Here is a 115,343-nt window from a genome sequence, read left to right as displayed (position 1 = left end):
ATCACCCTTCCAAATTTACAATAGAGCTTTATGGTCATTCTATCGATAGGGTTTTATAATGTCAATTAAAAAACAAAGTGCATAAGAATAAAAATTTATTGTTTTTCGATAAAAAATGATTGACTTAAAATATATCCGTGATGTATCCTATTAACGAAATCATAGGATGATTGCGGTAAAGGTTAAAAAAAGTTTTGTACAGGAATATTAGTAATTTAAGGAGAGTTATAATAATGAAAAAATACATTTTAGCTTCAACCCCATTTATTTTAGGGTTACTTAGTTTTTTGATCTTTATGATAAAAGGAAGTAGTGTAGCATCAGATGGCACACTAGAGGAGCCATTCTTTTTAATTCCTATTGGATTTTTATTGTTATTTATTGGGGTAGTTTGTGTAGTAGGGCTAGCATTAATTTCACTAATAAAGAAAACTCAACATATTTAAATATTTGGTTATATAGTAGAAACAAGGACCGTTCTTTTCATCAAAAATTTCCACGGGTAAAGCTTAAAATCCTTGCTTCTATTGATATCATGAAGCAGATGAATAGGGACGAATGTTTTCTAGTTCGTGCGAATATAGGGCTACGGGCAGCCGTATCTATTAATTCAGCAAATGAATGATTCGTAATTGCGTATCATTCGTATGATAGATGCTACTCCTAGTCTAAGTGCGTTTCATTATTTACCGAGTGAACCGCTATGTAAGTCATGCCATGACAGCTTTTATTGACCAAATAAACATTTAGTCAACAGAGGAATTTTGAAAAATTATTAAAATAAGTTCCTTTTTTTGGAGAGTTCCCATATACTAATCATAAACCGACAGTCGGTCTAAAAGTGTGGTATAAGTTTTAGTCACAACCAAAATCTAAACTTATCACTACACTTTTTTTATACAAAAACAATGACAGACAGTCGGTCTAATTAGGGGGGAGTCATTACATGGAAACATACGTAAAAGGTAAAGGATTTTCAAAAGATTTTAAAATCCTTGTATTTGGGCAGATTATCTCTATTTTAGGTTCTGCCTTATTAAGATTTGCACTATCCCTTTTTGTTTTAGATGTGACGGGTAGGGCAGACCTTTTTGCCGTCCTTTTTGCTATTTCAAGCATACCTATACTTCTCACGCCATTCGGAGGTGCCCTTGCCGATCGTTTTAATCGACGTCATTTAATGGTGTTATTTGATGCCATTAGTTGTGTCGTTGTATTGATTTTCTATATTACATTGTGGACAGAATATCATTCAGTTCTAGGGATAGGGGTAGTTATGGTGCTCCTGTCCATCATTAGCGCTATGTATTCACCAGCGGTAATAGCTAGTATTCCATTATTAGTAAAAGAACAGCACCTTGAGCAGGCAAATGGGATTGTGAATGGGGTGCAAGCTTTAGCTGGTGTGGCTGCACCTGTCCTAGGAGGAATACTTTATGGAATGCTTGGCATCAAAATTCTTGTCCTAGTAAGTGGGCTATTATTTTTCTTTACAGCAATTGTAGAAATGTTTTTGACCATCCCTTTTGAGAAACGGGATGACGATGGACAATTAGTTTTGACTTTATTCAAGGATATAAAAGAGGGATTTAAATATGTTGTGAAGCAATCCTTTATTTTAAAATGCACGATACTGGCGGCTTTCTTAAATTTATTATTTACACCGCTCTTTATCGTAGGAGTCCCCATCATCCTTCGTGTCACATTAAATGTTAGTGATTCATTATACGGAATAGGGATGGGTATGATTGATTTAGCAACCATATTTGGAGCATTAACGATGGGCTATTTTGCTAAAAAGCTAAAAATTAATAGGCTATATGTTTGGGTATTGCTAACTGCTATTTTGGTCATTCCTATGGCCATAGCCGTTATTCCACCAATGCTTCAAATAGGCTATTATGCTTCATACTTATTATTTATTGGCTCTGCTCTTGTCATGGCAATGATGATGACTATTATTTCAATTTACGTAATGACCCTTGTGCAAAAGGAAACACCCAATGAAAATTTAGGTAAGGTTATGGCTATCATGATGGCTGTTTCACAATGTATGGCCCCCATTGGGCAAATGGGATATGGCCTATTGTTTGAGACCTTTCGCGTCAACATCTTTATACCGATTCTAACGATTTGTATGATGATGCTGCTATTAGCGATCCTCACGAATAGATTATGGCGTGTACACACTTGAAAACAAAAAAACTACCGCTTACACGGTAGTTTCAGACTGTGGACAAACTCAATGAATTTCGAGTTTGCTTACAGTCTTTTTTCTTTACAGTAAAATAAAGTAAAACCGTTGATTTCCTTTACGGGCGGGGGCGAGCTGCTTCCCAAGCTTCGTTGCTGCCGCTTCACTTTCGTACAGAACACATCCACTCCATCCAGCATCTCGACTTTCTAGCTTTTCCTGCAAGAGTCGCCACCCTTCGTTCCCATCAACCTCTACATAAAAACTCCTTATTCCTACATATATCTATCCTTTTGTAGAAAACCTCTACTTTTCAATGGTTAGTGACTAAAATCTTCTATGTCCACGTCGTCTTGGCCTACTCGTACCCGCAGGTGTGGACTTAGTTGGGAAAAGCAAAATGGGCCTGTGTTGAACATTATTTCCGATATGCACAGACTCCTCTACTAATGATTCCTTTATTTCCTCTTCCTCTGTGGAAGGAATTTGAGAAGTATTTAATAATGGTACGGGTGACTCATTATGATGTGTCGTACTAGTATTTGTTGTAGGTGTAGAAGTGGTAGTAGTAGTAACCTCCTGATGGGATGACGGCTCTATTTCAGCATGAGGCTGTTGAACAGCATGGACATCTTTCATCACAAGAATAGGTCGCATCATATCATGGTCTTCGTGCTCAAGGAAGTGACAATGCCACATGTAATTCCCCACATGATCCTTCCAATGCATAATAATTTTCGTAATTTTGCCCGCATCTACTTTCACTGTATCTTTCCAACCACGCTCATAGTCCCGTGGTTCCTCAGGGGGGCCTGTAAATGATACTATTCCCTCATTTTGATAGAGGTCTAAATCAAATGGGCGACGTTCAAGAATTTTAAATTGAATGAGATGCAAATGAATAGGATGAATAAAAGGCGTTGTATTAATAAAACTCCAAATTTCAATAGTATCTAAAGAAGGTTTTTCTGTCGCTGGGTCATGGTACATTCGATTGTTCAACAACAACATAGGTCTTCCGAATTCATCAGTTGTTGCCGTCAATGGTAATTGTCTTTCAATATGTGCATGATGTGGGTGTAAATCCATTGTGACTGACAGCCTCTCTGGAACTTCACTCGTATCTTCATATTTTAAGGGAAGTGATACTCTAAATTGCATAATGACGTTCGTATGCTCATCGATAAAATCTGTATCGGTGTTAAGTAAGGTGATTTCCTGACCCTCACAAGCTGAAAAATCGATGATGACATCTGTGCGTTCAGCAGGTAGTAACTCTACAGATTGAATCGCTTGTGGGGTTGATAAAAAACCGCCATCTGTCCCTATTTGTATCATAGACTGCTCATTTGACAAGCTGATGACATAGCCTCTTCGATTGGAGCCATTGAGGAACCGGAATCTATATTTACGTGGCTCGACGTCTAAATAGGGCCATAGCTTGCCGTTGACAACAATCGTATTACCTACGAAACCTGGAGTAATGGACGGATGTACAGTAACTGGAAATGGTGGCTCATCAGGATAAAAAAGGGAGCCATCCTCATTAAATGATTTATCTTGAATTAAAATAGGATATTCGTATTCACCACATGGCAAATTAGAACGTTCCTCAAGAGCATCTCTAAGTAAATAAAAACCTGCCAAGCCAGCATAGACATTAAGGCGTGTTAAAGCCATAGCATGGTCATGGTACCACATTGTAGTACCAGGCTGGTGGTTCGTATATTCATGAATTTCTTTATTGAATTTTGGACCGGTATGTCGATAATCTCTTGTGTACCATGCCTCAGGATGACCGTCGCTCTCCCAATCCACATTGGCACCATGTAAGTGAGTGACAGTTCTTACCTCTTGGGAATCGTTGGCGGCATGAAGTGTAAAATCCACTGGTAAAAAATGCTGTAGTGGTAATTGATTTTTATATTTGACATAAATGGTTTTATCTTTCGTCGCTTCTATAGTGGGTCCTGGATAAAGGCCGTTGTACCCCCATATTAATGTATTAGGAAAATGCTTGTGAAAGCGGTGCTCGCCCTCCATCATGACTAGCTCGTAATAATCATGTTTCTTTTGTCCTCTACAGTATTTTGGTTTTGCGGTCACCGGCTTCTGTAGAGCATCTACAAATTTTGGAATGGTAGCTGGGTCAGAAGGGTTAATTGGTAAACTCAAAACATCACATCCCTTTTCAATGTCTTTAAATGCCTAGTTATCACATCATATGGGTAAAAACAACAGTTGACTGGGACAAAAATGGAGAAAAATGTGTAATGGTATAAAAATTTAATGGAAGGGGAAAACAAAAGGACATTCAATAGCTGTCTTATAAAAGTTTTTTTTGAAATCGAGGTAATAGTTGGGATATTGCTAAAAAGTCGAACGAAGTGAATGAATATGTCTTATAATTGTTACAGAACAAAGTGAAGGATTAAATAGGGGCTTGGAAAAGTGGTGAGACAGTGGAGTTAACATTAGAGGAATTAAATAAGACAATCATGGAAATGCGCATAAAGGGGTTTTTAACAGAGGCGTTGAAACTGGCAGATCAAGGTCTTTTAGTAGCTTTAGAGGGAAAAAACTATGAAATTGTATTGGACTTGTACTATCAGAAAATTTTAGTACATCATTCTTTGGGCGATACGCTAGCCATTGTCAGCCTTATTTTCGAGTATGAGGCTATTTGTGAAAAATATGGTACTAGCAAAGATTTGATGCATTATTATTTGGCCATGTCGTTAATATACGATATGGTAGGAATCCGTGAAAAAACAGCAGAGATGACGAAACAGTCAATTGCTTTTGCTCAAGAATTACAAGATTTTATGATGCTTGTTCGTTGTCATAATAATTTGTGCTATATAGAGGTAGAGAAGGGCTGTACGAAGGAAGCCCTTCAAGCGGGGTTGTTAGCAAGAGAGTATAATAAAACGCTATATGAGACACAACCAGATTTAGCAAGATTATTAGATATTCGCATCAATAATAATTTAGCAGATGTATATATTTTGGAAGGGGATTTTTTAGCAGGAAAGGCATTGCTTGATGACTCATTAACGTCTAGCATAATTTCTCAGCATAAACCTGAAAAAGTAGCAGCCTTGTTTGGCTATGGCTTTTTATATGAAAAGCAGCAGAAGCTTGAGGAAGCAGTGCAATATTATCAACAAGCAATAGATCTAGCCAAATCCTATGGTGATAAGCCCATTATGAAAAAAGTGATGCGCTTATTGTTGAATGTCCTGTACCAATTGAATTGGCGAGATGAAATTTTTGATGTCCAAAAAGAGTATATTGACCTTTCGGAACAGATGAGCGTTGATAATTTACTACAGCAAGTGTTGAATTTGGAGTTTAAGCGTCAAAAAGAGAGATTAGAAAGAAAAGCACATTATGATCCTTTAACAGGTGTCTTGAATCGCCACTTCTTAGATCATGAGCTACATGAATGGTTACATGCTGCCAAAATAGCAGAATCCTATGTATGTATTACAGTTTTGGATATTGATAATTTTAAACTATTTAACGACAGGCATGGTCATTTGTTTGGCGATAGGGTCTTACAACTTTTAGCTAATGGCTTAAAGGAATTTTTGCGAGATGAAGACGTCAAAATTATCCGTTATGGTGGAGATGAATTCATTGTCTGTATTCGTCACCCCAAAAAGGCATACATCAAGGCACTTGTCCAAAATACACACGCCCATTTGCTAACGTTAACATTAGAAAAAGACCAGAAAAGCTATCCACTAAAAGTAAGTATGGGGGCTTGTATAAACAATCAAAAAAATTATTATTATAATGATTTATTTGAGCAAGCTGATCGTTGTTTATATGAGGCAAAAGATAATGGCCGTGCCACCCATATTTTATACGAACTATCATCATTTGAATGATTCCTATTTACTGTGTTGAATAGGAATTTTTCTATTGTTTCAGTAAATATTCTTTACAGAAATTGAAGTGCCATCACAATTTACAACGAGGCAGAATGTTACAGAATAAAATTTACTGTACCAATCATTTGAAAACGTTATTCTAGCAACGTACAATATATGAAATTAAGAAACACGACAGCATAAAATTGTTGTATAATGTTGTGGTATGAGGAAAGAAAGCAGGTTGACAAAATGGAAAGCAAAATGAATTGTAATGTAGTTAAATACACACACAAACATCCGCTATGTGTTGTGCCAAAAAAGCACGATGTGAAACAACAGGTGAATAGATGAAAAACTGGTTAATTTTCATTTCTGTCTTTATTGTTTCGTTGTCACTTGTCATTAGCATTTTAGTACTCTGGAAAGCCGAGGCTCCGTTCCGTTCAATTGAAGAGCAGGCTGAACAGTTGGCACTCGATGCCAAAGCCCTCGCAATTGTATCGGAGTCCTACACATATAATGGCAAACATTCGTATGTTACTGTGTTCGGGGTAGACGAATACGGTGATAAAAAGGCTGTCTTTGTTCCGACGAATCTAGACAAGGATTCCATGCAGGAAGTGTTATTAGAAGATGGTATTACGGAAAAGCAAGCATTATCGGTTTTTAAAAATGAAGGAAATGTACAGAAGGTCCTCCACATGAAATTGGGCTATGAGGAGCCAGGCGTTGTTTGGGAGATTACATACCTAAACGACCACGACAAACTCAACTATGTCTATATTATGTTTAAGGATGGCGACTGGTGGAAGCGCATTACGAATTTATAAGAGGAGTAGATCCCGGATGAAAAACTTATTAGCAACACGTGTAAAAACTTTAACACCATCTTCAACATTAGCTATTACTGCGAAAGCAAAAGCACTAAAAGAGCAAGGTATTGATGTCATTGGCCTTGGTGCTGGTGAACCAGACTTTAATACACCTCAAAACATTTTAAATGCGGCCATTGATTCAATGGAAAAGGGCTATACAAAATATACACCTGCTGGTGGACTTCCAGTTCTAAAAAAAGCCATTATCGATAAACTACAGCGCGATAATAACCTTTCTTATCAGCCTAATGAAGTGATTGTGGGTGTAGGTGCAAAGCATATTTTATACACGTTATTCCAAGTCATTTTAAACGAGGGCGATGAAGTTATTATTCCTATCCCTTATTGGGTGTCTTATCCTGAGCAAGTGAAATTAGCGGGCGGAGTACCTGTATACGTTGAAGGTACACGTGAACAAAGCTATAAAATTACTGCCGATCAATTAAGAGCTGCTGTAACTGATAAAACAAAAGCTGTCATTATCAACTCACCTAGCAACCCGTCTGGTATGATATATTCACGTGAAGAGCTTGCAGAACTTGCTGCAGTTGCAGAAGAAAAGGATATTTTAATCGTGTCAGATGAAATTTATGAGAAGCTTGTATACAATGGTATTGAGCATTTTTCAATTGCACAACTTTCTGATGCAGTGAAAGCACGTACAATTGTTGTGAATGGTGTGGCAAAATCTCACTCTATGACAGGCTGGCGTATTGGTTATGCTGCAGGTGATGCGGACATCGTTAAAGCAATGACTGACCTTGCATCACACTCAACATCTAATGCGACAACAACTGCACAATATGCAACTGTTGAAGCGTATAATGGCCCACAGGACGCTGTAGAGGAAATGCGCCAAGCATTCGAATCTCGTCTTGAGAAAATTTACCCACAGGTAAGTGCAATTCCTGGCTTCCATGTCTTAAAACCACAGGGTGCATTCTACTTATTACCAGATGTAGCAGAAGCTATGGCTCACACTGGCTATGATTCAGTAGACGCATTCGCTGCGGATATTTTAACAGAAGCAAACGTGGCTGTGATTCCAGGCTCTGGCTTTGGTGCACCAACTACTATGCGATTATCTTATGCTACATCTTTAGACTTACTAGAAGAGGCAGTCCGTCGTATTGATACATTTGTAAAATCAAAATGGCAAGACTAATCCCTCTAGACAACTTTGGAGGATTTCTATGAAAAAAATTATGATTAAAGATATGCCACAGCATATCGGTGAAACAGTCAAAATTGGCGCTTGGCTAGCTAACAAACGTTCAAGTGGTAAAATCGCCTTCTTACAACTTCGTGATGGTTCTGGCTTTGTTCAGGGTGTTGTCGTGAAAGAAGAGGTGGGGGAAGAAATTTTTGCAACAGCTAAGGGACTAACGCAAGAAACTTCTATGTATATTAGAGGAGAAGTGAAAGCTGACGAACGTTCAAGCTTTGGCTGTGAGCTAGCTGTAACAGGAATTGAAGTTCTACATACAGCGACAGATTTCCCAATTACACCAAAGGAACACGGTCCTGAATTTTTAATGGATAACCGTCATTTATGGTTACGTTCTCGTAAACAACATGCCATTATGAAAATCCGTAATGAAATCATTCGTGCTACTTACGAATTTTTCAACAATAATGGTTTTACAAAGATGGACCCACCAATTTTAACAGGGTCTTCACCGGAAGGTACATCTGAGCTCTTCCATACGAAATACTTTGATGAGGATGCTTTCCTTTCTCAATCAGGACAGCTTTATATGGAAGCGGCAGCTATGGCACTAGGGAAAGTATTTTCATTCGGTCCAACTTTCCGTGCTGAAAAATCTAAAACACGTCGTCACTTAATCGAGTTCTGGATGATTGAGCCTGAGATGGCCTTTGTAGAATTTGAAGAAAATCTAGAGGTACAGGAGCAATATGTAACGCATATTGTACAATCGGTTCTGGCTAACTGCAAATTAGAATTAGAGCGACTTGACCGTGATACATCGAAACTTGAAAATATTAAAGCACCATTCCCTCGTATTTCATATGATGATGCGATCAAGCTTTTACATGAACAAGGTTTTGACGATATTGAGTGGGGTGACGATTTTGGTGCACCTCATGAAACAGCCATTGCTAATTCATTCGACAAGCCCGTATTCATTACATGCTATCCAGTAGGCATTAAACCATTCTATATGCAACCACATCCAGATCGCGATGATGTTGTATTATGTGCTGATTTAATTGCACCTGAAGGCTATGGTGAAATTATTGGTGGTTCTGAGCGTATCCATGACTATGATTTATTAAAATCTCGTCTTGAAGAACATAACCTATCTTTAGATGCATATGCATGGTATTTAGACCTTCGTAAACATGGTTCTGTTCCACATTCAGGCTTTGGACTTGGATTAGAACGAACTGTGGCATGGATTTCTGGTACAGAACATATTCGTGAAACCATTCCATTCCCACGTTTACTGAACCGCTTATATCCATAAGCAAATCAATTTCAAAGTCGCGTAGTGAAATATCTACGCGGCTTTTCTACTTACTTAAAGAAGGAGTCAAGAGAAATATGAATGCAAATAATCATCGACTCCGTACATGGACTGAGCAGAGAATGATTCCCATCCCTCAGCTTTTTTTTCAGTTTTATAAGGAGTTAAATATAGAGGATGAAGAGGCGCTAATTGTCATGCACTTATTAGCCTTTCATATGGAAGGGTATGACTTCCCTACACCGAATGATCTAAAGAATCGTCTCACAATGCCAGAAAATGAACTAACATCCCGTTTACAACGATTAATGCAAAAGGGCTTCCTTGAAATTACTCGTGATGTGGATACAGGTGGCAAGCTCTATGAAAAATATTCGGTTTATCCACTCTGGGAGCGAATTGTGCAGATGATCGAGATGAAAGAGCAACAAAAATCTACCACAACACTTCAACAAGAAGAAGGAGAGATTTTCCGACTCTTTGAAGAAGAAATGGGACGTCTTTTATCTCCTTTAGAGCTTGAAAAAATAGGATGTTGGCTTGATGAGGACAACCATAGTCCAACACTCATTAAAGAGGCATTAAAAGAAGCTGTGTTTGCTGGGAAACTGAGTATTCGTTATATTGATCGGATTTTGTTAGAGTGGAAGAAGAAAAATATTACGACACCACAGGCTGCACAAAAGCAAAGTGAGCAGTTTCGTGAGAAGCAAACCTTTAGTAGAAATCCAGCACGCACAGTTCAGCAAGATGCTCAACCAACCAATAAAGTACCATTTTATAATTGGTTAGAAGAGAGAGAATAGGGGGCGTCCGGTTTGTTAACAAAAAAACAGTGGGAGCATTGCCTAGAAGAAATGGATCGAATGTTTCCTAATGCACATTGTGAGCTTGTGCATGACAACGCTTTTGAGCTCACAATTGCGACATTATTATCTGCACAATGTACGGATGTACTTGTTAATAAAGTAACAAAAACATTATTTCAGAAATATAAAACGCCTGAAGATTATTTGGCTGTCCCATTGGAAGAATTACAACAGGATATTCGCTCTATTGGCTTATATCGCAATAAGGCGAAGAACATCCAGGCTTTATGTCAACGTTTACTAGATGAATATAATGGCGAAATACCCGCAACCCGAGAAGCACTTGTAACATTGCCAGGTGTGGGGCGGAAAACAGCCAATGTAGTGCTATCAGTAGCCTTTGATATTCCTGCACTGGCAGTCGATACCCATGTAGAGCGTGTTTCTAAACGTCTAGGTCTTTGCCGATGGAAAGATTCCGTGCTTGAAGTCGAAGAAACGATTATGAAAAAAACACCTATGGATAAGTGGTCGAAAACGCATCATCAGTTAATCTTCTTTGGCCGTTATCATTGTAAGGCTCAAAATCCTGGCTGCCATGCCTGTCCTTTACTCAGCGATTGTCGTGAAGGTCAAAAGCGTTTGAAGAAAGGTTTGGTGAAGGAAGCATGAATAGTGAAGCTATTGCAAAAGATCAGGTAGATGCTTGGTTTGCCCAATGGACAACCCTTCAAGCGAATATCCACGAAGCCCATGATGCTCGAAACGGTACAGCAAAAGGCTTAATGGAAGAAGCAATCAAGTTGTTTGAACAACTTGTACAGGCGGCAGGAGACGAGGTGCTGCCGATTAATGGAGTTGAACGGCTTGCCTTTATCAAAGCTAAGCCAGGACAATACGCTTGTTATCGTCAGCTTGATGAATTGTTTAAGGAAACGAAAAAACGGACAGCACGTTTGCGAATTCAAGCTAGTAAAAAATAGAGTGGGTAGGATAGTTTAAGCTCTTTATAGAATGAAAAAACCGAGAAGCATCCTGTGCTTCTCGGTTTTTCGTTTATTCTGAGCTTTGTTCTTCATCATTTGGGTCTACAGGATCAGTAGGCGGCGTTGGTTGCTGACTTCCATCTGAACCACCATTATTGCCACCGTTGTTGCCGTTATTCCCATGCCCATTGCCATTATTATTATTGCCACCGTTGTTGCCATTTCCGTTGCCATTATTATTACCATTATCTTGATCTCCTTCACCAGGATCTGTTGGTAAATCAATGTTTGGCTCTTCCGGATTTTCTGTTTCTACATCCTCTTCTTCCGTTGTACTAGTAATTTGGAAAGTAGTGGTACCAGGTTCACTTCGTGTACCATCCACAATGGCTACGACTGAAATCGTGTAATTGCCATCTTCCAGCGTGTTGGCCACTGTTAAACCTTTACTCTCTGTTTTACCAAGGTCAAACTTTTTACCGTCATCACGGGTTGCAGTTACTTCAAAGGAAGTCGGTAATGGTTCGTCTGTCTCTGGATTCAAGCTAGCATCATGTTCCCAAGAAATGTTGATGGACTGTGCACCTAAATCTAAGCTTGCAGATACGTTGTATGGCGTAGCCAATTCTGGTGCCTCATAAACACTCGACACTTCTGTTGGCTCAGTACCACGAACGAATAGCTCTGTTTGACGTAATTCATTTGGTGTAAAGTCACTTGCCAATTTCAATGGCTTAGACCCTACTTCAATCGTTGCTTCTACAACTGTACTTGGCTTTTTAAAGCTTTCTGTTTCAACGTTTGCTGAAATATCTTGCATAATCGATTTAAATAGATTTTGTGGTAAACGTCGTTCTTCCCACGTTGTAATTGGATCAAAATGTTTTTCATAGCCACTCCATATAGCAATGGAATAGTTTGTCGTATAACCAGCAAACCATGAATCTGGAACGCTTGTGTTCGGTAAATTATATTTATTAAAATCTTCAGCTGAATAGTTGGTTGTACCTGTTTTACCTGCGATATCTAGTCCAGGGACGTTAGCTGCAGTACCTGATGCGTCAGGTTTGTTGCCAACTACATCACGTAGCATATCTGTTACCATATAAGCTGTAGCTTCACTCATCGCTACATTAGGCTCAGGTGTATAATTTTTAGATGTTTTCCCATCACGGTAAACAATTTTTGTAATAGCGTGTGGGTCCGTGTAAACGCCGTTATTTCCGAATGCTGCATAGGAAGCCGCCATTTGAATTGGGGAGATAGTAATCGCTCCACCACCAATTGCGTCTGATTCGTAAAGGTTTTCTGTTTCAATCCCTAAACGTCCAACAAACTCCTTCGCATTTTCAGTACCTACTTCTTGTAATGCTTTGACAGCGGGTACGTTACGTGAAGCATATAATGCCTTACGAGCGGTCATGGCACCCATATATCTGCCATCCCAGTTTGTAATAGTTTGTTTTGAATTGGAATAGTTCATAGGTTCATCTACAAGTGTATGGCCTGTAGACCATTTTAAATATTCAATGGCTGGACCGTAGTCCACTAATGGTTTCATGGTAGAACCAGGTTGATTTTTTGTTAAATCATCTGCATAGTTCCAGCCACGTTCAGCACCATAATGTCGACCGCCACCAACAGCTTGAATAGCACCTGTTTTCGTATCAATGACCGCTACACCTGACTGAATATCTTCTGTCGGGAAATTGCTGTCATCGTTCATGACATTTTCAACAACTTTTTGGGCATTTGGATCAAGTGTTGTATACACTTTAATACCTTCTGCCATGGCTGAACCATCACCGTTATTTTCCAATTCATTAATAACGACATCTAGGAAGGCATCGTATTTCGAACCAGCAAAGGATTGACGCGTTGCATCGTCTGCAAGACCTGCTTGGACATCAACGTTTTTAGCTTCTTCCATTTCTGTTTTCGAAATTTTTCCGTGTTGATACATTAATCCTAAAACCGTATTTCGACGTTGCTTGGCAAGATCAGGGTTTTTCAATGGATTATAAGCATTTGGCCGTTGTACTAATCCTGCTAATAATGCTTCTTCATCTAATGTTAAATCTTTTAATTCTTTTCCATAGAAATATTGGGCTGCTGTACCAAATCCATAAATACGGCCTGACATTAGCATTTTATTGAAATACATTTCAAAAATTTCTTCTTTTGAATATTTACGTTCTAATTGAAATGCTAGCCAAGCTTCCTGTGCTTTACGCTTTAATTTCTTTTCATTTTGTAAAAATGAGTTTTTGACCACTTGCTGTGTTAGGGTAGAGGCACCTTGTGCACCAAAGCCATCACGGAAGTTAGCAAGTATGGCACCACCTAGACGGTAGAAGTCCATGCCGTGATGTTTAAAAAAGCGTACATCTTCCGTTGCAAGAATAGCGTTCACCATGTCTTCGGGTATATCTTCATATTTTATATATTTGCGGTTTTCAGCACCAATTGTTGCAAATATTTCACCGTTTTTATCGTAGAACTCTGAAGACACAGGGTCTTTCAATAATTCCTCATCAAGCTTAGGAGCGGTGCTCGCATAGTAAGCAAATAAACCTGCTCCTCCAATGAAGCCTACAACACCGATGACTAATAGAGTTAAGAAAATACGTTTTATCCACATTTTAGCGGGTGTTGACGATTTTGTTGTTGTTTTCTTACCTTTTTTATTTTTTTCAGCGAGAGCCTTTTGATGCTCTCCACGTGTTCGACGACGTTCAGTCATTCTATTTCTCCTCACTTTCAAACCTGTAGCATTTTGCATCGATCAGTTGTTGGATGATGGGTAAATAATCGATACGTGGATAATAGCTAGTAGGAATTTCATACGCCTCTTCTACAATTGTTGAAAAGGGTATGGATTTACGATTGCCACTTTCCATTGCTTTCCAGGCCTTTTGTAAAACTTCATATGGCACAATAAAATATCGTTCAAAAGCTGAAAAGCGAACGATAATAAAAGCCACACCATTTTGTTCAGTCACTTGCTGCATATGGGTCATTTGATGCTCATGAATGTTTTTTAAGGGGAAACTGGTTTTGGAAGCAGTTTCCTTTGCATCAAAATCAATATAATGCCCATTCCAAACACCATTGTAGTCGGTTGTAGAGGGTGTTCGAAAATATGCTTCACGAATGACAGCAGCACTTCGTGAAGGGTACTCTACTTTGACGATTTGTACAGGGACAGGTTTCTTGTGAATAATAGCAAGTCGTCTTTTTATATAATAGTCGTTTGCTTCATTAATTTCATCTTCTAGCGTCTTTCCACGATTACTAAAAGACAAATCTTTACTTTTACTCTTTTTTTCTGTTTTCTGTACAGAAGTATTGGGGGTATACAATTTCCCATTTGGATAGCGAATTGTCATTTAGCTCACCCTTTATCAAACTGCTTTCCTATATAGTAGTTTACCATGATTTGATGGCTCTTCTCTACCTACATCCGTGTTGTCTTTGTTACAAGACTAGTAGACAGTGGATGCAATGAATAAACAAATTGCGTCGAAAAAAAGCTCATGATTGTCTTCCTCGAATCGTCAAAATAACTGATAAATTTAAACATAAAAACGTTTGAAGAGTGGTGAAATATCTACACCTTTCATTCAGGACGCCTTTTTAGTTGGAAGGTTCATTTTTAAAAATTTATCGAAAATCTTCTTCTTTCAGCTAACTTACGCTTATTTTGTCACGCATGAAGGTAATTTTATACATGCGAGGAATACTTAAGTAAAGCAAAGGGGGCGTTATTTTGAACAAGTTAGAACAATTAGTTGCGCAGTTAGATCTGGTCAATCAATTACTTTTCACGAGAGTGTCTCTGGAGAACAATGCTCAGAATATGCACTTTTTTTTGCAGCTCAAAGCAGTTAGCCAGAAAGTAAGCTTAGCAGAAAAGAACTGGCAAGTAAAGAATGCTTGTTCGCCTATTAGTAGTGAAAAATGATAGACTTTGGTACACTTATCTCATAAGCAATTGAACTAACTCAATAGCATTAAAATTGATACAGTATTTACCACAAAACAAGTAGGTAAAGGTAAGGGTATCAAGAGATGCCATATTTTCGTAGTTGAAATGATGGACAAGACATACTCATCATATATATGTACTTGCTACGAAAAATATTTGCTTACGTGTAATTGATGAGAGATGAGGTGCAAAATTGTTAGTTATTCAGCAAACATCCAAATTATTAGATGAATGTGATCGATGTGTTTCACGTTTTTGGCAAATGCGTGAGGAGGACCGTACACCTGATTTTTTTCAAGAGGTGAAACCACATGCTGATAAAATTCACCAACTGTTGAAGGAATGGCAGCAAGAGGCCAATAAATGGATTCAAGAGAATCGACCGAAATATATGCATACACAACAAATTGCTTCAACGGTAGAATCGATGGAGCAATTTGTTGTGCAATCTTTTTATAAGGAAACAAGTAAAAAACGTTTTTTAGATGCTATTCATTCTACCTCCTTTACAATGAAAAACTTCGAACGACTGGTAAAGGAGGAGGCAGTAAATGCTATCGAAGAAACGAACGATTAGCGAGCTTTTACATGAATGGAGATATGATGAAGAATTAAAAGAACGCATTCTTCATTGGCAAACACTTGAAGCCCGTCCTGCTAGTTATGCTTCTTTCCCAGAAAATTTACATCCTTCTTTAGTGAAGGCTTTAAAGGCAAGAGGGATCGAGCAACTTTATACGCATCAGCGAGAGGCCTTTGATTTGGCACAGAGTGGTACATCTTTTACGGCTGTTACACCAACCGCATCAGGTAAATCGTATTGCTATCATTTACCGGTGTTGCAAAAAATAGTAGAGGATAACAACGCACGTGCCATTTATTTATTTCCAACAAAGGCTTTAGCACAGGATCAAAAAAATGACTTGAATGAACTTATTGAACAAAGTGGTGAAGAAATTTTAAGTTATACTTATGATGGTGATACGGCTCCAGGCATTCGTCAGAAGGTTCGTAAAGCAGGACATATCGTTATGACGAATCCTGATATGCTTCATTCAGGAATTTTGCCACACCATACGAAATGGGTATCGCTATTTGAAAATTTGCAGTATATCGTTATTGATGAATTGCATACATATAAAGGGGTATTTGGTTCTCATGTTGCTCATGTTATTCGTAGATTAAAACGCATATGTGAATTTTATGGGAGTAACCCTGTGTTTATCTGTACTTCAGCCACGATAAAAAATCCTAAGGAGCTGGCAGAGCTGCTAACAAATGAATCACATGCGCTCATCGCAGACTCTGGAGCACCTGTCGGTAAGAAAACATTTCTTTTCTATAATCCGCCCATTATTCACAAAACTTTTGGGGTGCGTAGAAGTGCCGTATTAGAGGTAAGTGATTTAGCAAAGAGGCTTTATATAGCTGGTATTCAATCCATCATTTTCGCTAAAAGCAGGGTACGGGTTGAAATGATTGTCACTTATTTAAAGGAACTCACACGCAATAAGCTGCTTGATGAATCCGTGCGTGGCTACCGAGGTGGTTATTTGCCATCTGAACGTCGGGTCATTGAAAAAGGCTTGCGTGATGGAACTATTCAAACCGTTGTCAGTACAAATGCGTTAGAATTAGGGGTCGATATTGGCCAGTTACAAGCCTGTATTATGACAGGTTATCCAGGTAATATCGCAAGTGCCTGGCAACAAGCAGGACGTGCAGGAAGGCGGCAAGATGAGGCTTTAATTATCTATGTTGCACAATCGACTGCTCTTGATCAGTATGTGGTTAATCATCCTTTATTTTTACTTGGTAGTGCACCAGAGGAGGCACGTATTTATCCAGAAAATATGTTAATTCTAATGGATCATTTAAAATGTGCCGCTTTTGAATTACCTTTTTCTATAGAAGATACTTATGGTGAATATGACATACAAGAGTTGTTAGAGTATTTAGCCGAAGAAGGCGTTGTCTTTAAGACGAGTGATAAGTGGCATTGGATGAGTGATCGTTTCCCAGCACATGATATTAGCTTACGGTCTGCTTCGCAGGAAAATGTGGTAATTATTAATCTGTCTATTCCTGCCCAAACAAAGGTAATTGGAGAAATGGATCGTCATAGTGCCATGACATTATTACATGAGGAAGCGATTTATTTACATCAAGGGATTCAATTCCAAGTAGAGAAGCTCGACTGGGAAGAAAAGAAAGCCTATGTCCGTGAAGTCGACGTCGATTATTATACAGATGCCAATCTTGCCGTTGAAATGAAGGTATTAGAGGAAGATCGAAGCCGAGGATATAATGGTGGTACGATTAGCTTCGGGGATGTTGGATTAGTCGCACAGGCAACTATTTTCAAAAAAATTCGCTTTGGTACGCATGATAATATCGGATCGGGGCCCATTCATTTACCTCCAGATGAAATGCATACAAGTGCATCATGGCTTTCACTTCATCTAACAGAGCAATGGTCAGAGGCGGAATTGACAGAGGTAATGATTGGAGTAGCCTATGCCATGAATGCGTTTATTCCTTTGTTTATTCAATGTGATAGCAGTGATGTAGCAGTTGTCCCACAAGTTAAAGCATCCCATAATGAGTTGCCCACATTTTTTGTTTACGATAAATATCCTGGTGGGATTGGTTTAAGTGAAAAGGTCTATGACTTATGGGAAGATCTATTAATGAAAACCTTAGAGCATGTTTCAAAATGTCCTTGTGAATCTGGATGTCCATCATGTATTGGAGCGCAGGACAGTTTGCAGGAAGGAAAAAAGAGGGTCATTATACTTCTTCAGAGATTAAATCAAATTAATTAAAAAAGAAAAGAGGGCTTGTGGTATATCTGAATGATTTCCTCAAGCTCTCTTTATTTATCTATTAATGTATATACCTGACAATTTTTTTAGAAGGATTCATTTCTTTTTTTAGTATGGAACTAAGTCCTTTTACACTTTTTCCTCTACGTTTATTGGCAATGCAAGAGGTATATTAATAAATTTGTGAAGACAATACTGTTCTGATTCGAGTGCTGAACATTTGGTGTAGTAGAATAGTCAAAAATTAGTCGATAGAAATTTTGTGTTTCTCATGAAGTAGTATTGTACCATTTACTTTAACGACGATATTTAAACTGAGTAATCCACCTATTTTTACTTTTACTGTTGATACTGTTCCATTAGTTTCTGTAATTTCACCTTTCAATTTTACAAAGGGATAAACTTGTTTGAACATACTGTCTCTACTCTTTTTATCTACTACTTCATTATTAATATAAAGAACCTCTTCCGTCACAGCATTTACAATGCGAATAATATGCCCCTTATATTCTAACTGCCATACTTTAAATACTTCTTTTTCTAAATCCTCTGTTGTGTTTTTCCATTCTTTTTTTAGTTCTTCACGAAAATTTTTAAACAATGCGTTTCCTCCAAGAAAAGTTATTAATGATTACATAAATATTTTTACTTCATTTCAAAGTAAGGTGGCATTCATCTAACGCACCTTATATATGTAATTTCATTTTATAGAAAATACTTGCAATAGTACAAGCGAATTAGATAAAAGTGTTAGTTTTCTAGAAATAAAATTATTTAAATGGTCAACCAACAAGGATGCCGTAACTTTATGGAGAATGGACTTTTTAAATAATAATTCAATGTATGATTACACAATAATTAGAATTAAAAAGGAGTTAAGGCTAAATAAACTTTATTCAAACATGTTCGTGTTGATTAATTCGGGGCTTTGTCTCGTTTGTGTGACTTACACCAACAATTAGAAAAGTAAGGTAAAGAAAATTTTAAATATACAAATATTTGTTGAATGTTAACTTTAAGTAATATATAAATAAATAGGAATATATGGTTTTTAACTAGGAGGACAATTATTCTCTCCTAGTTAATCTGAAATGGGACATAATTTTATAGGTTTAATGACTATTTGATGAAATGGTGGTGGAATATGGTACAGACTCGAAATGTTGTATCTCAAGATGATGCGTTTCTTTACGAGTTATATATTTCTACACGAAAGAACGAGTTTTCGATGCTTGCCCTAGATGAACAACAATTACACGCGCTTTTACTAATTCAATACGAAGCGCAAAAGAGATTTTATCAACAAAATTTTCCGCAAGCAAAGCATGAAATTATTTTTCATGAAGGTTTGGAAATTGGTAGGATGATGACTGAATGTAAAAGTGGGAATATTCATTTAATTGATATTTCTTTATTGCCTGATTTTAGAGGTAAGGGCTATGGAACCAAGTTATTAAAGCAATTACAAAACAGTGCGGTTAGTCAGAATTTGTCTGTTACACTCCATGTATGGCATGGAAATCCTGCAAGGCGCCTATATGAAAGATGCGGATTTTACGTTACCGAAGACATTTCTCCGTATATTGCCATGAGGTTTGAGTCACTCGGTTAAAAGACTGAATTTTCAATTTATTCGAAAGGAGGTGAGAGTCAATGAGTGAGTCTTATTTAGGAGAGATTCGTATGTTTGCAGGAAACTTTGCTCCTCAGGGATGGGCTTTATGCAATGGACAACTTCTTAGTATTTCAGAAAATGAGGCACTTTTTGCTTTACTTGGAACAACATATGGAGGGGATGGTCAAACTACTTTTAAGTTGCCAGATTTAATGGGACGTGTTCCTATTCATGTTAGTCCACAGTACGGTATAGGTGTTGCTGGTGGTACAGAATTGATTACGTTAACTGCCAATCAACTGCCAAATCATACACATACTGTTCAAGCGGCTACAGCTGTTGGGAATACCTCAACACCGACTAATAAGCTGTGGGCAACGACAAGTGGATATTCTAATTACTCAAATGATAAAGATGGAGCTGGCAATCCGTTAACGCCAGTTACAATGAACGCTAATGCTAGCTCGGTTGTTGGTGGCAATCAGTCACATGACAACATGATGCCAACAGTAGCAATTTCCTTCATTATTTCGTTATATGGAGTATTTCCTACCCAGCCATAAAACATATGTACAAAGGAGGATGAAAATGGCAGAACCATATTTAGGTGAAGTTCGATTATTTGCGATGAATTATGCGCCAAGATACTGGTTATCTTGTGAAGGGCAATTGCTTCCTATTAATCAGTATCAAGCTTTATACGCGCTGCTAGGAACGGTTTATGGAGGGGATGGGGTAAAAACATTTGCCTTACCGGATTTGCGAGGACGTGTCCCAATCCATGTAGGTCCTTCATTACCTTTAGGAACAAAGGCGGGTGAAGTGACACATTCTTTAACAGTTAATGAAATACCTCAACATACTCATCAAGTGTACGGCTCATCAAACCTTGCAAGTGTACCCTCCCCTAAAGGAAATGTATGGGCACAAAAGGATAACTTATATGCAGATGGTCCGACTGTAACGATGAATTCAGCTGCATTATCTTCTGCTGGAGGAGGACAGGCCCATAATAATATGCAGCCTTATTTAGCCGTACATTTTTGTATCGCTACTCAAGGTATTTTTCCAACAAGAAATTAAGTAAAAGGAGTTGGTATGAATGGCAGATGCGTATATCGGTGAAATCCGAATTTTTTCAGGAAACTTTGCGCCAAAGGGGTGGGCGTTATGTAACGGTCAATTGATGAACATTCAGCAAAATACAGCACTTTATTCTATATTAGGTGTTCAGTATGGTGGCGATGGGAAGACAACCTTTGCATTACCGAATTTAATGGCGTCAGCACCTATGAATCAAGGATCAGGAATGGGATTAACACCGCGAAAAGTTGGTGAAGCGGTAGGAACACAAACAGTGACGCTTTTGGAGTCCCAAATACCTGCTCACTCTCATACTCCAGTAGCTATACAAAGTGTTGGAACGTCAGGTAATCCGATTGGTTTATTTTGGGCAGAGGGTGTAGGGGCCGGGAGACCACCCAAACAACCACATTTGTATGATACCAATTTGGATGTTCAAATGAACACGCAAGCTTTAGGTTTGACAGGTGGGAGTCAGCCACATAATAATATGCAGCCCTTCTTGGTGATGAATTATATTATTTGCTTACAGGGTGAGTTTCCATCTAGAGGGTAACAGGAAATTTAAAGGGGTGGAACTATGAATCGATCGCAGGCTTTCAAAAATGGCAGGAATGGGATTAAAATGGTCCGTAAAAAAATGAGATTTTATGTCCGTATTTTAATAGTCTTAATTTTAATGATGGCATCGATTGGCTATATCCCTGCCATAGAGGTAGAGGCTGCTGTGAATGGAACTGCTGATGGTACATATGATTTCGGTGGATCTGTCAGTGGTGATAACAGTGCGGGTGCAGGATTTTCAACCTTTTCGGATAAGTTTATAATAAGCAACGGTTTTGCAGTTGATCCAGCAACATCACAATTGTATACACAAAATTATACACCTAAGGCTCAGGAAACTCTGATTATTAAAGCAGAGGGAGGGAATATATGTAAAACATTCACGTTTAAAGACTTAGGGATAAGTATTGTTCCAGATCTTCCTAAACTCACATTTAGTAAGCTTTCCTTAGTTGTAAAAGATACGAATGGAGCTACGTTAGGCTCTCACTCAATTGCTAATAAGGAGATCTCTGGGAATGGAATGATCCATCAATTAAGTACTCTCTTAAATAATGGTAATGAATTTGATTACAATGGTGCTGAATCCTTAGAAATTACGTGGCAATTTGATTTCCCTACTAATGATCCAAATACAGAGCCATCAAACTTAAACTTTGATAATATAACAATTGCCAATGTGAGCGACAGTTTTTCTGATACTCAAACTCCTACAATATCAAACAAAACAATTACATCTTCAAATGTCAGTACAACAGGTGTAACGCTTGGGTGGGAAAAGGCAACAGACGATGTGACACTACAGGGCGATTTAGAGTATCGAGTCTATCAATCTAGCAGTAATAATATGGATACTGTTAGTGATATCGAAGTAAATGGTTTAGCATTAGGAACTGGATTTTCAAAAGATTTAGAAGTATTTAATGTGACGGGGTTATTACCAAGTACGACATATTATTTTAATGTCATTGTAAAAGATGCTGCAGGCAATAAAAGTGCTTATACAATGAAGTCGGTGACGACCTCTATTCCTGCTAATGCTCCAACTGTAACTACAAATACTATCCCATCTAATGTGACAACAACAGGTGCAACGGTTGGTGGGGATGTTACAGCTGATGGTGGAGCGATAGTTACAGAAAGAGGAATTGTTTATGCAACGACTGCCAATCCGACGACCAGTAATAGTAAAATAACGATAACAGGGACAACAGGTACTTTTACTGCTGACCTAAGTGGGTTAAATCCAAATAAGACGTACCATTACAGAGCATATGCGACAAACTCTATAGGTACAAGCTATGGAAGTGATCAAACCTTTACAACAGGGTCATTAAGCAATAATGCAGACTTAAGCAACTTAACCCTTTCAACAGGAACGTTAAGTCCAGCCTTTGCTTCAGGTACGACAGATTACACTGCAAATGTAGCTAGTAATGTAGGAAATATTCAGGTTACACCGACATTAGCTGATAGTTATGCAACGCTAACGCTGAATGGGGCAGCTGTCACAAGTGGAATTGGTAAGGATATTGCCTTAAATGTCGGATTAAACACCATTACTATTATTGTAACTGCACAAAATCAAACAACAAAAATTTATACGATTACAGTTACTAGAGCAGCACCAACATATACAATTGATACAATCAGTAATCAAATGTTCCCAGCACTAACAGCTGGATACACAAGCGGCACTCAAGAAACAAAAACGTTAACAATCGCAAATACAGGAACAGGTAGTTTAGCGAATGTATCGGTAGCGATCAGTGGTGTTAATGCGGATGATTTTGATATTACGCAACCATCAGCGACGAGCTTACCAAGTGCGGGTAATACAATATTTACTGTGAGGGCAAAGGATGGCTTGGCGGTAGGAACCTATACAGCAACGGTAACGGTAAGCGCGACAAACCTAACACCAGTGAGATTCACAGTTACGCAAGTGGTCCAAGCAGCACCAACATATACAATTGATACAATCAGTAATCAAATGTTCCCAGCACTAACAGCTGGATACACAAGCGGCACTCAAGAAACAAAAACGTTAACAATCGCAAATACAGGAACAGGTAGTTTAGCGAATGTATCGGTAGCGATAAGTGGTGCTAATGCGGATGATTTTGATATTACGCAACCATCAGCGACGAGCTTACCAAGTGCGGGTAATACAATATTTACCGTGAGGGCAAAGGATGGCTTGGCGGTAGGAACCTATACAGCAACGGTAACGGTAAGCGCGACAAACCTAACACCAGTGACGTTTACAGTTACGCAAGAAGTCCAAGCAAATTCAGTAACAGCTCCAGATGTGCCAACGAATGTATTGGCAACGCCAGGTGATAGTTATGTAAGGGTAAGCTTTGATGTCCCGACCAATAATGGAGGTAGTACGATTACTGGATATACAGTTAAAGTTTATGTAGGCGGAGTGGAGCAGCCGATGTTAGCGAAAATAGGGACGTTAAGTCCAATCATAGTAACGGGATTAACCAACGGGACAGCCTATACATTTAAAGTGTTAGCAACTAACATTGCTGGAAATAGTGGAGAATCTATGGCATCAAATGTGGTGACACCAGTAGCTCCTACTGCCCCAGGTCAGCCAACCATACCGGTGCCAACACCAAGCTCACCAAGTTCACCAACAACATCAACGAAAATTCAAGTTGGTCTAGAAATAGATGGTGATAACCCACTGGAAAAAACTACGATTGAGATTGAACGCACAAAACATGCCAATGGTGAAATTACAGATTTCGTAGCTTTAACTGAATCGAGTGCCAAGGCAGCCATTGAAAAAGCGAAGCAAATTGACAATAACATTGTTCGTATTGTTCTCCCTGATGTTAATGATGAAATAGATAAAGTAACAGTAGAAGTTCCAAAGCAATCTCTACAATTACTACGTGAAAACGGATTATCGCTGGAAATTGCTACAGAGAATGGACTTGTTACAATTCCACATAGCTCAATGAAGGGGATAGAAGATAATTTCTATTTCCGCTTAGTACCAGTTAAAAAGAATAGTGAGCGTCAAGCCATTGAAGAACGTGCCCGTGTAGAGCGCGTAGTACATGAAGCTCTTGAAAGCAATAATGTGCATGTAGTGGCGCGTCCAATGACCATTGAGACTAATATGCCAAATCGTCCTGTGCACGTAACTTTGCCATTAAAAGGCGTGAAAATCCCAGTAAATATAGTAGAGCGTAAGGCGTTTCTTAAGCAATTAGCTATGTTTATTGAACACTCTGATGGAGAGAAAAAAGTGGTTCTTCCTGAAGTTGTAACAATGGTGAAGGGGGAGCTAGGTCTTCGTTTTACCGTTGAGAAGTTCAGTACGTTTACCATCATTCAGGTGAATAGGACAAAACCACCTTTAGAAGTAAATAAACATGAAGCCTATATTAATGGATTCCTTGATGGTACATTTGGTCCTGAAAAAAATGTAACGCGGGGGCAAGTGGCAACGATGATTGCCCGTATACTAGGCTATACAGATGGTACAGTGGACACAACACCATTATTCCGGGATATTCCAAGTGATTATTATGCAGCGGGTCCCATTGCCTTTATCAAAGAGCGGGGCATTATGAATGGGGATATCTATGGTAATTTCCGTGCAAGTGATAACATTACACGTGCGGAAATGGCAACTGTAGTGGCAAACTTTAAGCAACTTCACATTGAAGAGAATCAAAATATTACATTCAAGGATACAAAAGGTCATTGGGCACAGTGGATTATAGAGGCGATACGTACAGCAGGTATCATCAATGGTCAATCAGACGGTAGTTTTGCGCCAAACGAACCTGTAACCCGTGCTCAAGCAATAGTGATGATGAATCGCATGTTAGAGCGTGGTCCACTACAAGGTGTAACATCACCAAGTTTCCAGGATGTTAAAGAAACACACTGGGCGTTTGAAGAAATTGAAGAAGCGGCCAAAACTCATACGTATGTTATCGATCAAGATGGTAATGAAAAACTTTCAAAATAACAAATAGCAAAAGCAGACTAGGGAGAGAGAGCCTTGGTCTGTTTTTTTGTATATGAAAAATTGCACGGACAAACTGGAACTCGTCATCACCCTTAATTTCAGATAGAAGAGAGAAACTATTGGTAAGACATTATAATAATTACTGCACAGCGTATTGAATTTGTTCAGATGCCATTAAAGAAATATTAAGTAAGAATTTCCTGTGAAGAAAATTTTGAATGAGTCAAGCAATCGTGGTAATCTTGCAAGAGAGTCTTATATTATAAGCAGAAAATGAGTGAACTACATGTCTTACGAGAATAAAATACTACAAATGAAAAAAATGCTTAGTAAAAAACCAGCGGTAGCTCAACAAAAGGTAGAGGAACCAGCTTTTCAGAAACCAGTCAAACCAAGCTATACCAAGCGATGGGAAGAGGCTGGGCTTAAGGTTGTGGAAAATGACTTTGGTATTGTATTTAAGCGCCATGTACAGTATCCATTTTCTTTTCAGCATGGTCATTATCGGCTACAGTCATTTTTTGATGCTTTGAAAAAATGGCAGGATGCTTCATTTGATCATCCATATGCACTGGACTTACATGAGCCTGTATTATTTTTTGATACGGAAACGACAGGCTTAAAAGGTGTGGGCACACATATTTTTTTACTTGGTTTTTTAGAGGTAGACGAAGAATGTTTTAGTTTGACACAATATATTCTAGCAGACCCTGCACATGAGGCGGCATTTTTGTTTGAATCGAAACTGTGGCAAAAATCTGCAACAGTCATCACATATAATGGTAAAAGTTTTGATTGGCCGCAGCTTGAAACTCGCTGGACACTGCATCAAAAAACATTACCAAAATTACGATCACAACGACAAATTGATTTATTGCATAGTTCGAAGCGTTTATGGAAAAATGATATGGAGCGCTTAAAATTAAAATCTGTGGAGGAAGAGAAGCTTGGTTTCTCTCGGAAGGGAGATATTCCTGGTCATCTTGCGCCAATTATTTATTTAGATGCTGTGAAAAGTGGCGGACCAGATGCTCTTATGAAGGTTTTGCTTCACAATGAGTGGGATTTACTGTCGCTTATCACGCTTTATAGTCACTCCACTCAGCTCTTGTTTGAAGAGGGGCATGAAGAATCTGCAAAAACCTTTACCAACATTGGGAAATGGTATGGTGATTTAAAAGAAAGCACACAAAGTGTTAAGGTGTTAGAAAGGGTGACTACGCAATTTGATGCGCTGGAAGCGGGTAATGCGCACTATTATTTAGCACTACAGCACAAAAAGAGTAAACGCTACAGTAAAGCTATAGATGCGTTTGTAGCCTCTCTCCATTTTGTTGAAGCAAGAACAAAGTTGCATGTCCTTGAGCAGCTAGCCATACTTTATGAGCACCAAATGAAAGATTATAAGCAGGCCCTTTATTATACGCAACAAGGCATACATCTCATTCAAAGGAATGAGCAATGGAGAGCAGAACAAAAACAAAAATGGGTAATTTCTTGGGAAAAGAGGTTGCTCAGATTAGGAAATAAGAAATAATTTCCCAGGTAATCGCATAAAACGACAAGTTTAGCTTACAATTGGAGTTTTCAGACGATATAATGTGATGAAGTATGCTATAATGTATTCGTGTATGTAGTGTGAGGAAGGGCGATGTGAATGGACATTAAATTAACGTCAAAAATGATCCTTGAAAAGGAATTTAAAAAGAACTTTAAAGGCTATAATGTGGAAGAAGTAGATTCATTCCTTGATGAAATAATTCAAGACTATGAAACGTTTGAAAAAGTGATGGCCCAACTACGTGAAGAAAATAGACAGTTAAAAGAAGAAATTGATAGTACACCAAAGAGACAACCGGTTGCTTCTGCAGCAGCTGGTACAACAAATTTTGATATTTTAAAACGTCTTTCAAATTTAGAAAAACATGTATTTGGTAGCAAGCTATACGAATAATTTTAGTCAATTATATTGTATTTAACATAAAACTCTAGTATAATCTTTCGTATCATCATGAAATTCTGGTAATCGCTGCGGCGCTAGACGTCGTAGAGGAAAGTCCATGCTCACACGGTACTGAGATGTCCGTAGTGTTCGTGCTTACTGAAAAAATAAGGTAAGGCAGCTGTTAAAGCTGACGGCGGAAGGAAAACCTAAGTTCTTGGATATGGTTGACACTTCCTGAAAGTGCCACAGTGACGAAGCTTGCTTGGAAACTTGCAAGGTGGAACGAGGTAAACCCCACGAGTGAGAAACCCAAATTATGGTAGGGGCACTCTCTAGAAGGAATTGAACGGATAGAGGGACAGAGCTAGCTCTGTAGATAGATGATTACTACCTGGTTGTACGAGGCGCAAGCTGTTTGAGTACTCAGGAACAAAACATGGCTTATGGAATTTTTTTGATGCTTATTTATGAAATAACAAGCGCTCTCCAACTCGGTGGAGAGCTTTTCTTTTGAGTTTATGAGGAAAAAGTAACCTAGTTAATCAAGTCTTGGTATGCGCGATACGTTTGAGAATGGCTACTTGCTAGCCTAGCCTCTATCGCTACCGCTTCTAAGTCACAATATCTGAAAACGGTGATTGCATCAATGTGTATTTATCTTGATTCAGCAAAAGTTTTGGTACCTAGCAAAATGTTAGATACACTTGACTCTACTCTATAGTAGCGAGAGTTTGCACATTTTCTTTTCCATTCAGGTGGTGATAGGACGACTGCTGAATCAAGTTCAAACCTCTAAGGATGTCACAGGTTTTTAAGACGAGTTTACGAGTTACTCGAAAAACTGTACACCATCTTTTTGGGGTGTCATTGATTTACATACGAGTTGGCCTGGCGTAAGTGCCCTTTAAAGGGGAGTATAGAGAGATAGGATGGGGCGGAACATGAACGGAGTAAATAATTGGGAAGGTATGGATAAATTGAAGTTGATTTCTCAATATCCTACTGCCTTAATACTTAAAATCTTCGAAAATGTATCTGAAGGTATCATGATTACTGATGAATACAAAAAAATAGTGATGGTTAATCCTGCCTTTGAATTTGTCACGGGTTATAAACGTGATGATGTGGTTGGAAAAACACCTGCCGTTTTACAATCAGGTGTACATGAATTACCGTTCTATTTAGAAATGTGGGAACAGATACGACAAGAAGGAATTTGGCAAGGAGAAATATGGAATCGTCGTAAAACTGGAGACGTATATCCTGAATGGTTAACAATTGTTTGTGTAACCAACGATGAGGGGAAGGTTACAAATTATTGTGGTATTTTCACAGATTTGTCTGAAAGAAAAATAGTAGAAAACGAATTAGAAAAACGTTTACTGACTGATTCCTTAACAGAAGTATCTAATCGTTTTGCTTATATCGAGAGAATGGATAATCTTTTAGAATCAACTTCTGCTATTTCTCATTCAGTACAGCATGCGGTCTATTTTTTAGATTTGGATAGATTTAAGCAAATTAATGATACATTGGGTCATGCTGTTGGAGATTCAATTTTAATAGAAGTTGCCAAACGACTAAAACAGTTACTGAAAAACAAAGATATTATTGCAAGATATGGCGGAGATGAATTCGTCATTACATTAACGAATGTAAAAAATGTAAAAGAAGCTGCAAAATTTGCTGAACAAATAATAAGTAATATAGAAAAGCCAATGATGATAAACGGTCAGGAAGTTTTTATTTCTACAAGTATTGGCGTTAGTGTCTATCCAGTAGATGGAAGAAATACAGAAGAACTGATTAATTGTGCTGATAGAGCCATGACTTACTCTAAGAAGAATGGATTGAACGGCTATTCTTTTTATTTTGATGAGCTGCAAACAGATGCACAGCGTGTCTTATTGCTAGATTCAGAGTTAAGAAGAGCCATTGATAATCGTGAGTTTGAACTGCATTTCCAACCGAAAATTTGTATGGACAATGAACAAATTCAGGGGTTAGAGGCATTGGTCCGCTGGAATAATGAAAGACTTGGCTTTGTCTCACCTGGAGAGTTTATTCCTTATGCAGAGGAAACAGGGTTAATAATACCTTTAAGTGAAGTCATTCTGGAAAAGGCGTGCGAGGCAGTTATTCAAATGCAAAAATATGGGTGGAAAATACCAGTGGCCATTAACATATCAAGCATTCACTTTAAACAGCATAATTTTTTAGATTCGATACAAACAATATTAGAACGCTATAATATGCCAGCAAACAATTTTGAAATAGAAGTGACGGAACGAACAGTGATGAATAGTGCTAACGAAACTGTTAGTAAGTTAGTTCGTTTGAAACAATTAGGCTTTAAAATCTCCATAGATGATTTTGGGACAGGTTATTCGTCCTTGAGCTATTTAGTGCGCTTTCCACTCGATTGTTTAAAAATTGATCGAAGCTTTATTCAACATATTGGCTCGCTCGATGAAAAACAGGCAGTTGTAGATGCTATTATTCAAATGTCCCATCGCCTAAAAATGAAAGTTGTGGCAGAAGGTGTAGAACAGGCACAACAAGTGGATATACTACGTAAAATGAACTGTGATATTATTCAGGGCTATTATTACAGCAAACCATTACCATTAAACGACCTCATGGAGTTTATGGAATATTGGGAAATTGAGCATCAAGGAAGGAAATAATCTATGGCAAATTATCAATTAGTAGCAACTTCAGCAATGGGTTTAGAGGCAATTGTAGCCCAAGAAGTAAAAGCACTTGGTTATGAAACAACAGTTGACAATGGTAAAGTATATTTTCAGGGTGATGAAACAGCGATTGCGCGTGCTAATCTGTGGCTACGAGTAGCCGATCGTGTCAAAATTGTCGTTGGACAATTCCCTGCAAAATCATTTGAACAATTATTTGAAAGTGTAAAAGCTTTACCTTGGGAAAAATATTTACCTGTGGATGCTGCCTTTCCTGTTTCAGGGAAATCGGTTAAATCGAAATTATTTAGTGTGCCGGATTGCCAAGCTATTACTAAAAAAGCGATTGTTGAACGAATGAAGCAGCATTATAAGCGACTTGGCTTTTTAGATGAATCAGGTGCCACTTACAAAATTGAGGTTTCGATTTTAAAAGATGTGGCGACACTAACGATTGATACATCAGGCGCTGGTCTTCATAAACGTGGCTATCGTCAAGCACAAGGGGAGGCGCCGTTAAAAGAAACATTAGCGGCTGCACTTATACAAATTTCAAAGTGGAATCCAAATCGTCCGTTTGTTGATCCATTCTGTGGTTCGGGGACAATTGCTTTAGAGGCAGCCATGTTTGGACAAAATATAGCACCAGGCTATAATCGTGAGTTTATTTCTGAAGACTGGCCATGGATGAAAGCGCAAATCTGGGATGCAGTCCGAGATGAGGCAGAAAGTTTGGCCAATTATGACCAACCGTTAGAAATAGTAGGTTCTGATATTGACCATCGCATGGTAAGCATTGCACAAGAAAATGCTACAGAAGCAGGATTTGGAGAGCTGATTACATTTAAGCAAATGCAAGCACGTGATTTCACGACTCAGTTAACAGATGGTGTCATGATCGGTAACCCACCATACGGAGAACGTATTGGTGATGTGGACGTTGTAGAACAGGTTATCCGTGATTTAGGAAAAGTTATGAAAAACTATCCAACCTGGTCTGTATATATGCTATCCTCCATGAAAAATTTTGAAGAATTATATGGACGCCAAGCGACGAAAAAACGGAAATTATTTAATGGGTTTATCGAAACAAATTATTATCAGTTCTGGGGACAAAAGTCTAAAAGAGATTAACGAATAGTAACGGAAGATAAGATTTTTTCTTATCTTCCGTTTCGTCGCGTATAATAGCACCAGATAGTAAGAGGGGGAACATCAATTGCGTAAATCTTTACCATTTGCATTATCAAAGGACCGATCATTTTTCGATTCACTAGGTGACTGGATGGGTGACGTCCTTTATGATGAATTGCCTGAAAAAGGCTTTGAATGTCGTGATGAGCAAATCTTTATGGCTTATCAAATAGAACAGGCGCTAAAAGAAAAAAACGTACTCTTTGCAGAAGCGGGTGTTGGAACTGGGAAAACAATAGCCTATTTACTTCCGGCTATTTCTTATGCACGCTATACAGGGAAACCGGCACTTATTGCATGTGCTGATGAAACATTAATCGATCAGCTCGTTAAAGAGGGCGGAGACATCTATAAGCTACAAAAAACGCTTGGTCTGGAAATTGATGTTCGCTTAGCCAAATCACGGGACCAATATTTATGCTTAAAACGCTTTGAGGAAGCTGAAAAAGTTGAATCAGATGAATGGATCGATGATATTTCGTTCTCCATTCCGGATGGTGTGTATGCCCAAGGTTCCATGATTGCTATTCATCCATATGGAGAACGTAGTAATTATCCAACTGTCAGTGATGAGGATTGGCAAAAAGTTAATTACAACTCGATTATGCAATGTTCTGTTTGTGATCTCCGTAATCGTTGTGGGCAAACTTTGCATCGTTCCCATTACCGCAAATCAACGGATCTAGTTATTTGTTCCCAAGACTTTTTAATGGAACATTTAGCTACCAAGGAATCTCGTGAGCGTGAAGGACAGCTTGCCTTACTGCCAGAAGTATCTATGATGGTTTTAGATGAAGGACATCTGTTAGAATACGCTGCGCAAAAGGCTATGACTTATAAAGTACAGGCAACAACAATTGTCCAACTTTTAGAGCGATTAATGGTGGATGGTGTACGAGAACGGACATTGTATGCCATGGAAAAATTACAAGATGATCACGAGCTATTTTTTGATCAACTTCGTGATGATATCGTTGCTTCTGATGAGGATCGTAAACGTATCAATAAATCCAAAACATTGCTTGCTTATGGCAAACAATTAATAAATGATGTGGAAGTATTGATGGAGGAATTTGTTTTTGAATCTGAAATGTATATGATTCCTGAATATGAGTTAAATATGGCAGAAGAATATTTAGAACAATATGAGGCTTCTTTACGTATTTTCATAGCACAAGGAGATGCAGTGGATTGGCTTGAGGAAACAGACGGTGAGGAAACGTTGGTGATAATGCCTCGATTGATAACAGAAGTTTTAGCAGAAAAACTATTCTCTAAAAAGCTTCCAATCGTTTTTTCGTCTGCCACTTTATCCGTCAATAAAGACTTTTCTTATATCGCGTATAGTTTAGGTATTCGAGAGTCCCAATCATTTTCAGTCCCTTCGCCATTTGATTATGAGGAAGTAATGAAAATCTATTTACATGAGCTTCATCAACACGATAAAACCGCACGTGTACAGCAATTACTGCGAGATGGTGAGCAAACATTAATTCTATTTAAATCCAAGCAAGCCATGTTAAAATTTAAAGCAGAATTGCCATTAATGGAGCGTATGCATGTCGCATTCGAAGGTGATCGAGAGCTATCAGCCATTGTTCGAGATTTCCAGCAGGGAACCGTTAAAACATTATGCTCATATCATTTATGGGAAGGCTTAGATTTACCTGAAGAAGCATTAACACGTGTTATTATTTATGATTTACCGTTTCCTCCAAAGGATCCGTTATTTGATGCGAAGCGTACGTTTGCTGAAAATCCATTTGAAGAAGTGGAGTTACCGTTTATGCAATTACGCTTGCAGCAAGGAATGGGTCGTTTAATTAGGACGTCAAACGATCATGGTGATATTCATATTTTGTTGAATGAGGAAGAACAAAAACAACGCGCAGCCTTTGAAAATATATTAGCTGTTGCACCTGAAATAAAGTAGAAAAAAGAGAGTTTGCTGAATCAGCAAGCTCTCTTTTTTGATATATTAAAATAATTATTTTTCTGTTGCTGTATAATGTAATAATAAAAAACTGTTGAATATTTCTCTTTTAAGCTATATAGTTCTTTGTAATGCAACGAATTTTGATGAAAGAAAATATTTTTTGTATTGAAAATAATTTCACAAAAGGTTTATAATAATGACAAGAATTTTTAAGAATAGTCAAACTGATTGTTGATTATTCAGTGATAGGGGGCTTTAACCTGTCGAACATTCAATCATTGTGTAGAAACTATACCAATCTATCGGCAACGGATATTGACAAGTTAATAGAAATAGAAGCGACGCTAAAGTATTATGCAGAGCTTACTGATTGTTATATGTTCATAGATTGTATGATGGATAATTTATCACATGCAATTGTCGTGGCAGAAGCGTTCCCTAAAAAGGAAAAAGGTTTATATGAAAAATCGGTAATTGGAAAATTTGTTTTTGAAAGTTTTGAACCAGCTGTATTCACTGCGTTTAAGCAAAAAGAAAAATCATCCATTTCCAGAGCCGTTACACAAGAAGGCATTACAGTCGAACAAAATGTGATTCCGATCTTCAATGAACAACAGCGAGTAATTGCTGTATTGATTCAGGAAAAGATGGTGAAGATGCAAACGACACCAAAAGATGACTTTCAAAATATGCCTTTTGCATTAATTGAACATATTGTAGAACCTAATTCTCAACCGATACCAGTTGTTTCTGATTTACTTGTAGAGTCAATTATTCTTACCAATCACGAGAACAAAGTAATCTACAGTAATCCCGCTGGCTATCATTTTATTTCGGAACTTTCGGGATTAGAAAACTTTGACAATGTTGCATTGGATAAAATCTTACCGTTTTTACAGGAGGTCTATGATAAAGGCGATGATGTCTTTTTCCTAGAAATTACAATTGAACGTAAATCCTTTATCGTGAAGAAAATTCCAATTCGCAGTCATAGTGACAAGGTCACACTTCTCATTATTCATGATCTAACAGAGTTAAAGCTGAAAGAAAATGAACTTATGATGAAAACTTTTGCGATACGAGAAATTCACCACCGTGTGAAAAATAATCTTCAAACAGTGACAAGTCTGTTGCGTTTGCAAATGCGCAATGAATTGTCTGCTGTCAATGCAAGTGCTTTTCAAGAGGCGTTAAATCGAATATATAGCATTTCATCTGTATATGAGCTTATTTTAGAAAATGAGGATAACGCTGAAGAAAAAGTAGACGTTATTGCATTGGCTAAAAAAATTGGACATAAAATGATTGGCACGTCCAATACAGCAACTATTCAACTAGCATTTCATCACGATCATTTGCAATTATTTTGCCATTCGAAAAAGGCAGTATCCCTTGCACTCATTATTTGTGAGCTACTACAAAATGCATTAAAGTATGCTTTTGTTGGTCGCGATGAAGGAGCCATTGATATTCATTTCATGCAGGAGGCTTCAAGTATTTCACTTCATATTTCTGACAACGGCGTTGGAATGCAAGAGGTGAAGGCATCATTTGGCATGGAAATTATCACAAGGCTTGTGGAATATGATTTAGCTGGCTCATTTTCAATTATCCCTAGTGAAGAAGGTACACATACTCAAATTCAGTTTCCTGTAAGTGAGGAGGTATTTATCGTAAATGACTAGGAAAGTTATGATTGTCGAAGATGAATCATTGATTGCGATTGATTTGAAGTTTATGCTAGAGGATAATGGTTACGAAGTCGTAGCTCAAGCTAATAATGGAGAGACCGCCATTGAGCTAGCCTTTTTGCATAAACCACAATTAATTTTAATGGATATTAAAATGCCTAAACTAGATGGTTTAAAGGCAAGTAAGATTATTGAACAACAGCTTGGCATACCTGTTCTCTTCATCTCGGCATATAGTGAAAAAGAATTATTACTATACATGAAGCAGGATAATATATTAGGATATGTTATGAAACCGTTTTCCGAAAAGAATGTGTTGCCTGTGTTAGAGGTTGCTTTTCATCAAATTGATAAGTTCAATCGTCTCAATGGGGAGATTTTACATAAGCAAACACAATTGGATAAGCGAAAAATCATTGAACGAGCTAAAGGATTGCTGATGCAGGCTGAAAATATAAGCGAGGACGAGGCTTATCGCAAAATTCGCAATGAAAGCATGCAAACACAACAAGAAATGGTGCATATTGCAGAGCAAATTATTATAAACTTACAAGTCAATAGTTGAAGCAAAGGCGCTTTAAAGAGATTTCTTCTTTAAAGTGCCTTTTTTTATATAAAAATTTATTAATCATAAAGGGGTGATGAGTAAGATGGCAATGATAGGAACGATTATCGTTTATATTATTATGATTTGTGCTGTTTTAGGGGCAATCGGAGCAATTCGAGATGCTGAGTATGGAATTGGTAAAGAATTTATGAATGGTATCCATACAGTTGGTCATATTTTCGTCCCAGCAGCAGGGATCATGGCAGCTATACCTTACTTAACATGGTTTATTAGTCATTTTATTAGTCCGATTTTTGAGTTAATTGGTGCAGATCCTGCGATTGCAGCGACCACTATTTTAGCTTCGGACATGGGTGGCTACCAATTAGCCAATGCGTTAAAAGAGTCTTATGAGGGATGGGTAATGGCTCTAGTCGTTGGATTTATGTCAGGTGCTACTATTGTATTCTCGATTCCAATGGGTCTTGCGATGTTAGATAAACGTGACCATAAATATATGGCGCTTGGTATTATGGCTGGCGTATTAACAATTCCGATTGGTGCATTTATTTCATCGATTATGATTGTACTATTTAACACAGAAGTGCGTGAAGTGATTAGTACAACAGAGGCGCCTACATATGTATTTGCCATTTCTGTTTTACAAATTTTAATCAATTTACTGCCTTTGTTCATCTTTGTTGTGTTAATTGCGTTAGGCTTAAAGCTTATTCCAAACGGCATGATTGCAGGCTTCATGCTATTCGGCCGTGTGATGGATGCAGGAATCAAATTGGTATTGGTGTTCTCGATTGTTGAAATTTTTACAGGTATTTTTACAAAAATATTTGGTGCATGGGGCTTCGATCCGATTATGGCTGATGAGATCGATCAATTCCGAGCATTAGAAACGGCTGGTTATATAGGTATTATGCTAGCTGGTGCATTCCCAATGGTTTATTTAATTCGAAAATATGCTTCGAAACCACTTGAAGCGGCTGGTAAAAAATTAGGACTATCATCTGTTGGTAGTGCGGGAATTTTAGCAACAATTGCTAATATCTTGGCGATGTTCACGCTTGTTCGTCATATGCCACCAAAAGATAAAGTGATTAATATTGCATTTGGTGTTTGTTCAGCATTTTTATTAGGCGATCACTTATCATTCACAGCTAATTTCCAGCCAACTATTATTTTACCTGTTATTGCTGGTAAGTTTTTAGCGGGTGTGATTGCGATTATTTTAGCGTATAAGCTTTCTGTACCGACGGCATTAAGGCTAGAAATAGAAGATCGCAAGGCTGGCATTATAAAAGAAGGCGAATATTTAGATCAAAAATCTTAATGGATTAAAAAGTGAGGTGATGATGTGTGAGTGAAGAAAAGAAACGATTTATTCAGGAGTTTGTGCCGGGTAAACAGCTAACATTGAGTCACCTTATTGCGAACCCTGACCCAGAGATGTTTCAAAAGCTGGGTATTCAAGAATCGGGTGCGCTAGGTATTATGACGTGTACTCCAAGTGAAACGGTCATCATCGCAGGGGATTTAGCGACCAAGGCTGCGAATGTAAAATTAGGATTTTTAGACCGTTTTACAGGCAGTCTTGTTATTGTCGGTAGTGTATCAGAGGTGGAAATGGCGATGTTAGAAATTAATCGTTTTTTATCCGAAGTACTAGGCTATACACCATCAAGAATAACAAAATCATAGGATGTGTCGTATGAAAAATCGAGTAATGATAATAGGCGGTGTGCAAGCAGGAAAGTCAACATTGATGAATACTTTGTTGGGCAGAGAAAGCAGTGCTAATAAAACACAAGCACTCGTTTATGAAGACTGGATTGTCGATACACCTGGTGAATATATTGAAAATCCCATGTATTACAGAAACATTATGGCCACTTCGTTGGAAGTAACACATGTCATTTATTTGCAGGATGCCACATCTTCAAGAAGTGTGTTTCCTCCGCAATTTAGTCTAGGGATTCCGAAAATACAAATCGGTGTCATTACAAAAATTGATGCACCTGATGCAGATGTTGAAAGAGCTACAGGTTTATTAAAAAATGTGATGACACAGGGCCCTATCGTGAAAACTTCTTCGTGGAAAAAGCTTGGCGTTGAATGGATTGCTCCACTTATTCAGCTTCATACAAACGAAGAAATTCAACAATTCGTGAAGGATTGCGATAGTCCATATCTCATGTATTGCTCACAGTAGCGAGAGGGTGGTGTAGGGTGAAGACTGAAAAAATTTATAGTGCTGGTATTGATATTGGGACAAGCACGACAAAAATGGTAGTTAGTAGCTTTTTGTTAAAGAATGTGGCTGGCGTAACCCATGTGCCAAGGATTGAAATTATTGAGAAGACGGTGTTACATCAAAGTCCCATCATCAAGACACCTTTTATCAATAAAGACATCATCGATATGAAAAAAATTGAAGAATTCATTTTTCAGCAGTATCAATTGGCTCAAATCGCACCAACTGATATTTCAACAGGCGCCATTATTATTACTGGTGAATCTGCCACGAAGGAAAATGCAAGAGAGGTTGTCCATACCATTGCAGACGGCGCTGGTCATTTTTTAGTTGCTACTGCGGGTCCTGATTTAGAGGGCATTATTGCGGCTAAAGGGTCAGGTACATTACAGCAATCTAAAAATTCTTCTAAAGTGATCGCCAATATTGATATTGGTGGAGGAACTGCCAATATTGCTGTTATGCAATTTGGAGAGGTCATTGGTACATGTACCTTACATGTTGGTGGTAGATTGATTGAATTTAACAATGGGAGGATTCAATCAATTTCTCCGCCACTCATGGAACTAATGAAAAAATGGACTAATCCATTATCCGTAGGTGATGCGGCAGAAGATCCTCGAGTAACGCTATGTATAGAAGAAATGGTCGCCACACTTGCTTTAATCTTGCAGGGGCAATTTACGGATGACAGGCATCCATTATTACTTGGGCACTTGCCTAACTGGCATAAACCAGTAGATGCCATCGTCTTTTCTGGAGGGGTAGCCTCCTGTATTTATGAAAATGAATGTACACTTCGTCAATATGATGATATTGGTGAGCGATTAGCGAAAATGCTAGTACAGCACGAGCAACTGCAATCATTTTTATGGCTACAGCCTAAAGAAACTGCTCGTGCGACAGTCACTGGGGCAGGGACACAAACTACTGAAATTAGTGGGGCAACCATCCAGGTGGATGCCGAGGTGTTACCGCTTAAAAATGTTCCTGTTTTTAACTGCCATATGGATGCAACAGCAATCGACTTTAATAGTACGGTGAAAACAGCGGTGCAGCGAGCAGATGATTTATTTGCGATACAGGAAAATCGTGCACCATTTGCACTCTATTTTAGTGAATTGCCGTATTTAAGCTTTCAGGATGTACATGCATTGTGTGAGGCTGTATTGCGACACTTGGCAACTAGATGCTCCAAGGACATACCAATTATCATAGTCATTCAATCAGATTATGCAAAGATTATTGGACAAACCATACAAGCAATCAATCCGGCAGTCCCAATTATTTGCATCGATCAAATTAAAGTGGAGACGGGGGATTACATCGACATTGGAGAGGTTCTGCCATCAGGCGTTGTTCCAGTTGTTGTGAAAACTCTTGCCTTCCACTCAAAGTAAGGAGGATGAATGTGAATTTATCGGTGATATTTGGTGGAGAGAAATATAACTTTAAATCATTAAAAGATGTCATGGCTAAGGCCAATGAAGAAAAATCAGGTGATCAGCTAGCGGGAATTGCAGCTGAAACCGTTCAACAGCGTATAGCAGCAAAGGCTGTACTAAGTGAGCTTCTAGTCAAAGATATTCGAGAAAATCCATTAGTGCCGCAAGAAAATGATGAGGTTTCACGCATTATTGAGGGCGACATTAATGAGCAAATATATGGAGAAATCAAAAACTGGAGCATTGAGCAGCTACGCGAGTACATTTTGTCGAATGATACTGGTGATCGCGAGCTAAAGCGTTTAAGCAAAGGGATGAATTCTGAAGTGATTGCGGCTGTCACGAAGCTAATGTCAAATCTAGATTTGGTTCATGCAGCCAATAAAGTAGAGATTTTATCCACATGTAATATTACTATCGGTCAAAAAGGTACGCTGTCTTCACGACTACAGCCAAATCATCCCACAGACAATATAGACGGTATTATTGCTTCCCTAAAGGAAGGTTTGTCCTATGGTATTGGTGATGCTGTCATTGGCATTAATCCTGTGGATGATTCAGTTGAAAGTGTCAAAAAGGTATTAACTGCCACAAAAGAATTTATCAATGATTGGTCAATTCCTACGCAGAATTGTGTATTAGCCCATATTACGACACAGATGAAGGCCATTAAACAGGGCGCACCCGCTGATATGATTTTCCAAAGTATTGCTGGCACTGAAATTGCCAACCGTTCATTTGGGATTTCAGCAGATTTAATACGAGAAGCAGAAGAGCTCATTAAAAAGCAGGGGACGGGTACGGGTCCGAACCTATTCTACTTTGAAACAGGGCAAGGCTCGGAACTATCAGCAGAAGCTCATATGGGCATCGACCAAGTAACACTTGAATCTCGCAATTATGGATTTGCTAGACATTTCAATCCTTATATCGTGAACACGGTAGTTGGTTTTATCGGCCCTGAGTATTTATATAACAATAAACAAGTAATACGTGCAGGTCTTGAGGATCACTTCATGGGCAAAATGCATGGTATCCCTATGGGGGTAGATATTTGTTATACCAACCATATTAAGGCAGATCAAAATGATGTGGAAGATTTAAGTGTGTTACTGACAGCGGCTGGCGTTAATTTTATTATTGCGGCGCCAATGGGTGATGATGTCATGCTCAATTATCAATCAATGAGCTTCCATGATGTAGCTACATTACTACAAACATTTGGAAAAAAACCAGCACCAGAATATTTAGCGTGGCTTGAGAAAATGGGCATTTATGAAAATGGTCGACTTTCAGCTAGGGCTGGTGATTTATCCATTTTTGAAAGGTAGGTGAGTCGAGTGAATGATCAATTAGTCTCTATGATTACACAACTTGTCATGGAAAAGATGGAGAAAACTACGGAGGCGCAAGCTCCTGAGGTAACCACAACACCAACAGAGCCGCTTATTAAGTTCTATGATACAACAGCTACTAGTGGAGCTACAGAAATAGCAGAACCTATGTCTACGTCTACAAAAAGTGAACCATTAATTCAACTGTATCAGCACGGAACGCCTCAGCAGGCACATTTAGCTCCTGTAGCTTTTGAACAATCGTTAAATGTAGCTGTACCGATTAAGCCTTTTCAGTTTGAGGCTGACACATTAACAGAAAGTATACAGGCGGCTAAAAAACATACACCAGCTCGGATTGGCGTAGGTAGAGCGGGAACAAGACCAAAAACAAAAACATGGTTAAAGTTCCGTCTCGATCATGCGGCTGCAGTGGACGCTGTGTATGGTGAAGTGACAGAAGACCTTTTACAAAAACTTGATGTCTTTCAAGTGACAACGAAAGTAACAGATAAAGAGGAATACATTACAAGACCGGACTTAGGTCGTCGTTTATCAGATGAAGCCAAGTCATTAATTCAACAAAAGTGCAAGCAACAGCCGAAAGTACAGGTCATTATTTCCAATGGCTTAAGTGCGAGTGCGATTGAGGAAAATGTACAAGATGTTTATTTAGCGCTTCAGCAAAGTCTTAGCAATTTAAATATTGATTTAGGCACAACCTTCTATATTGATAAAGGCCGAGTGGCTCTCATGGATGAAATCGGGGAGTTGTTACAGGCAGAGGTTATTGTTTATTTAATTGGTGAGCGACCTGGACTAGTATCGGCTGAATCGATGAGTGCTTATTTATGCTATAAACCTAGAATCGGCACAGTAGAAGCAGAGCGCATGGTCATCTCTAATATCCATAAAGGCGGCATCCCTCCATTAGAGGCGGGTGCGTACCTTGGAACCATCGTACAAAAAATCTTGCATTATCAGGCAAGTGGGGTAGAGCTTGTCGCAAAAGAAGGTTAGGAGGCTGTAATATGAATCCTCAAAAAATAATGGCCCAAATTTTAGCGATGCAAACTATTCCTAGAGTCAACAGTGAATTAGCAGAGCAGCTAGATTTGAAGCCGCATCATCATAGTATTGGGCTCGTGACCCTCACAATTGATGATGTAGGATATGTTGCACTAGATGAAGCAACAAAGAAGGCAGATGTTGAAGTTGTCTATGCGAAAAGTTTCTATGCGGGGGCGGCACATGCATCTGGTCCCTTGTCAGGGGAGGTCATTGGCATTATTGCTGGGACCTCGCCTGATGAAATCCGTAGTGCTCTAGATGCCATTCAGCAAAAAATAGAGTTTGACACGTACTTTGAAGCTATTAATAACAATGACAACCATGCCTTATTTGCCCATACCGTGGCAAGCTGTGGGACGTATCTTGCTGAGCTGGCAGATGTAAAGGTGGGCACACCCCTTGCGTATTTAATCGCACCGCCATTGGAGGCTGTTGTTGGTTTAGACGCAGCATTAAAGGCAGCAGATGTAGAGCTAAAGGTTTTCTTTGGCCCTCCCTCGGAAACCAATTTTGGTGGCGCTTTATTAAGTGGCAGCCAATCATCCTGCGAGGCTGCGGCACAAGCTTTTAGAGAAGCCATCGAAAATTTAGCAAGAAACCCAGTGATTTAGAAAGGAGGCGGCTTTATGGCCACATTAGACAAAGACTTATTAGCTATTCAAGAAATGAGAGATGCCGTTAGACATGCTAATACAGCACAAGCTGCCTATATGCAATTTTCACAGCAACAAGTAGACAGCATCGTGAAAGCTGTTGCGGATGTTGCCTTTAAGGAAGCTGATCGCTTAGCAAAAATGGCTGTGCAAGAAACAGGGATGGGTATCCCTAATCATAAAAAAATGAAAAATGAAGTTGCTTCACGAGATGTCTATGAAGATATTAAAGAATTAAAAACGGTCGGTATCGTAGGCTATGATCGAATGAAAAAAGTGGCGGAAATTGCAAGTCCTTTTGGGGTCATTGCAGGAATTGTGCCAACGACGAATCCAACATCTACCGCCATTTTTAAAACATTAATTTCTTTAAAAACAAGGAATGCCCTAGTGCTAAGTCCTCACCCATATGCTGTGAAGTGTACAAAAGAGGCGTTAGACGTTTGCCGAGTAGCTGCAGAACAAGCAGGTGCACCAGAAGGTTTACTGCAATGTTTAACAATGTCTTCAATGGAGGCAACACAGCAGCTAATGAAGCATCCTGATATTCATTTGATTTTAGCAACAGGTGGCGGCGCATTAGTGAAGGCGGCGTATAGCTCAGGAAAGCCTGCTTATGGGGTAGGACCAGGAAATGTCCCAGCCTACATCGAAAAATCAGCAAATATTCAAAAGTCTGTACGTCAATTGGTGCACAGTAAATCGTTTGATAATGGGACAATTTGTGCTACTGAGCAGGCTATTATTGTAGATAAAGCCATTGCAGACCAGGTACAAACAGAATTAAAGAAAAACGGTGCTTATCTATTAAATGCTGAAGAAAAAGCTAAAATGGAGAAATTAATTTCACCAGTTCCTGGAAAGGTGAATCCACAAATCGTCGGCAAATCAGCATCCTGCTTAGCAGATTCTGTTGGCATCACTGTCCCAGATGAAACCAAAGTACTTGTTGGCTTGGAAACGATGATTGGTAAAAATATTCCGTTTTCTCTGGAAAAGTTATCACCTATTTTTGCTCTCTATATTGTCGAAAACAGTTCAGAAGCTAAGCAAGTGATGATTGACCTTTTAAATATTGGCGGACGCGGACATACATGCTCGATTCATACTGAAAATGCAGCTTTAGCAGAGCAATTCTCCGTTGAATTACCAGTATCTCGTATTGTAGTAAATACACTATCCTCAATTGGGGCAGTAGGTGGCACAACTGGATTAGCACCATCCTTTACATTAGGCTGTGGTACATTTGGCGGCAATATCACGTCGGATAACATTACAGCAAGACATCTTTTAAACATTAAACGTATGGCTTATGGCATTAAAGATGTAGAGGTGCCAAAGCCAGAGTTCGAAGTGCAGTCTGTTGTTGAGTCGGTTGTATCACAAGAGCCTTCTTTAGACACAACAATGGTTCAACAAATCGTTGATCAAGTATTAAAACAAATCACATTACAAAATAAATAATTTGGAGGAATGACAAATGAGTACAGCATTAGGAATGGTAGAAACAAAAGGTTTAGTAGGAGCAATTGAAGCAGGAGATGCAATGGTAAAAGCGGCAAGCGTTAATTTAGTAGGTAAAGTACATGTTGGTGGCGGTATCGTAACAGTTCTTGTTCGTGGAGATGTAGGTGCCGTAAAAGCAGCAACAGATGCAGGCGCAGCAGCAGCACAACGTGTAGGAGAACTTTTATCTGTTCATGTAATTCCACGTCCACACCATGAATTAGAAATGATTTTACCAAAAGCAGAAGCTTAATAAATCAGCAATGAGAGCTGATCCAACTAAAGGACAGCTCTCATCTTGTCATCAAGAAACAACAATCCATTTAATATAGAGGTGGCTAACGTGACAACAGCGACAAAAACATTTCCAGTGGCCATTTCGGCTCGTCATATCCATCTAAGTGAAGCGGATTTACAAGCGCTTTTTGGTCCACATGCAACGTTAACAAAGGATTTTGACTTATCGCAGCCAGGACAATTTGCTGCAAAGGAGCGTGTCTCCATTGAGGGACCGAAAGGCATTATTCATAATGTCCGAATACTTGGTCCAGTAAGAGCAGCTACTCAAGTGGAAGTCAGTCGAACAGATGCGATGAAACTTGGGGTAACTCCTCCGCTGAGACAGTCAGGAGATATTGACAACTCAGCAGGCATTAAAATTATTAACCAAGATCATGAATTGGCCATCGAGCAAGGGGTCATTATTGCACAAGCACACATTCATATGACTGAGGAAGATGCGAAAGCATTAGAAGTTCAAAACAATGAATTGGTTTCTGTAGAAGTAATCAGTGACCGTCCAGTTACATTTCGCGGTGTAGTGGTACGAGTTTCCAATGATTTTAGTTTGGAAATGCATATAGATACGGATGAAGCAAACGCTGGTTTTATTGAACAACAAGCACAAGGAACAATAGTAAAAGTAACATCGTAAGGAGGAGGCAAGATGCAAGAAAATTTAGTGCAAAAAATTGTAGAAGAAGTTCTGCAGCAAGTTTTAAAAAATCAATCTTCCCCTCCACATGACGGTAAAATTCCAATTGGTGTATCTGCCCGCCATGTCCACCTTGCACAAGCAGAAGTGGAACAGCTCTTTGGTGAGAATTATCAGCTTACACCAAAGTTTGAGCTTTCACAACCTGGGCAATTTGCTGCGGAGGAAACCGTGGTCATTGCTGGTCCAAAAGGATCGATTGAGCGTGTACGTATACTGGGTCCAGCTCGTTCATTGTCTCAAGTGGAAGTCAGTTGGACAGATGCCATGAAACTAGGGATAAAACCACCATTAAGAATTTCAGGTGATATACAAGGCTCTAGCCCTGTTACATTGATTGGTCCAAAGGGGAGTGTCGTGCTAAATGAAGGACTCATTATTGCACAAGCACACATTCATATGTCCCCTGAAGACAGTGCGAAATTCAATGTAGTAGATGGACAGTCTGTACAAATCAGGGTAGATGGTATTCGCCCAATTATTTTATCGAATGTGGTGATCCGTGTATCAGAGCGTTATCGTTTAGAGATGCATATTGATACAGATGAAGCCAATGCAGGTTTAATTCAGCAAGGAACATTAGCAGAAATCGTTCAGCATCAAGTGAATGAGCAACCGATCCCAGTGAAAGAGCAGTCTCCAGTCGTAGCAAAGGTAGAAAAACCAGCTATCTATCATTATGACAAAAAGCTACTTTCACAATTGGAAGTGTTAGAAATAGATGCGCAAGAAATTGTCGTGCCAAAGAAAACCATTGTAACGGCGTTAGCTTATGATAAGCTGCGAGAGTTAAATAAAACTTTAACGATCTGTTCTGAGTAGCAAATTAATCTGTGTAGCATAAAGAGGGTGAAGTTCATGCAAATGGGAAGAGTGATAGGTAGTGTATGGGCAACACGCAAAGAGGAAGGGCTGAATGGTTTAAAACTACTAATCATTCAACCAATTGACTCCAATCAACAGCCGATTCGCACTGAAATTATAGCAGCTGATCGTATCGGCGCAGGGATTGGTGATGATGTCCTAATAACAAGCGGTGGTTCATCACGCTATATTATGAAAGAAAATCCGTTACCAATCGATGCAGTTGTCATTGGTATTATTGATTCTACTGAAGTGATGAGAGGTGAGGACAATGAGTAGTGCAATTGGCATGATTGAAACAAAAGGATTGGTAGGTTCTTATGAAGCGGCTGATGCGATGATTAAAGCATCTGATGTTACAATCGTCAAGCAGGAATTCGTAGATGGTGGCATTGTGACAGTGGTCGTGAAAGGTGACGTAGGTTCTGTACAAGCAGCAGTAGAAGCCGGAAAAGCGGCTGCTATGCGTGTTGGAGAATTATTAGGCGCTCACGTAATTCCAAGACCTGATGAAGAGGTATTCCAAATGATTAAAGGACCAGAGGAACCGAAGAAAAAGCCGGTTTCTACATCTACATCAACACGTGCTAAAAAATCAACCGAAGCCACACCAGCGACAGATAATCGAGGTGAAGCATAATGGCATTTCGTAAAAATAAAATCGCTGTGATTGGTGCAGGTCATACCGGTTCTACATTGAGTTTATTTTTAGCACAAAAGGAACTAGGCGATGTCGTTCTTGTCGATATTCCCGAAGCAGAGAACCCAACAAAAGGGAAGGCATTGGATTTACTACAAACAGGCCCAATAGAAAAGTTTAATGTATCTATTAAAGGAACAAGCAATTATGAGGATATTGCTGGTGCAGACATCGTAGTCATAACAGCAGGAATCCCTCGTAAGCCAGGCATGAGCCGTGATGATTTAGTGACAACGAATGCGAAGATTATTCAACAGGTTTCAAGACAAATTAAACACTATGCTCCAAATAGTATTGTCTTAGTTTTAAGTAATCCGGTTGATGCTATGACGTATGTCTGTCACAAGGAAACAGGCTTTGCTAAAAATCGTATTATTGGTCAGTCTGGTGTGTTAGATACAGCTCGCTTCAACACGTTTGTTGCACAGGAGCTACAAATTGCACCTGAAGATGTCTCTGGCTTTGTGCTAGGTGGACATGGTGATGAAATGGTACCATTAATCCGTTATTCCTATGCAGGAGGTATTCCGCTAGAAAAACTCATCCCCCAGGATAGACTCCAGCAAATCGTCGAACGTACACGCAAAGGTGGCGGTGAAATTGTCGGTTTATTAGGAAATGGTAGTGCGTATTATGCACCAGCTGCTGCATGCGCGCAAATGGTTGAAATCATTATCAAAGATCAACGGAAAATAGTCCCTTCTATTGCCCTATTAGAAGGTGAATATGGGTACCAAAACCTGTATCTAGGGGTACCAACAATTTTAGGAGGCAATGGCATTGAATCTGTCATCGAATTGCACCTAACAAATGAAGAACAAGCAGCGCTTCAGCATTCTGCCGAGGCTGTTAAACAAGTAATTGCCATTTGCCAAAACATAGAGTGATCAGACTCTACTTTCGATGAATAGAAAGAATCCCCATCTTTCTTTAAATTGAAAATGAATGGCAGCTCCTACAAATGTTTGATTGGAAACCGAACATTACTCGAAAGCTAGTGAAAATTCTCCTAAATATATACCTCACTTTGAGTAAGAGAGGACGAACTGTAGCAAGCGCATGGTTTGCTACAGTTTTTTTATTTCCTAAAAAGTACTAAATAAGCTAAAGGAAGTTGACTTTGCCCAAAAGGGAAAGTGTATAACGGATATAAGCCATAGATAAAAGGGAGAAGGACTGGTGTGAGATCAATTGTGGTGTATCAACGAAGAGGAGGAAGATTTAGTTCCTTATGCTGCAGTTGGCGATGGCGGCAATGTGATTTGTTGTATTCCAACGCTGAACACAGCAGTTGCTATCTCATCACTCTTTATGGTCAATGCACCAGATAGAGGGCTGTTTATCAAAGAACATATTATTCCAACATTAATGCGATAATAACACAACCTATATCATAACAAACCATATCACCTCTACTATAATCAAAGGAGGAGGGATGAGGATGAATAACATCATACAGGAGATGATTGATTGGATTGAAGATCATCTCTTAGAAGGCTTTTCATTAGAACATTTAGGGAAGCATATGGGCTATTCCCCGTATTATTGTTCGTTTAAATTCCACCAAATAACGGGAATCACCATTAAAAAATATGTTTCATTACGAAAGATATATTTGGCCTCTGAAGCGTTAAAAAAGTCGGAAGAAAAAATAATCGATATTGCCTTACATTATGGTTTTTCAACACAGGAATCCTTTTCTAGAGCCTTTAAAAAGGCCTTTGGTATAAGCCCTCATGAATTCCGAAAGTCCCCACAACCTTTGCAAACATTTGTAAAAAAGAATTTAAAGGATGAAAGAGGATGGTTTACGATGGATATTTCTTCAAAATTAAAAATTGAAGCATTGCAAGAGAAAATACATGCGCAATATGATCAAGCGATATTGAATGTTTTAAATGGTCAAATGATGTACGAGGAGTTTTCGAAACAGCAATTAATGGGGAACAGTGATTATGTACCTTTCAATGAAGCCATGTGTAGCAATCAAACAGCAAGCCCGATTTTGGGCGAAGAATTTAACAAAATTCGTGCCGCTGGACACCAAGTAACAGTACAGGACTATGAGCATATAACAGTAAATCCTTTGAAGTTATTGTGGACCAAAAACTACCAATGTATCGTTTTATGGTTTGGGGATGATATGTTTTGTCAAATGAACTTGCTAACTGTACTTGCTTTTCTGGAGCAGCAAAAATACGAAGGCAAAGTTTATTTCCATATGGTACAGGAAGCGACCTATGATGTGGATGAAATGGAAATTGTGCTTGGAGACTATTTAAAGATTTATCAAGACGTTTTGATCCGCCATCGTATCCCGGAGGCAACGCTTTTACCAGTAATGTATCAGGGGATTCAATTATATTTTGACTATTTAAAAGAAGAAAATGATATTTCTTCTTATATTAAGAAACATGTTGATCAGTCCCCACAGGAATTGTTAACACAATTATTTCGCCTCTTTCCTCAATATGGGCTTGGAGATACTCAGTATTTAAAAATAATAGATAAAGTGAAAAATGAAAAATCTGAGTAAAACTACTAAATGGTCCACAATATACAAAATTTTCGAAAATATGATAAACTTATAGCACAAGGAGGATGAAAGCATGACTATTCAACAATTTACTGACTATGTTAAGAAGATGCAGCATTATGAGGAAGCACTCAATGTGATTTATTGGGATATGCGAACGGGAGCACCTAAAAAAGGATTAGCACAACGTTCAGAGGTAATAGGTACATTATCAGCCTCCTTATTTGATATGCAAACGAGTGAAGAATTAGGTGAGCTTCTATTAGCATTAGAGGCAAAAAAATCAGATCTTGATTATGTGACACTTCGTTTAGTAGAAGAAGTAAGAAAGAATTACGATCAAAATAAAAAAATTCCTGCTGAAGAGTATAAAGAATTTGTTATTCTACAATCGAAGGCGGAAACGGCTTGGGAAGAAGCAAAGGAAAGCAATAATTTTGAACTATTCCTACCATATTTAGAGGAAATCATTCAATGGCAAAAAAAATTCATTCAATATTGGGGTATTAAAAATGGATCTCCATATAATACATTGCTCGATTTATATGAACCTGACATGACGACAGATGTATTAGACCAAGTATTTGGTGATTTACGAGAATCTATTGTAACGCTTGTACAAAAAATTGCTGATTCATCGAATAAACCAGATACAAGCATGTTATTTAAGCATTTTCCACGTGAAGCTCAGCGTGAACTATCACTAGAGATGCTAGCTCAACTTGGTTACGACTTTGATGCTGGCCGTTTGGATGAAAGTGTGCATCCATTTATGATTGGTTTAAATTACGGAGATGCTCGTATTACAACAAAATATGATGAAAATGATTTCCGTTCAGCTATTTTTGGTACCATTCATGAATGTGGTCATGCCATGTATGAGCAAAACATTGATGCAAAGCTTGCAGGCTTGCCGCTAGCTACTGGTACATCGATGGGTATTCATGAATCACAATCATTATTTTATGAAAACTTTGTCGGTAGAAATGAAAAGTTCTGGGAGCATAACTATGAGCGACTTCAACACTTCTCACCAGCTCAATTTGGCGATGTTGCATTAGGCGATTTTTTACGTGCCATTAATATGGTAGAACCATCCTTCATTCGTATTGAAGCAGATGAACTAACGTATCCACTACATATCATGATTCGCTATGAAATTGAACGTGACTTGTTCAACGGGGATTTACAAGCGAAGGATCTTCCGCAAGTATGGAATGATAAGTATGAGGAATATTTAGGCATTCGTCCTGAAACAGATGCAATGGGAGTATTACAAGACATGCACTGGTCAGGTGGTATGTTTGGTTACTTCCCGTCCTATGCATTAGGAATGATTTATGCAGCGCAATGGAAGCATGCGATGGACAAGGATATCCCTCATTTTGATGACTTACTAGAAAAGGGAGAGCTACTGCCAATTCGAGAGTGGTTAACTGAGAAAGTTCATCAATATGGAGCATTGAAAAAACCATTTGAATTGCTAAAAGAAGCAACAGGGGAAGGCTTAAATGCCAAGTATCTTGCAGATTATTTACAAGAAAAATATACGAAACTGTATCAATTATAACGTGAAAAAAGAGATTTCTCGGAAATGAGAAATCTCTTTTTTTATGTTTACCACAATTGATAGCCTTTGGAGCCAGCCGGTGAATTCGAAATAATATCGAAAATTGGCACGGTGTAAGCGAATAAGATTAAGGCTACTAAAATGACAAGCCATACTTTAAAGTTTTCTAAAATAGCGGGTGTTGGACCACTAAGCTCATGTACATCCCCAATAGGGAACTCCTCTTCACCCTTAGGAGCAAACCAAGCTAATTTCACGACGATATAAATAATGATTAGGATGGCGATAAAGAGAATCGTTCCGCCCACAGCTTGTGCAATTTGATAAGGAATCCAATCATATGCCTGTGAAGCACCACCATATTCTGAGTAATCTGAACGACGAGGTGCACCGATAAGACCGGCAATGTGCATAGCTGAAGACATAATAGTCATACCGACTGCCCATAAGATACCAGCGAAATTACTAAGATTATTTAAAGCCTTTGTTAAAGTCCTTCCTGTTAAATGTGGTATTAACCAGAAGGCCGCACCAAAGTATGTTAAAACAACAGCAGTTGCAATCGTTAAATGGAAATGCCCAGTCACCCAAATAGTGTTATGGATTAATTGGTTCATTTGATAGGAGGCATTGACAATACCGCCAGCACCACCAGGAATGAATGCCACCATACCGATAAATGGAACGAAGAAACGAGAATCCTTCCAAGGTAATTTTTTGAACCATCCGAACAGTCCTTTTCCACCTAATTCTCGACCACGTAATTCGAACATGGCAAACATCGAGAAGGCTGTCATTAGAGAAGGAACGATTACAGCAAATGTTAAAACAACTTGAATGAACTTCCATGTACCATCAATACCAGGCTCTGTTAACTGATGGTGAATTCCAACAGGAATAGAGAACAGTAAGAATAGCATAAACGAAAGTCTTGCTAAAGAATCGGAGAAAATTTTTCCACCAATTACTTTTGGAATAATTACATACCAAACCATATAAGCAGGTAATAGCCAGAAGTATACAAGTGCATGACCGAAATACCAGAAAAGGGTACGGGATAATGCAACATCGACACGTTCAATTAAACCTAATGACCATGGTAATAGTTGAATTAATACTGATGCTGCTACACCAAGTGTTGCAACGAACCACATTAAATTATTGACAACTACCATAAACGATAATAATGGGCTACGTTCACCGCTACCTTTATTTTCTTTACGCCATTGAGCATAGCGTAAAATTTGACCTGCGCCGCCAACCCAAGAACCGACTACGACTAATGTAAGGCCTAGATAGAAAATCCAGTGTGCCTTTAGTGGTGCATAGAACGTATAAAGAACAGTTGCTTTATTTAATAAAACCATCGTTGCCGCAGCAGCTGTACCGATTGTCATTAACCAAAAGCCGACCCAGCCAAGTCTACGTTGACCATTCGTAAATGTACCTGATGTACGACTTACACTAGCAATTTGGAAACCGTAAATAAAGAAAGTAGTTAAAATAAGACCGAGTAATACTCCGTGTACGGTTAATACTTGATAATAGCCAATGCCCGCTGGTAATGTAAATTGACCAGAACGTACAAATACTTGTAATAAACCTGCAAGACCACCTAATAACAATGCGATAAATGCTACATATATATGCGCCATAGCTAGCTTTGCATCGCGACGATCTACTTTTGTCATTGAATTAGTGTGACTCATTTGAATCCACCACCTTTAGCATAGAGTGCATCATCGTATGTCCTGTACCACAATATTCATTACAAACGATTAAAAACTCGCCTACTTTGTTGACTTCTGTTACATATTCTGAAATATAACCAGGCTCAAGCATCATGTTAATATTCGTACCTGCAACCTCAAAACCGTGCATGACATCCTCGCTTGTCGCGATGAATTTGACCTTTGCACCCAGTGGAACCTCAATTTGTGGAGGATTATAATTGAATGCAGAAGCGATGACAACCACCTCGTAATCCCAATCTTTGCCCTCTACCTTATGGACTCCTGGATTATCGAAAGGTGCTGTCTCTTTCACTTTCTCGTAATCTAGTGTTTTTTTACCATTATTCGGGTGGGAGCCTTGATGAAATGCTCCGATACCGAGAATAATGAGGAATGCGACTAAAGTAGTAACTCCGAACACAAGCCAATACTTCTCATACTTATGTATGTGCATATGTTTCTGTCCCTTCTTCGTAGATTAAAACCTTCCAATGAACAAATCAAAGCAGTACACCCAAAGTAAAATAATGATGATACCTACTCCAAAAACTGCATAGAGTGAACCTTTTAAATTCTCATCTGACTTCTTTTTGTTTGCCATTTTTGCTCCTCCTACGCTTTTTATAGTTGGTGTTTCTTACAGACATCATATATAAATCCGATGCAATTTGATGTGAAAAAAATCACACTTCTATAGAAAATATGTGAAGAAAGTGTGAAGAATTCAAGGGAGAAAAAAACAAGCCATCTCAAAAGTCATCGAGATAGCTTGTTTCATTATTATATTTAGCTTTTTTTTAATAAAAAAAATAGATTTTAAAGAAGTCCTACCAATTTTTCTAGGAGCAAGGCAAAATTAAAACATATATGGTATTTACTCTTGCATATAATGTCTTATTGGACATAGACTTTAAACCTAGCTTTCTATTCTGCTTCTTCTTCAATGGTTAATAGAACTGTTAGAGCTCCGACGCTCGGGATGGAAACTGGGAGAGCGAAGGCCTTTTCAAAGCCATATAATTTTGTATTGCCCACCATCACAGTTGGCGGAGTGATATCAATTTCTAAGTTTTCTTGCCCAACAGCCGTACATAAATTTCCTGCAATCATGTTACCAAATTCCCCTGTAAAGGATTCTAGCATTTCTCCTTCAAGCGGCATACCGAACATGGTACTACCGATTCCGCTGAATACTTCGGGAGTGGAGTCAATGATAACGCGACCCTTTAAATCTCCTATTAAGCCAATCAATACACCCATTTGCTGTTGTTGAAAGGGTTCAGAAATAATACTAGGCGACTTTACTTCAATATCCATAGGAAGAATTGATTTTAAAGCGTGAATAGTCCCGTTTAAAATAGTTTGAAAGTACTTCGAATTACTCATCATTACCGCATCCTTTTTCCGACTTTTCTACATCTTACCATGTAAAAAGGGTAAGATGAAAGTATGTCTTGACGAATTAACAGGAAATTTATAATATATTAGTGAGAATGATTTTCAAATTCAATGTATGGGTCTGAAAAACAATAGAAAAACACTTAATTTATATGAAAAGGAGCGGTCAGCAATGACATTCGTATTGATTGGAACAGCTGTAGCGATCTATATTGGAGTAGGAAAATACGTCATGAAACAGGCGACTGCACATTTGAAATAAGAAACTATACGAAAAAAAAGAAAAGCATGGTCCGAGCACTCGGATCCATGCTTTTTTTGTATTTCTCAAAAGATAGGAAGATTTCTTGGGGAATTACAAATAAAAATTAATTGTTTTTTCGGAATAATTACAGTAAATAGAATTTTTATTTTTTTCTGAAAACTATTGAAATATCCTATTAATCTCTGATAAGATTTTAAAAAATGGAATCGCGTTTCATAATATGGAACGGAGGGGGAAAATGGGATTGAATATTTTAGAAGTAAAGGATTTGAAAATAGGTATTCAGCACAATAAAAAGGATATTTCCATTGTGAATGGGGTGTCATTTCAACTTGAAAAAGGAAAAACATTGGGGATTGTGGGAGAATCTGGTTGTGGAAAGAGTATGACGTCATTATCTCTTATGGGGCTGTTGCCATCTGGGGTTGAATGGCAAAGCGGCGAGATTTACATAGATCAAAAACAAATTCATAAAAAATTAAAGAAGGAATGGCGAAAGATTCGTGGGAAAAAAGTTTCAATGATATTTCAGGAGCCAATGAGCTCCCTTAATCCAGTGTATAAGGTAGGCTCCCAAATCATTGAAATGATTCATAGCCATGAAAATATTTCAAAAAAAGAGGCGCATGAGCGAGCGGTTGATATGCTTCGCCTTGTTGGTATTCCTCGACCCGATAAAGTGGTTAATGAATATCCACACCAATTATCTGGCGGGATGAGACAACGGGTGATGATTGCCATGGCATTGGCTTGTGGACCAGAAATATTAATCGCAGACGAGCCTACTACGGCATTAGATGTAACTATTCAGGCACAAATTCTAGAGTTAATGAAAGATATACAAGAAAAACTGGACATGTCCATTATTTTAATTACTCATGATCTTGGCGTTGTGGCTGAAATCTGCGAGAAAGTGATTGTGATGTATGCGGGTGAAATAGTTGAAGAAGCGAATGTGTTGGAATTATTTGATCATCCACTCCATCCCTATACGAAAGGGTTACTAAACTCATTGCCGGATATGGAGACAGAACAAGAATATCTTCCGTCTATTGAGGGGGTGGTACCATCACCATCCGATATGCCAGCAGGCTGTAGATTTTTCGATCGATGTGAATTTGCAACTGAAAAATGTAAAAGTAAACCAGAACTATTTACTACGTCCATTGGTAGCACGGTTAGATGCTGGTTATATGAAAAGGATGATGTGGGAGGAGGGAATGTCAATGAGCAGTCCATTGTTAGAAGTTAAACACTTAAAAAAATATTTTCCAGTGAAAGGATCACGTTCGGGAAATTTAAAAGCAGTAGATGATGTTTCATTTTTTGTAAACGAGGGTGAAGTTTTAGGAATTGTAGGGGAATCTGGTTGTGGAAAATCCACAATGGGTAAAACACTTATTCAACTGCTAACACCTACTGAGGGCGAAATTTTGCTGAACGGAGAAAATATAGCCACACTTAGCGCCAAAGAGGTCCGTCAAAAACGTCGTGATATGCAAATCATTTTTCAGGACCCTTTTTCGTCCCTTAATCCGCGTATGAAGGTTTTTAAAATCATTGAAGAACCTTTAGTGAATTTTGGAATCGGTACTAAGGAAGAACGGAAACAACGTGTTTATGAGGTCGCTAAACAGGTGGGGCTTACAGAAAAGCAGCTCGATCGTTTTCCACATGAATTTTCAGGCGGCCAAAGACAGCGCATTGGAATTGCAAGAGCATTAGTATCCAATCCGAAATTGATTGTGGCAGATGAACCTGTATCTGCACTCGATGTATCCATTCAGTCTCAAGTGCTTAATATTATGAAAGATTTAAAAAGGGACATGAACCTTACCTATATTTTTATATCCCATGATTTAAGTGTCGTGCATCATTTCTGTGATCGTATAGGGGTGATGTACTTAGGGAAGCTAGTGGAATTGGCTGACAAACATGAGTTGTTTAACAATCCGAAACACCCTTACACGAAAGCATTGCTATCTGCATTACCTAAGTCTCATCCTTCAAAGGTTAAAGAACGAGTTGTCCTTAGCGGAGATGTGCCAAATCCAGCAAATCCCCCTTCAGGATGTACCTTCCATACACGGTGTCCAAGCTGTATGGAGATTTGTAAAGTGACACCTCCGAAATTAAAAAAAATTAGTGATCAACATGAAGTTTCTTGTTTACTTTATGAAGAACAAATGGAGCGATTAACATGAGCAAAACATTGGAAAAAGGAATTAATATTTTAACGCTATTTACAGAAGAAAAACCTTCTTGGCGGTTAGATGAACTAGCTATAGAAACTGATATTCCTAAACCGACCTTACATAGATTTCTAAAAACATTTACGGATTTAGGCGTATTAAAACGACCATATGTACAAAGTGGAGGACAGGTGGTTTTAAGTGATCATTATTTACTAGGGAATAAACTAATTGAATTAGGGGCAATAGCTGCTAATTCCATAGAGATTCGTTCGTTAGCCATTCCGTATATGAAAATGTTACAACAGAAATTTGATTTGGCTGTTCAATTAGTAGTATTGGATGAAACGGATGGCCTTTATATAGAAAAAATAGAAAGTCTAAAACCGGTTCTATTATATACAAGAGTTGGAAGAAGAGCACCACTATACGCAGGTGCCTGCTCACGTATTCTTTTATCTTTTCAATGTGAAGAGAAAATTAACGAGGTCCTCCAGAAGCCTCGAAAAAAATATGCGAGTGGAACCCCTCATACGGATAAAGAGATTGATGAATTAATTGAATTTGGTAAGAAAAATGGCTATGCCTACAGCGTATCAGAATTGGAAGAAGGAACTGTATCAATAGCGGTGCCGATTTTTAATAGTGATCGAAAAGTAGAGTACTCCATTAGTATTGCTGGTATAGAATCACTACTACCACAGGAAAAAATAAATACGTTTTTAGAGGGACTGTGGGAAACTGCTGCGTTAATTTCGGCTGAACTAGGTTATTCGATGCCATATCCTTATGGCGTATAAATAGCACAAATATAAAAGGGGATGAACAATAATGAAGAAACAAAAATGGCTAGCACTATTACTAGTGTGCATGATGATTATTTTGTCAGCATGTAGTGGCGGTACATCAACAAAAGAAGACAGTAAAAATAGTAGCAAATCTTCTGGTGAAAACGCAGCACTCACAAGAGGAAATGAATTAGTTATCCGTGTGGCAGGAGATCCTCAAAACTGGGATCCCATTGATACGTTTTTACTTTCTTGGAGTACGGTAGCAACATCGGTCTTTGAAGGATTAGTTAGTCGTTCTTTAGATTTAGAAATTCAACCTGGATTAGCGGAATCTTGGGAATATAAAGATGACAAAACAATTGTCTTTCAATTACGCCAAGGCGTTACCTTCCATAATGGTGAACCATTTAATGCGGAAGCGGTGAAATTTACTTTTGATCGTTTGCTAGGAGATGAAGGTCAAAAAGGTCCTCAATATTCCAATTACACTTCTATTGATCATGTGGAAGTAACGGGTGAATATGAAGTAACTATGCACTTAAATTCTATTGATCCGGTATTACTCACAAAACTATCAGGGTATGGTGCTGTAATCGTGCCACCTAAATATATTCAAGAACAGGGTGCAGAGAATTTTGATATGAAACCTGTTGGTACAGGTCCGTTTAAAATGACAGATTATCAACGAGATAAACAAGTTGTGATTGAACGTTATGCAGATTATTGGAATAAAGATGCTATTAAACTAGATAAAGTTACATTTAAAGTAATCCCAGAAACAGCAACAGCACTTGCAGAGTTACAAACTGGCAATATTGATATTATGACACGTTTGGAAGTTTCCCAAGCTGCAACAGCAGAAGCAACTGACTTTATTGAATTAATGGAAGTATCTACACCTACAGCTTATTCAATTCGTTTTGATACGGCGCAAAAGCCAGTTGATGATGTACGTGTTCGTCAAGCTATTAACTATGCTATCGATAAAGAAACGATTGTCAAAGAAATTTTAGGTGGCTATGGGAATCTTATAAGCTCATTCCAAAGTGATTTATCATTTGGCTATAACAACGATTTAGAGCCATATCCATATGATCCTGAGAAGGCAAAAGAATTATTGGCTGAAGCGAATGTTCCAGAAGGTACTACATTAGATTTCTATATTCCAGGTACTGACGGAACATTTAAAGAGATTGCTCAAGCAGTAGCGTTTTACTTAGAGGAAGTTGGCTTAAAAGTATCTATTAATAGTGTGGAAAATACGACATTCCAATCAGAGTTAATCCCTCAAGGAAAAGCGGGACATATGTATAAAAATGGCTGGGGCGGATGGACGCTGGACTTTGATAATACAGCTTATTTAATGTATCACGAGGGAGAATTCTGGAACCCATCCTATAAAAATGAAAAAGTGGAACAATTATTAGCAGCAGAGCGTGCCACTATTGATAATGACGAAAGACAAAAGGTTTTTAAAGAGCTTACAGAAGTATTATATGAAGATGCAACTGAAGTCAACTTATATTCGGAAGTTGAAATATACGCAGTGAATAAACGAATAAAAGGTTTCCAACCACCACATGATGGCCGCTTTAATTTTGTAGGTGTCACTGTCGAGTAAGTAAAAAATTATGAGATAGTATGCTAGCATACTATCTCTTTCATTTCACATTAGGAGGATGGAATTATGCTTTCCTATATTCTACGACGTTTGTCGCATACCGTGCTCGTGATTATTGCGGTTTCATTAATTATATTTTTCTCCATTCGTTTAACAGGTGACCCCGTAAGTATCATGTTTGGGGCTGGTGAACCTTCACAGCAGGCAATAGAAGAACTGACAGCCAAACTCGGTTTGGATAAGCCTGTTTGGGAGCAATACTTCATATTTATGAAGGATTTAGTAACACTTGATTTTGGTACTTCCTATCGTTCCAATAGCCCAGTTTTAGAGATGTTACTCGAACGAGCGTGGCCGACAATTGCACTTGCTTTAGGTGGAATGGCAGTGGCATTGTTTATAGCTGTTCCGCTAGGTATTCTATCAGCTATTTATAAAGGAAAATCCATTGATGTGTTTAGTCGTATTTTTTCTTTGTTAGGCATTTCTTTCCCTAATTTTTGGTTGGCGTTTATGCTAATTTTAATTTTTGCTGTTCAACTAAAGTGGCTGCCAGTATCCGGATTTGATGGGTTTAGCTCATTAATTTTGCCATCCGTTGCCTTAGGGCTCATCCTATCTGGTATTTTAGTTCGATTAATTCGTACGTCTATGCTGGAAGTACTTAAAATGCAATATGTCACAACGGCACGGGCTAAAGGCATAAGAGAATGGCTAGTTATCATTCGACATGCTTTCCGCAATGCCTTATTGCCAACTGTAACATTTGTTGGTTTACAGTTTGGAGGGCTATTAGGAGGTGCAGTTATTGTCGAGCAAGTCTTTTCTTGGCCTGGAATTGGAAGGTTAATTGTTGATTCTATTAATCAACGAGACTATCCAGTAGTCCAGGGAGGAATCATCCTTTTAGCACTTATGATGATTTTAGTAAATCTAATTGTTGATTTATGCTACTCATTAATTAACCCAAAAATAAGAACTGGAAGAGGTGAGCAATAATGACTCAAATAATGGAAACAGAAGCAATCGAAATAAAAAAAGCCAATAAAATCGTAACCGTTCTGAAATTCATGAAGAATAATCCAACGGGCATAATAGGCTTATTATTGGTTGTCACTACGATACTGTGTGCTATATTCGCGCCTTATATTGCTCCCTATGATCCGGGGGCGGCTAGCTTAGGACATCGACTTGACCTACCCAAATGGCTAGATGATACAGGTAAATCTCAATACGTTCTCGGAGGAGATCAGGTTGGGCGTGATTTGCTAAGTAGAATTATTTACGGAGCACGTATATCTCTATTAGTCGGGATTTGTGGCGTCATCATTTCATTAGTGCTTGGTACATTTCTAGGCATTATTTCAGGTTACTTTGGGAAATGGATGGATGATTTAATTATGCGGCTAGCCGAAGTTCAAATGGGGTTACCGTTTATTTTACTAGCCATCGTAATTATGAGTGTTTTTGGAACAGGTATTGAAAAAATTATTATTATCCTTGGACTTACATATTGGGTTAGTTTTGCGCGATTAATTCGAGGAGAGATTTTAGCTTTAAAGGAACAAGAGTATATCCAAGCAGCAAAGGCAATTGGTGGGACACATTTCAAAATAATCATGAAGCATATACTTCCTAATGTTGCTTCCTCTATTCTAGTGTTAGCAACGATGTGTATTGCAGAGTTTATTTTATTGGAGGCCTCTTTAACATTTTTAGGGCTAGGCGTGGAGCCTACAGTACCTTCGTGGGGAGGAATGTTAGCGGATAGTCGAAATTATATGACCTCTGCTTGGTGGATATCTGTTTTCCCAGGCGTTGCCATTATGTTAACGGTTTTAGGCTTTAATTTATTAGGAGATTGGTTGCGAGATCGCTTAGATCCAAATATGAAAGTTTAGGTGATATGATGAACTCTATAATTTTTTCTAGTTTATTTCAAAAGAACGAAACGAAAAAAAAACCTTCTTTATTTATCGATTTACCTAAAGATTTAATTCCATTAGGATTAATTGATTTTTGTTTACGCTTAGGCTTTGAATCAAATGAAATAGACTTTGATTTATTTCAGCAAGCCAATCAGTCCTATACAATGAAGTTTTTACCACATACTAGCACATTTATTTCAGAAAATAAGTCAACATGGATTATTTATTATGAGAGTGAATCAGCACTTTCTACATTGTTAAGTACTATAGCCAGTGATGGCATAGTCGAAACCCAAACAGTCAGCTCATTCACGTATTATGAGAATTTAAGTCATCTTTGGACAGCCTATGGCACGGGTGAAAAGGATGAGGCCCATCCCCAGCAACATGTAAGTGTGAAAATGGATATACAAGAAGAATTGAAGACAAGTGCTCTGTTAAAAGAGGCTTGCTATCTTGCATTGCGTTTAGGTTTATATGCGACATCTATTTCATTACCAGCTATAACAACAGAAGAGCGACATGTATCTATTTCCTTCAAGCAAGAACTCGAAAGTTATATGGAGTTGACCGCCAAAAACACCATTCAAATTTGTGGTACGAAAGAAAGCCTACCAGCCGTTGTCCATTCGATTGTAACAGCAAAGCATGTGTCAGAGGGTGGACTGCTTGGAGTTTGGGAGTTAAACGAAAAACAAGTGAATGAAGCGGCTATTTTAATGGAAGAAAAGTGGACTGATGAATCGGAAGCTTCTTACATCATAAAAGCACTGGAAGAAGAACCAGATACAGCGTTAGAGGCTGAAATTTATATGACAGCCGATAAAAAAAATCGTGACCAATTCAGGTTAGATGTATATGAAAAATTTTCTAATTTAACAACCATTAAAGTTCGCTCTGCCTTTAAAACAGGGTTATACTGGATATTAGAGGAAGTACTCCCATCTGTCGAGGGGCGCTTTGAAAATATCAAAATAGTTTGTAAGGATGGGGTAAGTGAAGACGGTTTAGAGCAACATAATCGCTGGATTATGGAGCTATACCCAGTAGATGAGATGATCGAAATGATATATGGCTTACCTAAAGAGCATGTGCAATTTGAGCTTTCAAGCACGCAACAACATGTGTATAGAGTATTTGTTAATGATCAACTAATTGCTGAGCTCAATCCCCTTATGAGTGAAGTGGATTATGTGGACGGTCAGAAAAAAGCTTATCCGACTACCGCTGGATATCGATTATTGAACAAGACGGAGAGAGTGCAAGAGAATATCATATTTTCAGATCGTGAACGGTTCTATAAATTTTATGTGAAAGAATTTTTGCCACAAATGGTGAAATTGTTAAAAATAGATACCCATAATGTTAATCAAGGTCAGCTATTTCCATTGTTTGATCGAATAGAAATTGATTTTACTTCTTCTGGAATTGAAGAAGAAATCGGTGTTCAGCAAGAAGCGAATTCATCGTTTGAGGCGCTATACGAGGATTTATATTTTAATACATTAGACTATTTTCATGAGCTTGGCCGTCAGTTAGTAAATCAGCCATACAAAGCTCCGGGTGGCGTTATTCCTTATATTCATATAGAACAAGATCTGTATAAGCCTATCAAAGGTGTCATCAAGGTTTACCAGTGGAATGACAAACGAATGACTGATCCCATTACAAAGCGAATCTTGTTTAATCAAGAAGGGCAGTTTGACACTGTAGAGATGTCTATAGGTAATGAACTGAAGGTAACTGAGGCAAAAATCTATTTAAAGCTCAACATGAAAAATATTTTTCCATTGTTAGAGCGTTTTAAACAATACTCAGAGGTCAAATTAAATTATGGAGATATATCTTATAAGGGTCATGTCATTCCCTTTATTGAAGTGACTGAACCGATTACGAGTGAATATTATTCAGGGCTAAAAAAAACAGATGAAAAACATACGATTGTTTTTGAAGCTGGTCATCATCCAAATGAAGTGTCTAGCACGCCTGCTATATTGGAGCTAATAGAGGATATTATTGGTCATCATCCAGAAATATTACAAAAAATGAATGTTATTATAATCCCTTTAGCCAACCCTGATGGTTATGAAATAATGGAATATTTGACAAAGGAACATCCGAAGTGGAAGCATCATGCGGCACGATTTAATGCGGTGGGATTAGAATTTGCGCATGTGAAATTCTTGAAAAGTGCGTTCGGTGAGGCAAATGTATTACCACTTATCTTAAAGAAATGGGCCCCAGATATTGTTGTAGATGACCATGGAATACCTGCTCGTGAATGGGTTCAACCGTTCGCGGGTTACGCCTGCCCACCGATTTTCCCAGTTTCTTATACGCTTCCGAGTGCCAAGATTTATGGGATTGGTCGATATGCAGATGATGATGCTACGAAAGAAATTCAAGCCCGAAACTTGGAGCTAGTAGCCGAAAGAGTTAATAGGCTGTTTGAAGGATCGACGTTTGCTCAAGAAAATGACTATTGGCGCGATCGATATTATAAATATGGAACAAAGTGGGATCCAGATAAATACCCCATTGAGGAGATGGGGAATATTAACTTTTATCGAAGTATGGAAGTAACTCCATCGTATTCATCAGTTAGTATTTTACGTTATCCACAGTGGATCGCTTTAGATATAATTTCCGAAGTTGCAGATGAAATTGTTTATGGTGAAGAATTAATTTCGTGTATGGCAGCACATAAATTATTTAATCGGGCAATTTTAGAAGCTGCAATAGCTACTCCAGTAAATAAATATAAACAATCTGGACGTTACATAAAAAAACGTCCGATAGAAATTAGGTGACGAACACATGACAAAAATTTTATTAACGGGATTTGAGCCATTTCTTGATTACAAGCTCAATCCAACTATGCAAATTGTAGAAAATTTAGATGGTGAAAAGATAGAAAACTATCATATTATTGGAAGAATTTTATCTGTCGACTTTCAACAATCTGCCGAGCAGCTAAAGCGACATATAGAAGAAATAGAACCGCAAATCATTATTTCCTTAGGACTGGCAGGAGGGCGTTTTAAAATAACACCTGAGCGAATTGCTATTAATATTAAAGATGGGGAGCCTGATAATAACGGCTACTCACCCGTTGATGAGAGCATTCAAGAGGAGGGGGCAGATGCTTATCTGACGAATTTACCCATTCGCCATATGATTAATCGCTTGCAAGAAGAGGGCTATCCGGCTGAAATCTCTAACACAGCAGGTACTTATTTGTGTAATAACATTATGTATGAAGGGCTTGTATATGCACAGCAACATGAAGGGGTACGTGCTGGTTTTATTCATATACCTGCTTCTTTTGAATTAGCCATTCAACATGGCAAAATTCCAGGTTGGCATATTCGTGATTTAATTGCTGCTGTAAAGCTTTGCATTGAGGAGACAGTACGTGCAGGTAATCATTGAATTTCCTCATTCAATGTGGATTAGCAAACATACTATTCGCTTTTCCTTTAAGGAAGAAATATCCGACACAAACTTTTATGTAGTACAAACATTTACTCGATTTCTGAAAAAACAGCTACGACACCATCTTGTCGAAAGTGTTGCAAGCTATCATACAGTTACAGCCTATGTGAAACAACGAATAGATGTCGATCTTTTAAGAATGCAATGGCTTGCTATTCAAGCATCAGCAGCCGTTGATGACAGAACAAATAGACGATTAAAAATCCCGGTTTGCTATGATGAAGAATTCGCCTTAGATAGGCAACGAGTGATGGACTATACGGGTCTATCATTTGAGGACATTAAAATGCTACATATGTCAAAAAGCTATTATGTTTATTTAATTGGCTTTTTGCCAGGCTTTCCTTATCTTGGGGAACTTGATTCTAAGTTATTTATGCCACGTTTAGAGAAGCCGAGGGCATCTGTGTCTGCGAGTTCTGTTGGGGTTGGAGGCGGACAAACAGGAATCTATCCTGTCGATTCACCTGGTGGCTGGAATATTATTGGAAAGACGCCATTAAAACTATTTAATGTCAATGGTAAAGAGCCCTTTCTATTTGAACTGGGTGATGAAGTTCAGTTTTATGAAATAACTAAGCAACAATATTGGGAAATGAAAAGCAAAGGAGTGTAGCGATTGAAGCCACTTCTGCTCATAACAAAACTAGGGGTTTATGGTAGCTTACAAGATAAAGGCAGGTTTGGCTATCGGGCATTTGGTATTCCGTTATCTGGACCAATGGATCAAGTATCGTTTCAAGCAGCCCAACTGATTTTACAAAATCATCCTAATCAAACGTCTTTCGAAATGTTCATGGGTGGCTTTGAATTTGAGGCATTGGCTGATGGGGTCTATGTTTTAACAGGGGGGCATGGTGTATGCATGGTTAATCATGCAGCCATTGAAATGTGGAAAACATTCCACCTAACAAAGGGAGATAGGTTGACGATTAAGAGCGTGAGTCAAGGCTCTATCATTTACTTAACACCGCTTGGAGGGTTTACTTCAAAATTGGAGCTGGGCAGTAGCTCATACCTCTCACAGGGGAATCTAGGTACGGAGATGACAAAAGGAAGTATTTTATATGGACAGACAGCCTCTCCGTTACAAGCTAATAGAGGTCTTTATGCTCCGTATCGTCCGACTTTTGACAGTGCTATTACTGTTAGAATTTTCAAGGGCCCTCATTTTCATTTATTTACGGAAGAGAGTCAGCAACAATTTATGCAAAATCCTTTCCAGTTTAGCGGTGGAAATCGAATGGGCTATTATTTAAAAGGCTCTGTGTTACAGCTAAAAGAAATGAAGGAGATTCTATCTGAAGCAACCCAGTTTGGCTCCATTCAAGTACCTCAGAATGGGAATCCAATTATCTTAATGGCCGATGCTCAAACAGTAGGAGGCTATCCTATTATGGCAACTGTACATGAAGATGATTTACATAAAGTAGCCCAAATGCGTATGTTTAACACAATACATTTTACACTGGAGGAAATGTGATACGAATGGATATTAATTGTGATCTAGGAGAAAGCTATGAAGCTTTTTTGACGGGAAGAGACGAAGAGATACTAGATTATGTGACATCAATCAATATTGCGTGTGGCTACCATGCGGGCGATCATTCCATTATGCACCAAACGGTACGTAATGCGATTCGTAAACATGTTCATATTGGTGCACACCCTGGGTATCCTGATCGTGAAGGATTCGGACGAAAAAATATGGTGTTTAGTCCAGCAGAAATTTACGATATGATGGTCTATCAGGTAGGGGCACTGCAAGCATTTGTCCGTGTCGAAAAGGGGACCCTACATCATGTCAAGCCACACGGAGCACTCTATAATCAAAGCGCGAATGATCAGGAAAAGGCTTCAGCCATTGTTCAGGCGGTGTATGATCTCCATCCTCAGCTTATTTTATATTGTTTAGCAGGAAGCCAAATGGCGGAAATCGCAAGGGATAAGGGTCTTCAAGTATATGAGGAGGTTTTTTCAGATCGCCGTTATCATTCTGATGGCACATTAGTGAGCAGACAGGAACCGAATGCTTTAATTCAAACTGAAGAAGAAATGCTTAAGCATGTAAAAGGTATTTTAACGGTAAAAGAAGTATTGTCTGTACAGTCTAAAAAAATAAAAATAGTAGCACACACCTTATGTATTCATGGAGATGGTCCACATGCCTTGGACTTTGCTAAAAAGATTGCTGCGCTTAGACAGCAACTACATTAACAATAAAGTAGATGATTTCATGCATACCCAATTGAAACATCAAAAAAGTTCGCATAAATGGCGAACTTTTTTGATTGGAAGAGCTTTATTATTTTACATACATTTTCCTGTGATGCCTAGAGTTTTCAACAAGATGAATTAGCCACATCACTATGTAGGTTACCCCTAATCCGATACAAGCACCTGCTAACACATCTAGAGGGTAGTGTACACCGATAAAAATTCTCGAAAGTGCCATGAGGCAGGCCATTACTAGGAGTACAGCTCCGATTTTTTTTCGCTTCCAAAGCAAAGCAAATGCTAAAGCAAATGCCCCTGCCGCATGATTACTTGGAAAAGATGGGTCTAAATTTGATTTTTCAAGTAATAATATGACGCTATGATTGACGAATGGCCGTGGTCGAAAATATATCATTTCTATCATTTTATCGATACCAAGTGTAAGAAAAGCGATCGTTACGGCATATATGACTATTTTTCTATTTTCATGCTGATTTTGAGCGTTTGAAAACCATAGCCATATCAATATTAATCCAAATAGGATAGGGCCATATTTTGAAAACAAGAGGACAACTTGATCTAAAGTAGAGTATTGTCCAGCAAATTGGTTGAGTAGTTTAAAAAGTTGATAGTCTATTGTCATGTTTTCTTTAAGAGGAAACTCCTTCTAGTTTAGACATTTGTATATCATCCTCGGTGGATAAAAACTTTTCTAATTCACTTTTATTTTTTTCCAAATCAATATCTAGAACTGCGCCTACATTTACATGTTTGTTTTCAAAAGAACTGGCAACAGGAATCCGTAAAGTATCTACCCCATTAGAGTGTCCATCCATTAAACCTTTCCCAATCGCCAGAATTGTTTTTTTGTCAACATTAGTATCGATGTATGCCTCTGCAACACCTAATATTTTTGGTAAATTCATTAAGCTGTGAAAACTAATTTGTTCTTTAACCTTTGTCAGAATTTCCTGCTGTCGTGCCACTCGTCCGAAATCGCTTAAACGATCGTGACGGAATCGAGCATATGCTAGTAACTGGTCACCATGTAACGTTTGTTCTCCAGGAAATAATGTCATGCCAATGCCATATGACATTTCATACGGGATGTCCACATCAATTCCATTGGGAGCTAAAAGATCTACAATTTTAGGGAATCCTTCAAAATCAACGATCGCATAGTAATTAACATCAATATTAAAGTTTTGCTTAATCGTTTTTCTAACAAGTTCGGGACCTCCAAAAGCAAACGCAGCGTTTATTTTATTCTTTCCGTAATCGGGGATATCCACATACGTATCTCTCATAATGGAAACAATTTTTACTTGGTTCGTCGTTTGATTATAGTGACCAATCATTAACGCATCCGATCTACCTTCATCACCTCTAGTATCACTACCTATCAATAGGACATTAATCTCACCAAATTGTAGGTCTGCGCCTTGGAATGGCTCAAAAATTTCCTCAGCTTCAGCTTCATTGTTACTGTCGTCTTCTGCCATGGCCAATCCACTATTGTACTGATAAAACCAATAAACAATCCCCAATACAATCATCAATGCGAATATGAAACATGAATTTTTTAGCCATCTACGGCTTGTTTTACTACTTTCCATAAATTAATAAATCCACCTATCCGTTATTTTTCAACAAAGATTTTCCTGTAAGTTGTACTGCTATTGCATCATCTAAATAACCAATAGGGAATACATAGTCCGGAATTACATCTACAGGAATAATAAAATATAATAATGCGCTTCCAATTATTGTTAATTCAAATAATGTACCTTTATCTGAAGTAAATTTTTCATATAACTCTTTTAACTTATTGATAAATGGTCCGACACTACCTACTTTTTGAATCTTTTCGTTAAAACTCTTATGAATGGTATGTTTGCCTTCTTCCGTTTGAGAAAATAAACCATAATCGTCTAATTTCTTTTCAACATCCTGCACTGAAAACTGGTTGTTGTACACATTAGATGCCTTAAGAAAGGTTTGTATGGCATCAACAGAGGTATGAATATCAGATTGTAAATCTTCCTGTCTTTGTTCCATTGGATATCCCGCTGCTTCAAATAGCTGAATGAATGGAACACCAAGGCAGTCAGCAAATTTTTCTACATGTTGTGGTGTAGCTTTTCGTTTATTATTAATTATCCGTGAAATCGTAGCCGTATCAATTCCTGTCAGTTCACTAAACTTCCGCATGGATAACGAACGCTCTTTCAATAGCTCTTTCAACAATAAACCGAGAGTCACATTTTCTTTTCTTTCCGTCATATTCGATTCTCCCTTCTTCATTAAAATAACTGTTGAACAGAAGTGTATAATGTTGTTGACGAATTGTCAACACTTGGCCATTATCATGTGGCCATATGGAAGTAATCACACCAGCAGCCTTATGTGATTAGTTAAAAGATTTATTAGCGCATTGGCGTGTCTTCAATGGTGGTGATAGGCTGATATATCTAGGTAGAATGCAATTAATAGTAAGAAGCGGATAGGTCTTGTATTCAGACTTTTCGAAAAATAAAAAGTTTTTTTCATCGGATTTTGTCGGATTTTATAAGTATCTCTTATTATTAGGCAAGTCCCAAAAAATAATAGTAGGAGGTACGAAGGATTGAAAAAGAAGTTTAAAATTAGTTTAGCCAGTCAAATTTTAATTGGTTTGATTTTAGGGATTATTGTTGGGGGTATTTTTTACGGAAACCCCAAAATTGAAACCTATTTACAACCTTTAGGTGATATTTTCCTGCATCTAATTAAGATGATTGTTGTTCCCATTATTATTTCGACATTAATCGTTGGTGTTGCTGGTACTGGAGACATGAAGCAGCTTGGGCGATTAGGCGGGAAATCCATTATTTATTTTGAAATTATTACAACAGTAGCTATCGTAGTTGGATTACTTTCCGCGAATATTTTCCAGCCTGGTGCTGGAATAAACATGAACGAATTATCTCAAGGGGATATTTCGAAATACGTGACAACTACAGAAGAAGTACAGCATGAAGGACCGTTTGATATTATTGTAGGCATAGTACCAACCAATATCATTCAGTCAATGGGTGAAGGCGACATGCTTGCAATCATATTCTTCGCTGTTATTTTTGGTTTAGGTGTTGCGGCTATTGGTGATCGAGGTAAACCAGTCTTAGACTTCTTCCAAGGAGTTGCCGATGCGATGTTCTGGGTAACTAACCTTGTGATGAAATTTGCACCACTTGGGGTATTTGGTTTAATTGGTGTAACCGTTTCCAAATATGGTTTTGCCTCTCTCATACCATTAGCTAAATTGGCTATCCTTGTTTACGCAACCATGCTATTCTTTATATTTGTCATACTTGCACTTGTTGCAAAATTCGCGGGTGTTAATATATTGTTCTTAATTAAAGTATTAAAAGATGAGCTTATTTTAGCATTCTCAACAGCAAGTTCTGAAGCTGTATTACCGCGTATTATGTTAAAAATGGAGAAATTAGGGGCTCCGAAGGATATTGTATCCTTTGTTATACCTACCGGTTACTCCTTTAACTTAGACGGATCAACGCTATATCAAGCGATTGCAGCATTATTTATTGCGCAAATGTACGGTATTCACCTTAGCATTGGTGAACAAATTACGTTAATGCTTGTATTGATGGTTACTTCGAAAGGGATTGCAGGTGTTCCGGGGGTATCCTTCGTCGTACTGCTAGCCACTTTAGGTACTGTTGGCATTCCATTAGAAGGACTAGCATTTATTGCTGGTATTGACCGTATCCTTGACATGGGACGTACAGTTGTTAACGTAATTGGTAACTCATTAGCGTCATTAGTGATGGCAAAATGGGAAGGCCGTTTCGATCGCGAAAAAATGAAGAATTACTTTAATGAAAATGAAAATTTAGCATAAGCTTTATCGCAATGTTTAGCATTCGTTAACATAAAAAACACCTTTCGTTGATGAACCATAGCCCATCAACGTAAAGGTGCTTTTTTTATACTACTAGAATCATATTGTCTATAGGCAAGAATTAAACTTAATCCTCTTTTTCAATCGTTGGGCTTCCGATATATGTGTATAAATCATCTGCTACATTCCTTTTTGCATTCACTGGAATTACTTTATTGGAAGAGAAGGTACCATATTTCTCTACATATTGGCCAAATCGTATTTAGCCGTTCATGTCTTAGGTGAGTACTCCTTTATATTTCACTTTAAGTGTCTCAACATTTGCTTTGTTAAAAATGGCTTAGGTCTTCACTTTACATATTTCTTGATGTTCGTCAGTTCACTACTTCCAACAGGTTTGATGCTGAAAAAAATGGAATAACATTTTTGAAAATCCTCCTAGTCATAAATCCAAATTTCGACCTTCTTTTGTTTCAACTGCGTTTGTGGTAGCTCATGTTGGAAATTTTAGAATATGACTCACGTAAACTCCCTTATATCTCTAGATAAAGTTTTCACTCACTTCATATTAACTCCAGATAGGTCAAATATATTTGAACTACGAAGGAGGTAAGGAAATGAATTTTATCAAACGTGCATTTTTAAGTGTGAAAGCGAGGAAAGGGAAATCGATTATATTATTTACTGTATTTTTAGTAGTTTCTAATCTAGTATTAGCCGGATTTGCCATACAAAATGTGTCACAAAAGGCAAATGATCATGCTAGACAAACATTGGGTGTAGACGTAAGTCTTCGAATGGACGAAGAAAAGCTTATGGAAAACGTGGCAAAGCAGCGACAAGAAAATCCAAATGGGGAAATACAACACCCTGAACTTTTTACAGAAGATGCAGATTTGTTAGCTAAATCACCTTATGTAATAGACTACAACTATCTTAAAAGTGACATGGTTGTAGCAGATGATTACACACCTATTAACGATGCTGAAGGTGATGATGGAGTAAGCGGTGCGGTAGGCAGTAGTAATTCTGGAAATATGAAAATGCCTAATACGTTTCTTCAAGGCGTGAGAAGTTCTGAATTATTGCAGGAATTTACCGATGGAACGCATGAAATAATGGAAGGTCGTTCAATTACACCTGAGGATAAAAATAAGAAAGTAGCGCTAGTTGAAAAACGATTAGCAGAGCAAAACGAGCTTCAAGTTGGTGATATGTTAAAGGTTCAATCGATGGAAGGGACATCTGAAGTAGAGTTAGAAATCATAGGGATATATAAAAACTCAAGTATTTCTGACTTCGAGGGAAATTTACCAGCTATGATGCATCCATCTAACAAGCTATACACAAATTATGACGCGACGAAAGATAGTGATGAAGAGGGTTCAGTCATTAATGAAGCTATATACTACTTAGACGACCCAGAAAATATTGAAAACTTCAAAACGGAGGCAAAGAAAAGCAATATTGATTTTGATCTGTTCAAGTTAGATGCACATGATGCTTTATATCAGAAAATGGTTGGTCCCATTGAGAATATTGCTGCTACTTCAAAATGGATGGTCTATTTAGTATCCATTACAGGATCAATTATTTTAGCTCTTATTATTATGTTAACAATAAAAGAGCGACGTAAAGAGTTAGGCATACTCTTAGCAATCGGTGAGAAAAAGAGAAAATTAATTGGTCAATTATTAGTAGAAGTATTGTGTATAGCGGTACTAGCATTTGGTATTTCTACAATTACGGGTGAAACAGTGTCTCAAAAAATGGGAGATAGCTTATTACAGCAAGAAGTTATAGCCTCTCAAGAAAATCAAGAAGAATCAAATAATTTAGGATTCTCATTTGGAATGATGAATAAGCAAGATCATGACGTGAAGCCTATTGATGATATTGATGTAAGTATAACTTCACAAGATGTGTTGAAATTAGGTGGATTAGGACTGTTAATTGCCATTTTATCGACACTTCTTCCAGCACTATCAATTCTTCGCTTAAATCCAAAAGAAATACTTTTAAAAGATGAGTAGGGGGAGTCATACATGGACACTATATTACAATTTAAAAACCTATATTATTATTATGTAAATAATAACAGGAAGAATACTTTACTAGAGAATGTTAATTTTACCTTTGAGAAAGGCTGTTTCTATAGCATTTTAGGTCCTTCAGGTTCAGGAAAAACAACAGCACTGAGTTTGGCAAGTGGCTTAGATAACCCCAAAGAAGGACATGTGCTCTATAAAGGAAAAGATATAAAAAAAATTGGATTGGATAAATATAGAAATAAATTTGTTTCAATTATTTTTCAATCCTATAATCTGATTACTTATATGACAGCCCTACAAAATGTAGTAACGGCTATGGAAATTACAGGAGTTAAAGCAAAAGATAAAAAGAAACGAGCGCTTGAATTATTAGGAATGGTAGGTTTGACAGAAATAGAAGCAAAAAGAAAGGTTTTACAGCTTAGTGGTGGCCAACAACAACGTGTCGCTATTGCTCGTGCATTATCTAGTAATGTCGATTTATTAATTGCGGATGAGCCGACGGGTAATCTAGATGAGAAAACCTCAGCTGAAATCGTTGAACTATTTCAGGAATTAGCTCATCAAGAAAATAAATGTATCATTGTTGTGACGCATTCACAAGAAGTAGCCAAACAATCTGATCAGATAGTTTATCTTAAAAAACGCCATTTAGTTTGTGAAAATCTGAGTAAATAAACGAGGCTATTTTAACTGACAATGTATGTGCAATGTGATGGAATAAAAAAATGGGAGTGGTATATAATGTGGACAAAAATAGCGACCTCATTAGGTTTAGTCTCTCTTGGAATAGCAATAGGTATGTTTACTAACTTAGTGGATTTCAATCGAGACTTAGGTGACACTGAAGGCAATATGTATCAGGATTATAATTCGTATTTAGATGAAAGGAATCCGGCTCAGCGTGATTGGGAATCTCCAAATCCGAGAGGTGAGCTGACCCCAGAACAATGGGAGGAATTCACTGGTGGACAAATGCCTGAGCAATGGGATTCGTCCACATCTAATTCAGAAGAAAGTATTCAGGGTTCAACATCTCCATATTAATTTTCTTTCATAACTATAGTGAAAAATACTATAACACCCCCAAAGATCTGTAAATCTAACTATGGATCTTTGAGGGTTTTTTACTTGAAGATTACCCTTTTCTTATGAAATGAATGTAAGACTTTGAGCGTAAGGGTCATATAAAATTTTTTAGGAATAATGTAGGTATCTTCACATAAACTACAGATTGCGTGGTTATAATGGCTAACTAGGGGGGATATCTTAATGAACTATAATATTTTAGTAGTAGAAGACGATTTAGAAATTCAAGAATTAATTAAGCAGTTTTTGATGACACAAAATTATAATATAGAGGTGGCATCTGATGGAGTAGAGGGAATAAAGAGATTAAACACGCAATCATTTGATTTAATTCTCCTTGATGTTATGATGCCCAATCTCAATGGATTTGAAGTGGCCAAAATGCTACGAAATCATTCTAATATACCCATTATCTTTTTAACTGCGTTAGAAGAAGAACAAGATCAAATGAAAGGCTTTGATCTTGGTATTGATGATTATATAACTAAGCCGTTTTCATTTCATGTGTTGATCAGACGAGTGCAAGCGGTTCTTAGAAGAAGTAATCATAAAAGTTGGGGAAATCATTTGAATTTTAATGAACTGAATGTCGACTGCGACGGATATAAAGCATATGTAAATAAGGAAGAAATACCATTAACTACAAAGGAATTCGAAATTCTACAACTACTACTCCATAATGAAAAAAAAGTGCTTACTAGAGAGATCATTGTAGAAAAGGTTTGGGGATATGATTATTCGGGAGAAACACGGATGATTGATACTCATATAAAAAACTTACGAAAAAAATTAAATTTACCCTATATTAAAACAGTAAAGGGTATCGGATACAAAATCGATGAATAGGATTGTCAACATCTTAAAGATGAAAAAAATAACCTATAAGCTCTTTATGATTACTTCTCTTATATTGCTATCGTTTGCGGTATTAATTTATTTAACTTTATACTTCTTCCTTCCAACATTCTACGAGCAATATAAAACAAATCAGCTCCAATCTGGCATAACGGAAATAATTGATAAATCTAAGAATTTAACATTAAAAGAAGCGAAAGAGCTTTTGGATGAGTACTCCTTAGAAAATAATGCAATCATTTATCTACAAGAAAAGAACGGACATATTTTATACTCTCCTTCTTTTAATTTTCAGGGAAATACACAATCACCGACGATTACTGGAAAAGCATCATCACCAACACAAAATGAAGACACTGTTAATGCGTTTAATCAATCTTTGCCCATACAATTTCTGAATGGACACCATTTAATAGTTACTGTATTTGCGACATTTCAACCAATCGATGAAGCTTCACAGGTCTTAGTACGTTTTCTTCCTTATATTAGTATCATTGTTGTATGTATTAGCCTAGGAAGTGCCTATTTATATTCAAGGTTTATTACAAAACCACTCCTTTATATAAATGAGCGAGCGCAAAAGATGGCTAACCTCGATTTTTCAGAAAATATAATCGTTCGTTCTAATGATGAGTTAGAGGAATTATCGAATAGTTTAAATGAGATGTCGAATAATTTGCAAAAGACAATGAATGATTTACGAATAGCAAATGAACAATTAAAAGATGATATTGAAAGAGAAAGAAAAGTCGAAACAAAACGGAGGGAATTTTTTGCTACAGTTGCACATGAATTAAAAACGCCACTCACTGTAATGAAAGGGTATATAGAAGGAATGATTTATAATATTGGACCTTATGAAAATCGTGACTTCTATTTAGAAAAAAACCATAAAATTATAGAAAGAATGGAACAACTTGTTCGTGAAATTTTGAGTATGTCCCAACTAGAGCAACATATATTCAAAATCCAAATGAAAGAAACAAATCTCTCAGATTTAATTGAGACTATAACGAAAGACCTCGTTTTTTTTGCATCTCAAAAGGATATTACGATTATTAATAAAATTCCCCCAAATCTGTACGTATTTACAGAAAATGTTTTACTAGAAAAAGCATTTAAAAATATTATCCATAATGCAATTATGTATTCACCACAAGGAGAAACAGTATATTTAGGGTTGACGAAGGATTCAAAAGAAAATCAGATTCAAATTCAAGTCATGAATACGGGTGTACAAATTAAAGCAGAGGAACTACAACAATTATTCCAACCTTTTTATAGAATCGAAAAATCAAGGAATAGAAATACTGGTGGGAGTGGATTAGGCTTATATATCGTTAAGCAAATATTTATATCACTCTCTATTCATTATTCTGTGAATAATGTTGAGAATGGCATTCAATTTTTAGTTACATTTCCTAAAAGTAAATAAATGCTTTAAAGATTGAGTTTTTTGAAGGCTACAACCGAATACACAGACGACTCAATAATCAATTTAGATTTATTGAGTCTTATATTAGATAGGAGATTGACTGAAAATGAAGATAAGAACAAAGTTAATTATTATTTCTTTGAGCCTATTATTAATTCCAGGTTTGATTATAGGGGTTAGCAGTTATCACTCTGCTAAAGAGCACTTGGATGATTTGGGAGAGAAGATGTTAAAAAATAATGTTGAAATGGCACTGCAATTAATTGATTCAATGAATTATGCGGTTCAAACTGGAGAAATATCTTTGGAGGAAGCCCAAGAAAAAGTAAAACAAAAATTAATTGGGGATTTACAAAGTGATGGCACCCGTAAAATAACGACACACGTTGATTTAGGTGAAGATGGCTATTTTGCTATTTATGGAACGAGTGGAGATAGGGTAGCTCATCCTTTCTCGGAAGGAGAAAATGCTTGGGAAAATGTAGATAGCCATGGCGTTTATATGGTGCAAAATATGATAACCGCAGCACAAAATGGCGGGGATTTTACCTATTATGCTAGAGCCATGCCTCAAGACCCTGATGCCGAAGAAGACAAAATAGCCTACTCTGCTTTAGATCCGAACTGGGGTTGGGTAGTAAGCGCTAGTAGCTTAATGACATCATTTAATCATGGAATTCATTTAATCCAATATACGATTATGATTACCTTGGGCATTAGTATTTTAATAGGTTTAATCGTTATATTTTTATTTTCCAGACACTTAGCTGTTCCTGTTCAAATGGTTACTGAAAGTGTTGAAAACATTGCTAATCAAAATTTAACCTTTACATATTTAAACGTTAAAAATAAGGATGAGTTAGGCATTTTAGCGACAGGCATAAATACGATGACGACAAATTTACGAGGTATTATTGAATCCGTTTCGAACTCAGCTGAACATGTTGCTGCTACATCCGAACAACTCACTGCGAGTAGTGAACAGACAAGCACCGCTTCAGATGAAATTACGAGGGCTATTCAGGAAATTTCTATAGGACAAGAAAAGCAACTAGTTGGAATGGAAGAAGCAAATCATTCTGTTTTGCAGATATCATCGAGCATTACTGCCATTACTAAAAATATTAAAGAATTAAATGACCTTTCCGTTGAAACCTCTAAAGTCTCTCTTTATGGTAATGAAGTTATTAATCAGTCTGTTGAACAAATGAATCACATTAATAACCAAAACATAGTGACAACTGAAGCAATGCGATTGCTTGAAAGTAAATCACAAGAGATTGGTGAGATTATTACGGTCATTACTAACATTGCAGCACAAACAAATTTACTTGCTTTAAATGCAGCGATTGAAGCAGCGCGTGCAGGAGAACAAGGTAAAGGTTTTGCTGTTGTAGCGGATGAGGTTAGAAAACTAGCGGAGGAATCGGGTAATGCAGCAAACAATATTTCTTCACTCATAGGTGAAATTCAACTTAATACACAGCATACAGCACAAATGGTCAATGAAGGGAAAAGTGTCGTTGAAACGGGTATAGGTTATGTGGCAAACGCTGGAAAAACTTTTGAAGAAATAGCAGCCGATGTAGACATGATTAACCATAAACTTTCATCTGTCTCAACTGAAATTCAAGAAATTAATACGAATACAGAGATTCTAGTAAATGAAATACTGAAAACCAAAGAAGTTACCGATCAGTCATCGAGGTACACACAACAAGTTGTTGCAGCAGCGGAAGAACAGTCTGCTACGATGACTGAGATGACATTTGCTTCTCGTTCTTTAGCAGAGATGTCGCAGGAGCTTCAAAATCTAGTATCAAACTTTAAAACCAACGAATGAATAATTGCGTTTGATTAGAATTATAAAATAGAAACATACTCTCATCGAAGCTACGAAGAATATAGAGCTAGCAAAATGATGAACACATAAATTTGTTAGCTTTTTTATAGCTTCGGAATGGTATCTTTTGTTGATGCTTCATATAAACTTCATACAGCATCTATACTAACTACAGATATGCTTTATAAAACAATAAAATAGTAATTTTTTAATAAAAGATGGAGGTTGAAACGACCCTATTGGAGGAATTAGGATGGAGACGGGGATATTTGAATCAAATCGTAAATCTGTATTAAAAAGTATTGAACGTAAAAAAACTTTTGCATTAGTATATATTACGATTATAAGTTGGCATGACTTGAATACTTCTAAACACATAGACGTGGTTGAAAGGAAGCTAACTTTGTATCAACAAGAAGTGGAATGGTATAGAGTATTTGATAAGGAATATATTTTAATCTGTCATGCTCAGTCACAAGCACAGTTGATTATGCAAGAATTATCGAATATTGAATTTTTGAAGATACAGTATCTTTATGTCCAAGATAGAAAACTTCCAGCGTTAAATTACGTTAGACAAGTCTATTCGCAAAACATGAAAAGTAGTGAGATAAAAGAGTGCATGTCACAGAAAGATTTAGCAACGGAAGAGTTTGAAATAGTTTTCCAACCGATATTACACAATAATAGACAAATATCCTTTGAAGCACTAAGTAGATGGCAGTCGGAAGATATGGGCTCTATGTCTACGGGTATATGTATTCCAATTTTACATATAGAGAATTTGATAGAATTAACCAAGAACATTATAAATAAGGCTGTTGAATTATTGAGTAGATATAATGAAATTATTTATGTTTCGATTCATTTATCAGCGCCATTAATCAAGGATATTACTTGGCTAATTCAACATTTAGATGAAATTAGTTTTAATAACAATCATCGAATTGCTTTTGAAATAACCGAAGAAACTATAATGGGAATAGAAGCAAGAGCCAATCTAAAAATTATTCATGATCGAGGTCATAGTATATTTATTGATGATTTTGGTACTGGAAACTCGAATTTTCAATATATGACCTTGTTCCCCCTGGATGGGGTGAAACTAGATAGGCTATTTATAAGTGGGAAATCAAATAAAAAAGTAATGGAGCTACTGACAAAATTTATCAAAGCTATGGGTCTAGAAGTAATCATAAAAGGCGTCGACAATGTTGAACAGCTTAATTCCTTATCGAAAGCCCAATATGATTCCATACAAGGCTATTACATATCGAAACCTCTAACAATAAATGAATTGACAAAATTTATATGTGAGAATAGTTAGGCTATTGAGATCATTTTTAGTGTAAGGAAAGTAAAGCAACCTCTATAGAATAAAAGGGATTTTTACATAAAAAATACCATGAAAAAACGCAATACCCTTAATGTTAGAAAGGGGTTGCGTTTTTTGCTTCATAAAACCAAGAAAAGGTGAAGGTATGAATAAGAAAGAAGGGAACTCCAGATTATCTTCAGGAAATCTCTAGAAAATCTCCATACTGTTCCCATATGAACTACAGATAATGCCTTTATTATAAAACCTGTAAGACAAAATACATTTTAAAAGGAGAATAAAAACATGAAAAAGAAAAAGAGATTGGCTGCTACTACTTTAGGTGCTGTATTTGCACTATCCACTTTGGGGTCTGCATTCGCAGCAGAAGTTCCGACTCAAGTGAGTGTGAGTAGTGAATATGTGGTAGGGCAAGCAACTAAACCAGCGAACTTTGATGAAATTTCAAAAGAAAAGGTGCAGGCTATTTTTGACCAAGTAGAGGCAGGCACACTAACGAAAGAAGAAGGCATGAAGCAGCTTGATGCAGCGCTAGGCATAAAAGGAGATAAAAAAGCTGTAACTAAACCAGCGAACTTTGATGAAATTTCAAAAGAAAAGGTGCAAGCCATTTTTGACCAAGTAGAGGCAGGCACACTAACGAAAGAAGAAGGCATGAAGCAACTTGATGCAGCGCTAGGCATAAAAGGAGATAAAAAAGCTGTAACTAAACCAGCGAACTTTGATGAAATTTCAAAAGAAAAGGTGCAAGCCATTTTTGACCAAGTAGAGGCAGGCACACTAACGAAAGAAGAAGGCATGAAGCAACTTGATGCAGCGCTAGGCATAAAAGGAGATAAAAAAGCTGTAACTAAACCAGCGAATGCTGATGAAATCTCAAAAGAAAAGGTGCAGGCTATTTTTGACCAAGTAGAAGCAGGCACACTAACGAAAGAAGAAGGCATGAAGCAACTTGATGCAGCGCTAGGTATAAAAGGAGATAAAAAAGCTGTAACTAAACCAGCGAATGCTGATGAAATCTCAAAAGAAAAGGTGCAGGCTATTTTTGACCAAGTAGAGGCAGGCACACTAACGAAAGAAGAAGGCATGAAGCAACTTGATGCAGCGCTAGGCATAAAAGGAGATAAAAAAGCTGTAACTAAACCAGCGAACTTTGATGAAATTTCAAAAGAAAAGGTGCAGGCTATTTTTGACCAAGTAGAGGCAGGCACACTAACGAAAGAAGAAGGCATGAAGCAACTTGATGCAGCGCTAGGCAAAAAAGGAGATAAAAAAGCTGTAACTAAACCAGCGAACTTTGATGAAATCTCAAAAGAAAAGGTGCAGGCTATTTTTGACCAAGTAGAGGCAGGCACACTAACGAAAGAAGAAGGCATGAAGCAGCTTGATGCAGCGCTAGGCATTAAGGAAGATAAAAATAAAGTGAGTGGTCCAGCGAGTAAACCTGTAAAGTAGCTTTCAATAAACCTTAAAAACAGAGAAACTATCCATTGTTAGCCAACAGGCAATCTGACATTTAGGGAATAAAAGTAAAAGTGACAGTATAGAAGCACCAATACATTTGTAGTTTTCACTTGTATTGGTGCTTTTTAAATTGAGAAAAATATGATTTCTCATCTTATAGATGATGATGAAAAGCACATTGCTTTAACGAAAGAAAACGAACTGTTTTCAGATTTCCTTCAACAGTTACGTATTTCTCGATTATCTAATTTTTGCTTTATTACCGTTTGTGATTTCTAGTCACCCTAAAAAAGCTTCATGCCCAAGCTAATCGACAAAAGGTCGTAGTTTTCAGTATAACCTGCTATTCTATCAATTGAACGGTTCTTTGAACAGCTATCTATTTTTGTTAAAACTACTTATTACTTTAACCTAACTATTCACACACTTTATTTCATGGTGAAGCCTAATGATTCAATTATGATAGGTGTTCCTCTAAATAGAGTACCATTGTAAGGAGTAATGGTTAAGGCAGTAGCTGATATTGTATAAATACCGCCTTCTTGCATGACAGCATTAATATACAGATTGACGTAGCCATTTGGTGAAAAAATCACAAATTCAGTAATGGGATCTGTATGATCATTCCAAAAGAGAGTTGCAGGCAAGGTTGCTCCGTTTGTTAAATCAAGATCGCTTGTTAAAATGTAAAAATATCTATTAATCGTTGGAATTATTATACCTTCTGGGACAATTTCGATGGGAGGAACGATTGGACCGTTAGTGGCTTTTATACGGGGCCAAATAAATTGCTCCTCATTGCTACAATCACAGCTTCCATTGTTTATTCGACCATGTTTAGGGTTGACCATGTGTTATCACACTCCATTCTTGTAAAATTAACCTTTGCCCCCAATTCGTTTACTATAAAATATGAAGAAAATAAAATTCAAGCTAGTTGAGCATCTATCATTCCATAAGGTTTCTTTCAGATAACCATGTTTTTTTAACAATACTAGTCAAATTGAAGCGTTGGCATACATGCCTTTTACCGTAAATTAGTGTTATACTTTGCTAGTTGAATAAGGTAGAATACTAATTATGAATAATTAACGAAAAAGGGGTTACTGGTTTCATGAAAGATTTTGATCAACAATTGGAGGGGCTACTAAAGCAAGCCGCTTTGCAATACATAATATATCAGCATAATGGTGATACGGAGCGCATGGATAAAACATCACTTTTTGCTCGAAAAATTCAGCAAAAAGAGTATGTGATTGGTTTTGCAGGCCATTTCTCCGCCGGGAAGTCGAGTATGATTAATGCGTTGTCTGGCGAGAATTTATTAGCATCAAGTCCGATTCCAACAAGTGCAAATATCGTTAAAGTGCATAAATCAGAGGAAGACTTTGCAGTTGTTTATATGCACAAGGAAAAGCCTGTTAAATTTGAGGCAGGCTATGATTTTAAAACGGTAAAAGAGCTTAGTAAAAATGGGGATTTGGTATCTCAAATAGAAATTGGCCATAGCGCATCAACATTACCGTTTGGTGTTACAGTGATGGATACACCTGGAGTAGACTCAACAGATGATGCTCACCGCATGTCGACGGAATCTGCACTCCATATTGCCGATATCGTATTCTATACAATGGACTACAACCATGTGCAATCGGAGTTAAATTTCCAATTTACGAAGCAATTAATGAAATATAATCCAAATGTTTATTTGATTGTTAATATGATTGACAAGCATAAAGAAAATGAATTGAGCTTTGAAGAGTTTAAAGCAACGGTTCATAATTCCTTTGCGGCATGGGGCGTTGTGCCGAAAGGTGTATTTTTCACATCTTTGAGAGAGCCTGAGCACCCACATAACGATTTTGAAGCCGTAAAGAAAATTGTTATGGATAGTATGAACGATTGGCAGGACCAGCTTGTCCAAACAGCAACAAATACATTGCGTTTATTGCAAAGTGAGCATGATAACTATTTAATAGAAGAAAGACAGGATCGTTTAGCGATTGATGAAGAAATTTTAAGTGCGGATGACTGGGCACACCATCAAGATATTTTAGAGCAATACAATAAATTAAATCGTCAGGTTGAATTATTCTCTGTTGAGGCGTGGAACGAAACATTTGAGGAGCAACGTAAAGAATTGCTTGCCAATGCTGCGATTATGCCAGCCGACTTGCGTGATCGCTTACGTCTTTATTTAGAAAGTATGCAGGAGGGCTTTAAGGTAGGGGGGCTCTTTACTGCGAAGAAAAAAACAGAGGAAGAGCGGAACCGTCGTAAAGAAGATGCTTATAGTGCTTATCAAAATGTCGTCCATGCGCAAATTACAGGGCATTTAAAGGGCCTTATGAAAAAAGCATTAAAGGACGTGGGTGCTTTAAATGAGGAACGTGCCTCAGCTATTGATGCTTATCCGTTTGACTTACCATTTGCATTGATTGAGCAGCAAGTTCAAGCAGGTGCACTGTTAACAGGTGATGCGGTATTAAACTTCGCCAATCGTGTGGCAGAGGCAACAAAGCGTTATTTTATTCAGGAAACAGATAGCTGGAAAAAAGCACAAGCGACAACATTAGAAGCAGTGGCAACAGAAACAGCTGCTCCTTCGAAATTAAAAATGGCAGGCATGCAGGATAAAGTGGATGCTATTAAGGCTGTACTTGAAATCGAGGGTTACCAACAATATAGTGCGAGCATTATGCATCAAGCGAGCAATGAAATCCGGAACGTAGCGAATGATCAGTTAACAAATTGGGAAAATTCCTTTAAACAGGATTTAGCAGAGATTCGTTTGTTTGATGAATCCATGCTACAACCAAAAGAACAAGTCATTCAGGAAGAAGCAGTGCAGCAAGCAGTTAGTGCAACGAGTTTGCCAATCGATGGCGTTATTAATCGTGCCCTGCATACCGCCAATGCTGTAAAAGAAGTACAAGGCTTTGCTGAAGTTGCTCAATATCTTGAAAATAAAGTGGAACGATTACAGAAAAAAGATTTTACCATCGCTTTGTTTGGGGCTTTTAGTGCTGGGAAGTCATCCTTTTCTAATGCATTAATGGGGGCGAAGGTATTACCTGTATCCCCAAACCCAACAACTGCAGCTATCAATAAAATTCGTCCTGTATCGCCTGAGCATCCACATGAAACAGCCGATGTACAGCTTAAAACAGCTGAGCAAATGTTAGAGGATATTCAAGGGTCCTATGCAGCGATTGGTTTATCTGTCCAGTCATTAGAGGAAGCGTATAATCGTGCTGACGAAGGGCTTGCAGTACAGTTGACAGATGAGCGTTTAAATGTGCACAAATCATTTATTCGTGCTTATAAGGAAGGGTATCCAACGTTTAAGTCTGAGCTTGGTACTATTATTCGTGTGGATCGCGTTGAATTTGAAAAATTTGTCGCGCAAGAAAATAAATCATGCTTTGTGGACAATATCGATTTCTATTATGATAGTCCATTAACGCGCATGGGCGTTACACTTGTGGATACTCCAGGAGCAGACTCTATAAATGCTCGTCATACAGGTGTAGCCTTTGAATATATTCGGAATGCCGATGCCATCCTATTTATTACGTATTATAATCATGCTTTTGCCAAAGCTGACCGTGAGTTTTTAATTCAGCTTGGTCGTGTAAAAGATGCCTTTGAGCTTGATAAAATGTTCTTTATTGTGAATGCTATTGATTTAGCAACAACGGATGAAGAGCAGGAAGATGTAAAAGGCTATGTACGTTCAGAATTACAGCGATTTGGTATTCGTTTCCCGAGACTGTATGGTGTATCGAGTCTTTTAGCGTTAAAGGAGAAGGTGGAAGGTTCAGATTTAACATCAGGCATGCCACCGTTTGAAAACGACTTCCATACATTTTTAAATGATGAATTGAGTGCATTAGCAGTGCAGGCTCTTGCGGAGGAAGTTGACAAAACAGAGCAACGCTTAGCGGATTTAATTGCACAAACGGAGGAAAACCTCAAACGTAAAGACGAGCGCTTAGAGGAATTAACCGTACTTGAAAAGCATGTGCAATCCAAGTTTAGTGTGCTGAATACAAGTATGCTGGAAAGTGAGACAAAGCAAGAGCTTGATGAGCTTCTCTATTATGTTCTACAACGTGTCTACTATCGTTACCCTGAATTCTTTAAGGAAGGATACAATCCTTCAACATTTGCGGCCATGCCAGCACAGCAGGCATTGGAGCATGCGTTGAAGGAAGTGATGCAAAGCTTACGTTTTGACTTTACACAGGAAATGCGTGTGACAAACTTCCGTTTATCACAGTTTATAAGCAAAAAAATGCAGCACCGATTTAAGGATGAAGTACGGGAGCTAAAAGAGCTTAACCGTAGCTTCTCGTTCTTAGCATTTGAATCTTCTGAGCCAAATTTACTTGATTTTGAAGGCCCATTTGGTGATATTTCGAAATATACTAGCGTAAAATCTCACTTCCGTAATCAAAAAGCTTTCTTTGAGAAGAATGAAAAAGTGAAGCTGAGCGATGCGTTAGAAGCATTAACAAAGCCGGATGCCCAGGATTATTTAGATGCACAGAAAGTTTCTCTCATGACTTGGGCCATTACGTTTATTGCAGAGGAAGCAGAAAAATTACGTTTATATATTTATCATCAAGCGCTTGAGCAAATTGAAACAGAGCGATTGGCGCTTCAAGAAGAAAGCCGTTTAGCTTCTTGGAAAGCGATTTACGCACAATTACAAAACGCATGAGGTGATTCCTATGGGAAAAGTATTCAAATCAGTAGATGAAATTCAGTTTGATGGTGTCCGTTTTATCGATGCTCGTTTTGATTTACAAGACAAAGAAGCTGGAAAAAAAGCATTTGAAGAAGGTCATGCAACAGGAGCAATCCATATGGATTTAGAGCAGCAGCTATCTGATATGGACAGTCAAGACGGTCGTCACCCAATGCCGAACAAAGAAAAATTGACATCTGTATTTCAAGAATTAGGCTTACGTTATGAAGATCAAATCGTTATCTATGATCAAGGAGCAGCACCTTTCGCTCCACGTGCTTGGTGGATGCTGACGTATGCTGGTTTCCCAAATGTTGTCATTGTTAACGGGGGAGCATCGGCATTGGAAACGAAAGTGCCATTTACAAAAGACGTCGTAAAATACCCACCAACAATCATTGATTTTGATTGGAAGGATGAGCTGTATGCACCACGCCAAGCAGTAAAGGCGATTGTGGACGGAGAAGTGAAAGCAACTTTACTCGATGCTCGTGCGGCTGAGCGTTATCGTGGGGAATTCGAGCCATTAGATAAAGTAGCAGGTCATATACCAACAGCAAAAAACTTTGACTGGGAGCAATTAAAGAAAGATGGACAATTGCAGGCTAACGATGCATTGCGTCAAAAAGTTGCACAAGATGAACATGTGGTTGTCTACTGTGGCAGTGGTGTAACCGCATCCCCGCTTTATGCCGTATTAGCAGATGAAGGCTATGAAAACATTCAGTTATACGTAGGTAGCTTTAGTGATTGGATTACACAATATGAGGTTGAAAAAGGTACAAATGAATAAGGGTTAAAGCAAAAACGCTCACTTTGGTGGGCGTTTTTTTGGTGGTGGATCGGGTGCGGGGGAAAGTGATGGATAGAAGTGGGAAAGTGACGGATAGGAAGGAGAAAGTGACGGATAGGATAATCCTGGAACGGACGGATAGAAAGGAGAAAGTGACGGATAGGATGCCAAAAGTGACGGATAGGAAGCTGAAACTGGGGGATAGAAAGCCAAAACCGACGGATAGAGCCAAAAAAGCGTCTCCCGTCTAGCTCGCTCGAAACAAATAGATAGAGTTACTGAATCTATGGCTCAAATGCCAAAACAAACGGATAGCCAACCCTTAAAAAAGCCGATCGAATTCAAAATGACTCACCATTCATTTTATGCTACACTCTTTTAAAAGGGGGAAAGTGGATGTTTAAACGTGAGACGAGCATAGGAGTTCAACGCCATGGTGATGTACAATGTGCACTTGGAAAGGTAGCTGTTCAGGGGTTTGGTATGAGTGTGTATAGCTTTTTTGTTGATGGCTTATTAATCGATACAGGCTCAAATTCGCTGGCACAGGAGTTTCAATCATTTTTTAAGGAGCTACCAATGGAGCAAATTGCCCTTACTCATTCGCATGAGGATCATGCGGGCAATGCCGCCTGGCTTCAACAGCAAATGGATATTCCTATTTATCTTCACCGTGAATCTCTTCAGGCTTGTACGAAGAAGGGTGATTATCCTTTGTACCGTCAAGCATTATGGGGGGAGCGGCCAGCTTTTCTAGCGCAGCCAATAGGCACTACATTGCAAACAAAAACAGCTGTCTGGGACGTTATTGAAACACCTGGGCATACGACAGATCATCTGGCCTTCTATAATCGTCAATCAGGTGCTATGTTCACGGGAGATTTATACATTCAAACGAAAACGAAGGTAGTACTCGATGAAGAAAATATTGTACATACCTTAGCATCGTTAAAAAAATTATTAACCTATGATTTTAACGAAGTTTATTGTTGTCATGCAGGCTATTTAACAGATGGCAGAAATAGAATACTAGAAAAAATAGCGTATATTGAAGAAATGGAAGAGAAGGTTCGTCACTTGTTTGTACAAGGTTATTCAGTAGAGGAGATGACGTCCAATATTTTCCCTCGAGAGTATCCCATTATTAAAGTGTCTGGCGATCAATGGTCTTCTAAGCATATAATCAGAGCATTTATTCGTCATTTTACTGAAGAGTCCTTGCAATAGGGCTCTTTTTTTGTTGGGCTTAAATGCGGTAACAGCAATAGTAAAAAACTTTGTGAAAAAATGTGAATAAATTGTGACAAACTCACTTGGCTCAATGGATACGCTTACAAAAGTTTGTGAAAAAATTCTCTTTTACACAAGAAAAATACTATGTGAAATATTGAACAGCTTGAAAGGCGATAGTTGTACATTTCCCAATATTCATCCTTATGATATTAACTATTTTAAAATAATTGATTGTGAAAAGTTTAATTTGACAGAAAGGCGTGTATGAAGTCTTGTAATGCTGTGTTTTCGAAATGAAAAATAAATTGACAGAAAATTCGTTGACTATATTTTCACAAAGTAATATGATTCTAAAATATAATGAAAAACAAAGGGAAAAGGATGGGATGGAATGGACGTCATGAAGAAAGCTTTAGAAATGCATGCACATTATAGCGGTAAATTAGAGGTGATTTCAAAAGTTCCAGTACAGGATTCTTATGATTTAAGTCTTGCTTATTCACCTGGAGTGGCTGCACCATGTGTGGAAATTGAAAGAAACCCATCGCTGGTTTATGACTATACAATGAAGGGGAATATGGTGGCAGTTGTGTCAGATGGTACGGCAGTTTTAGGATTAGGGGATATTGGTCCTAAAGCTGCATTACCAGTTATGGAAGGGAAAGCGATTTTATTAAAGCGTTTTGCCAATGTTGATGCTTTTCCAATATGTTTAGATACAAAAAGTACGGATGAAATCGTCAGCATTGTGAAGGCGCTTGCTCCGACGTTTGGGGCGGTGAATTTAGAGGATATTTCAGCACCTAGATGTTTTGAAATTGAGGATCGACTGCGTCAGGAATGTGATATACCAGTATTCCATGATGATCAGCATGGTACAGCTATTGTAGTAGGTGCCGCTATGATTAATGCGAATCGTATTGTGCAAAAGGATATTGCGACAATGAAGGTCGTCATCAATGGCGCTGGGGCAGCAGGGATTGCTATTTTACGAATCCTTGTGCAAATGGGCTATAAAAATATTTTTATGTGTGATACAAAAGGTATTATTTATGAGGGACGTAAAGAGGGGATGAATCCGATTAAAGAGGCGGTTACTCATTTAACAAATCCAGAGAAAATACATGGTACGTTGAGTGAGGCGCTCGTTGGTGCGGATGTTTTTATTGGTGTTTCGGTTGCCAATCTATTAACAGAGGGGCATATTGCGTCTATGAATGAAAACCCGGTGGTCTTTGCATTAGCTAACCCAAATCCAGAAATTACGTATGAAAATGCCAAGGCGTGGGGAGTTCGTGTAATGGGTACGGGTCGTTCGGATTATCCGAATCAAATTAACAATGTCCTGGCGTTCCCTGGCATTTTCCGTGGCGCATTAGATGTACGTGCTACGGATATCAATGAAACCATGAAACTAGCTGCTGTGGAAGCAATAGCTTCACTTGTTAGTGATGAAGAGCTTATGGAGGAATATATTGTTCCTAAGTCATTAGATGAACGTGTTGTTGCCATTGTCTCTCGTGCAGTTAGCGGTGCAGCGGTCGAATCTGGAGTCTCGGAACTGTTCCAACAAACTACAGCGCTAACAGTTTAACAAATTACAGATATCGAAATACGGCAAATGTAGAAAAGCAAAGAAATGCTTTTCTACATTTTTTTATCGAATTTGCTCGAAAAATGTTGTTGTTTGGTTTTTTATGTAATAAAATTGGTGAGTATAAGGTAATGACTTGTGCAATGGATTGAAAAGTATAAATACATAATTTTGCGATGTTTTTGAAACGAAATAGGTCTTAAGTCTATTTAAAGAGGAGAAAAAATACATGAATACATTCGTTCCATTTAGATCTATTAAAGCCAAACTGATTGCTTTCTCTTTATTGCTTTTAATGATTCCCTTGATTATTTTAGGCTATCTAAGCTATCAACAAAGTAAATCAAATTTAGAGTCGGTGGGAAAAGAAAACTTAAGAAACAGTGTGGAAATGACCATTGCCATGATTGAACAATTTAATCAAGAGGTAGAGGCAGGTAATTTAACTTTAGAAGAAGCACAAGAGAAAGTGAAGGTCGCTATTTTAGGGAAAAAGGATAATGAAGGAAAGCGACCTATTAATAAAAATATTAAACTAGGTGAGAACGGTTATATCTTTGTTGTAGACCAAAAGGGGACCTCTATTGCACATCCGAACATAGAGGGAAATAATGTCTGGGATGAACAGGATGATAATGGAGTTAAGTATATGCAAGAAATCATTGCCAAGGGGAATGAAGGTGGTGGATTTGTCTCCTATTCGTGGCCATTACCAAATTCAGATCAACTAGAGGATAAAGGGGTCTATGCAGAAACGGATCCGTATTGGGGATGGGTTATTGGTGCCAGTACCTATTTAGCAGACTTTAATAAACCAGCGGAGAGTATTTTGAAATTAACGATGATTGTAATTGGTGTCGCTATTATTATTGGGGTATTAGTTATTTGGCAGTATGCAAGTAGTATGGCTAAACCTATCAACCGAGTGGTCCAAGCGATGGAGCGATTTGCAGAGGGCGATTTGACGCAAGAAAGTATGTCTATTCGCTCAAAAGACGAAATTGGCAAACTGGCAAACGCTATGAATCAAATGCAATCTAAATTGAAGGACATGATACACAATATTGCTCAAGCATCTGATTTAATTACTACTTCTAGTAAGGAGCTTTCACAATCGGCCAATGAAGTGAATATGGGTGCAGAGCAAGTGGCGATAACAATGAATGAATTAGCATCTGGGGCAGAAGGACAAGCACATCATTCGAACGAATTAACTTCCTTGATGGAACGTTTTACTGCGGATTTGCGTGAAACAAATCAGTATGGTGAGCATATTCATCAATCTTCTTTTGAAGTGTTAGGCTTAACCAATGAAGGAAGTCAGCTCATGACATCTTCTAATTCTCAAATGAAAAAGATTGATAGTATTGTACAAAATGCAGTAGAGAAAGTAAAAAATTTAGATGCCCAAGCACAGGAAATTTCTAAATTGGTGGTGGTCATTAAAGATATTGCCAATCAAACCAATTTATTAGCTTTAAATGCCGCGATTGAAGCTGCTAGGGCAGGTGAACATGGCAAGGGATTTGCGGTGGTTGCGGATGAAGTACGCAAGCTTGCTGAACAAGTTGGCTATTCAGTCAATGATATTACAACAATTGTAGCAAATATTCAGCAAGATTTTGATGTTGTTACGAGCTCATTAGAGGATGGCTATCAGGAGGTAAAAGATGGGACAACTCAAATTAAAGCTACGAGTGAAACGTTTACGACGATTAGTGATTCTATTAATGATGTTGTAGAAAGTGTTCAATTGATTTCCAAAAATTTATCAAAAGTAACGGATGATGGTCAAAAAATGAATAGTGCTATTCAAGAAATAGCTGCGGTCGCAGAAGAATCTGCAGCAGGTGTGGAGCAAACGACAGCGACAACAGAACAGACAAGTAGCTCAATGGAGGTTATGGCGGGGAAATCAGCCCAATTATCAACATTGGCTATAGATTTAAAGACATTGGTTGCCCAATTTAAACTGTAAAAAAATCTCCCACTCTCTTAAATGAGAGGGGAGATTTTTTACATCATGCCTACTCCGATAGCCCCAACTAGGATAATGAAGAATAGAACGAAGAACAAGATGAATAAAATAATTCCTGGAATAAAGATCGTGAAAAAGGCCATCCAATTAGTGATTTGGTGTGCTTCTGCTACCACACCGACAGAAATGACGAAAGACCAAATAGTGACAACAATAGAAGCTAAAATGGCTGGCCAAAAAATCCATGGCAGTGAGCCCATAAAGTTTGGATCTAATAAGGATTCCGGAGAAGTGATTAACCAGATTAAATAAAATGGAATAAGCACTATAAATGGTACAGCTGTAAGGCTCAGCCCTTTAAATAAGTCTGAATACGTACCAGTACCCTTAAATAGCTTACCAAATAGCCATGTGATGAGAGCGGATATAGCTGTCCCAATAATACCAGCGATTGGAGCAAAAATTACACACAGTAAAGCCAATAACCAAGGGGAAAGTTCAGTGAAAAACTCCGAATCCGTCAGCCCTGACATGATAGAGCCGATATAACCGATGGACATAATCAAAATAGCAAAGCCGATTGATTTTTCGTTAATCATATAGCGAGCGGTTTGCTTTGGATGTAACCAAACGGATATAAACGGATTCATCTTTGGCCTTTCTTCATTTTGTGTGTCATTAAAATTTTCCATTAAACTACCTCCAAAATAATAGAATAATTGCATGTTACGCATAGTTAGTATACGAGCGACCCAGTGAAAAGTTTCGTAGAAAGTAAAAATAAGTTATTTTCATGACAAAAGAGCCGCACAACGGCGACTCTTCTTAGTTACTTAGTATAATTTTTTCAAGCTCTAATGGTTTAATATATTGCTCACCTTTGTAAGCACGCATATTACCACCAGAAATTTCATCGATTAATAAAATTTCATTAGTTTGGGCATCACGGCCGAATTCCAATTTAATGTCATAAAGCGTTAAGCCCTTTTTAGCAAGCTCAGTTCCTACAAATTTAGAAATTTCAATTGTACGTTGTTTTAAAATGGCATATTCTTCGTGTGTTAACAGGTTTAACATAGCTAATGCATCTTCAGAGATTGGAGGATCTTGGCGATCATCATCTTTAATGGTAACTTCCACAAAGGCATCAAGATCTTGGCCTTCCTGCGCATAGGCGCCGTAGCGTCGTAGGAATGAGCCAACTGCCTTAAAGCGGCAAATTACTTCTAAACCGTTCCCGAACACTGTTGCAGGTTTTACAGTCATTGTTGCATCATCAAAGTTTGCATCTACATAGTGAGTAGGAACACCTTGTTCATTTAATTTAGAATAGAAATAAGAAGTTAAGCGTAAACCCGCTAAGCCAGCACCATCCATTGTTAAGCCAACCGTATTAGCGCCTGGGTCGAACACGCCGTTTTCACCTGTTACATCGTCCTTAAATTTTAATAAATAATGACCGTCTTCTAATCTGAACACATTCTTCGTTTTCCCTGTATACAATAATTCCACAAAAAACCCTCCAATATTCATAGTACTCTAAAATTATAACACGAATATTTTAAATATTTAATATGAAAAATGTTCGTTTTGTGTGTTTATTTATATCATTTATTGCTGATTTGCAATAAAAAACAAGGTGATAACGAATAATCGTCATCACCTTGTGTGTTTGAAATGCTTCGTAACTGGGTGGTGGATTTATGCTAGATTGCTAGGTCAGTAATTAATAAATGCCTTCAGTAAGCATTCCATCTGCCACCTTAATAAAGCCAGCGATGTTTGCACCCATAACTAAGTTGCCAGGGAAGCCGTATTTTTCAGCAGCAGCTTTACTATCTGAATAAATATCTTTCATAATTTGATGAAGTTTCGCATCTACTTCTTCAAATGACCAAAATACGCGGCTTGAATCTTGTGCCATTTCAAGAGCAGATACAGCAACTCCTCCAGCATTCGCTGCTTTTGCTGGTCCGAATAATACACCTGCATTTAAGAATTCATTAATTGCTTCAAGATCAGAAGGCATGTTGGCACCTTCACCAATCGCTTTGACCCCATTAGAAATTAATGTACGAGCTGATTCACCATTAATTTCGTTTTGAGTTGCACATGGTAGAGCAATGTCACAAGGAATTGTCCAAATGCCAGTGCAGCCATTAGTAAAAGTAGCATTTGGTCGGTAACTTACGTAAGTTGAAATACGATCACCTTTTACTTCTTTGATTTCTTTAATGACATCTAAATCTAAGCCTTCTGGGTCATAAATATAGCCTGAGGAATCAGAGCAAGCAACTACTTTTGCGCCGTATTGCTGTGCTTTCTCAATTGCATACGTCGAAACGTTTCCAGAACCAGAAACGACCACAGTTTTTCCTTCAAATGAATCATTCACATCTTTTAACATCTCATTAACGAAATAAACTGTACCGTAACCCGTTGCCTCTTTACGTGCTAAAGAGCCACCATACCCAGGAGTTTTCCCAGTTAATACACCTGATTCACTAGCTTTCGTTAAACGTTTATATTGCCCCCATAAATAACCTACTTCACGAGCGCCTACACCAATATCACCAGCAGGAACATCGACATCTGGACCAATATGACGGTATAATTCAGTCATGAACGCTTGGCAGAATCGCATGATTTCAGAATCTGATTTACCTTTCGGATCAAAGTTTGAGCCACCTTTACCACCACCGATTGGTTGGCCTGTTAAAGCATTTTTAAAGATTTGTTCAAAGCCAAGGAATTTAATGATGGATTCATTTACCGAAGGGTGGAAGCGTAGACCGCCTTTATAAGGCCCCATGACATTGCTATATTGTACACGATATCCACGATTTACTTGGACTTGATTATGATCATCTTGCCAAGCGACACGGAAGGAAATGATGCGATCAGGCTCAACAATACGTGATAAAATATTGGCCTTAATATATTCAGGATGTTGGACGAATACAGGTACTAATGAAATAAAAATTTCTTCAGCTGCTTGTAGAAACTCCGCTTGATGACAGTTCTGTTGTTTAAGTTGCTCGAATACGCCATCTACGTATTCTTTAGCTAATTGTTCATTGCTAACAGTTGTGATTGTCATAGTAAAACCCCCATTTAGTTGATAGGTGTATCGTATATTTATTTTTCAAACTATTCAATAAAATACTTTTTGAGTTTGTGAAAAATTGAGCAAGAGGGGTCATGTAAATATTATTTTAAAATAATTTATTGTATTAGTATTCATCTAATTATGAGAAAGGAATGATGCCTTATTGTGAAGGTTCTTATAGATGCTGATGCCTGTCCAGTAGTGGATTTGGCGCTATCTGTATCATCTGAGTTTGAGATTGAAACTATCTTATTTTGCGATACATCCCACCGTGTGGAACGTGATAATGTAATAACAATTATTGTACCGAAAGGTCCTGATTCGGTTGATTTTACGCTAGTGAACGCGCTTTCAAAACATGATATTGTCATAACACAGGATTACGGGCTTGCGGCAATGGTTTTAGCAAGAGGAGGGTATCCTATTGATCAAAATGGACGAGAAATGTCTAATGAAAATATCGAACGTTTGCTCGATATGCGTCATGTCGGTCAAAAAATTCGAAGGGCAGGTGGACGTACCAAGGGCCCTAAAAAAAGGACACAAGAAAACAATATTTCGTTTGAAATGAAATTTCGACAAATTTGTGAACGAGCGATTTCTGCACAAAAAATGGAGGATTCTACAGGTGAAAAATGAACTTAAACATGATTTTTTAGAGCAGTTTCCACAGTTGAAATTGATGGCGGCAAAAGATACTGTACTTTGGGAAAATACAAATAGAGTGAAGAATCCGGCAACATCGCTTTTTACTATGGAAGAAGTGGAGGAGGCAGAGGAAACGTTACAACGCTTTTCCGCATATTTAAAGCTGGCGTTCCCTGAGCTTGTGGCAAGTAATGGATTAATCGAATCAGGTATTCAAGAAATCCCTGCTATGAAAGGTGCGATTGAGAATAAATATGGTGTGCTTATAGAAGGTCAGTTACTTTTAAAATCCGATCATGCTTTACCTATCTCAGGTTCCATCAAGGCGCGTGGAGGCATTTATGAGGTCTTAAAGCATGCTGAAAGGCTGGCGCTGGCGAGTGGAAAGCTCCAAAAAATAGATGATTATGGGCGTTTAGCATCTGCGGAGTTTCAATCCTTCTTTCAGCAATACACCATCGCAGTTGGCTCTACAGGAAATTTAGGCTTAAGTATCGGCATTATGGGCAAGAAGCTCGGCTTTAATGTCGTTGTACATATGTCGAGTGATGCCAAGGAATGGAAAAAAGCTTTACTCAGAGAAAAAGGTGCCACGGTTGTTGAATATGAGGGTGATTACAGTGCTGCCGTTGAACAGGGACGCCAAGAAGCAGAATTAGATCCGATGTGTCATTTCATTGATGATGAAAACTCTAAGGATTTGTTTGCTGGCTATGCAGTCGCAGCAATGCGTTTAAAAGGGCAATTAGAACATATGAATGTGCCAGTCAGTGCTACAAACCCATTGTTTGTTTATTTACCATGTGGGGTAGGAGGAGGACCAGGTGGAGTTGCCTACGGATTACGAGAACTATTTGGTGAACATGTGCATATTTTCTTTGCGGAGCCCGTGGCATCTCCTTGCATGACGCTAGGCTTAATGACTGGACTTCATGATGCTATTAGCGTAGAGGATATTGAATTAGACAATAAAACCGAAGCAGATGGTCTGGCAGTGGGCCGCGCCTCCAAGTTTGTAGGAAAAGTAATGGAAACGTATATAAGCGGCTGCTATACAGTGACGGATGAAGAATTGTTTACCTCATTAGGTTTAGCAATGGATAGCGAAAAATTATTTTTAGAGCCATCCGCACATGCGGGAATGTTTGGACCGATTCGATTAATGAAAAACGGGCAAAGCTATTTGGAAAAGCATAACTTAGCGGACAAAATGGAACAGGCAACACATCTGATTTGGGCAACAGGAGGGAGTATGGTCCCTGATAGCATGCGTGCCACGTATTTAGCTAAGAGCAGAGATTTAGTTTAACAATGACCATACTTTTTGTTTAAAAAAGAGAAGGTATTACCCAAATCAAGCTATTCAAAGCACAAAAATGCTTCACCTGTTTTCTTATTAACGTTGCAATGCTTTACGTTGAGCTGCTAAATATACCTCTTGAGCGGCAAGGACACCTGCGCCTGGCTGGAAGTCATAAGCGAAGTCTTGAAGCGCGGCCTCCAATAAGGATACAGCTTGTAGGATATCACTTGGGAAGCAGTAGCCCATATGGCCAAATCTGAAAATTTTACCTTGTAGGTGACCAAGGCCACCTGCAAAATCTAGGTGATATTGCTGCTTAAGGTGTGTTAAGAATTCACCAAGCTCAATTCCCTTTGGTGCCATAATAGCTGTAATGGTAGGGGAGGCATATTGATCTTCAGTTAAGAGCTCGATGTGTAATGCTTTCATAGCGCTACGTACCATGTTTTTCATGAGTTCATGACGGGCAATTGTTTGCTGGAAGCCACCTTCCTGTTCAATTAACTGACAAACCTCATGCAGGCCATCAATAAGCGTGATAGCAGGAGTATTTGGCGTCATCCCCTTTTCAGCCCAACTACGATAACTTAATAGATTTAAATAATAGGCTGGCGTTTGATTATCTTCAATGACTTGCCAAGCTCTTTCGCTCACACTGACAAGAGAGAGTCCAGGCGGTAGCATCATCGCTTTTTGAGAGCCTGTCACGAGAATATCAATACCCCAAGCATCCATTTCAGCCGGCGCGCCACCGATGCAGCTTACGCCATCCACGATAACGAGTGCATCTGTTTCGTCTTGAATCACTTGTGCTAATTCAGCAACAGGGTTTAAAATGCCTGTAGAAGTTTCGTTATATGTGATAAAAACCGCTTTGATATTTTGTAATGGCTGTAAAAATGCCCGTAGCTCCTCAGGTGTGCAAGCTTGTCCCCACTCTTTTTCAAGCTTATGTACATGGAAGCCGTATTGCTCGCAAATGGAAACGAAATAGTCACCGAATGCCCCGACCGTAATGACCACAACTTCCTCACCAGCGGCAACCGTATTGACTGCCGCAGCTTCTAGTGCAGCTGTCCCGCCCGATGGCAAGAGTAAAATGTCCTGTGTCGTGCCAAAGACAGGCTTTACCGCCTCAATCGTTTTTCGGTATAATTCTACAAATTCTTGACTCCGATGACTAAAAATATCCCGACTCATCGCTAGCTGAACTCTCTTTGGAATCGGTGTCGGCCCCGGATGTCTTAAAATATTTTCATACATATTATCAATCCCCTTTACTTGACAGAAATTCAAAATTTTCTAACTATAATAATAACATACTTTTTGTAGGGACTAGCTGCTTTTTGAATAAATAATGGAAGAGGTTAGTATAAAGCTATCATTTGAAAAGGAGACCAAGGATATGGAAACAGTGATGCACTACCCATTTATCTATTTTTTGTACGACCACAATCAGGTGCTTGTATATACAATTCAAACGCTCGATTCCATTACATTAGCAAATGTCGTGGAAAATGGAGAATGGGAGAGGTATGAGCTTCCGCCATCAGAGCCATTTACAACATTTCGGCATGAACAAAGTGATCCTAAAGAGGGATGGTCTTTTTGGGCTGCGGCGGAACACCTTAGCTATTTGGTAGAAACCATTAATGATTACATTCAGCTTCAAAGAAACAGGATGACGACAACTGCCCGAGTTGCACATATTGTTTGCTCAGAATCTGCAGCTGGCTCCTTACGAGTGGAACTTGCTCCGCCTAAATATGTCATTGGCTTTCCTGAGGATTTGTCTATAGGACCGCTGTGGAAGCTTGATGAAGAAAGAGGACAAGCATTCCGCCAAAAGTGGTTAATGGAAAATATTAACGATGAGATGGATGACTTTGTTGGTCCTACTAAAATAAGAGATGCCATTCGAGAGATACGTGATATCCCTAGTCACCTACCTATCTATATTTGGTGTGGGGACCATATAGAAGAACAATGTGGGCTTCGGTTTTTCCTCTATGTATTGCGTGATCAGCACAATGAAATATTTCTTATACATTCAAATGGACAGCAAGTGATCGAACGTCAGTGGAATCCAAATCTGTATGATATAAAGAGATTATCAGTAAAGGGACGTCAAAAATTTCTACAGCAATGGGAAGGTTTGGCAGAATCAACAGCAGTACTTCGTCAATGGGAGCATCAGCATATTCAAGAGGTGCCTGAAAATTTTTATGACTCTTTCATCGTGAAGAAGCTAAAAGAAATGCATCATGAGCAGGGACATGTGGATTTTATTCAAACTGGAACATTTCTTTTAGAGCTACTTGCTAGCATGGAGAAACAGCCAAACATCTTTTATTTAGAATATAGAATCCGATATTTAGTTTATAATGGCACTCTAGTATTAAAAGGAATTCCTAAATCTATGCGGCATTATTATGTGAAACTACGCCAAAAAACCTCTTTAGTCTGAAGACTTAAAGAGGTTTTAAGATGGTGAACTAGGCTACGAATGGTTTGTTCATGCGCATTAAACCGTAAATAGCAAAGAACAGCCCGCCTGTAATAACCATTAGAATTGTGAAAAGTACAGCCTTACCAGTTTCACCACACCAGCGATAGAATAGGCGATATGTGAAATACAATGTAAAGCCCACCATACCTAGTGATGCGAGTATACCGATAACTGGTATAAACGAAACGATAAACAAGCCTGCATAAATAAGCGTATTTTTTAGAGCCGTTGCACGAATCGTTTCTCGATTATCTCCACCAGCAGTCAGTAGGAAAAGACTGTATACATTAATGATAGGAATCCAAGCAATATAGGCTACATCTCCAAAACCATTTGTTTTAGATGTCATAAAATAAATTAGTGCACTAATAATGTAGGCGATTAGCCCAAGAACTAGAGATGCTAAAATTAGGATAAGAAATAAGCCTCCCATGGCTGCATCTAAATCAGAGTTATAATAATTATAGTCCATCAGAAAAACCTCCCTTCTTAAGAAAATACCTCCTAATGATACCAATCCTATTATGTTTAATCTACAAGCATTTATATGTAATTTTTAGTAGCAATCACACAAATGTACTAGAAAGAAAATGTCCATTATTTCTTTTATGATGATTTTTTGAGTAATGAAGGAAAGAAATGCAAAAAATATCCCTGGGAAAATTATTGTGCTAGTGTTGGAGAATCATTTTTTTAATTTTTCACCGTTTACTATTCGCAAACATTACTATCCTATGTTTGTAGTGGTACCTGACATGCCAGCCTATTCACAAAAAAGTCACCTTCCTATATAGAAAGGTGACCATTTTACATGTATTACATGAATTTGGCGATATGCTCGAGCTCAATACGTGAAGAATTATAGGCAGGGGCTGCTGCTTTACCAATCGCAATTAAAATAACGGGTACGATATGGTCAGCTAATTCAAAATGTTTGGCGAAGGCTTCTTTGTTAAAACCACCCATTGGTACTGTATCATAGCCCATGTCTTTTGCTAAAAGCATGATTTGCATGGAAATTAGACCAGCATCAAATGTAACGATATTTTTTAAAATCTCCTGAGGAAGCTGAGAATACAAGTTCATAGAATTAGTTATCATTAAATCCTTAGTTGCTTCATTAATATAACCAAGATCGTAATTTTTTGTAAAGATTGACTCCGCATTTTCGTACATTTTTGTATCGCCTAGCACAGCAATAACAGCTGAGGAAGTTTCCACTTGTTCTTGATTGTTAGCAATGGCACGTAACTCTTTTTTTATTACTTCATCTTGAATGACGATAAAGCGCCATGGCTGTAAGTTACTTGAAGATGGCGCAGAAGTGGCTTCTGTTAGTAATTCTTCTAGTTGTTCTTGAGGGATTTTATAATTTTCGTCGTATTTACGAACAGATTTACGGTCATGCATAACTTTATTTATATTGCTTTTTGTCACTGTCATCATTTTGACTCCTTCACTATAAGTTGCGTGTTTACTATACGATAAATGAACTCAAATTCCAAGTAAATTGCTCGAATTAGAGAGTCTTGAATGAAGGATTTCTGATGAGAGGATGATTGCCTGAATGTTATGACGCACCAAACTCGAAATTTGCAAGGAGAAACAACTGAATTTTTTCATGCTTTAGATAGAATTTATCTTTTAGAAAAAATGTAGAGGAGTGCTTTATGGAGAAGTTGATTGAACGGAGTGGGTGTTTTCTGTGCGAAGCAAAGCAGCTCCTCAATCTCCTATAGTGGAAAACAGCGTCCTTTCTTCATTAAATGGTTAAAAGAAAAAAGACTATAGTTCCACTCAAATGTTTTTGAGGTTGTCTATAGTCCGAAGGGGAACACTTGCTATCTTAGTTTAAATGCTTCCCATTCTATATGGCTAGTAGGCGCGGACGATTTGAAGTGCTTTATCATTTTTTCGGGTCCACATAGATAAATACTTGTATGAGCTGGTATGGTCATCCGGTCAAAGGAAAGCCTGTCCTCCTCTGTTGTATCAATAAAGGTGACCGTAAATTTATCATTGGATTGCGCATAGTTCAGTAAAAAATCTTTATATACCATATTATCCACACCATGAAAGGAATAATATAAATCAATTTTCTTAGTAGGTTTTGTTTGTAAATAGGCTATGAACGGCGTAATGCCAATGCCACCTGCAACCCAAAGTTGTTGATTGGCTCCTTTGGCAAAGTCAAAATGGCCAAAAGGACCATCTATGGCAACAGGGGTGTTCAATTGTATTTGTTTGTAGACCTGCTTTGTAAAATCGCCGACTGCTTTGATCGTCACCCTAATTTTTTCTCCATCCCCACCAGAAATAGTGAAAGGGTGGGGTGCTTTTTCAATGCCTTCCTGAAAGATTTTTAGAAAGATAAATTGTCCAGGTCGGTAATGAAGCTTTTTCGTAAGGGTCAGTTCTAATTCGATGACATGGATATTTAGTTTTTGAATGTTGGAAATGGAACCGTTATACCGGAAAAACATATCTTGATACATTGTCATCATATACAGGGCAGACATAAAACCAATAGTTGTTGTAAGAGCAGTGAAAATACCCAATGCTGAGGGCTGTAATAAATCATATTCGCTCGAAAAATAAGTATGGTAAATACCCAATGTATAAGGAAGAAGCAAAAAGCGGTGTAACCAGCGCCAATGCTCATATTTTAAAAATTTTGCTAGGAATGCAAGGGCGATTAGGATGATAAATCCATATTGCCCGAGCTCTCCAAGCTCTTTCGCCCATTCACGAAAAGATGTTTGCGGGAGTTCTTGATCAGGAACCATCTTTTGCAATTGCCCATGGATCATGATAGAACCAAGTGAAAACATGGCCAATACTTTATGATAAAAATTTAAGCGCCCTAGCCCATTAAACCAACGCTCTAGTAGTTTCATTCTTGTTGAGAAAAGAAACACAAGGAAGAGTCCTGTAATCGCTAAGCCTCCAATAATATGAGCAAGCTTGTTCAGTGGATGAATGGGGGCCAGGGGGATAGCAAAATACCAAAGGCACGCACTACTGCCCATTACCAATATAATAAAAAGTAGTCCTCTATAAGCTTTCATAAATAACCTCCATCCCTATTTTTAACCATATACTTTATGGCTATACAATTATTGGATGAAAATATTTCAGATCGTACGTTCGGAATGTATGTTCCCTTTTGGGCGTATTTATGTTACATTAAGATGGTTCGCAAAATGCGTAAGAAGGGTGGAAGTACTTTATGCAAGGGAATACCCATATGGTTGGGGGCATTACAGCAAGTCTAGCCTTTGCACAAATTTCAAATGATAATCCGCTTGTTTTGGTAGGGGCAGGCGTTATCGGTGCATTACTTCCAGATATTTGCCATGGTGGTAGCAAAATCGGCAGGAAGCTTCCTATCATTTCAAAAATAGTTAATTCGCTGTTTGGGCATCGTTCCTTTACACATAGTTTGCTGTTTTTATTTTTGATTGGGATGCTACTACATACATTTATACCTTATAAGTCCGTTACAATAGGTATTTTATTAGGGATGGCAAGCCATGTTTTATTAGATATGGGGACCAAAAAGGGTGTAAAGCTATTTTTCCCAGTCTCCATTTCGGTGCGTCTACCGCTTACTACAAAAACAGGTAGTAAAGTGGAAAAAATAGTGTTTACATTGTTAACAATGCTGTCAGTCTTTTTTAGCTATGAAATCATTGTGCAGCTTCTTGCTACAAATTAAGGAAAGAAACCCACTAAAGTGTAAGACCCCCCGGTAGGTAGCAGTTTATTTAAGGGGAGTAATGTTTGTAAGCTTTGTTTGAGTTGAAGCTTTGTGCAAGCAGAAAGTATGCGTACCAATGGGAGATTGTCCGTAATTTTTATGGAGCTTTAAAAAATATCTGAAACTAGCGATTGACCTTTGCGTAACGCAAACCTTTATAAAGTGCTGCTCAAAAAGGAACCCCTGAACGAGAAAATTCTCATGCAGGGGTTTTATTGGTATTACATATTAATGGGTCATTCTAGAAATGAGAGCCGCCCATCAGTCTGCCTGTACCTCTTCAACGGTTTGCTCAACCTCTGTACGTGTTATTTTTTCACGACCGTCTTGCATGGCTTTTAATGTTTTATGCGCTAATGCAAGTGGTAATCGACAGAATAATAATACTGTGCGTTTATTAATATCTTTCATATAAAGATCAGCTTTCGCGAGATTTTCCTCTGCATAAGTAAATAAATCCTCGCGTGTCCAGCCGTCAGGAACGAAACTTACGCCACGCTCATCCATATCCTCATGCTGATTGCGTAAAATATTGACAGCCTGGAGACCTCGACCATAGCCAATTGCTAAATCGCGATCTGTTTGAATGTCTGCACCCCACGCCCAAAGCTCAGACAGCATTGTCCCAACAAGCCCTGCTACGTAGTATGTATAATCATCTAAATCCTCGCGTGTATGCACCTGCCAATTAGCTTTAGCCCACTTCGCCATACCAAAGGCCATTTCACTTGTAGAAGCTTGGACAATTTTTCGAGATTCCTCAGGGCAGAATGCTAGCCAATCTGCTAAGCGAAGGGTTACCTCAGGTAACTGTGCCGCATAAGGCGCTACCAATTCTTGATATGCCTCATTATTAAATGTGTCCTTTAAAAGGTCACTAGTTGCCGATAATAAATCAAACTTTACATCATTGGAAAGCTGTTCATGATCCTCTATTTCATCGATGGCACGCATCGCTAAATAGGCAGCTGCTACCGATACCTTTAAATCATTTTTTAAGAAAGTGATGGGTATATAAAAAGTGCGACTTGTATCTTTTAAAACCTGCATCGCTTCTTTATAAAGTCTTTTTTGATCTTTCACTTGTATTCCTCCGTTCAAATGGTTCCACATCTATAGTATATCGTATCGTAAAAATGGGGAAAGATAAAACAGATTGTTCATGAATATGGAGATATTCTTTGAAAACGGTTACTAAAAATGATATAGTTTAATAGTAAACTATTTAAACCTATACTTTTATTGTGGTCTAAAAGGGACGGTTTATACTAGTACGACAGACAAATTTCAAGTGAGAGGAAGTATAAAGTAATGGGACGTTTAAATAATAAAATTACAATGATTACAGGTGGAGCATCTGGAATGGGGGCAGCGATGGCAAAGTTGTTTGCACAAGAAGGTGCGACAGTCATTGCAGCAGATATTAACGAGGAGAACCTAGCGAAAATCTCAGAGCTCGAAAATGTAGAGGGCATGAAATTAGATGTTTCTTCTGACGAAAACTGGGTAGAAGTGACAAAAGCGATTGTCGAAAAATATGGTCGTATCGATATTTTAATTAACAATGCTGGTATTTCTTCAGAAAAAGGTCCAGATCAAATTACACAAGCGGACTGGTCCATCATGCACAATATCAATGCTTTTGGTCCATTCCTTGGCATTAAACATGCGTCTAAATATATGAAGGAAGCAGGGAAGGGCTCAATCGTAAATACATCATCTTACACAGCCATTATTGGTGCAGGATTCAATGCATATACAGCATCTAAAGGCTCTTTACGTGCGATCGCTCGTGCAGCGGCTTCCGAGCTTGGTGCTTTCAATGTTCGTGTCAATACCGTATTCCCAGGTGTTATTGAAACACCGATGACAGCAAAATTATCGGAAGCAAAAGAAGCTATGGATATGTTAGTAAAAACTACGCCAATGGGTCGTCTTGGTCAACCAGAAGAAGTAGCGAATGCAATCTTATTTTTAGCATCCGATGAAGCTTCTTATATTACAGGTGCTGAGTTAGTTATTGATGGTGGTTATTCAGCACGTTAATTAATTGCATCGTAAAAGAAAGTGGAAATGCCTGTTTGCAAGCAGTGCATTTTCACTTTTTTTGTTTTTTTAGTAGAATGATGTTAAAGTATTATAATTCGTCAAGATTCACTTGTAGATGAGAAATAAATTGATATTTTTCGTGATTTTTTTATGAATGTTTATGAAGTTATTGCACAATTATTTCAACAGCGTTAAAGTTTAGAAAGGGCGAAAATGTCATTACAAGATTTGGGGGACTGGACGAGGCGTTATCGTTTCGGACAATGACTAGTTAGTCAGGATTTTGGCACACCAAAACTCCTTGCAAAATCCTTGACACCAATGAAGGCATGGAACTTATTTAGTTGCCTGACTACTAGCGTAATGATCATTCGTAATAGATGAGGTTACGTAATAAACACAAAGGAGAATTGTATGCCAAAGGCTATAGGTATTGATGCAGGTGGCACATTGACAAAGGTTGCTTATTTAGATGAAGACAATGAACTTATTCTAACAACCTTCCCGTCAAATGATTTGCTATCTGTGAAAAATTGGATTATTGATCATCCAGATATTGAGGATATTGGTGTTACGGGGGGACGTACAGAACAATTACTTGATGTCATTAAAACAATGAAATCGATTCATTATATAGTAGAATTTGAAGCTACATTAAAAGGTGTTCGTTTTTTGTTAAATAAGGAAGGCTACTTGTTTGAACGTAGTATGATTACTAATATCGGAACGGGTACTTCTATACATTATATGGAAGATAATACACATATACGTGTTGGTGGGACAGGCGTTGGTGGCGGAACATTAATAGGATTGTCAGCGCTTACAACAGGCATTACAGATTATAATGAAATTCGTGAAATGGCTGCTAATGGTCATCGAGAAGGTATAGATTTATTAGTCAAAGACATTTATCAAGGAATGGATACACCCATTGATGGGCATTTAACTGCGAGTAATTTTGGTAAAGTGGGCATTACACAATCCATGAAGCATCCTGCTGAGGATATTATTGCAACTGTACAGGGACTTGTTGGTGAAGTGATTACAACATTAAGTATTCAATATGCTGAGGAAAAAAATACACAGCATATCGTTTATATTGGATCGACTCTCAGCAATAATGAACATCTTGCCCGCGTAATTGCCAATTATACACGCACGAAAAAGCATACACCTGTCTTTATTAATGATCATGGCTTTTCTGGAGCTGTGGGAGCATTGTTAAATATAACGGAATATACCATTGTCTAGAGACAGATTAGAATGAACATGACTAACTTGGGTTAGGGATGTTCATTTTTTTTTTACAAAAATGCCCGAAAAAAATACCTCATATAAACGCGAGTACCTGAGCAAATTATATGTAGGAGGTGATATCTGTGGGCAATCGAAATAATAAAAACAGCAAAAAAACCATGAATGCCAGAACGCATAATCCTTTTGGCACCTACAAAAGCAAAGACCTCGATAGAAGTAATAGTAATAATAACAACCCGAATGACAACTTGAATGAGGAGTTCGCGGCAGAGTTTGATGCGAAGGCCAAAAATAAAAACAATAAAACCAATCATGATAAAAATCAACAATCCAATAAAAAGAACTAATTATTTTTTGGAGGTGTAAGCAATGGCGAAGAAAAGGAAAACAAGCTTTAAAAAGAAAAAGAAAGAGGATACACATAAAAAGAATGATCGAGAAGAATACTCAGCTGAGTTTAACCAAGTCATTCATAATAATCCTCAACAGCCCAAACAATAAACAACGCTGCTCCATTAGTAATTACTTTTGGAGCTCTTATTTTTTACTTCGTTCATCATTTTATACCGTTAATTAGGAGGGTTTTCTGTGAAAAATGTGTATGTAATGCTTGGACTTCTGTTTGCCGTGCCATTACATATTCCAGAGATAGTTTTGGCACAGCAAGAAACACCTGCCTATGCGAAGTGGGGAAAGCTAGCGGTAGAAGAAGTGAAGGGGAAGTATCCCCATGCAAAGATTGTGGACTATTTACATGAGGGAAAGGAAGTACATGGAGCGTCAACCATTGAAAAATTTAAGCTTTGGCTGAAGCAACCTGACAAAGAATTTGGAGTTCATGTACGAATTAGCTACCTTACATCGACGCAAGAAGTAGAGAAAATTGAATTACAGGAAAGCCAGTCATAAAAAAGAGGATGCCTATGCTTAGGCATCCTTAATGCTCATCCCTCTAGTTTTTTAATAAATTCACGCATTAGCCCTGGTAAATCTGGCCAAGCATGACCGCTTACTAAGTTGCCATCTGTGTGAAGATTGGCATCTATATAGGTGGCCCCAGCTACTTGAACTTCTGGTTTGCAAGCAATGTAGGCTGTAAGTTCGCGTCCTTTTAGTACTTCGGGGATGGTTGCGAATATTTGTGCTGCATGACAAACAGCGGCAATCGGTTTATTGGTTTCAAAAAAATGACTCACAATGGTCGGTACATATTCATTTAAACGGATATATTCTGGCGCCCTTCCCCCTGGAATCATTAAACCATCAAATTGTGATGGATCAATATCTGCAAAAGAAGCATGTGCCTCTAAGCCATAGGCAGGACGCTCAATATATGTGTCGACGCCCTCTACAAAATCATGTAATACTGTCTGTAATTTCTTTGCGGATGGTGCTGCGATTGTGACATCAAAACCTGCCTCAAGACAACGATAATAAGGATAAAAAATTTCTAAAGCTTCTACTGCATCTCCTGCAAGTATTAAAACCTTTCTCCCCATGATTCCATCTCCTTTTCCTTGTGATCTCCTTGCTTAATTCGACATATGCAAAAAATTCCCTGCAAAGATAGAATGACCTTTGCCAAATTAGTTGCTTTACAAAGGAAAAAATGAAGCGTATAGTTTATTTAGCTAGGTAAATAATTTTTAGGAGGAAGACCATATGAATCCGATATTCCATGCTTTATTTCAAAAAAGTCGGTACTTAACGAACTGCTTAAATGAAGTGTTGAAGCAGCATCAATTATATAGCTCCCAGTGGACCATTTTATATTGCTTACATAAAAACGGGCCTATGACCTTAACGCAAATATGGAAATATTTAAATGTAGAGGCACCAAGCATTACAAGAGCTATCACACGATTAGAGACATTGGGCTGGGTCGAACGATTAGACGGGGAAGATAAGCGTGAAAAAATTGTAACCTTAACTGCACAAGCCAATGACCGCTTACCAGCCATTACAGAAACAATTTTAGCTTTTGAGGAAGAAATGGTAGGATCACTTACTGCTGAGGAGCAGCAGCAGTTTATGATATTACTGGAAAAAATGAAAGGTTGATTAACTTGCAGCAAGGGGAGAATACACAAATATGGACAAAGCGATTTATTAGTCTCTTTTTAACAAATATATCTGTCTTTTTTGTTTTTTATGGGCTAGTAACGACTTTGCCGCTTTATGCCATCGGTGAACTACACCAAACAGATAAGGAAGCCGGCTTGTTATTGTCAGGTTTTTTACTATCAGCGATAATTGTACGTCCGTTTTCAGGGAAATTATTAGATGTGTTTGGGAAGAAAAAATTGCTAGTGCTATCCATAGCCGGCTATTTTGCTTGTACTGTCTTATATTTATTTATTCATCCATTTGGACTTTTACTGGGTCTTCGTTTTATTCAGGGGATCTTCTTTAGTATCATTACAACAGCCGCAGGATCATTAGCTGCAGATATTGTACCAGCCAAGCGAAAAGGGGCAGGTTTAGGTTATTTCACGATGTCTACAAATCTAGCGGTTGTCATTGGGCCATTTATTGGTCTATTATTAATTCAATATAGTACTTTTAACGTGTTATTTATTGTCATGAGTTTTTGTATACTAGCTGGAGGCATTTTAGCATTAACGGTTCATACTGACGATTTACCGCAGCCAGCACATAAAGGGAAATTAACGTTCACCTTCCATGATTTATTTGAGCGAAAGGCATTGCCCGTTGCAGCAATTGCTAGTTTAGTAGCTTTTTCGTATGCTAGTGTTTTATCATTTTTATCGGTCTATGCACAGCAAAAAGGTTTAATGGCGGTTGCCAGTCTTTTTTATGCCGTGTTTGCAGCAGCTATGTTAATTACACGTCCATATACAGGAAAACTTTATGATACAAAGGGGCCTCAATTTGTTATTATTCCAGGTATTATCTCTTTTGCTATCGGACTTATCATGCTAGCCTTCGTTGAAGGACCCATGTTATTTTTAAGTGCAGCTATTTTTGTAGGCTTTGGCTACGGAGCGGTGACAACGAGCTTACAAGCATTAGCGGTTCAATCAACAGCCATCCAACGAAGCGGCTACGCAACAGCAACCTATTTCACGATGTTTGACCTTGGGATTGCTCTAGGCTCTTATATTTTAGGAATGGTGGCCGTACAGGCAGGATATGCTTCTGTCTACTTATCAGGGGCCGGTTTACTAGGAGTGGTCTTTATTATTTATCTCCTACGTCTTGCCAAGATGAAGCCGAAAAAAGTAGTGAATATATAGTAAAACAGTTGGGATGACCCCAACTGTTTTTTACTTTTATATGCGGCCATAGCCAACGAAATATTTTTATCAATAGGTGTTCTTAATATTAGCAATAGAAACGCCTTCATTACTAGCATTAATCAGTTGATTATAGCCAATATAGATGCCGGCATGAGAAATTCCTGCTTTCTATGTATGAGCAAAAAACACTATATATCTTGATGCGTGCTTACTTTTTTAGCTGACTGATAAAATCCAGCTACTGTTTTACGTGGTGTTGACTTACCAGCTCCGACAAAATAACAAGGCGGAAACTTTTTAGAATGGGATTAACATGGTTCTTTTTCTGATGATTTAGGGCGATATGAAGGAAGACAGACAATGACCTACAAAGGTTTGAGAGAATCACTAATTGGATGTAACGAGGAAAAGATTTAATAAGAAGATATAAAACAAATAACCAGATACTCATAGGAGTACCTGGTTTGATTTTATTCCAATCCTAACTGAGTTTTGTTCATTAATTTTCCACCTTGGAACATTAATGAGGCATTGCCACCTAAGGATTTACCATTATAAGTGTACATAACGATATCCCCTGATTCAGAAAGAACCGCACCTTCTCCACCTAGGATATTGAATACTTGTTCTTTTGTCATTCCATTTTCTAGCTTGTTAAATTGTTCAAGAGTAATTTCGATATCAGACGTTTCAACACCGAATTGTGCTTTATTGATTAACTTACCTCCTTGGAACATCATTGTAGAACTTGACATGACGCCATCAGTTTCAAATTCATACATTACAGTGTGGTGGGGTTCACCGGCTGAACCTGTTTCAGACATAATAGTACCTTCGGCACCAATAATTTTTACAACTTCTTCATATGTCATGCCATCTTTAATTTGTTTGAATTTCTCTTCAGTCAATTTACCTTCTGCTTTTGCAGCTGGTGCTGATGCCTCTTGTTTAGAATCATTGGTTGAGTCATGCTTAGTAGCAGTCTCTCCACATCCTGCTAAACCAAGGCTTAATAAAAGTGCTGCACTAAAAATTAGTTTTTTCTTCATCATGAATTCCCCTTTAAATAAAGTATGATTAAATTGTATCAATAATGGAAAGTATTGTCATTGTGAAAAAACTACCTACCCTAATAAGAATAGCCTGATTTTCTATCCAATAAACCGGGACTAATTTATATCTATTGAGGTTTCCATTCCATGACTCTTTGTTCTGAATAGCATGATGGCAAGAAATAAAGCAATGATTACTGCACCCAATCCTACCCAAATCAAACTGAGGACAGAAATACAGCTGATGACGAGTCCGCCTAATCCAGAACCTAGCGCAAAACCAAATTGAATAAAGGACGTATTGATGCTTAAGGCAATATCTGGATTTCGAGGTACCAAAGTGACTAAAAATAACTGCTGAGCAGGGGAAATACTCCATGTTGCTAGCATAAATATCATTAAAACCAAGACCAAAACAAAGAGATTGAAACCTGCTAGAGCGAATAAAGGTAAGGTTACTCCCTGTAAGAACAGTCCGACATAAATGGTAAATTTCGAACCTTTTGCATCTGCTAATTGTCCGCCCATTCTTGATCCAATGAAGCTACAAATTCCTGCTAGAAATAAAATCCCACTAATTTCAGTGATGGAAAGGGTGGATGTAGCTTGCAAAAAAGGCGTAATATACGTGAAAAGAGTAGAGTATCCACCAATGTAAAATAAAGTGATAGCCAGAGCAGTGAGAATTTTGGGGTTTTTTAAAATAGAGAGCTGCAATCTAAGAGTAACAGCTTCTTCTTCTTTGATTGCTGGAACTCTTTTATAAACGGTCAGCAAGGGGAGAATCGTTAATAAACCAATCAAAATAAATAAAATTCTCCATCCAAACATGTCACTAAAAAAGGTGCCAATCGGAACCCCAAGCACGAGTGAGCTGCTTAGACCCATCAAAATAATGCCGATAGCACGGCCTCTTTTTTCTTTTTCAGCTAGTCGAGTGGCCACTGCCATGGCTACCACTGTAGCAATTCCTCCGCTGATCCCTTGCATAATCCGTATCCATAGTGCTGCTTCATAAGTAGGGCTTATAAACATGAGTATGTTACTGGCAATGAACACACCTATAGTTATAAGGAGTAGCTTTTTACGATCCATATTAATGGTGAGTGCGATTAGAATAGGCGCGATAATGGCCGCAGCCAGGGCAAATACAGTCACCAACAATCCAGCATCAGAAACGGTTACTCCAAAGTCCACGGCAATCATTTCAATGACTCCTGTAATAATGTATTCAACAGTTCCAATTAGAAAAACAACAAATGCTAATACATAGATAATCACAGTATTTTTCAATTCAATCCACTCCGCTTTTTAGTTTCTATTAATAATGGGAATTTGTATTTCCATTAATTGCGCACCCTGCGAGGTAGATAACGGTAAATATATTTCCCTACCAGGTTCGTTTTCCTTAATCTGATAGTTATTTTTTACAATCCATTTTGCTAAATCTACACAGGCTGTACTAGCAAAATTAGCATCCGAGCGAAACGTCATGGTGGCCATCATTGGCTCAGGTGGAAGAGTTCGTAATTGAAATGTATCTGGAAACAATGGAAGCTCCTGGCTTAAAAAATAACCGACTTCAAATTCGAATTCATCTTCTTTATCCTCTATTTCTTTCCATAAAACGACCTGAGGACTTTGAGCCAATTGGCGAATTTCTTTTGATAATATTCGATTAAATGTACGAAATAGGTCTGGAATGTCTTCTTCTTTCCCATGCGCCTTCAAAGAAAGGAACTGCTGGGCATTTTCAGCTTTGATTCTGATTTCTTGTATGGTTTCCACTTGCCCCTCACTTTCTAAAAGCTGCATACGTTCCTCAATTCGAGCAAGTTTGGCTTGTTCCATATCGATAATGCCTTGAATTTCATTTTTTTTCAGCTTAAACATTCCTTGAATATCCTTTATTGTAATATCTTCATGGAGTAAATGAATGATTTGTGGCAAAGTGAATCCTAATTCCTTATAAATAAAAATTCGGTTGATTTCAAGGAGCTGGTCTGCCGAATAGTAACGATAGCCAGTTTCGTGATCCACCTTTCTTGGCTTTAATAGGCCGATTTGATCATAGTAGCGCAATGTTTTTAAGGATACTTTGCTTAGCCTAGAAAACACACTAATTTTAAACAAAATATCACCTCCAATCTCTATCATAATGGAAGTATATAGTTTCCCGTGCAGGGGAAAGTCAAGAGTAAAGTGGTTTTTATTCAAGCAGGAGCATTTTCAGGTTTTTATCAATAAATTCAGAATCTGGCTCATGCTGTCCAATCCCTGCACAATGTCCCCACTTCGATTCAATAGGGAGGAAGCGCGCATTTGGCATATGTAGTGCATCATAATTATTGTCCTCTGGAGGAAAGAAAAGATCAGTACTTCCTGGCATGACCAATGCACGAGCTGTAATCTTGCTTAATGCAAGCTCGAAATCACCATCATACGTCGAATTGGCACTAATATTTCCAGTAATGCCGGTACGTAGCATGGAGATTAAATCATTGGCGTCAAAGCTTAAAAACACTTGATCCCAGTAATCCACGAGGTATTCCTCCAGCGTTTCATAGCCTTCTTGCTGATAGAGCTGTTCTAAATAATAAGCCTGTGAGAATCCCCAAGCTGCATAGACGCGTCCCATGGCAGCCAATCCCTCTTTAGGTTGCTCGGTGTAAAAACCATTTTTCCAGTTAGAATCAGCTTGAAGGGCAGCAATCATTCCTTCAAATACAACCTTGGCATGGGGTCTGGTCATGGCAGTCCCTCCGAATGGAGCGATTCGTTCGACCATCTCAGGGTAACTTGCTCCCCATTGAAAGGTTTGTACAGCCCCTAACGACCAGCCAACTACGAGTGCTATTTTACTAATACCAAACTTTTGAGTAACCAATTGATGCTGTAGTCGCACATTATCATAAATTGAAATGAGTGGGAAATTTGCTTGATGATAGGGCGCTGGTGTATTGCTTGGAGAAGAGGATAATCCATTGCCAAGCATATTCGGTATGATGATAAAATACTTTTCTGGGTCCAGTGCCTTACCAGTTCCGATTAACCATTCATTATCAGTATGCAAGCCTGCAAACCATGTAGGATAAACAATGGCATTATTCTTTTCCGCATTTAGTGTCCCGTATGTTTGATAGGCAAGAACAGCATTTGGCAGTATGTCACCTGATTGTAGCTGAATGTCTCCCAGTTCATAAAGTTTATAATCTTTCATGTGAAAAACTCCTTTTTGTCATTAAAGATGGGATAGATGGTCTTTCTTGTCATTACTCTACGAGAATGCTATTGTGAAGTCAAAGAAACGTTTTTGAATAAAACATTCATTTTTTTTGAATCATGGGGTGAACTATACAATGGAATTGCGTCAATTAAAGACCTTTTATACACTCGCTTCAACACTCAACTTTAGCCGCGCTGCAGAGGTGCAAAACTATGTTCCATCAACGGTTACGATGCAAATGAAGGCATTGGAAGAGGAACTAGGTGTAAAGCTGGTGGACAGATTAGGAAAAAAAGTAATCTTGACTGATGCGGGTAGACGTTTTCTAGATTATGTAGTCCGTATATTGAGTGAACTTGAAGAAGCGGAGCATGCGGTTAAGCAATCTGGCGAAATGACGGGGACGTTGGTCATTAGTGCAGATGAAACGTTGTGTACGTACCGCCTGCCTGCTATACTGCGTCTGTTTCGCTTACGATATCCAGGAATTCGGCTTATTTTTAAGCCGCTGTCACATGCGAACTTGAAACAAAGTTTGCGAGAAGGGGACGCGGACATTATTTTTATGCTAGATGAGGACAAGCACGAGATTGGGTTTTGCGGAGAAAAAATGCAGGATGAGTCCTTTTATATTTTGGTAGCGCCTGATCATCCATTAGCTTCACGTACTGAATTGGACATTGAAGATTTTAATGGGGAGACCTTTTTACTGACGGAGAAAGGGTGTTCCTATCGCACATTTTTTGAGCGAAGTCTTTCTCAAAAGGGCATGGGGGGAATTACGGAATTGGAATTTAACAGTGCGGAGGCGATTAAACAATGTGCGAAAATAGGGATGGGCATCGCCATCTTGCCTGAAATGGCTGTGACAGCAGAATTGAGTAGGGGGGAACTAGTCTCGTTGCCGTGGGATATGTCGGCCACATCGTTTGCCACCCAAATGTTTTGGCATGAAGAAAAGTGGATTTCGCCTGCCATCCAAGCTTTTTTAAACTTGGCACGAGACTTTGCTTGAAGTTTAATCACAATAAACAATTTAAACAATGACTCTCTCAATTTTCACAATCAATATTTTCTTTATCAATACATTAGGTTATAAAGATAATCCGTTTACAATGATTGTAGGTGTTCAATCAAATAGTAAATATAGACCTGTATCAAGTGTAGAGTTTGGATTTAAACCTGAAAACAGCATTTAGAGAAATAGCTAATCAAATAGTAACCACCGTGGAACGAGATGTAATGTGGCTAGAACCAAGATTATTCTGTAAGATAAACAAACACAAGGTCTTTAAGATTCGTTTCATTTAAAGGGTTTAATTTAGAAGTTAATGAGCTTTAAAATACGAAATTAAGTAAAGGGTGGTATTTATGTGTTAAGAAAAATAATTATTATTTCATTTGCATTGATTTTTCTATGTGTGGGATGTTCTAATGATACAAAGAAAATTATTTTAGAGATGGCTGATGAAAATGGAGATTTTAAAGAAAGTTTAGAAATCCTAGATAAAGATCAAGTCTCAATAATAAATAAAATTCTTACTAAAGTTAAATGGAAAGAAAAAAGTGAAGAGTCATTTGGACTATTAAAGTTTAGAATGTCTTTTGATTTTATAGACCCTGATAAGGAGTTGAAGTCTTCTTATTATTTAATCTATGTCAATTCAAAAGAACAAGTAACTCTGGTAGAAAATGATATGAAATATACTAAATTATCAAAAGAAGAATCAAAAGAATTACTTGAAATACTAGCAAATAAATAACTTAAAGGACAAAGATAGTGAAATTAAAAATCAATACATTTTTAATGAAGAACTTTATGAAGAACAAATGCTTTAGTGAAAGAATATTGATTTTTCAAAACTAAATGTTCACAACTATTGAGAGAGTCTTAAATGACTCTCTTTTATGCAATAATATTTCCCATTAAATAAAACTAAAAGATAGATTATCTATTCAATAGCATGTTGTTCCTAAAGAGAGAAACTATAGCTTGATAAAGAAATGAAAGGAGAGCAGCAAAAGTTATCAAGACCTAAATTGAAAAAAAGTAGATAAAATAAAGAGCATAACATATTAGTCATATAAAATATGTTATGCTCTCGGTTTTTAACTAAAATAACGGGCCACTGTTTCACATTAAAGAATATTTTGTTGCTCTACTATCTGGTACCAATCAGTTTTAAGAAAGTCATTCATCATATACTAACCCTCTACTAAACCCACTAAACTGTATTACTTGCTTATCATCCGCCTTTTTAATGTCGTTAGGTAGAAATTTATGAGCTTTAAACACTCTTATACCTTCTTCGACTTGGAGATATGATACTTTTCCGACATCCAAGAGACTTTGTATTAGTTTTTCAATGTATAATATAAATGTAGCCTTTTCATCATATTGTAGATTTAAAATAAAGTTGTACCGTTTATAAAAAAGATGTATCGTTTAAAATAAAGTTCTACTGTTTTTAAAAAAGTTGCACCATTTTGTCTCTTTTTGATGTAAGAATTCTAAGTGAGTTTTAATCAAACTTTTTTATAAAAAATAACTCCTTCACAAAATTAAATCCATCCATTGTGATTAATCTTTTTTCAAAATGGATGGGTTTCTTCTATTGTAAAATCAGCATTTGTAGCACGGTTTTAATTAAACTTTATTTTAAACCAGCACAAAATGGATTCTTCTTATTTACCGTAAAATACGGGTTTGTAAGGTGTTTTTAATTAAACTTTATTTCAAAGTAACAAAAAGCTTTTATAATCGCCAACAAAAAAACCGAACTATCCACCGAAAAGCTCGGAATAGTTCGGTTTTTCTATTTATCGTGTTTTGGTAATTTAGAGATTATTCGGCTTTATGAAGGAACCAATTAGTTATGTCCAGCCTCACTTCTTTTTCTTACATTCAAATTTATATCCACCTGCTTTAGTTGCAGCTCCACCATCAGTGG

General features: G+C 37.9%; 107 protein-coding genes and 1 other RNA gene (1 of these 108 running past the window's edge). 80 read left to right on the top strand and 28 right to left on the bottom strand.

Annotated features, from left to right (window positions below; all coding sequences use genetic code 11):
* The first annotated feature begins 233 nt into the window (after positions 1-233).
* Positions 234-446: a DUF3955 domain-containing protein gene (locus AC3CH7_RS02740; RefSeq protein ID WP_012293735.1), complete on the top strand. Its 213-nt coding sequence runs from the start codon at positions 234-236 to the stop codon at positions 444-446.
* Between the two features lie 500 nt (positions 447-946).
* On the top strand, positions 947-2,194 hold the full coding sequence (locus tag AC3CH7_RS02735) for an MFS transporter (protein ID WP_197150512.1): 1,248 nt from the start codon (positions 947-949) through the stop codon (positions 2,192-2,194).
* 84 nt (positions 2,195-2,278) lie between these two features.
* On the opposite strand, the gene AC3CH7_RS02730 is transcribed toward AC3CH7_RS02735, so the two are convergent.
* On the bottom strand, positions 2,279-2,419 hold the full coding sequence (locus AC3CH7_RS02730) for a hypothetical protein (RefSeq protein WP_488381554.1): 141 nt from the start codon (positions 2,417-2,419) through the stop codon (positions 2,279-2,281).
* A gap of 102 nt (positions 2,420-2,521) precedes the next feature.
* Positions 2,522-4,369: a multicopper oxidase family protein gene (locus tag AC3CH7_RS02725; RefSeq protein WP_197150515.1), complete on the bottom strand. Its 1,848-nt coding sequence runs from the start codon at positions 4,367-4,369 to the stop codon at positions 2,522-2,524.
* A 287-nt stretch (positions 4,370-4,656) separates the two neighbouring features.
* Between AC3CH7_RS02725 and AC3CH7_RS02720 the strand changes: the two genes are divergently transcribed.
* The 7 genes from AC3CH7_RS02720 to AC3CH7_RS02690 all read left to right on the top strand — a co-directional run bounded on the left by AC3CH7_RS02720 (position 4,657) and on the right by AC3CH7_RS02690 (position 11,231).
* Positions 4,657-6,090 (top strand): tetratricopeptide repeat-containing diguanylate cyclase, encoded by a 1,434-nt coding sequence (locus AC3CH7_RS02720; protein ID WP_197150518.1) that lies wholly within the window; start codon positions 4,657-4,659, stop codon positions 6,088-6,090.
* A 332-nt stretch (positions 6,091-6,422) separates the two neighbouring features.
* A complete protein-coding gene (locus AC3CH7_RS02715) occupies positions 6,423-6,905 on the top strand; it encodes a cell wall elongation regulator TseB-like domain-containing protein (protein ID WP_012293740.1) in 483 nt (160 codons plus the stop codon).
* 16 nt (positions 6,906-6,921) lie between these two features.
* Positions 6,922-8,115, top strand: coding sequence for a pyridoxal phosphate-dependent aminotransferase (locus AC3CH7_RS02710; protein ID WP_012293741.1), 1,194 nt, complete (start codon positions 6,922-6,924; stop codon positions 8,113-8,115).
* Positions 8,116-8,143: 28 nt separating this feature from the next.
* Positions 8,144-9,439 (top strand): asparagine--tRNA ligase, encoded by a 1,296-nt coding sequence (gene asnS / locus AC3CH7_RS02705; RefSeq protein ID WP_197150520.1) that lies wholly within the window; start codon positions 8,144-8,146, stop codon positions 9,437-9,439.
* 77 nt (positions 9,440-9,516) lie between these two features.
* Positions 9,517-10,245, top strand: coding sequence for a DnaD domain-containing protein (locus tag AC3CH7_RS02700; protein ID WP_031419397.1), 729 nt, complete (start codon positions 9,517-9,519; stop codon positions 10,243-10,245).
* A 12-nt stretch (positions 10,246-10,257) separates the two neighbouring features.
* Positions 10,258-10,920: an endonuclease III gene (gene nth / locus AC3CH7_RS02695; protein ID WP_012293743.1), complete on the top strand. Its 663-nt coding sequence runs from the start codon at positions 10,258-10,260 to the stop codon at positions 10,918-10,920.
* Positions 10,917-11,231 carry a YpoC family protein gene (locus tag AC3CH7_RS02690; protein WP_012293744.1) on the top strand — a complete coding sequence of 105 codons (315 nt, stop codon included), beginning with the start codon at positions 10,917-10,919 and terminating at the stop codon, positions 11,229-11,231. The genes nth and AC3CH7_RS02690 overlap by 4 nt, the downstream gene beginning before the upstream one ends.
* A 73-nt stretch (positions 11,232-11,304) precedes the next feature.
* Here the strand turns inward: AC3CH7_RS02690 and AC3CH7_RS02685 are convergent, their stop codons facing one another.
* Both AC3CH7_RS02685 and recU read right to left on the bottom strand, forming a co-directional pair.
* The gene (locus tag AC3CH7_RS02685) at positions 11,305-13,977 is read right to left on the bottom strand and encodes a PBP1A family penicillin-binding protein (protein WP_488381553.1); all 2,673 of its coding nucleotides are present in this window, start codon (positions 13,975-13,977) and stop codon (positions 11,305-11,307) included.
* 1 nt (position 13,978) lies between these two features.
* Complete coding sequence (gene recU / locus AC3CH7_RS02680) at positions 13,979-14,623, bottom strand: Holliday junction resolvase RecU (RefSeq protein ID WP_012293746.1); 645 nt, start codon at positions 14,621-14,623, stop codon at positions 13,979-13,981.
* 380 nt (positions 14,624-15,003) lie between these two features.
* Between recU and AC3CH7_RS02675 the strand changes: the two genes are divergently transcribed.
* The 3 genes from AC3CH7_RS02675 to AC3CH7_RS02665 all read left to right on the top strand — a co-directional run bounded on the left by AC3CH7_RS02675 (position 15,004) and on the right by AC3CH7_RS02665 (position 18,047).
* Entirely contained in the window at positions 15,004-15,198 is a 195-nt protein-coding gene (locus AC3CH7_RS02675) for a hypothetical protein (RefSeq protein WP_008176489.1), read from the top strand.
* 217 nt (positions 15,199-15,415) lie between these two features.
* On the top strand, positions 15,416-15,799 hold the full coding sequence (locus AC3CH7_RS02670; protein ID WP_031419398.1) for a YppE family protein: 384 nt from the start codon (positions 15,416-15,418) through the stop codon (positions 15,797-15,799).
* On the top strand, positions 15,774-18,047 hold the full coding sequence (locus AC3CH7_RS02665; protein ID WP_488381552.1) for a DEAD/DEAH box helicase: 2,274 nt from the start codon (positions 15,774-15,776) through the stop codon (positions 18,045-18,047). The genes AC3CH7_RS02670 and AC3CH7_RS02665 overlap by 26 nt, the downstream gene beginning before the upstream one ends.
* 244 nt (positions 18,048-18,291) lie before the next feature.
* On the opposite strand, the gene AC3CH7_RS02660 is transcribed toward AC3CH7_RS02665, so the two are convergent.
* Positions 18,292-18,648, bottom strand: a complete 357-nt coding sequence (locus tag AC3CH7_RS02660) for a hypothetical protein (RefSeq protein WP_012293749.1) — start codon at positions 18,646-18,648, stop codon at positions 18,292-18,294.
* Positions 18,649-19,191: 543 nt separating this feature from the next.
* Between AC3CH7_RS02660 and AC3CH7_RS02655 the strand changes: the two genes are divergently transcribed.
* The 30 genes from AC3CH7_RS02655 to AC3CH7_RS02510 all read left to right on the top strand — a co-directional run bounded on the left by AC3CH7_RS02655 (position 19,192) and on the right by AC3CH7_RS02510 (position 50,254).
* The gene (locus AC3CH7_RS02655; protein WP_036166069.1) at positions 19,192-19,659 is read left to right on the top strand and encodes a GNAT family N-acetyltransferase; all 468 of its coding nucleotides are present in this window, start codon (positions 19,192-19,194) and stop codon (positions 19,657-19,659) included.
* 41 nt (positions 19,660-19,700) lie between these two features.
* Complete coding sequence (locus AC3CH7_RS02650; protein WP_012293751.1) at positions 19,701-20,225, top strand: phage tail protein; 525 nt, start codon at positions 19,701-19,703, stop codon at positions 20,223-20,225.
* A gap of 25 nt (positions 20,226-20,250) precedes the next feature.
* Complete coding sequence (locus tag AC3CH7_RS02645) at positions 20,251-20,745, top strand: phage tail protein (RefSeq protein WP_031419402.1); 495 nt, start codon at positions 20,251-20,253, stop codon at positions 20,743-20,745.
* A 19-nt stretch (positions 20,746-20,764) separates the two neighbouring features.
* On the top strand, positions 20,765-21,301 hold the full coding sequence (locus AC3CH7_RS02640) for a phage tail protein (protein ID WP_012293753.1): 537 nt from the start codon (positions 20,765-20,767) through the stop codon (positions 21,299-21,301).
* A 24-nt stretch (positions 21,302-21,325) separates the two neighbouring features.
* Positions 21,326-25,309, top strand: a complete 3,984-nt coding sequence (locus AC3CH7_RS02635; RefSeq protein ID WP_488381551.1) for an S-layer homology domain-containing protein — start codon at positions 21,326-21,328, stop codon at positions 25,307-25,309.
* Positions 25,310-25,595: 286 nt separating this feature from the next.
* Entirely contained in the window at positions 25,596-26,846 is a 1,251-nt protein-coding gene (locus tag AC3CH7_RS02630) for a ribonuclease H-like domain-containing protein (protein ID WP_447402801.1), read from the top strand.
* Positions 26,847-26,966: 120 nt separating this feature from the next.
* Positions 26,967-27,263 (top strand): cell division regulator GpsB, encoded by a 297-nt coding sequence (gene gpsB / locus AC3CH7_RS02625; protein ID WP_031419413.1) that lies wholly within the window; start codon positions 26,967-26,969, stop codon positions 27,261-27,263.
* A gap of 60 nt (positions 27,264-27,323) precedes the next feature.
* An RNA gene (gene rnpB, locus AC3CH7_RS02620) (RNase P RNA component class B) lies at positions 27,324-27,703 on the top strand.
* A 492-nt stretch (positions 27,704-28,195) separates the two neighbouring features.
* Positions 28,196-29,941 (top strand): putative bifunctional diguanylate cyclase/phosphodiesterase, encoded by a 1,746-nt coding sequence (locus AC3CH7_RS02615; protein WP_012293757.1) that lies wholly within the window; start codon positions 28,196-28,198, stop codon positions 29,939-29,941.
* A gap of 3 nt (positions 29,942-29,944) precedes the next feature.
* The gene (locus AC3CH7_RS02610) at positions 29,945-31,081 is read left to right on the top strand and encodes a THUMP domain-containing class I SAM-dependent RNA methyltransferase (RefSeq protein ID WP_012293758.1); all 1,137 of its coding nucleotides are present in this window, start codon (positions 29,945-29,947) and stop codon (positions 31,079-31,081) included.
* 85 nt (positions 31,082-31,166) lie between these two features.
* Positions 31,167-33,074 (top strand): ATP-dependent DNA helicase, encoded by a 1,908-nt coding sequence (locus tag AC3CH7_RS02605; protein WP_012293759.1) that lies wholly within the window; start codon positions 31,167-31,169, stop codon positions 33,072-33,074.
* Between the two features lie 227 nt (positions 33,075-33,301).
* Positions 33,302-34,762, top strand: a complete 1,461-nt coding sequence (locus AC3CH7_RS02600; RefSeq protein WP_099806305.1) for a sensor histidine kinase — start codon at positions 33,302-33,304, stop codon at positions 34,760-34,762.
* Positions 34,755-35,333 carry an ANTAR domain-containing response regulator gene (locus AC3CH7_RS02595; protein ID WP_031419416.1) on the top strand — a complete coding sequence of 193 codons (579 nt, stop codon included), beginning with the start codon at positions 34,755-34,757 and terminating at the stop codon, positions 35,331-35,333. Before AC3CH7_RS02600 ends, AC3CH7_RS02595 begins: the two co-directional genes overlap by 8 nt.
* Positions 35,334-35,418: 85 nt before the next feature.
* Positions 35,419-36,660, top strand: a complete 1,242-nt coding sequence (gene eutH / locus AC3CH7_RS02590) for an ethanolamine utilization protein EutH (RefSeq protein WP_012293762.1) — start codon at positions 35,419-35,421, stop codon at positions 36,658-36,660.
* 26 nt (positions 36,661-36,686) lie between these two features.
* Positions 36,687-37,028 (top strand): ethanolamine utilization microcompartment protein EutS, encoded by a 342-nt coding sequence (eutS, locus tag AC3CH7_RS02585; protein WP_012293763.1) that lies wholly within the window; start codon positions 36,687-36,689, stop codon positions 37,026-37,028.
* A 10-nt stretch (positions 37,029-37,038) separates the two neighbouring features.
* Positions 37,039-37,539 (top strand): EutP/PduV family microcompartment system protein, encoded by a 501-nt coding sequence (locus AC3CH7_RS02580; RefSeq protein ID WP_012293764.1) that lies wholly within the window; start codon positions 37,039-37,041, stop codon positions 37,537-37,539.
* A 17-nt stretch (positions 37,540-37,556) separates the two neighbouring features.
* Positions 37,557-38,981, top strand: a complete 1,425-nt coding sequence (locus tag AC3CH7_RS02575; RefSeq protein ID WP_012293765.1) for an ethanolamine ammonia-lyase reactivating factor EutA — start codon at positions 37,557-37,559, stop codon at positions 38,979-38,981.
* A 5-nt stretch (positions 38,982-38,986) separates the two neighbouring features.
* Positions 38,987-40,357, top strand: coding sequence for an ethanolamine ammonia-lyase subunit EutB (locus tag AC3CH7_RS02570; protein ID WP_012293766.1), 1,371 nt, complete (start codon positions 38,987-38,989; stop codon positions 40,355-40,357).
* Positions 40,358-40,366: 9 nt separating this feature from the next.
* Positions 40,367-41,380, top strand: coding sequence for an ethanolamine ammonia-lyase subunit EutC (gene eutC / locus AC3CH7_RS02565; RefSeq protein ID WP_281486613.1), 1,014 nt, complete (start codon positions 40,367-40,369; stop codon positions 41,378-41,380).
* 11 nt (positions 41,381-41,391) lie between these two features.
* A complete protein-coding gene (eutL, locus tag AC3CH7_RS02560; RefSeq protein ID WP_012293768.1) occupies positions 41,392-42,042 on the top strand; it encodes an ethanolamine utilization microcompartment protein EutL in 651 nt (216 codons plus the stop codon).
* A 15-nt stretch (positions 42,043-42,057) separates the two neighbouring features.
* Positions 42,058-43,548, top strand: coding sequence for an aldehyde dehydrogenase family protein (locus tag AC3CH7_RS02555; RefSeq protein WP_488381550.1), 1,491 nt, complete (start codon positions 42,058-42,060; stop codon positions 43,546-43,548).
* 16 nt (positions 43,549-43,564) lie between these two features.
* Positions 43,565-43,843: a BMC domain-containing protein gene (locus tag AC3CH7_RS02550; protein ID WP_008176438.1), complete on the top strand. Its 279-nt coding sequence runs from the start codon at positions 43,565-43,567 to the stop codon at positions 43,841-43,843.
* Between the two features lie 90 nt (positions 43,844-43,933).
* Complete coding sequence (locus AC3CH7_RS02545; RefSeq protein WP_031419421.1) at positions 43,934-44,524, top strand: phosphate propanoyltransferase; 591 nt, start codon at positions 43,934-43,936, stop codon at positions 44,522-44,524.
* Between the two features lie 12 nt (positions 44,525-44,536).
* On the top strand, positions 44,537-45,406 hold the full coding sequence (locus AC3CH7_RS02540) for a phosphate propanoyltransferase (RefSeq protein WP_012293771.1): 870 nt from the start codon (positions 44,537-44,539) through the stop codon (positions 45,404-45,406).
* Between the two features lie 36 nt (positions 45,407-45,442).
* Positions 45,443-45,727, top strand: a complete 285-nt coding sequence (locus AC3CH7_RS02535; RefSeq protein WP_036215427.1) for a EutN/CcmL family microcompartment protein — start codon at positions 45,443-45,445, stop codon at positions 45,725-45,727.
* Positions 45,720-46,088 carry a BMC domain-containing protein gene (locus tag AC3CH7_RS02530; RefSeq protein WP_488381549.1) on the top strand — a complete coding sequence of 123 codons (369 nt, stop codon included), beginning with the start codon at positions 45,720-45,722 and terminating at the stop codon, positions 46,086-46,088. The genes AC3CH7_RS02535 and AC3CH7_RS02530 overlap by 8 nt, the downstream gene beginning before the upstream one ends.
* Positions 46,088-47,035, top strand: a complete 948-nt coding sequence (gene mdh / locus AC3CH7_RS02525; protein WP_012293774.1) for a malate dehydrogenase — start codon at positions 46,088-46,090, stop codon at positions 47,033-47,035. The genes AC3CH7_RS02530 and mdh overlap by 1 nt, the downstream gene beginning before the upstream one ends.
* A gap of 304 nt (positions 47,036-47,339) precedes the next feature.
* Positions 47,340-47,525 (top strand): hypothetical protein, encoded by a 186-nt coding sequence (locus AC3CH7_RS02520; protein ID WP_012293775.1) that lies wholly within the window; start codon positions 47,340-47,342, stop codon positions 47,523-47,525.
* Positions 47,526-47,589: 64 nt separating this feature from the next.
* Positions 47,590-48,684: a helix-turn-helix transcriptional regulator gene (locus tag AC3CH7_RS02515; protein WP_143815516.1), complete on the top strand. Its 1,095-nt coding sequence runs from the start codon at positions 47,590-47,592 to the stop codon at positions 48,682-48,684.
* Between the two features lie 73 nt (positions 48,685-48,757).
* A complete protein-coding gene (locus AC3CH7_RS02510) occupies positions 48,758-50,254 on the top strand; it encodes a carboxypeptidase M32 (RefSeq protein ID WP_031419426.1) in 1,497 nt (498 codons plus the stop codon).
* Positions 50,255-50,301: 47 nt separating this feature from the next.
* On the opposite strand, the gene AC3CH7_RS02505 is transcribed toward AC3CH7_RS02510, so the two are convergent.
* The 4 genes from AC3CH7_RS02505 to AC3CH7_RS02490 form a co-directional block, all read right to left on the bottom strand.
* Positions 50,302-51,963 (bottom strand): b(o/a)3-type cytochrome-c oxidase subunit 1, encoded by a 1,662-nt coding sequence (locus AC3CH7_RS02505; protein ID WP_031419427.1) that lies wholly within the window; start codon positions 51,961-51,963, stop codon positions 50,302-50,304.
* Positions 51,950-52,441: a cupredoxin domain-containing protein gene (locus AC3CH7_RS02500; RefSeq protein WP_016991924.1), complete on the bottom strand. Its 492-nt coding sequence runs from the start codon at positions 52,439-52,441 to the stop codon at positions 51,950-51,952. The genes AC3CH7_RS02505 and AC3CH7_RS02500 overlap by 14 nt, the downstream gene beginning before the upstream one ends.
* A gap of 24 nt (positions 52,442-52,465) precedes the next feature.
* A complete protein-coding gene (locus AC3CH7_RS02495; protein ID WP_009370491.1) occupies positions 52,466-52,588 on the bottom strand; it encodes a hypothetical protein in 123 nt (40 codons plus the stop codon).
* Positions 52,589-52,911: 323 nt separating this feature from the next.
* Positions 52,912-53,373 (bottom strand): chemotaxis protein CheX, encoded by a 462-nt coding sequence (locus AC3CH7_RS02490; protein WP_036161243.1) that lies wholly within the window; start codon positions 53,371-53,373, stop codon positions 52,912-52,914.
* Positions 53,374-53,888: 515 nt separating this feature from the next.
* On the opposite strand from AC3CH7_RS02490, the gene AC3CH7_RS02485 reads away from it, so the two are divergent.
* The 11 genes from AC3CH7_RS02485 (at position 53,889) to AC3CH7_RS02435 (ending at position 65,894) form a co-directional block, all read left to right on the top strand.
* On the top strand, positions 53,889-54,902 hold the full coding sequence (locus AC3CH7_RS02485; protein ID WP_031419429.1) for an ABC transporter ATP-binding protein: 1,014 nt from the start codon (positions 53,889-53,891) through the stop codon (positions 54,900-54,902).
* Positions 54,877-55,854, top strand: coding sequence for an ABC transporter ATP-binding protein (locus AC3CH7_RS02480; protein WP_036167742.1), 978 nt, complete (start codon positions 54,877-54,879; stop codon positions 55,852-55,854). The genes AC3CH7_RS02485 and AC3CH7_RS02480 overlap by 26 nt, the downstream gene beginning before the upstream one ends.
* The gene (locus AC3CH7_RS02475) at positions 55,851-56,642 is read left to right on the top strand and encodes an IclR family transcriptional regulator (RefSeq protein ID WP_012293782.1); all 792 of its coding nucleotides are present in this window, start codon (positions 55,851-55,853) and stop codon (positions 56,640-56,642) included. The genes AC3CH7_RS02480 and AC3CH7_RS02475 overlap by 4 nt, the downstream gene beginning before the upstream one ends.
* Before the next feature lie 31 nt (positions 56,643-56,673).
* Complete coding sequence (locus AC3CH7_RS02470; RefSeq protein WP_012293783.1) at positions 56,674-58,254, top strand: ABC transporter substrate-binding protein; 1,581 nt, start codon at positions 56,674-56,676, stop codon at positions 58,252-58,254.
* Between the two features lie 66 nt (positions 58,255-58,320).
* A complete protein-coding gene (nikB, locus tag AC3CH7_RS02465) occupies positions 58,321-59,253 on the top strand; it encodes a nickel ABC transporter permease (RefSeq protein ID WP_031419433.1) in 933 nt (310 codons plus the stop codon).
* Positions 59,253-60,155, top strand: a complete 903-nt coding sequence (locus AC3CH7_RS02460; RefSeq protein ID WP_080720003.1) for an ABC transporter permease — start codon at positions 59,253-59,255, stop codon at positions 60,153-60,155. The genes nikB and AC3CH7_RS02460 overlap by 1 nt, the downstream gene beginning before the upstream one ends.
* Before the next feature lie 8 nt (positions 60,156-60,163).
* On the top strand, positions 60,164-62,992 hold the full coding sequence (locus tag AC3CH7_RS02455; RefSeq protein ID WP_488381548.1) for a M14 family metallopeptidase: 2,829 nt from the start codon (positions 60,164-60,166) through the stop codon (positions 62,990-62,992).
* Positions 62,993-62,999: 7 nt separating this feature from the next.
* Positions 63,000-63,614, top strand: coding sequence for a pyroglutamyl-peptidase I (gene pcp / locus AC3CH7_RS02450; RefSeq protein ID WP_012293787.1), 615 nt, complete (start codon positions 63,000-63,002; stop codon positions 63,612-63,614).
* Entirely contained in the window at positions 63,598-64,293 is a 696-nt protein-coding gene (pxpB, locus tag AC3CH7_RS02445; RefSeq protein WP_488381547.1) for a 5-oxoprolinase subunit PxpB, read from the top strand. The genes pcp and pxpB overlap by 17 nt, the downstream gene beginning before the upstream one ends.
* A 3-nt stretch (positions 64,294-64,296) precedes the next feature.
* Positions 64,297-65,160, top strand: a complete 864-nt coding sequence (locus tag AC3CH7_RS02440) for a 5-oxoprolinase subunit C family protein (RefSeq protein ID WP_012293789.1) — start codon at positions 64,297-64,299, stop codon at positions 65,158-65,160.
* 5 nt (positions 65,161-65,165) lie between these two features.
* Positions 65,166-65,894, top strand: coding sequence for a 5-oxoprolinase subunit PxpA (locus AC3CH7_RS02435; protein ID WP_488381546.1), 729 nt, complete (start codon positions 65,166-65,168; stop codon positions 65,892-65,894).
* 88 nt (positions 65,895-65,982) lie between these two features.
* On the opposite strand, the gene AC3CH7_RS02430 is transcribed toward AC3CH7_RS02435, so the two are convergent.
* The 3 genes from AC3CH7_RS02430 to AC3CH7_RS02420 are packed head-to-tail and all read right to left on the bottom strand — an operon-like array spanning position 65,983 to position 68,177.
* A complete protein-coding gene (locus AC3CH7_RS02430) occupies positions 65,983-66,537 on the bottom strand; it encodes a phosphatase PAP2 family protein (RefSeq protein WP_012293791.1) in 555 nt (184 codons plus the stop codon).
* Between the two features lie 7 nt (positions 66,538-66,544).
* Positions 66,545-67,510, bottom strand: a complete 966-nt coding sequence (locus tag AC3CH7_RS02425; RefSeq protein WP_488381545.1) for an LCP family protein — start codon at positions 67,508-67,510, stop codon at positions 66,545-66,547.
* 16 nt (positions 67,511-67,526) lie between these two features.
* Positions 67,527-68,177 carry a helix-turn-helix domain-containing protein gene (locus tag AC3CH7_RS02420; RefSeq protein WP_241740720.1) on the bottom strand — a complete coding sequence of 217 codons (651 nt, stop codon included), beginning with the start codon at positions 68,175-68,177 and terminating at the stop codon, positions 67,527-67,529.
* A 343-nt stretch (positions 68,178-68,520) separates the two neighbouring features.
* Here AC3CH7_RS02420 and AC3CH7_RS02415 point away from each other — a divergent pair, with 343 nt between their 5' ends.
* From AC3CH7_RS02415 to AC3CH7_RS02375, 9 genes are all read left to right on the top strand, one after another.
* The gene (locus AC3CH7_RS02415) at positions 68,521-69,795 is read left to right on the top strand and encodes a cation:dicarboxylate symporter family transporter (protein WP_012293794.1); all 1,275 of its coding nucleotides are present in this window, start codon (positions 68,521-68,523) and stop codon (positions 69,793-69,795) included.
* 617 nt (positions 69,796-70,412) lie between these two features.
* Positions 70,413-71,828, top strand: a complete 1,416-nt coding sequence (locus tag AC3CH7_RS02410) for an ABC transporter permease (RefSeq protein WP_036215460.1) — start codon at positions 70,413-70,415, stop codon at positions 71,826-71,828.
* Between the two features lie 12 nt (positions 71,829-71,840).
* Positions 71,841-72,524: an ABC transporter ATP-binding protein gene (locus AC3CH7_RS02405; RefSeq protein ID WP_012293796.1), complete on the top strand. Its 684-nt coding sequence runs from the start codon at positions 71,841-71,843 to the stop codon at positions 72,522-72,524.
* Between the two features lie 66 nt (positions 72,525-72,590).
* Positions 72,591-72,893, top strand: a complete 303-nt coding sequence (locus tag AC3CH7_RS02400; RefSeq protein ID WP_036167802.1) for a hypothetical protein — start codon at positions 72,591-72,593, stop codon at positions 72,891-72,893.
* A 225-nt stretch (positions 72,894-73,118) separates the two neighbouring features.
* Positions 73,119-73,781 carry a response regulator transcription factor gene (locus AC3CH7_RS02395; protein WP_012293798.1) on the top strand — a complete coding sequence of 221 codons (663 nt, stop codon included), beginning with the start codon at positions 73,119-73,121 and terminating at the stop codon, positions 73,779-73,781.
* Positions 73,774-75,225, top strand: a complete 1,452-nt coding sequence (locus AC3CH7_RS02390; RefSeq protein WP_036161251.1) for a HAMP domain-containing sensor histidine kinase — start codon at positions 73,774-73,776, stop codon at positions 75,223-75,225. The genes AC3CH7_RS02395 and AC3CH7_RS02390 overlap by 8 nt, the downstream gene beginning before the upstream one ends.
* Before the next feature lie 106 nt (positions 75,226-75,331).
* Positions 75,332-77,068 (top strand): methyl-accepting chemotaxis protein, encoded by a 1,737-nt coding sequence (locus tag AC3CH7_RS02385; protein WP_031419456.1) that lies wholly within the window; start codon positions 75,332-75,334, stop codon positions 77,066-77,068.
* 253 nt (positions 77,069-77,321) lie between these two features.
* Positions 77,322-78,395 (top strand): EAL domain-containing protein, encoded by a 1,074-nt coding sequence (locus tag AC3CH7_RS02380; protein ID WP_488381544.1) that lies wholly within the window; start codon positions 77,322-77,324, stop codon positions 78,393-78,395.
* A 294-nt stretch (positions 78,396-78,689) separates the two neighbouring features.
* Entirely contained in the window at positions 78,690-79,859 is a 1,170-nt protein-coding gene (locus AC3CH7_RS02375) for a hypothetical protein (RefSeq protein ID WP_488381543.1), read from the top strand.
* Between the two features lie 437 nt (positions 79,860-80,296).
* Here the strand turns inward: AC3CH7_RS02375 and AC3CH7_RS02370 are convergent, their stop codons facing one another.
* Positions 80,297-80,719 (bottom strand): DUF4183 domain-containing protein, encoded by a 423-nt coding sequence (locus AC3CH7_RS02370; RefSeq protein WP_447402810.1) that lies wholly within the window; start codon positions 80,717-80,719, stop codon positions 80,297-80,299.
* A 263-nt stretch (positions 80,720-80,982) separates the two neighbouring features.
* Here AC3CH7_RS02370 and AC3CH7_RS02365 point away from each other — a divergent pair, with 263 nt between their 5' ends.
* The 5 genes from AC3CH7_RS02365 to AC3CH7_RS02345 all read left to right on the top strand — a co-directional run bounded on the left by AC3CH7_RS02365 (position 80,983) and on the right by AC3CH7_RS02345 (position 90,219).
* On the top strand, positions 80,983-84,594 hold the full coding sequence (locus tag AC3CH7_RS02365; RefSeq protein WP_012293805.1) for a dynamin family protein: 3,612 nt from the start codon (positions 80,983-80,985) through the stop codon (positions 84,592-84,594).
* Between the two features lie 10 nt (positions 84,595-84,604).
* Positions 84,605-85,414: a sulfurtransferase gene (locus tag AC3CH7_RS02360; protein ID WP_031419476.1), complete on the top strand. Its 810-nt coding sequence runs from the start codon at positions 84,605-84,607 to the stop codon at positions 85,412-85,414.
* A gap of 396 nt (positions 85,415-85,810) precedes the next feature.
* Entirely contained in the window at positions 85,811-86,641 is an 831-nt protein-coding gene (locus AC3CH7_RS02355) for an MBL fold metallo-hydrolase (protein ID WP_031419480.1), read from the top strand.
* 397 nt (positions 86,642-87,038) lie between these two features.
* Positions 87,039-88,241 carry an NAD(P)-dependent malic enzyme gene (locus AC3CH7_RS02350; RefSeq protein WP_488381542.1) on the top strand — a complete coding sequence of 401 codons (1,203 nt, stop codon included), beginning with the start codon at positions 87,039-87,041 and terminating at the stop codon, positions 88,239-88,241.
* 229 nt (positions 88,242-88,470) lie between these two features.
* Positions 88,471-90,219, top strand: coding sequence for a methyl-accepting chemotaxis protein (locus AC3CH7_RS02345; RefSeq protein ID WP_488381541.1), 1,749 nt, complete (start codon positions 88,471-88,473; stop codon positions 90,217-90,219).
* A gap of 38 nt (positions 90,220-90,257) precedes the next feature.
* On the opposite strand, the gene AC3CH7_RS02340 is transcribed toward AC3CH7_RS02345, so the two are convergent.
* The 3 genes from AC3CH7_RS02340 to gdhA form a co-directional block, all read right to left on the bottom strand.
* A complete protein-coding gene (locus AC3CH7_RS02340) occupies positions 90,258-90,911 on the bottom strand; it encodes a Yip1 family protein (protein WP_031419485.1) in 654 nt (217 codons plus the stop codon).
* A 133-nt stretch (positions 90,912-91,044) separates the two neighbouring features.
* Positions 91,045-91,731, bottom strand: coding sequence for a phosphoribosylaminoimidazolesuccinocarboxamide synthase (locus AC3CH7_RS02335; RefSeq protein WP_031419487.1), 687 nt, complete (start codon positions 91,729-91,731; stop codon positions 91,045-91,047).
* Positions 91,732-91,945: 214 nt separating this feature from the next.
* On the bottom strand, positions 91,946-93,319 hold the full coding sequence (gdhA, locus tag AC3CH7_RS02330; protein ID WP_012293812.1) for an NADP-specific glutamate dehydrogenase: 1,374 nt from the start codon (positions 93,317-93,319) through the stop codon (positions 91,946-91,948).
* A 174-nt stretch (positions 93,320-93,493) separates the two neighbouring features.
* Here gdhA and AC3CH7_RS02325 point away from each other — a divergent pair, with 174 nt between their 5' ends.
* Positions 93,494-93,967 carry a YaiI/YqxD family protein gene (locus tag AC3CH7_RS02325; protein WP_031419490.1) on the top strand — a complete coding sequence of 158 codons (474 nt, stop codon included), beginning with the start codon at positions 93,494-93,496 and terminating at the stop codon, positions 93,965-93,967.
* Complete coding sequence (dsdA, locus tag AC3CH7_RS02320; protein WP_012293814.1) at positions 93,957-95,285, top strand: D-serine ammonia-lyase; 1,329 nt, start codon at positions 93,957-93,959, stop codon at positions 95,283-95,285. Before AC3CH7_RS02325 ends, dsdA begins: the two co-directional genes overlap by 11 nt.
* An 87-nt stretch (positions 95,286-95,372) precedes the next feature.
* Here the strand turns inward: dsdA and AC3CH7_RS02315 are convergent, their stop codons facing one another.
* Positions 95,373-96,542: a pyridoxal-phosphate-dependent aminotransferase family protein gene (locus AC3CH7_RS02315; protein WP_099805987.1), complete on the bottom strand. Its 1,170-nt coding sequence runs from the start codon at positions 96,540-96,542 to the stop codon at positions 95,373-95,375.
* A gap of 142 nt (positions 96,543-96,684) precedes the next feature.
* Here AC3CH7_RS02315 and AC3CH7_RS02310 point away from each other — a divergent pair, with 142 nt between their 5' ends.
* Entirely contained in the window at positions 96,685-97,746 is a 1,062-nt protein-coding gene (locus AC3CH7_RS02310) for a DUF1835 domain-containing protein (protein ID WP_488381540.1), read from the top strand.
* A gap of 28 nt (positions 97,747-97,774) precedes the next feature.
* Here AC3CH7_RS02310 and AC3CH7_RS02305 read toward each other — a convergent pair whose 3' ends face one another.
* From AC3CH7_RS02305 to AC3CH7_RS02295, 3 genes are all read right to left on the bottom strand, one after another.
* The gene (locus AC3CH7_RS02305; RefSeq protein WP_012293817.1) at positions 97,775-98,260 is read right to left on the bottom strand and encodes a hypothetical protein; all 486 of its coding nucleotides are present in this window, start codon (positions 98,258-98,260) and stop codon (positions 97,775-97,777) included.
* A 344-nt stretch (positions 98,261-98,604) separates the two neighbouring features.
* Positions 98,605-99,231: a nitroreductase family protein gene (locus tag AC3CH7_RS02300; RefSeq protein WP_031419498.1), complete on the bottom strand. Its 627-nt coding sequence runs from the start codon at positions 99,229-99,231 to the stop codon at positions 98,605-98,607.
* Between the two features lie 398 nt (positions 99,232-99,629).
* Entirely contained in the window at positions 99,630-100,856 is a 1,227-nt protein-coding gene (locus AC3CH7_RS02295; RefSeq protein WP_036215484.1) for a ferredoxin reductase family protein, read from the bottom strand.
* A gap of 161 nt (positions 100,857-101,017) precedes the next feature.
* Here AC3CH7_RS02295 and AC3CH7_RS02290 point away from each other — a divergent pair, with 161 nt between their 5' ends.
* Positions 101,018-101,506 carry a metal-dependent hydrolase gene (locus tag AC3CH7_RS02290; RefSeq protein ID WP_012293821.1) on the top strand — a complete coding sequence of 163 codons (489 nt, stop codon included), beginning with the start codon at positions 101,018-101,020 and terminating at the stop codon, positions 101,504-101,506.
* 303 nt (positions 101,507-101,809) lie between these two features.
* On the opposite strand, the gene AC3CH7_RS02285 is transcribed toward AC3CH7_RS02290, so the two are convergent.
* Positions 101,810-102,631, bottom strand: a complete 822-nt coding sequence (locus AC3CH7_RS02285; protein WP_080695181.1) for a squalene/phytoene synthase family protein — start codon at positions 102,629-102,631, stop codon at positions 101,810-101,812.
* A 228-nt stretch (positions 102,632-102,859) separates the two neighbouring features.
* On the opposite strand from AC3CH7_RS02285, the gene AC3CH7_RS02280 reads away from it, so the two are divergent.
* From AC3CH7_RS02280 to AC3CH7_RS02260, 5 genes are all read left to right on the top strand, one after another.
* Positions 102,860-103,594, top strand: a complete 735-nt coding sequence (locus AC3CH7_RS02280; protein WP_488381539.1) for an SDR family NAD(P)-dependent oxidoreductase — start codon at positions 102,860-102,862, stop codon at positions 103,592-103,594.
* Between the two features lie 417 nt (positions 103,595-104,011).
* Positions 104,012-104,848, top strand: a complete 837-nt coding sequence (gene coaW / locus AC3CH7_RS02275; protein ID WP_012293825.1) for a type II pantothenate kinase — start codon at positions 104,012-104,014, stop codon at positions 104,846-104,848.
* A 128-nt stretch (positions 104,849-104,976) separates the two neighbouring features.
* The gene (locus AC3CH7_RS02270) at positions 104,977-105,201 is read left to right on the top strand and encodes a hypothetical protein (RefSeq protein WP_031419509.1); all 225 of its coding nucleotides are present in this window, start codon (positions 104,977-104,979) and stop codon (positions 105,199-105,201) included.
* 22 nt (positions 105,202-105,223) lie between these two features.
* A complete protein-coding gene (locus AC3CH7_RS02265; RefSeq protein ID WP_004269370.1) occupies positions 105,224-105,355 on the top strand; it encodes a hypothetical protein in 132 nt (43 codons plus the stop codon).
* Positions 105,356-105,442: 87 nt separating this feature from the next.
* On the top strand, positions 105,443-105,763 hold the full coding sequence (locus tag AC3CH7_RS02260; RefSeq protein ID WP_031419511.1) for a DUF3889 domain-containing protein: 321 nt from the start codon (positions 105,443-105,445) through the stop codon (positions 105,761-105,763).
* 35 nt (positions 105,764-105,798) lie between these two features.
* Here the strand turns inward: AC3CH7_RS02260 and AC3CH7_RS02255 are convergent, their stop codons facing one another.
* Complete coding sequence (locus AC3CH7_RS02255; protein ID WP_197150684.1) at positions 105,799-106,353, bottom strand: DJ-1/PfpI family protein; 555 nt, start codon at positions 106,351-106,353, stop codon at positions 105,799-105,801.
* A 163-nt stretch (positions 106,354-106,516) separates the two neighbouring features.
* On the opposite strand from AC3CH7_RS02255, the gene AC3CH7_RS02250 reads away from it, so the two are divergent.
* Entirely contained in the window at positions 106,517-106,915 is a 399-nt protein-coding gene (locus AC3CH7_RS02250) for a MarR family winged helix-turn-helix transcriptional regulator (RefSeq protein WP_012293828.1), read from the top strand.
* A gap of 5 nt (positions 106,916-106,920) precedes the next feature.
* Positions 106,921-108,111 carry an MFS transporter gene (locus AC3CH7_RS02245; protein ID WP_373561634.1) on the top strand — a complete coding sequence of 397 codons (1,191 nt, stop codon included), beginning with the start codon at positions 106,921-106,923 and terminating at the stop codon, positions 108,109-108,111.
* Positions 108,112-108,180: 69 nt separating this feature from the next.
* Here the strand turns inward: AC3CH7_RS02245 and AC3CH7_RS02240 are convergent, their stop codons facing one another.
* The 5 genes from AC3CH7_RS02240 to AC3CH7_RS02220 form a co-directional block, all read right to left on the bottom strand.
* Positions 108,181-108,273, bottom strand: coding sequence for an NlpC/P60 family protein (locus AC3CH7_RS02240; RefSeq protein ID WP_207890049.1), 93 nt, complete (start codon positions 108,271-108,273; stop codon positions 108,181-108,183).
* Between the two features lie 311 nt (positions 108,274-108,584).
* A complete protein-coding gene (locus AC3CH7_RS02235) occupies positions 108,585-109,163 on the bottom strand; it encodes a DUF3862 domain-containing protein (protein WP_207890050.1) in 579 nt (192 codons plus the stop codon).
* A 120-nt stretch (positions 109,164-109,283) separates the two neighbouring features.
* Positions 109,284-110,459 (bottom strand): MFS transporter, encoded by a 1,176-nt coding sequence (locus tag AC3CH7_RS02230; RefSeq protein WP_200991100.1) that lies wholly within the window; start codon positions 110,457-110,459, stop codon positions 109,284-109,286.
* 18 nt (positions 110,460-110,477) lie between these two features.
* Complete coding sequence (locus AC3CH7_RS02225) at positions 110,478-111,299, bottom strand: MerR family transcriptional regulator (protein ID WP_207889803.1); 822 nt, start codon at positions 111,297-111,299, stop codon at positions 110,478-110,480.
* 76 nt (positions 111,300-111,375) lie between these two features.
* Positions 111,376-112,386 carry an alpha/beta fold hydrolase gene (locus AC3CH7_RS02220; RefSeq protein WP_012293832.1) on the bottom strand — a complete coding sequence of 337 codons (1,011 nt, stop codon included), beginning with the start codon at positions 112,384-112,386 and terminating at the stop codon, positions 111,376-111,378.
* A gap of 139 nt (positions 112,387-112,525) precedes the next feature.
* On the opposite strand from AC3CH7_RS02220, the gene AC3CH7_RS02215 reads away from it, so the two are divergent.
* Both AC3CH7_RS02215 and AC3CH7_RS02210 read left to right on the top strand, forming a co-directional pair.
* Entirely contained in the window at positions 112,526-113,407 is an 882-nt protein-coding gene (locus AC3CH7_RS02215; protein WP_031419520.1) for a LysR family transcriptional regulator, read from the top strand.
* A 358-nt stretch (positions 113,408-113,765) separates the two neighbouring features.
* Positions 113,766-114,155: a hypothetical protein gene (locus AC3CH7_RS02210; RefSeq protein WP_036167837.1), complete on the top strand. Its 390-nt coding sequence runs from the start codon at positions 113,766-113,768 to the stop codon at positions 114,153-114,155.
* Positions 114,156-115,278: 1,123 nt separating this feature from the next.
* Here AC3CH7_RS02210 and AC3CH7_RS02205 read toward each other — a convergent pair.
* Positions 115,279-115,343: the 3' end of a hypothetical protein gene (locus AC3CH7_RS02205; RefSeq protein WP_036161260.1), read on the bottom strand. The gene runs 496 nt beyond the window's last position; the window shows 65 of its 561 coding nt (coding positions 497-561); its start codon lies beyond the right edge, outside the window; it ends in the stop codon at positions 115,279-115,281.

It is taken from the genome of Lysinibacillus sp. F12 (assembly GCF_057773605.1).
Note: the sequence above shows the minus strand (reverse complement) of the source record. Positions and strands in the feature narration are given on the sequence as shown.

Bases quoted from the DNA above. Each gene is read 5' to 3' on its own strand.
- AC3CH7_RS02740 (WP_012293735.1), top strand. From the start codon at position 234: ATGAAAAAATACATTTTAGCTTCAACCCCATTTATTTTAGGGTTACTT.
- AC3CH7_RS02735 (WP_197150512.1), top strand. From the start codon at position 947: ATGGAAACATACGTAAAAGGTAAAGGATTTTCAAAAGATTTTAAAATC.
- AC3CH7_RS02715 (WP_012293740.1), top strand. From the start codon at position 6,423: ATGAAAAACTGGTTAATTTTCATTTCTGTCTTTATTGTTTCGTTGTCA.
- AC3CH7_RS02710 (WP_012293741.1), top strand. From the start codon at position 6,922: ATGAAAAACTTATTAGCAACACGTGTAAAAACTTTAACACCATCTTCA.
- asnS (WP_197150520.1), top strand. From the start codon at position 8,144: ATGAAAAAAATTATGATTAAAGATATGCCACAGCATATCGGTGAAACA.
- AC3CH7_RS02700 (WP_031419397.1), top strand. From the start codon at position 9,517: ATGAATGCAAATAATCATCGACTCCGTACATGGACTGAGCAGAGAATG.
- AC3CH7_RS02690 (WP_012293744.1), top strand. From the start codon at position 10,917: ATGAATAGTGAAGCTATTGCAAAAGATCAGGTAGATGCTTGGTTTGCC.
- AC3CH7_RS02685 (WP_488381553.1), bottom strand. From the start codon at position 13,977: ATGACTGAACGTCGTCGAACACGTGGAGAGCATCAAAAGGCTCTCGCT.
- recU (WP_012293746.1), bottom strand. From the start codon at position 14,623: ATGACAATTCGCTATCCAAATGGGAAATTGTATACCCCCAATACTTCT.
- AC3CH7_RS02665 (WP_488381552.1), top strand. From the start codon at position 15,774: ATGCTATCGAAGAAACGAACGATTAGCGAGCTTTTACATGAATGGAGA.
- AC3CH7_RS02655 (WP_036166069.1), top strand. From the start codon at position 19,192: ATGGTACAGACTCGAAATGTTGTATCTCAAGATGATGCGTTTCTTTAC.
- AC3CH7_RS02650 (WP_012293751.1), top strand. From the start codon at position 19,701: ATGAGTGAGTCTTATTTAGGAGAGATTCGTATGTTTGCAGGAAACTTT.
- AC3CH7_RS02645 (WP_031419402.1), top strand. From the start codon at position 20,251: ATGGCAGAACCATATTTAGGTGAAGTTCGATTATTTGCGATGAATTAT.
- AC3CH7_RS02640 (WP_012293753.1), top strand. From the start codon at position 20,765: ATGGCAGATGCGTATATCGGTGAAATCCGAATTTTTTCAGGAAACTTT.
- AC3CH7_RS02635 (WP_488381551.1), top strand. From the start codon at position 21,326: ATGAATCGATCGCAGGCTTTCAAAAATGGCAGGAATGGGATTAAAATG.
- AC3CH7_RS02630 (WP_447402801.1), top strand. From the start codon at position 25,596: ATGTCTTACGAGAATAAAATACTACAAATGAAAAAAATGCTTAGTAAA.
- gpsB (WP_031419413.1), top strand. From the start codon at position 26,967: ATGGACATTAAATTAACGTCAAAAATGATCCTTGAAAAGGAATTTAAA.
- AC3CH7_RS02615 (WP_012293757.1), top strand. From the start codon at position 28,196: ATGAACGGAGTAAATAATTGGGAAGGTATGGATAAATTGAAGTTGATT.
- AC3CH7_RS02610 (WP_012293758.1), top strand. From the start codon at position 29,945: ATGGCAAATTATCAATTAGTAGCAACTTCAGCAATGGGTTTAGAGGCA.
- AC3CH7_RS02595 (WP_031419416.1), top strand. From the start codon at position 34,755: ATGACTAGGAAAGTTATGATTGTCGAAGATGAATCATTGATTGCGATT.
- eutH (WP_012293762.1), top strand. From the start codon at position 35,419: ATGGCAATGATAGGAACGATTATCGTTTATATTATTATGATTTGTGCT.
- AC3CH7_RS02580 (WP_012293764.1), top strand. From the start codon at position 37,039: ATGAAAAATCGAGTAATGATAATAGGCGGTGTGCAAGCAGGAAAGTCA.
- AC3CH7_RS02570 (WP_012293766.1), top strand. From the start codon at position 38,987: ATGAATGTGAATTTATCGGTGATATTTGGTGGAGAGAAATATAACTTT.
- eutL (WP_012293768.1), top strand. From the start codon at position 41,392: ATGAATCCTCAAAAAATAATGGCCCAAATTTTAGCGATGCAAACTATT.
- AC3CH7_RS02555 (WP_488381550.1), top strand. From the start codon at position 42,058: ATGGCCACATTAGACAAAGACTTATTAGCTATTCAAGAAATGAGAGAT.
- AC3CH7_RS02550 (WP_008176438.1), top strand. From the start codon at position 43,565: ATGAGTACAGCATTAGGAATGGTAGAAACAAAAGGTTTAGTAGGAGCA.
- AC3CH7_RS02540 (WP_012293771.1), top strand. From the start codon at position 44,537: ATGCAAGAAAATTTAGTGCAAAAAATTGTAGAAGAAGTTCTGCAGCAA.
- AC3CH7_RS02535 (WP_036215427.1), top strand. From the start codon at position 45,443: ATGCAAATGGGAAGAGTGATAGGTAGTGTATGGGCAACACGCAAAGAG.
- AC3CH7_RS02530 (WP_488381549.1), top strand. From the start codon at position 45,720: ATGAGTAGTGCAATTGGCATGATTGAAACAAAAGGATTGGTAGGTTCT.
- mdh (WP_012293774.1), top strand. From the start codon at position 46,088: ATGGCATTTCGTAAAAATAAAATCGCTGTGATTGGTGCAGGTCATACC.
- AC3CH7_RS02515 (WP_143815516.1), top strand. From the start codon at position 47,590: ATGAATAACATCATACAGGAGATGATTGATTGGATTGAAGATCATCTC.
- AC3CH7_RS02510 (WP_031419426.1), top strand. From the start codon at position 48,758: ATGACTATTCAACAATTTACTGACTATGTTAAGAAGATGCAGCATTAT.
- AC3CH7_RS02505 (WP_031419427.1), bottom strand. From the start codon at position 51,963: ATGAGTCACACTAATTCAATGACAAAAGTAGATCGTCGCGATGCAAAG.
- AC3CH7_RS02500 (WP_016991924.1), bottom strand. From the start codon at position 52,441: ATGCACATACATAAGTATGAGAAGTATTGGCTTGTGTTCGGAGTTACT.
- AC3CH7_RS02495 (WP_009370491.1), bottom strand. From the start codon at position 52,588: ATGGCAAACAAAAAGAAGTCAGATGAGAATTTAAAAGGTTCACTCTAT.
- AC3CH7_RS02490 (WP_036161243.1), bottom strand. From the start codon at position 53,373: ATGAGTAATTCGAAGTACTTTCAAACTATTTTAAACGGGACTATTCAC.
- AC3CH7_RS02485 (WP_031419429.1), top strand. From the start codon at position 53,889: ATGGGATTGAATATTTTAGAAGTAAAGGATTTGAAAATAGGTATTCAG.
- AC3CH7_RS02480 (WP_036167742.1), top strand. From the start codon at position 54,877: ATGAGCAGTCCATTGTTAGAAGTTAAACACTTAAAAAAATATTTTCCA.
- AC3CH7_RS02475 (WP_012293782.1), top strand. From the start codon at position 55,851: ATGAGCAAAACATTGGAAAAAGGAATTAATATTTTAACGCTATTTACA.
- AC3CH7_RS02470 (WP_012293783.1), top strand. From the start codon at position 56,674: ATGAAGAAACAAAAATGGCTAGCACTATTACTAGTGTGCATGATGATT.
- nikB (WP_031419433.1), top strand. From the start codon at position 58,321: ATGCTTTCCTATATTCTACGACGTTTGTCGCATACCGTGCTCGTGATT.
- AC3CH7_RS02460 (WP_080720003.1), top strand. From the start codon at position 59,253: ATGACTCAAATAATGGAAACAGAAGCAATCGAAATAAAAAAAGCCAAT.
- AC3CH7_RS02455 (WP_488381548.1), top strand. From the start codon at position 60,164: ATGAACTCTATAATTTTTTCTAGTTTATTTCAAAAGAACGAAACGAAA.
- pcp (WP_012293787.1), top strand. From the start codon at position 63,000: ATGACAAAAATTTTATTAACGGGATTTGAGCCATTTCTTGATTACAAG.
- AC3CH7_RS02435 (WP_488381546.1), top strand. From the start codon at position 65,166: ATGGATATTAATTGTGATCTAGGAGAAAGCTATGAAGCTTTTTTGACG.
- AC3CH7_RS02430 (WP_012293791.1), bottom strand. From the start codon at position 66,537: ATGACAATAGACTATCAACTTTTTAAACTACTCAACCAATTTGCTGGA.
- AC3CH7_RS02425 (WP_488381545.1), bottom strand. From the start codon at position 67,510: ATGGAAAGTAGTAAAACAAGCCGTAGATGGCTAAAAAATTCATGTTTC.
- AC3CH7_RS02420 (WP_241740720.1), bottom strand. From the start codon at position 68,177: ATGACGGAAAGAAAAGAAAATGTGACTCTCGGTTTATTGTTGAAAGAG.
- AC3CH7_RS02410 (WP_036215460.1), top strand. From the start codon at position 70,413: ATGAATTTTATCAAACGTGCATTTTTAAGTGTGAAAGCGAGGAAAGGG.
- AC3CH7_RS02405 (WP_012293796.1), top strand. From the start codon at position 71,841: ATGGACACTATATTACAATTTAAAAACCTATATTATTATTATGTAAAT.
- AC3CH7_RS02400 (WP_036167802.1), top strand. From the start codon at position 72,591: ATGTGGACAAAAATAGCGACCTCATTAGGTTTAGTCTCTCTTGGAATA.
- AC3CH7_RS02395 (WP_012293798.1), top strand. From the start codon at position 73,119: ATGAACTATAATATTTTAGTAGTAGAAGACGATTTAGAAATTCAAGAA.
- AC3CH7_RS02390 (WP_036161251.1), top strand. From the start codon at position 73,774: ATGAATAGGATTGTCAACATCTTAAAGATGAAAAAAATAACCTATAAG.
- AC3CH7_RS02385 (WP_031419456.1), top strand. From the start codon at position 75,332: ATGAAGATAAGAACAAAGTTAATTATTATTTCTTTGAGCCTATTATTA.
- AC3CH7_RS02380 (WP_488381544.1), top strand. From the start codon at position 77,322: ATGGAGACGGGGATATTTGAATCAAATCGTAAATCTGTATTAAAAAGT.
- AC3CH7_RS02375 (WP_488381543.1), top strand. From the start codon at position 78,690: ATGAAAAAGAAAAAGAGATTGGCTGCTACTACTTTAGGTGCTGTATTT.
- AC3CH7_RS02370 (WP_447402810.1), bottom strand. From the start codon at position 80,719: ATGGTCAACCCTAAACATGGTCGAATAAACAATGGAAGCTGTGATTGT.
- AC3CH7_RS02365 (WP_012293805.1), top strand. From the start codon at position 80,983: ATGAAAGATTTTGATCAACAATTGGAGGGGCTACTAAAGCAAGCCGCT.
- AC3CH7_RS02360 (WP_031419476.1), top strand. From the start codon at position 84,605: ATGGGAAAAGTATTCAAATCAGTAGATGAAATTCAGTTTGATGGTGTC.
- AC3CH7_RS02355 (WP_031419480.1), top strand. From the start codon at position 85,811: ATGTTTAAACGTGAGACGAGCATAGGAGTTCAACGCCATGGTGATGTA.
- AC3CH7_RS02350 (WP_488381542.1), top strand. From the start codon at position 87,039: ATGGACGTCATGAAGAAAGCTTTAGAAATGCATGCACATTATAGCGGT.
- AC3CH7_RS02345 (WP_488381541.1), top strand. From the start codon at position 88,471: ATGAATACATTCGTTCCATTTAGATCTATTAAAGCCAAACTGATTGCT.
- AC3CH7_RS02340 (WP_031419485.1), bottom strand. From the start codon at position 90,911: ATGGAAAATTTTAATGACACACAAAATGAAGAAAGGCCAAAGATGAAT.
- gdhA (WP_012293812.1), bottom strand. From the start codon at position 93,319: ATGACAATCACAACTGTTAGCAATGAACAATTAGCTAAAGAATACGTA.
- AC3CH7_RS02315 (WP_099805987.1), bottom strand. From the start codon at position 96,542: ATGTATGAAAATATTTTAAGACATCCGGGGCCGACACCGATTCCAAAG.
- AC3CH7_RS02310 (WP_488381540.1), top strand. From the start codon at position 96,685: ATGGAAACAGTGATGCACTACCCATTTATCTATTTTTTGTACGACCAC.
- AC3CH7_RS02305 (WP_012293817.1), bottom strand. From the start codon at position 98,260: ATGGACTATAATTATTATAACTCTGATTTAGATGCAGCCATGGGAGGC.
- AC3CH7_RS02300 (WP_031419498.1), bottom strand. From the start codon at position 99,231: ATGACAGTGACAAAAAGCAATATAAATAAAGTTATGCATGACCGTAAA.
- AC3CH7_RS02295 (WP_036215484.1), bottom strand. From the start codon at position 100,856: ATGAAAGCTTATAGAGGACTACTTTTTATTATATTGGTAATGGGCAGT.
- AC3CH7_RS02290 (WP_012293821.1), top strand. From the start codon at position 101,018: ATGCAAGGGAATACCCATATGGTTGGGGGCATTACAGCAAGTCTAGCC.
- AC3CH7_RS02280 (WP_488381539.1), top strand. From the start codon at position 102,860: ATGGGACGTTTAAATAATAAAATTACAATGATTACAGGTGGAGCATCT.
- coaW (WP_012293825.1), top strand. From the start codon at position 104,012: ATGCCAAAGGCTATAGGTATTGATGCAGGTGGCACATTGACAAAGGTT.
- AC3CH7_RS02265 (WP_004269370.1), top strand. From the start codon at position 105,224: ATGGCGAAGAAAAGGAAAACAAGCTTTAAAAAGAAAAAGAAAGAGGAT.
- AC3CH7_RS02255 (WP_197150684.1), bottom strand. From the start codon at position 106,353: ATGGGGAGAAAGGTTTTAATACTTGCAGGAGATGCAGTAGAAGCTTTA.
- AC3CH7_RS02250 (WP_012293828.1), top strand. From the start codon at position 106,517: ATGAATCCGATATTCCATGCTTTATTTCAAAAAAGTCGGTACTTAACG.
- AC3CH7_RS02235 (WP_207890050.1), bottom strand. From the start codon at position 109,163: ATGAAGAAAAAACTAATTTTTAGTGCAGCACTTTTATTAAGCCTTGGT.
- AC3CH7_RS02220 (WP_012293832.1), bottom strand. From the start codon at position 112,386: ATGAAAGATTATAAACTTTATGAACTGGGAGACATTCAGCTACAATCA.
- AC3CH7_RS02215 (WP_031419520.1), top strand. From the start codon at position 112,526: ATGGAATTGCGTCAATTAAAGACCTTTTATACACTCGCTTCAACACTC.